The sequence below is a fragment of the Serratia sp. Je.1.23.a genome, from assembly GCF_051129805.1.
Lineage (GTDB): Bacteria > Pseudomonadota > Gammaproteobacteria > Enterobacterales > Enterobacteriaceae > Serratia > Serratia liquefaciens.
The window spans coordinates 57,672-173,014 of sequence record NZ_JBCPSR010000007.1 but is presented as its reverse complement, the minus strand read 5'-3'; the positions used below and the strand labels follow the sequence as shown (position 1 = coordinate 173,014).

Annotated in this window: 98 protein-coding genes, 2 tRNA genes and 1 other RNA gene (2 of these 101 cut by a window edge); 43 read left to right on the top strand and 58 right to left on the bottom strand. The window is 56.6% G+C overall.

The features are described from left to right. The 4 genes in view from bcsB to bcsR are tightly spaced (at most 55 nt apart) and all read right to left on the bottom strand, a layout consistent with a single transcriptional unit that may run on beyond the window. Positions 1–792: the start of a cellulose biosynthesis cyclic di-GMP-binding regulatory protein BcsB gene (gene bcsB, locus AAZT04_RS21395; protein ID WP_020824738.1), read on the bottom strand. The gene continues 1,512 nt to the left of window position 1, outside the view; only the first 792 of its 2,304 coding nucleotides appear in the window; it begins with the start codon at positions 790–792; its stop codon lies off the left edge, out of view. Between the two features lie 55 nt (positions 793–847). Then, positions 848–3,451, bottom strand: a complete 2,604-nt coding sequence (gene bcsA / locus AAZT04_RS21390) for a UDP-forming cellulose synthase catalytic subunit (protein ID WP_262034154.1) — start codon at positions 3,449–3,451, stop codon at positions 848–850. Beyond that, on the bottom strand, positions 3,448–4,185 hold the full coding sequence (gene bcsQ / locus AAZT04_RS21385; RefSeq protein WP_048762481.1) for a cellulose biosynthesis protein BcsQ: 738 nt from the start codon (positions 4,183–4,185) through the stop codon (positions 3,448–3,450). Before bcsQ ends, bcsA begins: the two co-directional genes overlap by 4 nt. A gap of 3 nt (positions 4,186–4,188) precedes the next feature. Beyond that, positions 4,189–4,380: a cellulose biosynthesis protein BcsR gene (bcsR, locus tag AAZT04_RS21380; RefSeq protein WP_046374762.1), complete on the bottom strand. Its 192-nt coding sequence runs from the start codon at positions 4,378–4,380 to the stop codon at positions 4,189–4,191. Positions 4,381–4,580: 200 nt separating this feature from the next. On the opposite strand from bcsR, the gene bcsE reads away from it, so the two are divergent. The 3 genes from bcsE to bcsG are packed head-to-tail and all read left to right on the top strand — an operon-like array spanning position 4,581 to position 7,988. Continuing rightward, positions 4,581–6,149, top strand: coding sequence for a cellulose biosynthesis protein BcsE (gene bcsE / locus AAZT04_RS21375; RefSeq protein ID WP_048762479.1), 1,569 nt, complete (start codon positions 4,581–4,583; stop codon positions 6,147–6,149). Beyond that, positions 6,136–6,339: a cellulose biosynthesis protein BcsF gene (gene bcsF, locus AAZT04_RS21370; protein ID WP_020824733.1), complete on the top strand. Its 204-nt coding sequence runs from the start codon at positions 6,136–6,138 to the stop codon at positions 6,337–6,339. Before bcsE ends, bcsF begins: the two co-directional genes overlap by 14 nt. After that, positions 6,336–7,988 (top strand): cellulose biosynthesis protein BcsG, encoded by a 1,653-nt coding sequence (bcsG, locus tag AAZT04_RS21365; RefSeq protein WP_434681650.1) that lies wholly within the window; start codon positions 6,336–6,338, stop codon positions 7,986–7,988. The genes bcsF and bcsG overlap by 4 nt, the downstream gene beginning before the upstream one ends. 486 nt (positions 7,989–8,474) lie before the next feature. Here bcsG and dppF read toward each other — a convergent pair whose 3' ends face one another. From dppF to AAZT04_RS21335, 6 genes are all read right to left on the bottom strand, one after another. Then, complete coding sequence (gene dppF, locus AAZT04_RS21360; RefSeq protein ID WP_020824731.1) at positions 8,475–9,464, bottom strand: dipeptide ABC transporter ATP-binding subunit DppF; 990 nt, start codon at positions 9,462–9,464, stop codon at positions 8,475–8,477. Continuing rightward, positions 9,461–10,441, bottom strand: coding sequence for a dipeptide ABC transporter ATP-binding protein (gene dppD / locus AAZT04_RS21355; protein ID WP_020824730.1), 981 nt, complete (start codon positions 10,439–10,441; stop codon positions 9,461–9,463). Before dppD ends, dppF begins: the two co-directional genes overlap by 4 nt. A gap of 15 nt (positions 10,442–10,456) precedes the next feature. Beyond that, positions 10,457–11,359: a dipeptide ABC transporter permease DppC gene (gene dppC / locus AAZT04_RS21350; RefSeq protein ID WP_041414095.1), complete on the bottom strand. Its 903-nt coding sequence runs from the start codon at positions 11,357–11,359 to the stop codon at positions 10,457–10,459. A gap of 11 nt (positions 11,360–11,370) precedes the next feature. Further along, positions 11,371–12,390 carry a dipeptide ABC transporter permease DppB gene (gene dppB / locus AAZT04_RS21345; protein ID WP_020824728.1) on the bottom strand — a complete coding sequence of 340 codons (1,020 nt, stop codon included), beginning with the start codon at positions 12,388–12,390 and terminating at the stop codon, positions 11,371–11,373. Between the two features lie 170 nt (positions 12,391–12,560). After that, on the bottom strand, positions 12,561–14,168 hold the full coding sequence (gene dppA, locus AAZT04_RS21340) for a dipeptide ABC transporter periplasmic-binding protein DppA (protein WP_020824727.1): 1,608 nt from the start codon (positions 14,166–14,168) through the stop codon (positions 12,561–12,563). Positions 14,169–14,769: 601 nt separating this feature from the next. Further along, on the bottom strand, positions 14,770–16,461 hold the full coding sequence (locus AAZT04_RS21335; protein ID WP_129982568.1) for a glycosyl hydrolase family 18 protein: 1,692 nt from the start codon (positions 16,459–16,461) through the stop codon (positions 14,770–14,772). Between the two features lie 377 nt (positions 16,462–16,838). Between AAZT04_RS21335 and AAZT04_RS21330 the strand changes: the two genes are divergently transcribed. After that, the gene (locus AAZT04_RS21330; RefSeq protein WP_048762474.1) at positions 16,839–17,135 is read left to right on the top strand and encodes a toxin-antitoxin system TumE family protein; all 297 of its coding nucleotides are present in this window, start codon (positions 16,839–16,841) and stop codon (positions 17,133–17,135) included. 11 nt (positions 17,136–17,146) lie between these two features. After that, positions 17,147–17,479, top strand: a complete 333-nt coding sequence (locus tag AAZT04_RS21325) for a transcriptional regulator (RefSeq protein ID WP_232103425.1) — start codon at positions 17,147–17,149, stop codon at positions 17,477–17,479. Positions 17,480–17,532: 53 nt separating this feature from the next. Here the strand turns inward: AAZT04_RS21325 and AAZT04_RS21320 are convergent. The 8 genes from AAZT04_RS21320 to AAZT04_RS21285 all read right to left on the bottom strand — a co-directional run bounded on the left by AAZT04_RS21320 (position 17,533) and on the right by AAZT04_RS21285 (position 24,782). Then, positions 17,533–17,662: non-coding RNA, RtT sRNA (locus AAZT04_RS21320), on the bottom strand. Positions 17,663–17,694: 32 nt separating this feature from the next. Continuing rightward, a tRNA-Pro gene (locus AAZT04_RS21315) sits at positions 17,695–17,771 on the bottom strand. Between the two features lie 120 nt (positions 17,772–17,891). Beyond that, positions 17,892–19,223 (bottom strand): MFS transporter, encoded by a 1,332-nt coding sequence (locus AAZT04_RS21310; protein WP_020824723.1) that lies wholly within the window; start codon positions 19,221–19,223, stop codon positions 17,892–17,894. Between the two features lie 100 nt (positions 19,224–19,323). Continuing rightward, positions 19,324–20,859 (bottom strand): signal transduction histidine-protein kinase/phosphatase UhpB, encoded by a 1,536-nt coding sequence (gene uhpB, locus AAZT04_RS21305; RefSeq protein WP_048759428.1) that lies wholly within the window; start codon positions 20,857–20,859, stop codon positions 19,324–19,326. Continuing rightward, positions 20,859–21,449 (bottom strand): transcriptional regulator UhpA, encoded by a 591-nt coding sequence (gene uhpA, locus AAZT04_RS21300; RefSeq protein ID WP_046374769.1) that lies wholly within the window; start codon positions 21,447–21,449, stop codon positions 20,859–20,861. Before uhpA ends, uhpB begins: the two co-directional genes overlap by 1 nt. A 366-nt stretch (positions 21,450–21,815) precedes the next feature. After that, complete coding sequence (eptB, locus tag AAZT04_RS21295) at positions 21,816–23,510, bottom strand: kdo(2)-lipid A phosphoethanolamine 7''-transferase (RefSeq protein WP_048759427.1); 1,695 nt, start codon at positions 23,508–23,510, stop codon at positions 21,816–21,818. 224 nt (positions 23,511–23,734) lie between these two features. After that, positions 23,735–24,160, bottom strand: coding sequence for an organic hydroperoxide resistance protein (locus AAZT04_RS21290; protein ID WP_004934114.1), 426 nt, complete (start codon positions 24,158–24,160; stop codon positions 23,735–23,737). Positions 24,161–24,317: 157 nt separating this feature from the next. Then, entirely contained in the window at positions 24,318–24,782 is a 465-nt protein-coding gene (locus AAZT04_RS21285) for a MarR family winged helix-turn-helix transcriptional regulator (RefSeq protein WP_048759426.1), read from the bottom strand. Positions 24,783–24,894: 112 nt separating this feature from the next. Between AAZT04_RS21285 and AAZT04_RS21280 the strand changes: the two genes are divergently transcribed. Continuing rightward, entirely contained in the window at positions 24,895–25,494 is a 600-nt protein-coding gene (locus AAZT04_RS21280; RefSeq protein WP_041415142.1) for an HD domain-containing protein, read from the top strand. Positions 25,495–25,497: 3 nt separating this feature from the next. Here AAZT04_RS21280 and AAZT04_RS21275 read toward each other — a convergent pair whose 3' ends face one another. The 4 genes from AAZT04_RS21275 to AAZT04_RS21260 form a co-directional block, all read right to left on the bottom strand. After that, entirely contained in the window at positions 25,498–26,892 is a 1,395-nt protein-coding gene (locus AAZT04_RS21275) for a carbohydrate porin (protein WP_041414092.1), read from the bottom strand. Between the two features lie 128 nt (positions 26,893–27,020). Further along, complete coding sequence (locus AAZT04_RS21270) at positions 27,021–28,424, bottom strand: glycoside hydrolase family 1 protein (RefSeq protein WP_020824716.1); 1,404 nt, start codon at positions 28,422–28,424, stop codon at positions 27,021–27,023. Positions 28,425–28,438: 14 nt separating this feature from the next. Further along, positions 28,439–30,301, bottom strand: a complete 1,863-nt coding sequence (bglF, locus tag AAZT04_RS21265) for a PTS beta-glucoside transporter subunit IIABC (RefSeq protein ID WP_434681641.1) — start codon at positions 30,299–30,301, stop codon at positions 28,439–28,441. Positions 30,302–30,563: 262 nt separating this feature from the next. Next, positions 30,564–31,322, bottom strand: a complete 759-nt coding sequence (locus AAZT04_RS21260) for an SDR family NAD(P)-dependent oxidoreductase (RefSeq protein ID WP_197821503.1) — start codon at positions 31,320–31,322, stop codon at positions 30,564–30,566. A 114-nt stretch (positions 31,323–31,436) separates the two neighbouring features. Between AAZT04_RS21260 and AAZT04_RS21255 the strand changes: the two genes are divergently transcribed. After that, positions 31,437–32,300: a LysR family transcriptional regulator gene (locus AAZT04_RS21255; protein ID WP_434681639.1), complete on the top strand. Its 864-nt coding sequence runs from the start codon at positions 31,437–31,439 to the stop codon at positions 32,298–32,300. A gap of 91 nt (positions 32,301–32,391) precedes the next feature. Beyond that, positions 32,392–33,141: an NAD-dependent epimerase/dehydratase family protein gene (locus tag AAZT04_RS21250; RefSeq protein ID WP_197821501.1), complete on the top strand. Its 750-nt coding sequence runs from the start codon at positions 32,392–32,394 to the stop codon at positions 33,139–33,141. On the opposite strand, the gene AAZT04_RS21245 is transcribed toward AAZT04_RS21250, so the two are convergent. Further along, the gene (locus AAZT04_RS21245) at positions 33,138–34,586 is read right to left on the bottom strand and encodes an alpha/beta hydrolase (RefSeq protein WP_434681636.1); all 1,449 of its coding nucleotides are present in this window, start codon (positions 34,584–34,586) and stop codon (positions 33,138–33,140) included. The genes AAZT04_RS21250 and AAZT04_RS21245 overlap by 4 nt on opposite strands. 322 nt (positions 34,587–34,908) lie before the next feature. Here AAZT04_RS21245 and AAZT04_RS21240 point away from each other — a divergent pair, with 322 nt between their 5' ends. The 5 genes from AAZT04_RS21240 (at position 34,909) to AAZT04_RS21220 (ending at position 40,236) form a co-directional block, all read left to right on the top strand. After that, entirely contained in the window at positions 34,909–35,922 is a 1,014-nt protein-coding gene (locus AAZT04_RS21240) for a TRAP transporter substrate-binding protein (RefSeq protein WP_197821500.1), read from the top strand. Positions 35,923–35,945: 23 nt separating this feature from the next. Further along, entirely contained in the window at positions 35,946–37,817 is a 1,872-nt protein-coding gene (locus AAZT04_RS21235) for a TRAP transporter large permease (protein ID WP_434681634.1), read from the top strand. Between the two features lie 24 nt (positions 37,818–37,841). Beyond that, entirely contained in the window at positions 37,842–38,603 is a 762-nt protein-coding gene (locus AAZT04_RS21230; RefSeq protein WP_020824707.1) for an SDR family NAD(P)-dependent oxidoreductase, read from the top strand. A gap of 68 nt (positions 38,604–38,671) precedes the next feature. Next, the gene (locus AAZT04_RS21225) at positions 38,672–39,709 is read left to right on the top strand and encodes a LacI family DNA-binding transcriptional regulator (RefSeq protein WP_260629435.1); all 1,038 of its coding nucleotides are present in this window, start codon (positions 38,672–38,674) and stop codon (positions 39,707–39,709) included. A 104-nt stretch (positions 39,710–39,813) separates the two neighbouring features. Then, positions 39,814–40,236, top strand: a complete 423-nt coding sequence (locus AAZT04_RS21220; RefSeq protein WP_048759415.1) for an HIT family protein — start codon at positions 39,814–39,816, stop codon at positions 40,234–40,236. A gap of 36 nt (positions 40,237–40,272) precedes the next feature. On the opposite strand, the gene AAZT04_RS21215 is transcribed toward AAZT04_RS21220, so the two are convergent. Continuing rightward, positions 40,273–40,509: a DUF4282 domain-containing protein gene (locus tag AAZT04_RS21215; protein WP_046374782.1), complete on the bottom strand. Its 237-nt coding sequence runs from the start codon at positions 40,507–40,509 to the stop codon at positions 40,273–40,275. 144 nt (positions 40,510–40,653) lie between these two features. Between AAZT04_RS21215 and AAZT04_RS21210 the strand changes: the two genes are divergently transcribed. After that, positions 40,654–41,238 (top strand): histidine phosphatase family protein, encoded by a 585-nt coding sequence (locus AAZT04_RS21210; RefSeq protein ID WP_115057932.1) that lies wholly within the window; start codon positions 40,654–40,656, stop codon positions 41,236–41,238. Between the two features lie 63 nt (positions 41,239–41,301). Here AAZT04_RS21210 and AAZT04_RS21205 read toward each other — a convergent pair whose 3' ends face one another. The 5 genes from AAZT04_RS21205 to AAZT04_RS21185 form a co-directional block, all read right to left on the bottom strand. Continuing rightward, positions 41,302–42,039, bottom strand: a complete 738-nt coding sequence (locus tag AAZT04_RS21205) for a helix-turn-helix transcriptional regulator (RefSeq protein ID WP_434681630.1) — start codon at positions 42,037–42,039, stop codon at positions 41,302–41,304. Between the two features lie 880 nt (positions 42,040–42,919). Further along, the gene (locus AAZT04_RS21200; RefSeq protein ID WP_434681628.1) at positions 42,920–43,675 is read right to left on the bottom strand and encodes a nucleotidyltransferase domain-containing protein; all 756 of its coding nucleotides are present in this window, start codon (positions 43,673–43,675) and stop codon (positions 42,920–42,922) included. A gap of 31 nt (positions 43,676–43,706) precedes the next feature. Beyond that, positions 43,707–43,801 (bottom strand) — tRNA-Sec (locus AAZT04_RS21195). Positions 43,802–43,903: 102 nt separating this feature from the next. Next, on the bottom strand, positions 43,904–45,250 hold the full coding sequence (locus AAZT04_RS21190; RefSeq protein ID WP_048759407.1) for an esterase-like activity of phytase family protein: 1,347 nt from the start codon (positions 45,248–45,250) through the stop codon (positions 43,904–43,906). A gap of 76 nt (positions 45,251–45,326) precedes the next feature. Beyond that, positions 45,327–46,526, bottom strand: coding sequence for a cyanate transporter (locus AAZT04_RS21185; RefSeq protein WP_434681625.1), 1,200 nt, complete (start codon positions 46,524–46,526; stop codon positions 45,327–45,329). Positions 46,527–46,652: 126 nt separating this feature from the next. Here AAZT04_RS21185 and AAZT04_RS21180 point away from each other — a divergent pair, with 126 nt between their 5' ends. Next, a complete protein-coding gene (locus AAZT04_RS21180) occupies positions 46,653–47,507 on the top strand; it encodes a LysR family transcriptional regulator (protein ID WP_434681623.1) in 855 nt (284 codons plus the stop codon). 34 nt (positions 47,508–47,541) lie between these two features. Here the strand turns inward: AAZT04_RS21180 and xylR are convergent, their stop codons facing one another. Next, positions 47,542–48,720, bottom strand: coding sequence for a D-xylose utilization transcriptional activator XylR (gene xylR, locus AAZT04_RS21175; RefSeq protein WP_261157631.1), 1,179 nt, complete (start codon positions 48,718–48,720; stop codon positions 47,542–47,544). A 204-nt stretch (positions 48,721–48,924) separates the two neighbouring features. Here xylR and AAZT04_RS21170 point away from each other — a divergent pair, with 204 nt between their 5' ends. From AAZT04_RS21170 to AAZT04_RS21140, 7 genes are all read left to right on the top strand, one after another. Continuing rightward, entirely contained in the window at positions 48,925–50,103 is a 1,179-nt protein-coding gene (locus AAZT04_RS21170; RefSeq protein WP_261136447.1) for a MalY/PatB family protein, read from the top strand. A 6-nt stretch (positions 50,104–50,109) separates the two neighbouring features. Then, positions 50,110–51,561: a Na+/H+ antiporter NhaC gene (gene nhaC, locus AAZT04_RS21165; protein ID WP_116691489.1), complete on the top strand. Its 1,452-nt coding sequence runs from the start codon at positions 50,110–50,112 to the stop codon at positions 51,559–51,561. A gap of 11 nt (positions 51,562–51,572) precedes the next feature. After that, entirely contained in the window at positions 51,573–52,889 is a 1,317-nt protein-coding gene (xylA, locus tag AAZT04_RS21160) for a xylose isomerase (RefSeq protein WP_046374803.1), read from the top strand. A 42-nt stretch (positions 52,890–52,931) separates the two neighbouring features. After that, on the top strand, positions 52,932–54,383 hold the full coding sequence (gene xylB / locus AAZT04_RS21155) for a xylulokinase (RefSeq protein WP_046374804.1): 1,452 nt from the start codon (positions 52,932–52,934) through the stop codon (positions 54,381–54,383). A gap of 145 nt (positions 54,384–54,528) precedes the next feature. Beyond that, a complete protein-coding gene (locus AAZT04_RS21150; RefSeq protein WP_434681620.1) occupies positions 54,529–55,923 on the top strand; it encodes an amidohydrolase family protein in 1,395 nt (464 codons plus the stop codon). Positions 55,924–56,022: 99 nt separating this feature from the next. Beyond that, on the top strand, positions 56,023–56,574 hold the full coding sequence (locus AAZT04_RS21145; RefSeq protein ID WP_129982596.1) for a cysteine hydrolase family protein: 552 nt from the start codon (positions 56,023–56,025) through the stop codon (positions 56,572–56,574). Between the two features lie 2 nt (positions 56,575–56,576). Continuing rightward, a complete protein-coding gene (locus AAZT04_RS21140) occupies positions 56,577–57,500 on the top strand; it encodes a GlxA family transcriptional regulator (protein WP_020824688.1) in 924 nt (307 codons plus the stop codon). Here the strand turns inward: AAZT04_RS21140 and AAZT04_RS21135 are convergent. Beyond that, complete coding sequence (locus AAZT04_RS21135) at positions 57,495–58,487, bottom strand: acyltransferase (protein ID WP_427691538.1); 993 nt, start codon at positions 58,485–58,487, stop codon at positions 57,495–57,497. The genes AAZT04_RS21140 and AAZT04_RS21135 overlap by 6 nt on opposite strands. A gap of 219 nt (positions 58,488–58,706) precedes the next feature. On the opposite strand from AAZT04_RS21135, the gene AAZT04_RS21130 reads away from it, so the two are divergent. Beyond that, a complete protein-coding gene (locus AAZT04_RS21130) occupies positions 58,707–59,954 on the top strand; it encodes an MFS transporter (RefSeq protein ID WP_115057921.1) in 1,248 nt (415 codons plus the stop codon). A 451-nt stretch (positions 59,955–60,405) separates the two neighbouring features. Here the strand turns inward: AAZT04_RS21130 and selB are convergent, their stop codons facing one another. The 8 genes from selB to fdnG all read right to left on the bottom strand — a co-directional run bounded on the left by selB (position 60,406) and on the right by fdnG (position 70,743). Beyond that, positions 60,406–62,253: a selenocysteine-specific translation elongation factor gene (selB, locus tag AAZT04_RS21125; protein ID WP_434681616.1), complete on the bottom strand. Its 1,848-nt coding sequence runs from the start codon at positions 62,251–62,253 to the stop codon at positions 60,406–60,408. Then, positions 62,250–63,641: an L-seryl-tRNA(Sec) selenium transferase gene (gene selA / locus AAZT04_RS21120; protein WP_434681614.1), complete on the bottom strand. Its 1,392-nt coding sequence runs from the start codon at positions 63,639–63,641 to the stop codon at positions 62,250–62,252. The genes selB and selA overlap by 4 nt, the downstream gene beginning before the upstream one ends. A 66-nt stretch (positions 63,642–63,707) precedes the next feature. Further along, positions 63,708–64,313 carry a glutathione S-transferase gene (locus AAZT04_RS21115; RefSeq protein WP_116691495.1) on the bottom strand — a complete coding sequence of 202 codons (606 nt, stop codon included), beginning with the start codon at positions 64,311–64,313 and terminating at the stop codon, positions 63,708–63,710. A gap of 33 nt (positions 64,314–64,346) precedes the next feature. Beyond that, complete coding sequence (locus tag AAZT04_RS21110) at positions 64,347–64,994, bottom strand: DcrB-related protein (protein WP_434681612.1); 648 nt, start codon at positions 64,992–64,994, stop codon at positions 64,347–64,349. Positions 64,995–65,222: 228 nt separating this feature from the next. Continuing rightward, on the bottom strand, positions 65,223–66,152 hold the full coding sequence (gene fdhE, locus AAZT04_RS21105) for a formate dehydrogenase accessory protein FdhE (RefSeq protein WP_020824681.1): 930 nt from the start codon (positions 66,150–66,152) through the stop codon (positions 65,223–65,225). After that, positions 66,152–66,787 (bottom strand): formate dehydrogenase cytochrome b556 subunit, encoded by a 636-nt coding sequence (fdoI, locus tag AAZT04_RS21100; RefSeq protein ID WP_013810963.1) that lies wholly within the window; start codon positions 66,785–66,787, stop codon positions 66,152–66,154. Before fdoI ends, fdhE begins: the two co-directional genes overlap by 1 nt. Continuing rightward, positions 66,784–67,683 carry a formate dehydrogenase subunit beta gene (gene fdxH, locus AAZT04_RS21095; protein WP_020824680.1) on the bottom strand — a complete coding sequence of 300 codons (900 nt, stop codon included), beginning with the start codon at positions 67,681–67,683 and terminating at the stop codon, positions 66,784–66,786. Before fdxH ends, fdoI begins: the two co-directional genes overlap by 4 nt. A gap of 12 nt (positions 67,684–67,695) precedes the next feature. After that, the gene (gene fdnG, locus AAZT04_RS21090; protein WP_434681608.1) at positions 67,696–70,743 is read right to left on the bottom strand and encodes a formate dehydrogenase-N subunit alpha; all 3,048 of its coding nucleotides are present in this window, start codon (positions 70,741–70,743) and stop codon (positions 67,696–67,698) included. 145 nt (positions 70,744–70,888) lie between these two features. On the opposite strand from fdnG, the gene fdhD reads away from it, so the two are divergent. The 5 genes from fdhD (at position 70,889) to AAZT04_RS21065 (ending at position 76,174) form a co-directional block, all read left to right on the top strand. Further along, positions 70,889–71,734 (top strand): formate dehydrogenase accessory sulfurtransferase FdhD, encoded by an 846-nt coding sequence (gene fdhD / locus AAZT04_RS21085; RefSeq protein WP_046374813.1) that lies wholly within the window; start codon positions 70,889–70,891, stop codon positions 71,732–71,734. 110 nt (positions 71,735–71,844) lie between these two features. Beyond that, positions 71,845–72,465, top strand: coding sequence for a superoxide dismutase [Mn] (gene sodA / locus AAZT04_RS21080; protein WP_044554332.1), 621 nt, complete (start codon positions 71,845–71,847; stop codon positions 72,463–72,465). A 124-nt stretch (positions 72,466–72,589) separates the two neighbouring features. Continuing rightward, on the top strand, positions 72,590–74,518 hold the full coding sequence (locus AAZT04_RS21075; protein WP_048759385.1) for a methyl-accepting chemotaxis protein: 1,929 nt from the start codon (positions 72,590–72,592) through the stop codon (positions 74,516–74,518). Between the two features lie 91 nt (positions 74,519–74,609). Next, on the top strand, positions 74,610–75,281 hold the full coding sequence (gene yiiM / locus AAZT04_RS21070) for a 6-hydroxyaminopurine reductase (protein WP_434681605.1): 672 nt from the start codon (positions 74,610–74,612) through the stop codon (positions 75,279–75,281). A 113-nt stretch (positions 75,282–75,394) separates the two neighbouring features. Next, positions 75,395–76,174, top strand: coding sequence for a methyltransferase domain-containing protein (locus tag AAZT04_RS21065; protein ID WP_020824673.1), 780 nt, complete (start codon positions 75,395–75,397; stop codon positions 76,172–76,174). Positions 76,175–76,206: 32 nt separating this feature from the next. Here AAZT04_RS21065 and AAZT04_RS21060 read toward each other — a convergent pair whose 3' ends face one another. Both AAZT04_RS21060 and AAZT04_RS21055 read right to left on the bottom strand, forming a co-directional pair. After that, positions 76,207–76,569, bottom strand: coding sequence for a YibL family ribosome-associated protein (locus tag AAZT04_RS21060; protein WP_020824672.1), 363 nt, complete (start codon positions 76,567–76,569; stop codon positions 76,207–76,209). Positions 76,570–76,640: 71 nt separating this feature from the next. Then, entirely contained in the window at positions 76,641–78,107 is a 1,467-nt protein-coding gene (locus AAZT04_RS21055) for a PLP-dependent aminotransferase family protein (RefSeq protein WP_020824671.1), read from the bottom strand. A 140-nt stretch (positions 78,108–78,247) separates the two neighbouring features. Here AAZT04_RS21055 and AAZT04_RS21050 point away from each other — a divergent pair, with 140 nt between their 5' ends. After that, positions 78,248–78,856, top strand: coding sequence for a LysE family translocator (locus AAZT04_RS21050; protein ID WP_129982601.1), 609 nt, complete (start codon positions 78,248–78,250; stop codon positions 78,854–78,856). Here AAZT04_RS21050 and AAZT04_RS21045 read toward each other — a convergent pair. The 4 genes from AAZT04_RS21045 to AAZT04_RS21030 form a co-directional block, all read right to left on the bottom strand. After that, complete coding sequence (locus AAZT04_RS21045) at positions 78,853–79,404, bottom strand: MltR family transcriptional regulator (protein WP_020824669.1); 552 nt, start codon at positions 79,402–79,404, stop codon at positions 78,853–78,855. The two genes, AAZT04_RS21050 and AAZT04_RS21045, sit on opposite strands and share 4 nt — an antisense overlap. Positions 79,405–79,577: 173 nt before the next feature. Beyond that, complete coding sequence (locus AAZT04_RS21040; protein ID WP_020824668.1) at positions 79,578–80,732, bottom strand: mannitol-1-phosphate 5-dehydrogenase; 1,155 nt, start codon at positions 80,730–80,732, stop codon at positions 79,578–79,580. Positions 80,733–80,790: 58 nt separating this feature from the next. After that, positions 80,791–82,710 (bottom strand): PTS mannitol transporter subunit IICBA, encoded by a 1,920-nt coding sequence (locus tag AAZT04_RS21035; protein ID WP_046374816.1) that lies wholly within the window; start codon positions 82,708–82,710, stop codon positions 80,791–80,793. A gap of 533 nt (positions 82,711–83,243) precedes the next feature. Then, positions 83,244–83,963, bottom strand: coding sequence for a DUF3053 domain-containing protein (locus AAZT04_RS21030; protein ID WP_020824666.1), 720 nt, complete (start codon positions 83,961–83,963; stop codon positions 83,244–83,246). Between the two features lie 277 nt (positions 83,964–84,240). Here AAZT04_RS21030 and AAZT04_RS21025 point away from each other — a divergent pair, with 277 nt between their 5' ends. Then, complete coding sequence (locus AAZT04_RS21025; protein ID WP_434681601.1) at positions 84,241–85,203, top strand: Fic family protein; 963 nt, start codon at positions 84,241–84,243, stop codon at positions 85,201–85,203. A gap of 41 nt (positions 85,204–85,244) precedes the next feature. Here the strand turns inward: AAZT04_RS21025 and glyS are convergent, their stop codons facing one another. Together glyS and glyQ are read right to left on the bottom strand one after the other, a co-directional pair. Next, the gene (gene glyS, locus AAZT04_RS21020) at positions 85,245–87,314 is read right to left on the bottom strand and encodes a glycine--tRNA ligase subunit beta (protein WP_020824664.1); all 2,070 of its coding nucleotides are present in this window, start codon (positions 87,312–87,314) and stop codon (positions 85,245–85,247) included. 9 nt (positions 87,315–87,323) lie between these two features. Continuing rightward, positions 87,324–88,238 carry a glycine--tRNA ligase subunit alpha gene (glyQ, locus tag AAZT04_RS21015; protein ID WP_020824663.1) on the bottom strand — a complete coding sequence of 305 codons (915 nt, stop codon included), beginning with the start codon at positions 88,236–88,238 and terminating at the stop codon, positions 87,324–87,326. Positions 88,239–88,500: 262 nt separating this feature from the next. Between glyQ and AAZT04_RS21010 the strand changes: the two genes are divergently transcribed. Beyond that, positions 88,501–89,841, top strand: a complete 1,341-nt coding sequence (locus AAZT04_RS21010) for an MFS transporter (RefSeq protein ID WP_116928090.1) — start codon at positions 88,501–88,503, stop codon at positions 89,839–89,841. A gap of 18 nt (positions 89,842–89,859) precedes the next feature. On the opposite strand, the gene AAZT04_RS21005 is transcribed toward AAZT04_RS21010, so the two are convergent. Next, complete coding sequence (locus AAZT04_RS21005; protein WP_434681598.1) at positions 89,860–91,848, bottom strand: autotransporter outer membrane beta-barrel domain-containing protein; 1,989 nt, start codon at positions 91,846–91,848, stop codon at positions 89,860–89,862. Between the two features lie 197 nt (positions 91,849–92,045). On the opposite strand from AAZT04_RS21005, the gene AAZT04_RS21000 reads away from it, so the two are divergent. From AAZT04_RS21000 to AAZT04_RS20955, 10 genes are all read left to right on the top strand, one after another. Then, a complete protein-coding gene (locus AAZT04_RS21000; protein WP_046374820.1) occupies positions 92,046–92,612 on the top strand; it encodes a DNA-3-methyladenine glycosylase I in 567 nt (188 codons plus the stop codon). Further along, positions 92,609–93,043, top strand: coding sequence for an N-acetyltransferase (locus tag AAZT04_RS20995; protein WP_170868541.1), 435 nt, complete (start codon positions 92,609–92,611; stop codon positions 93,041–93,043). The genes AAZT04_RS21000 and AAZT04_RS20995 overlap by 4 nt, the downstream gene beginning before the upstream one ends. 267 nt (positions 93,044–93,310) lie before the next feature. Then, the gene (locus tag AAZT04_RS20990; protein ID WP_020824658.1) at positions 93,311–93,973 is read left to right on the top strand and encodes an OmpA family lipoprotein; all 663 of its coding nucleotides are present in this window, start codon (positions 93,311–93,313) and stop codon (positions 93,971–93,973) included. A gap of 128 nt (positions 93,974–94,101) precedes the next feature. After that, a complete protein-coding gene (locus AAZT04_RS20985) occupies positions 94,102–95,136 on the top strand; it encodes a LacI family DNA-binding transcriptional regulator (RefSeq protein WP_390901561.1) in 1,035 nt (344 codons plus the stop codon). 183 nt (positions 95,137–95,319) lie between these two features. Beyond that, on the top strand, positions 95,320–96,072 hold the full coding sequence (locus tag AAZT04_RS20980; RefSeq protein ID WP_115057910.1) for a sugar phosphate isomerase/epimerase family protein: 753 nt from the start codon (positions 95,320–95,322) through the stop codon (positions 96,070–96,072). A gap of 5 nt (positions 96,073–96,077) precedes the next feature. Beyond that, entirely contained in the window at positions 96,078–97,037 is a 960-nt protein-coding gene (locus AAZT04_RS20975; RefSeq protein ID WP_046374822.1) for a sugar kinase, read from the top strand. Positions 97,038–97,146: 109 nt separating this feature from the next. Further along, the gene (locus AAZT04_RS20970; protein WP_116691505.1) at positions 97,147–98,415 is read left to right on the top strand and encodes an MFS transporter; all 1,269 of its coding nucleotides are present in this window, start codon (positions 97,147–97,149) and stop codon (positions 98,413–98,415) included. A 166-nt stretch (positions 98,416–98,581) separates the two neighbouring features. Beyond that, positions 98,582–99,559 carry a glyoxylate/hydroxypyruvate reductase GhrB gene (gene ghrB / locus AAZT04_RS20965; RefSeq protein WP_046374823.1) on the top strand — a complete coding sequence of 326 codons (978 nt, stop codon included), beginning with the start codon at positions 98,582–98,584 and terminating at the stop codon, positions 99,557–99,559. A gap of 163 nt (positions 99,560–99,722) precedes the next feature. Further along, positions 99,723–101,792 carry an alpha-amylase gene (locus tag AAZT04_RS20960; RefSeq protein ID WP_434681593.1) on the top strand — a complete coding sequence of 690 codons (2,070 nt, stop codon included), beginning with the start codon at positions 99,723–99,725 and terminating at the stop codon, positions 101,790–101,792. A gap of 134 nt (positions 101,793–101,926) precedes the next feature. Continuing rightward, positions 101,927–103,180, top strand: coding sequence for a valine--pyruvate transaminase (locus AAZT04_RS20955; protein ID WP_041415136.1), 1,254 nt, complete (start codon positions 101,927–101,929; stop codon positions 103,178–103,180). A gap of 36 nt (positions 103,181–103,216) precedes the next feature. On the opposite strand, the gene AAZT04_RS20950 is transcribed toward AAZT04_RS20955, so the two are convergent. From AAZT04_RS20950 to ibpA, 3 genes are all read right to left on the bottom strand, one after another. After that, a complete protein-coding gene (locus AAZT04_RS20950; RefSeq protein ID WP_020824648.1) occupies positions 103,217–104,875 on the bottom strand; it encodes a putative transporter in 1,659 nt (552 codons plus the stop codon). Positions 104,876–105,099: 224 nt separating this feature from the next. Then, positions 105,100–105,528, bottom strand: a complete 429-nt coding sequence (ibpB, locus tag AAZT04_RS20945) for a small heat shock chaperone IbpB (protein WP_020824647.1) — start codon at positions 105,526–105,528, stop codon at positions 105,100–105,102. A 128-nt stretch (positions 105,529–105,656) separates the two neighbouring features. Then, positions 105,657–106,070, bottom strand: a complete 414-nt coding sequence (gene ibpA / locus AAZT04_RS20940; protein ID WP_020824646.1) for a small heat shock chaperone IbpA — start codon at positions 106,068–106,070, stop codon at positions 105,657–105,659. Positions 106,071–106,373: 303 nt separating this feature from the next. Between ibpA and AAZT04_RS20935 the strand changes: the two genes are divergently transcribed. After that, entirely contained in the window at positions 106,374–106,718 is a 345-nt protein-coding gene (locus tag AAZT04_RS20935; protein ID WP_041414075.1) for a YceK/YidQ family lipoprotein, read from the top strand. Between the two features lie 36 nt (positions 106,719–106,754). Here AAZT04_RS20935 and AAZT04_RS20930 read toward each other — a convergent pair whose 3' ends face one another. The 7 genes from AAZT04_RS20930 to dgoR all read right to left on the bottom strand — a co-directional run bounded on the left by AAZT04_RS20930 (position 106,755) and on the right by dgoR (position 114,217). Beyond that, positions 106,755–108,035 carry a DUF3748 domain-containing protein gene (locus tag AAZT04_RS20930; RefSeq protein ID WP_129941240.1) on the bottom strand — a complete coding sequence of 427 codons (1,281 nt, stop codon included), beginning with the start codon at positions 108,033–108,035 and terminating at the stop codon, positions 106,755–106,757. A 46-nt stretch (positions 108,036–108,081) separates the two neighbouring features. Beyond that, positions 108,082–109,374, bottom strand: a complete 1,293-nt coding sequence (locus AAZT04_RS20925; protein ID WP_041414073.1) for an MFS transporter — start codon at positions 109,372–109,374, stop codon at positions 108,082–108,084. 72 nt (positions 109,375–109,446) lie between these two features. Further along, positions 109,447–110,766: an MFS transporter gene (locus AAZT04_RS20920; protein ID WP_041414071.1), complete on the bottom strand. Its 1,320-nt coding sequence runs from the start codon at positions 110,764–110,766 to the stop codon at positions 109,447–109,449. A 116-nt stretch (positions 110,767–110,882) separates the two neighbouring features. Continuing rightward, positions 110,883–112,031 (bottom strand): galactonate dehydratase, encoded by a 1,149-nt coding sequence (gene dgoD / locus AAZT04_RS20915; protein WP_046374829.1) that lies wholly within the window; start codon positions 112,029–112,031, stop codon positions 110,883–110,885. Beyond that, positions 112,028–112,645 carry a 2-dehydro-3-deoxy-6-phosphogalactonate aldolase gene (locus AAZT04_RS20910; RefSeq protein ID WP_020824639.1) on the bottom strand — a complete coding sequence of 206 codons (618 nt, stop codon included), beginning with the start codon at positions 112,643–112,645 and terminating at the stop codon, positions 112,028–112,030. Before AAZT04_RS20910 ends, dgoD begins: the two co-directional genes overlap by 4 nt. Next, complete coding sequence (locus tag AAZT04_RS20905) at positions 112,629–113,522, bottom strand: 2-dehydro-3-deoxygalactonokinase (protein ID WP_046374830.1); 894 nt, start codon at positions 113,520–113,522, stop codon at positions 112,629–112,631. Before AAZT04_RS20905 ends, AAZT04_RS20910 begins: the two co-directional genes overlap by 17 nt. Continuing rightward, complete coding sequence (gene dgoR / locus AAZT04_RS20900) at positions 113,519–114,217, bottom strand: D-galactonate utilization transcriptional regulator DgoR (RefSeq protein WP_020824637.1); 699 nt, start codon at positions 114,215–114,217, stop codon at positions 113,519–113,521. The genes AAZT04_RS20905 and dgoR overlap by 4 nt, the downstream gene beginning before the upstream one ends. Before the next feature lie 273 nt (positions 114,218–114,490). Here dgoR and AAZT04_RS20895 point away from each other — a divergent pair, with 273 nt between their 5' ends. Next, a protein-coding gene (locus tag AAZT04_RS20895) for a threonine/serine dehydratase (protein ID WP_261448686.1) crosses the window boundary here: on the top strand, positions 114,491–115,343 show its 5' portion. The gene runs 116 nt beyond the window's last position; 853 of the gene's 969 nt are visible here — the first part of the coding sequence; the start codon lies at positions 114,491–114,493; its stop codon lies off the right edge, out of view.

Here is a 115,343-nt window from a genome sequence, read left to right as displayed (position 1 = left end):
GGCGTGCTGTTCCGGCAGCTTGTTGTATAGCGTCGGGAACGACTGACCGCGCCACTGTGCTTTGCTGCCGAACCACGAAGCCAAAATGCCTGCCGCGCGCTGCTGAGTGATATCCGGCTGGCCGGCAAACACCATCGGCAAGATCAGTGGGCGGTTGTCGCGGCTGTCGAAAAACGGCTCCGGGAAATGCGACAGTTCGTTCTTCACCGGCAAGGTCTGGAAGCGCAGGTTCAACGAGCTGGATTTACTGACTTCCAACCACAAGGTCGTGCTGGCCGGGTTTTCGCAAATGTTTTGGTAATGGCCGACGAACACCAGCCGTACGCGGTTAAAATCGGTGATATAGCGAGGATCTATCGCCATTTGGATGCGATTTGGTTTACCGAGCTGCTCTTTGGCAAGGGTCGTCACCCCCATCAGCTCATCATTAAGGTACACCTTGACGTGCGATTCCACCGGGATCAGCGACGGTGACGGCGTAAACTCCAGATCAAGCATCGCCTGCGATACCACCTCATCGCTGCGCACGCCGAATTCAACCTGGCCATCCGGCCGCGTACCGCGCAGGGTAAAGGTCCCCGGCGGCGGAGCAATAGTGGCGAACGGCAACTGCACATCACGAACCGGCGCATTCGGATCCACCGGCGCGGCCGATCCCATAGGGGTGGTGACCGACGCATCGGCGGGTATCGTCACCGGCGGCTGTCCGGTCGGCGCGGTGGCGGTTTCAGCCTGAGACAAGGTGCTGATGCCTAAGGCCAGGGCGGTAAACCAGGTTATTTTTCTCGTCATCGTATCATCATCAATGTTATAGCCTGGGGGCCAGGCGAGTGAGCGGGCGGTTTGCCTATACCACTGTCTCTTTTTGGCTGAAGGCCGGGGCTCTGCCAACGCCGTGTGGGATAAATGACACTCCCCACGCAATCAGCGTCGTGAACCCGACCAGCAGGCGGCGCACCATCGGCGGTGCATAATCCGCCATACGTACGTAACCCCGGAAGCCCAGCGCCAGAACGTCGCGCAGGCTTTCGATCGGTTTATCTTCAGGGAACCCGTCCTGCCACAACGCCCAGGTATCGGCGCGGGCAAAGGTGCACTGAATAAAATCAATGTGTTCGCGGGTGGTCATGGAAACCATACGGATCCCCACCTTGCTGCCGAAGGCTCGGGTCACCACACACGGAAAGCTGTATTCCTGCTGCCCGCGTTTGAGCAGCAGCGACACCTTGTCGCCATCTTTCAGCGCATCCGCTACGCGCATCTCAATGCCCACCCCTCCATCGGAATAATCGCGCAGCGTACAAGGGAACAGATGGCCGTCGGCACGAGCGATTGCGGCCGGCATCGCGATCTCTACCCGGTGCGCCTGACGCACCTGTTTGGCCTCTACCGCTACCGCCACCGCCCCACCGAGAATGGTCATGTTGTACAGCACCCACACCAGGCTGATGATCACCGTCATGACTTCATCGGCCGGGCCGTAACCCAGCCGCCAAACGCCGAAGAACAGCCCGGCCAGATTCAGGATCACCAGGAACATATAGGGCCGGGTGATCACCCAGTCGACGTGCTCTTCTTCCACCAGCCCGCCTTTGGCGGTGACGTTGAATTTGCCCTTGTGCGGATTGAACAGCGCCACCGTCGTTGGCCGGGCGATATACCAGGCCAATACGGTTTCGTAGATCTCACTCCAGAAAGAGTGCCGGTATTTCCCCTGAATACGCGAGTTGGTCAGACTGGCGTGGATCATATGCGGCAACACATACAGCGCGATCGCCAGCGCCGGGGCGAAAATGATGTAGGCATGCAGCAACAGGAAAGCCAAGGGCGCGGTCAGGAAGATCAGCCGCGGAATACCGGACAAGAAGTGCAGCATGGCGTTGGCATAACATAACCGCTGCGCCAACTTCAGCCCCTTGCCTAACAGCGGGTTATCCAGCCGGAAGATTTGCACCATGCCGCGTGCCCAGCGAATACGCTGGCCAATGTGCGCCGACAGGCTCTCGGTCGCCAGCCCGGCGGCCTGGGGGATACGGATATACGCCGAGGTGTGTCCACGGCGATGCAAACGCAATGAGGTATGGGCATCTTCGGTGACAGTTTCCACCGCGATACCGCCGATTTCATCCAGCGCACTGCGACGCAGAATGGCGCAGGAGCCGCAGAAGAAGGTCGCGTCCCACATGTCGTTGCCGTCCTGCACCAGGCCATAGAACAGCGTTCCTTCGTTCGGCGTCTGACGAAAACGCCCCAGGTTGCGCTCAAAAGGATCCGGCGAGAAGAAGTGATGCGGGGTCTGCAGCATCGCCAGTTTTTTGTCTTTGAAGAACCAACCCATGGTTAGTTGCAGGAACGAGCGCGTGGGTACGTGGTCACAGTCAAAAATCGCGACAAACTCACCGGTGGCCTGTTTCAGCGCGTTGTTGATGTTACCGGCTTTGGCATGCTCATGAGTCGGCCGGGCGATATACTTAACCCCCACCTCTTCGGCGAACGCTTTGAATTCTGGCCGGTTACCGTCATCGAGGATGTAAATACTGACCTTCTCTTTCGGCCAGTCGATGCCCAGCGCGGCGTAGATGGTCGGCTTCACCACCCCCAGATCTTCGTTGTAGGTCGGCACCAGCAAATCGATCGTCGGCCAGGTTGCGCTGTCGGCAGGCATCGGTACCGGCTGGCGATTCAGCGGCCAGACGGTCTGGAAATACCCCAACACCAGCACCACCCAGGCATAGGTTTCCGCTATCAGCAGCAGCAGGCCGCAGGTCAGGCTGAGCGGATCGTCCCAGTTCAAGGTGGCGGTATAGCGCCACCACAGGTAGCGGCAGGAAACGGTCAGCGACAGCACGATCAGCATCAGTCCCGGCAGACGGCCCGGTACCCGGCGCACCACCATGGCAATGGCCCACAACAGCACCACAAACACAAACTGCGCCGGCAGATCGAACGGTTGAGAAATACAGAGTATGGCGAGGATTGCCGCCAATACGCCGACAATAATAAACAGCAGACGACGCATGCGCTGGCTCATCCGGCCAAGGCGCTCAACCGAACGCTGCTCCAGCCCGGCATTTTCCAGCCGCTGTGGCAGGGTTTGCAGCCACTGGGCGTAGCGCAATTGCAACCGCCGCCAGCCGGCGAAACGATGATGGGCCACAGGTGCACGATCGGTGCGGAACACCAGCAGCCACAACCCTTGCACCAGATAGCGCAGCGCGTCCGCCGGCCGCGGACGGCTGGAGGATAGATGGGGGAACCAATAGCTGCGCGCAGCCCGCAACCGTTGCCAGCCGGGGGATTCGAAACGCAGGAAAATCCAGCCCAGTGCCACCAGCAGCGTGGTGAAAAAGGCGGTAAACGCCGACGAACCATGCCGTCGGTAGTTACGGTAACGCGTCTGCACCGCCTGATGGACCGGCGGCACCAGCAGCAGGTTCATCACCCGGCTCATGGCGCCGTCCCCTTCAGGTTAATCAGACACCAGTTAGCCAGCGTCAGCACTTCATCCGCAGCCAGGCTTTCCGGCCGATATTCCCCCAAAGGCTGTTTCACCGCCAGGGCTTCGGCCATCGCCTCATCGCGGTGGATAACCACCGGCAACAATCCCCCCAGCGTTTGCAGCCACAGCTGGTGTAAATCCTGCTGGAGTCGGCTGGCGGCGAAATAGTGATTAATAAGGAAACGGCAGCCTTGCGGCAACGCTTGCTGATGCAGCCGCACCTGGCAGTTTGCGTCCGGAGCAATCAGGGTAAAGACGCAATCTGCTACCGCCAGCGCCTGCTGAGCCAGTGCTTCATCATCCGCCGGCAGATCCAACAGGATCCAGTTGTACTGCGCCGCGGCGTTTAGCTGCGCCAGATTGTCCTGCCAGCGGGCGGGATGCTGCCGACAAGATTGCTGTACATTCAACCGTTCCGCCAGGGTGAGCTGGCCAAAGGGGAGAAAGTCGAGGTTTTCACAGTAGCGCATCGCGCCCTGTTGCCAATCGCCGCCGTCCTGCTCGGCCCGGGCCCAACCCCGTGCCAGCTCGAATGGCATATTAAAATGCAGACGCAGTAGGTTATCCGGCGCAAAATCAATCGCCAATACCGACTCGCCCAGTTGCTGTAATGCCCACGCGAGCGCCGCGGTGACCGACGTCGCCCCCATCCCGCCTCGCAACCCCTGCAGAGCAATCACTGGCATAAACTAACGGCTCCCCGTGGTCTGCGCTAATTCGGCCAGCAGCGGCCAGTTGGCCATCATTTGCGTTAACCGCTCCTGACGTGCGATATCGACATAGCTTAATTTTGGCAGCGAAAATGCCTGACTAAGCGCCAGCAAATCGTCCTGAGTTTCCGATGGCACCACTGCGTGAAAGCGCGTTAATTGATCATTCATTCTGCCGCCTCAAAAAAATAGGCTAATGTTAATTACTATAGCAACGCTAAAAAAAGACATGGCCAATAAGATGATTCTCAACAAATATTAGTACATGGCTGGTTTTAATTTTTTTATTATTGTTCCCAATGACAGGATGGCCGAATAGCTATACTCAGTTGGCCGCGATGACACTTTCAACGAAAGTAGAAAAATATCCTATGGCGCAATCTTTCTCATTAGGTGTTCGGCAGATTTGGGAAGAACTGTCTGTCATGCAAGCCCCGGGGCTGTATTGGGTGAATGTCGACCGTCAAACCGATGCCAACCTGCTCTGCCAGCAAACCTTGGCTGCCCAGGCTGCAACCAGCCAGGTCGCGTTGATATGCAGCGGAGAAAAACCTGACGGGTTGCTGGCGGAACTTGTCTCCCCCGCATTGAAAAAAATCCCGCTGTACCAGCTACCCGAGAAAAAAGCGGCGCTAATGCACTTTAGCGACGACCTGATGCGCGCCCTAAAACCGCAAAATCGCCTATTGATTCTGTTGGCCCATGCCAGCTTATGGCAGACCTTCACCCGCGAAGAGTTGGGTGACTGGACCCGCGCCACCGGCGCCTGGCTGCGCCGACAAGGCTGCACGCTGCTGATCCTCAGCCACGGCGGCGGCGTGAATAAACTCAAAGGGCAACTCAGCACTCAACACCGCATCCTTAACGGGCTGGCCAGCCTGCAGTGGCAGCAGGACAGTGCACAGTATCTGGTTAACTGGTGGAGCACCGAAAACGGCATCAACGCCAACCAATTACTGACGCTGTATGCCGGTGAACACGGCTGGCAGGGTGACGACGACAGCAATAAACCTTCTCCGACCTCCATCCGCAGCGATGAAGGGCGCTACCTGGCCCAGCAGAGCATTCTTGAAGGCGCGCCGCCGCTATCGGCCAACTGGCAACTGCTGCAAACCAATGCGCAACTGGCGCAGCACGGCATGTTGACGCTTTCGGCTACGTTGATCTTCGCCCTGTACCAAAGTGATGAAATTGATGCGCTGGCACATCAAATCCACAGCCTGCGCCGTCAGCGCGGCAACGGGCTGAAAATCGTGGTACGCGAGATGAGCGCCAGCCTGCGTTACAGTGACGAACGCTTGCTGTTGGCCTGCGGCGCCAATCTGATTGTGCCGCACGTGGCACCGTTATCGCGCTTTTTGACCATGCTTGAGGGTATCCAGGGGCAACGCTTCTCACGCCACGTTCCGGCAGATATTGATGCCCTGCTGGCCGGGCTGCGCCCGCTGCAACTGAAAGGTTATATGCGGCCGGACGATTTTAGTCAGGCGGTGATTTCGCTGATGGGCAACACGCTGCTGCCGGAAGACGGTAAAGGTGTGATGGTAGCGCTGCGCCCGGTGCCCGGGTTGCGCGCCGAACAGGCGATGACCCTGTGTTTTCTGCGGCGTTTTGGCGACGTAATGACCGTGGTGCAAGGCCGACTGGTCCTGTTTCTCTCCACCTGCCGGATTAACGATTTGGATACCGCTCTGAAGTTTATTTTTCGTCTGCCGGTAGATGAAGCCTTCAGTAACCGGGTGGTGTGGCACCAGGACGTAGATATTATTTCTGAAATGAAACGGCTGGCGCACAACGCCAATATTCCGTTGCCTGCAGCGACCGCACAGGCCACACCGCGCCAGGCCGCCGCCGAGGCAGACCGCCCGCAGGAGCGCCGTCAACCGGTGGCTTTCACGCTGACTACCGGTGCGCAGGAGAATAAGCATGTTGAATCTTAACGACATTGTGCAACTGATTATTCTGTGCGCCATTATTTTCATCCCGCTGGGTTACGCCTTTCACCGGCGTTTCCCGCACTGGCGTCAGTACTGGCAAAACCTGTTGTTATCACCGCGCTATTTAAAATCCATCGGATTATGGGTGCGCGAAGGTTCTTCATCTCAGATTAAGCGTAAGAAACAGCCATGAAGCCAACAAACAACCCGCAATCCGACAACTCCCTGTGGCGCTACTGGCGTGGGCTGGGTGGCTGGAACTACTACTTCCTGGCCAAATTTGCCCTGCTGTGGGTCGGTTACCTGAACTTCCATGCCTTGCCCAACCTGGTGTTCATGGCATTTCTGTTGATGCCGATACCGGCGATGCGTCTGCACCGCTGGCGTCATTACGTGGCGATCCCGATTGGGATTGCGTTGTTCTATCACGACACCTGGTTGCCCGGCATCAACAGCATCATGAGCCAGGGTTCGCAATTGACCGGCTTCAGCGCCCAGTATCTGTTGGAACTGATAAATCGCTTTATCAATTGGCAGATGATCGGCGCGGCCTTCGTGATGCTGATTGCCTACCTGTTCCTGGCTCAATGGGTACGGGTTACCGTATTCACCGTTGCCGCACTGGTGTGGTTGAACCTGGTCAACATTGCCGGGCCGGCCGTCTCCCTGTTACCGGCCAGTACCAACGCTTCTACCAGTAGCACCCCGGCAACGACGCAGCCGGCCACCGGGGGCGACAGCGCACCGGCGGACAGTGCGCCACCAACCAGCGCCAACCTGACGGCCTATCTGAATCAGTTCTACGACAAGGAAAAAACCCGCGCAACCGCCTTCCCGGCCAGCCTGCCTGCCGATGCTCAGCCGTTTGACCTGCTGGTGATCAATATCTGTTCGTTGGCCTGGGCCGACATGGACGCGGTAAAACTGGAAAACCATCCGCTGTGGTCGAAGATGGACATTATGTTCGACAACTTCAATTCGGCCACCGCCTACAGCGGCCCGGCGGCAATCAGGTTGTTACGCGCCAGCTGTGGTCAGCCTTCGCATCACGATTTGTATCAGCCGGTCAATCAGCAATGCTATCTGTTTGATAATCTTGCCAAGCTGGGCTTCAAAGAGCAGCTGATGCTGGATCACTCCGGCGTGTTCGGCAACTTCCTGAAAGAGCTGCGCGAACAGGGTGATATGCAGGCACCGCTGATGTCTCAGGCCGGTATCAGTAATGAGCTGACCTCGTTCGATGGCGAACCTATTTATAATGCTCTGGAGCTACTCACCCGCTGGCTGGATCACCAGCAGAAAGCCGGTGAGACCCGCAGCGCCACCTTCTTCAATATCATTCCATTGCATGACGGTAACCGTTTCGTCGGTTCGAACAAGAGCGCGGACTATCAACCCCGGGCGCAGAAATTGTTCGACCAATTGAATACTTTCCTGGATCAATTGGAGAAGTCTGGCCGCAAGGTGATGGTGGTGATCGTGCCGGAACACGGCGCGGCACTGGTGGGAGACAAAATGCAGATGTCCGGCCTGCGCGATATTCCCAGCCCGAACATTACCCATACGCCGGTAGGTATCAAACTGATTGGTATGAAAGCACCGCATCAGGGCAGCCCGCTGCAGGTCAAAACGCCAAGCAGCTACCTGGCGCTTTCCGAGCTGGTTTCTCGTTTGGTAGACGGCAAGGCCTTCACCGCGCCGAGCGTAGACTGGCAGGCGCTGACGCAGAACCTGCCGCAGACGGCGGTCATTTCCGAGAATGACAACGCCATCGTGATGCAATACCAGGGCAAGCCTTACATCCGGCTAAACGGCGGCGATTGGGTACCTTATCCCCAGTAATTGCATTACCTGATGACTCAGGGGCACGCCTTCGGGCGTGCTTAGTCTGATGACAAACACCCGAAAAAACGTGGTTTTCGGATGTTTGGGGTAAATCAGAAAACATAATCCTTTGTTTTTATTAGTCCCTAAATCAGAACTTTTAATTGCAAAGGACTTTATCAGCCATCTGGGCACGCCTTCAGGCGTGCTTTTTTTTTGCAGCCATCAAGCTGCGGCGGAACCTTAATCCTTAACATTGGCTTTGGGCATTCCATTCCAATCGGCGTAATAATCCGGATAGAAAAAGCCAAGAGATTAATTATCAGTGGTTTGCGAAGATTCCTAATTCAGCTTATTTCGTCAGGATTTCGTTAAGAAAAATAAGCGCCATTAATACAAATAAAAGATCCACTCAATAAACTAATTAATACGATCATAATTAAAAGCAAAAAAAATGCCGGCGTAAAAACCGGCATTTTTAGTTAATTTTCATGAATAACAAAGTTATGCCGCAGAATTTTCATCCTGATCGACCGCAAAGCAGGCCACCATCTGCTCGCCGTATTGCTTTAACTGGGGTTGCAGTTGGGTACAAGGCCCGAAAGCACGGCGGCAGCGAGCATTGAATGCACAACCTGGCGGCGGGTTCATCGGGCTGGGCAATTCGCCGGTCAGCTTGATGCGCTCGCGACGCATATCCGGATTCAGGCGCGGTGTCGCGGACAGCAACGCCTGGGTATACGGATGACGCGGATTATTGAAGATGGCGTCTTTACTGCCCTTCTCCACGCAGCGGCCGAGATACATCACCATCACTTCGTCGGCAATGTGCTCCACCACCGACAAATCATGGGAGATAAACACGTAAGACAGCCCCAAATCCTGCTGTAAATCCATCATCAGGTTCAACACCTGCGCCCGCACGGACACGTCCAGCGCGGAAACCGGCTCATCGGCAATCACCACGTCCGGGTTAAGCATCAACCCGCGTGCAATAGCGATACGTTGCCGCTGCCCGCCGGAGAACATATGGGGATAACGATCGTAATGCTCGGTTTTCAATCCGACCTTGGCCATCATCTCCAGCGCTTTCTCACGACGTTCTGCGCTGCTTAACGCGGTATTGATCTGCAACGGCTCCTCAAGGATCTGCCCGACCTTCTTGCGTGGGTTGAGCGATCCATAAGGATTCTGGAACACGATCTGGATCTTCTGGCGTCGCAGCTTCTCGGCAGTGACATCCGGCTTCAGCAAATCCTGCCCCTGATAGTACAGCTCGCCGCCGGTCGGAACTTCAATCATCGTCAGCAGGCGACCCAGCGTCGATTTACCGCAGCCGGATTCGCCCACCACCGCCAGCGTTTTGCCACGCTCAAGCGTAAAGGAAACGCCATCCAGCGCTTTGACCAGCCGCTCCGGGGCAAATAGCCCCTTCTTGACCGGGTAGTGTTTCTTCAGGTCAATCGCCTGCAATAAGGGTTGGTTCTGGCTCATACGGTCGGCCTCCCCGCATCATCCAGCGGTGTGTGACATTTAACCTGACGGCCGGGAATGCTGCGCAGTTCCGGCTCTTCAGTACGGCAACGCTCATTGGCGTACGGGCAGCGTGGATTGAGCAAACAGCCGCTTGGTCGGTCATATTTGCCCGGTACCACGCCAGGCAGCGAAGCCAGGCGCGCTTTATCGGCGGCGAATTCCGGCAACGCGCGTAGCAGCGCCTGAGTATAAGGGTGACGCGGTGCGCGGAAGATTTCCGATGCCTTACCGGACTCCACCACCTGCCCGGCATACATCACGATGATGTGATGCGCCGCCTCGGACACCAGCGCCAGATCGTGAGTGATCAGCAACAGGGCCATATTTTCACGCTGCTGCAATTCCAGCAGCAGTTCGATGATTTGCGCCTGAATGGTCACGTCGAGCGCGGTGGTCGGTTCATCGGCAATCAGCAGCTTTGGTCGGCAGGCAATCGCCATGGCGATCATCACGCGCTGGCTCATCCCACCCGAAAGCTGGTGCGGATAAACGTCGAGACGCGAAGCCGGGTCGGGGATACCTACCTGGGTCAGCAAATCAACAGCCCGTTGACGACGAGTGCGGCGGTTGCCGCCCTGGTGCACCTTCAACGCTTCCATGATCTGGAAGCCGACGGTGTAGCACGGGTTAAGGCTGGTCATCGGATCCTGGAAAATCATCGCCACTTCCGAGCCCACCAGTTGGCGACGCTCTTTTTCGGAAATTTTGCGCAGATCCTGGCCGTTAAACTCCAGTTTTTCGGCCATCACCTTACCGGGGAAGTCGATCAGCCCCATAATCGCCAGCGAGCTGACGGACTTGCCGGAGCCGGACTCGCCGACAATGCCCACCACCTGGCCCTGCTCCACGCTGTAACTGATGCGGTCTACCGCGCGGAAGGGAGTGCCTTCGTCACCGAAGTGCACCGAAAGCTTGTCTACATTTAATAACGCCATCTCTCTCGTCCTCTGTTACTGCTTGAGTTTGGGGTCGAGAGCGTCACGCAAACCGTCCCCCATCAGGTTAAATGCAAGCACCGTCAGCAGAATCGCCACGCCGGGGAAGGTCACGACCCACCAGGCGCTTTGAGCGAACTGCAGTACGTCGGAGAGCATGGTGCCCCACTCCGGCGTTGGCGGTTGCGCACCCATGCCCAGGAAGCCGAGAGCGGCCATATCCAGAATGGCGTTCGAGAAGCCAAGAGAGGCCTGGACGATCAGTGGCGCCAGGCAGTTTGGCAAGATGTTGATAAACATTTGGCGCAGCGCACCGGCACCGGCCACGCGTGAAGCGGTGACGTAGTCGCGGTTCACTTCCACCAAGACCGCCGCGCGCGTAAGTCGCACGTAGTGCGGCAAGGCGACGAAGGTTAACGCCAGCGAAGCGTTGACGATGGAGGGGCCGAAGATAGCCACCAGCACCAATGCTAACAGCAGGCTCGGCAACGCCAACATGATGTCGACGATACGCATGATGATTGCATCTACCACGCCGCCGAAATAGCCGGCCAGCAGGCCCAGCACCACGCCCATGATCAGCGAAAGCACCACCACCAGACAGCCGACCAACAGCGACAGCCGCGCGCCGTACATCAGGCGCGACAGTACATCACGGCCCACATCGTCAGTACCGAGGATATATTGCCAGCTGCCGCCTTCCTGCCAGACCGGCGGTTTGAGCAGCGCGTCGCGGAACTGATCCGCTGGCGCATGCGGTGCCAGCACCCCGGCACCGATGGCGATAACGAACATCACAATGATATAAACCAGGCCGACAACGGCCCCTTTATTGCGCTTGAAATAGTGCCAGAACTCCTGAAACGGGGTCATGGGCTTCGGCGCACCTTTAACTACAGACTCAGTGACTTGAGACATTAGAGCGCCCCTTATTTCTTGTGGCGAATACGCGGGTTGACCACGCCGTAGAGCACGTCTACCAGCAGGTTAACCAGAATAATCATACAGGCGACCAGCAATACGCCGCCCTGAACAACCGGATAGTCGCGACGCTGCAACGCATCCATCAGCCAGCGCCCCAGGCCCGGCCAGGAGAAGATGGTTTCGGTCAGGATCGCACCGGCCAGCATGGTGCCGACCTGCAGGCCAATCACCGTTACCACCGGCAGCAAGGCATTGCGCAAAGCATGCACCACGATCACCCGCATGCGGCTCACGCCTTTGGCGCGCGCGGTACGGATGTAATCTTCGCCCAACACTTCCAGCATTGAGGAGCGCGTCATACGCACGATCACCGCCAGCGGAATGGTGCCGAGTACGATAGCCGGCAGGATCATATGCATCACGGCATCAGCGAAGTCGCCCGGTTCGCCCCAAATCAGGGTATCAATCAGCATAAAGCCGGTTAACGGCAAGGTATCGTCGAGGAACACCGTGTCGCTGACCCGCCCCGATACCGGCGTCAGGTTTAGCTGCACCGAGACCAGCATGATCAGCATCATGCCCCACCAGAAAATCGGCATCGAGTAGCCGGTCAGCGAGATGCCCACCGCGGTATGATCGAATATTGAGCCTCGCCTGACTGCCGCCAGCACCCCGACCGGGATACCCACCAGCACGGCAAAAATCATCGCGCAGAACCCTAATTCCAGCGTGGCCTTGAAGCGTGGAACAAACTCATCCCAAACGGAGATGCGGCTTTTGAGGGACGTACCCAAATCACCCTGCAACACGTTGGATACGTAAGAGAAATATTGTTGATAGAGCGGTTTATCCAGCCCCATTTCCGCCATCAACTGCGCATGGCGTTCTGCGGAGATCCCGCGTTCCCCGGCCATGATGGTCACCGGGTCACCGGGGATCATATGGACGAATGCAAAAGTCAGCAAAGTTATGCCGATAAACGTTGGGATAACTAACCCCAAACGTCGGAGTATGAACTGCAACATATCCCGAACTCTCTGTATAAAGTGCCCGGCAGCTCATCGTCCGCCAGGCTTATTAAAGCTCACACACTTTGAACAATCCTGATGCCATACGCCGGAGACTGGTCAGCAGAAGCGCAACCTGTTGCGCCCCTGCCAAGTCCATTCGTGTGTCGCCGGCTTAACGGCCAGAATTAATCTAGAGAGACATTCTCAAAGTGATGCTTACCAAGCGGATCCACAACATAGCCCTTCACTTCTTTACGCACTGGCTCGTAAACGGTGGAGTGGGCGACAATCAGTGCCGGAGCCTGATCGTGCATCACTACCTGAGCCTGTTTGTACAGTTCGATGCGTTTGTCGTGGTTCGATTCAGCGCGTGCCGGTTGGATCAGATCTTCAAACGGCTTGTAGCACCAACGAGAATAGTTGGAACCATCTTTCGCCGCCGCACAGCTAAACAGCGTGGCGAAGAAGTTGTCCGGATCCCCGTTGTCGCCGGTCCAGCCCATCATCACCGTCTGATGCTCGCCCGCTTTGGCGCGCTTGAGGTACTCACCCCACTCATAGGTCACGATTTTGGCTTTCACGCCGATTTTCGCCCAGTCAGACTGGATCATTTCCGCCATGCGGCGCGCGTTCGGGTTGTACGGACGTTGTACCGGCATAGCCCACAGGTCGATGGCGAAGCCGTCTGCCATGCCCGCTTCTTTCAGCAACTCTTTGGCCTTGACCGGATCGTAGGTGTAATCCTTCACCGCGTCGTTATAGCCCCACATGGTTGGCGGGATCAGGTTTTTAGCCGCCTGGCCTGCGCCCTGGTACACCGCGTCGATGATCGCCTGCTTGTTGACCGCCAGGGTCAACGCCTGACGCACCTTCAGGTTATCCAGCGGTTTTTTCTCAACGTTGAACGACAGGTAGCCAACGTTCAGCCCCGGTTGTTCCATCAGGTTGATGGTTTTGTCCTGCTTCATGCGGGCGATGTCAGCCGGGTTCGGGAACGGCATCACCTGACATTCGTTTTTCTGCAGCTTGGCGTAACGCACTGAAGCGTCTGGCGTGATAGAGAACACTAAACGGTCGATCTTCGGCTTGGTGCCCCAGAAACCGTCGAATGCCTTATAAAGGATTTTGGAGTCTTTCTGGTATTGCAGCAGTTGGAACGGACCGGTACCGATTGGGTTCAGGTCAACTTTTTCCGGAGTACCGGCTTTCATCATCACGTCGGCGTATTCGGCAGACAGAATGGATGCGAAGTCCATACCCAGGTCAGCCACAAACGGGGCTTCCGGACGGTTCAGCACGAAACGGACTGTGGAATCGTCCACCTTCTCGATTTTGGCAATCAGTTTCGGCATGTCCATGCCTTCAAAGTACTCATAGCTGCCGCCGGAGACTTTGTGATAGGCATTATTCGCGTCCAGCTGGCGTTCGAAGGAGAACACCACGTCGTCAGCGTTGAAGTCACGGGTCGGTTTGAAATCTTTGCTGCTCTGCCACTTCACGCCTTTACGCAGGTGGAAGGTGTAGACTTTGCCGTCTTCGCTAACGTCCCATTTTTCAGCCAGGCCCGGCTGCAGTTCGGTGGTGCCGATTTTGAATTCGACCAGACGGTTGTAAATCGGCACCGAGCTGGCGTCATAAGTGGTACCCGAGGTAAACAACTGCGGGTTGAACCCTTCCGGGGAACCTTCAGAACAGTAAACCAGAGTCTTGGCTTGCACGCTGGCCGCAACGGTCAACGCAATCAGCCCAATACCGAATTTCAGAATCCCTGTTTTTCCCAAGGAACTTGTCATCGCTAGTGCTCCATTATGTGATGTGATGTGTGTTTTACCGCCAGAGCCTGTATTTTTTATTGCGCGGCCTGTGCAGTGTGCCCGAAGGCTGGGAGGGATAATTGCGCGAGAGAGCCGGGTGGAACGCGTCCCGGTGGGGGCGTCTGAGCGCGTGGAATTCACTCAAACAACTCTCGCTCTTACCCCTGAGGCTACCAAATTGCCAACTGTTTGGGGTGTCGTCAATATAACCAGTAGGGATTTACACAGACTGTGAGAAACAGCAAACAAACATAAAAAAAACCTTTCTTTAACAGTTGCAGCATTAAAAATTATGCTACACGGTCATTTTTAGTTCGTTAGCCTGCACTGAAGAAAGTTACTGGTGTTTAACTCCGATAAAAAACTAAAAAAGTTTGTTGCTGAATGATGAATATCTGAACGGTTATTTTTGTGATCTGCGTTAAATACAGGATGAAATGCTGATCCCCTACCCGAAAGAGTGAGACCTCGGCAACCTTTTTGATCGAGACGACTCCACAATCTATGCGCCGTTAAAAAACTTTCGTCTGTAAAAAGCCGGGGGCGAAAAGATATCCCCCGGCAACGTACTACAACCGATTTAAGGCGTACCGACGCTGTTGCCCAGGCTGCTGTTCATGTTATTCAGAATATCGCCGTTGTCGGCGTCAATTTCCCATGAGAACAACCCGCCCAGCTGCTTATCCAGCACATATTTGCCCTTCGCCTGCACCGAGCGCGCATCGTCGAAGGTGATCAGATCGCCAGTGGAAGGTTTGAAGACATAGGGTGCTTCAGCGGTAGCATCGTAGCTGTACTGCCATTCGCCGCTCATAAACTCATTGGCGATCTGGCGGTAATCCACGATGCCATTTTCCCAGGTGCCTTTCACCGGGCCAGTGGCGGTGCCGGTAAACGGAATGTTGTTCTGGTAACCGTTCACCCCGGTCCAACCGCGACCGTACATGGCGGTGCCCACCACGATTTTGCCCGGCTTCACGCCCTGCGTGAGCAGTGCATTAACGCCATTCACCGTGGTATACGCCGTATCCGGTTTCCAGGCCGGCGCTTTCAGCGCAGTCTGGTGGCCCAGATTTTTCAGATCGAATGCCCCATAGAAGTCGTAACTCATCAGGAAAATGTGATCCATCGAGTTTTGTGCGGTGTTGTAATCCACCTTATCGATTTTATCCTTGCCGGCGCTGATCGCAGAGGTCAGTTCATACTTACGGCCCGTTTCCGCCGAAAGCTGATCCAGCATGGCGCGCAGCTCTTTCATTAGTTGCACATAGGTTGCCCCATCCTGCGCACTGCCCAGTTTCGGGTTAGCACCCTGCCCGCCCGGGAATTCCCAGTCGATATCTACGCCATCAAAGAACTTCCAGGTTTGCAGGAACTCCTTCACCGAGCCGACGAAGCGATCGCGCTTCACCTTATCGCCCATAAAGAAGAACGGATCGGACAACGTCCAGCCACCGATCGACGGCAGGATTTTCAGGTCCGGGCGCGCCTGTTTCAACGCCATCAGCTGACCGAAGTTGCCTTTGTAGGGGTCGTCCCAGGCGGTCACGCCCTTCTGACCTTTCTGCAGCGCAGCGAACGGATCGTGGATCGATACCTTAAAGTCTTCACGCCCCTGACAGGAACGCTGTAACGCCTGGAAGCTGCCTTCGATCTCTTTCAGGCTGTCGTTGATGCCGTCACCGCCACAGATAGGAATAAAGCCGTACAGCAGGTGCGTCAGGTTCTGAGCCGGAAGTTTATCGACGGTGAAATTACGGCCGTAAACGCCCCATTCAACGAAATAAGAGCCGACCACTTTGCCGGAGTCTTGTTTATAAGGCTTATTCTTTTCCAACAAAGGTTCTTTTAAAGGTGCCAAATGGCTACCGTCGGTATCTGCCACCACAATTTCGGTTGCATCGCTGGCGGTACAACCGTCGGCGTTGCATAACGCCACCTGCATTTGATAACGGCCGCCTTTATTCACCTTAAAGTTTGCGGTTCCCGAACCACCGGTTGAGGCACCACTCCAAACTTCTTTGCCATTTAATAATACTTTCGCCGTGGTACCGGTATCGCCATTCCATAAATTCCATGAAACAGAAACGTCGGCGGCATTTTTTACTTTCACCAGATTATTATAAGCCGTCGCCGCTTGATCGACTTCGACAATGGCGAATTTGGTATTGCCCCAAGCCAACGTAGGTTTGCCCGGTGCAGCGGCCTGCGCCGCAGAGCACAGCGTGCTGCCGATCAGCAACGCCAACAGCGGTTTATTAAATTTGCGCATAACTGATTCCTTTATTCCGAGAGGATAAACATAAAATAATTAATCATGGCCACCCATTGTCGGAACAAAATAATCCCGCAATAATCCTGGCCGATTAAAGTTAATAAATAAGCATTCATCTTTCCACGCAACGGAAATCTATCATTCCCATTTCGTGTATTCAGACTATAGATAAAATAATCATTAAAACAAGATGGCTATCAAGCGGGTTTTATTGAGCAGCGATGAATTTATTTAATAATGAATCACCGCTGCCAATAGGAATAAGGAGTGTGAATTAATTTCTGGGCAAGGATCAATATTTTTCATGGGATTGATGTCATTATTGACATCAAATTTAAATTGATGGTAGCGTAAACATCAACAAGGAATGTTCAATGCCAGCGACACTCGTAATGAACAGGCGTATTTGGCTGGATACAAACAGTTTGCTCAGTCTGGTTGTATGGGACGTCACTTCTGCGGTAAGAGGCAGCAACCACAAGTACAAATATCGCTTGGCCTATGTGGTTGAGGATAAATGCGTATTACGCTACGACAACGAGGCAGGCAAAGGTGACCATAAGCATCTGGATACCGTTGAGATCTCGATAAATTTTATCGATATTAATCAGCTGATTGACGACTTTATTGCAGAAGTTAACCAGCTAAGGAGGCCGAAATGCGCACTCTGAGGGTAAGTGTAATGCCTGTCCAACAGGCAATAGACGGGTTGAAGACTGATTTTGCCAAAGCTTTATCCGGTAAGGAGATGGGTAACAGGCTGATATTCCCCGATGTCAAAACGCTGACTTATGTCTTGCTGAACGCTAATCGGATGACTCTGCTGGAAATAATGACCGGTGCAGAAGCTATGTCGATTCGAGAGCTTTCCAGACGACTAAACCGGGATTTCAAAGCCGTACATACGGATGTGCAAGCACTACTGAATGCCGGCGTTTTAGATAAGAAAGGTGCAAAGATTATCTTCTCTTATGACGAAATTCATTTTGACTTCGTAACAGGAAAAGCAGCCTGAAGGGCAAATAACAGGCGAAAAAAAACCTGCTTATAAAGCAGGTTTTTCGAATGTGGTCGGCGAGAGAGGATTACGCGCATCTTTGATGCTTGCCCTGCGGGCCGTTGCTAAAGCAACGTGGTCTCGCTGCGCTCGGCTCAAACCTCCTTCGGAGGTTCTCATCCTATAAATAACAGGCGAAAAAAAACCTGCTTATAAAGCAGGTTTTTCGAATGTGGTCGGCGAGAGAGGATTCGAACCTCCGACCCACTGGTCCCAAACCAGTTGCGCTACCAAGCTGCGCTACTCGCCGATGCGGGGCGCATCTTACTGCTGGGGATAATACGCGTCAATCACTTTTTCAACCCAGCCCGCCAAGTGGCGATAAAAGCGTCATAAAGCGCGGTACGATGCCCTGTACCGCGCTTTTGCATCATGCCTTGGCGGTTTTCAGCGCCGGTGATTGCGCACGCAAGAACGGCAGCAGGAACAGCGCGGACAGGCAGGCGGCGATAGAGATCACCACGAAGAAACCATTCCAGTGCCAGATTTCCATGATGCGGGCAATCGGGTAGCCGGACAGTGCCGCCCCGAGATAGGCAAACAGACCGACGAAACCGGTCGCCGCTCCGGCGGCATCCTTATGCGAACATTCCGCCGCCGCCATGCCGATCAGCATCTGCGGGCCAAAGATAAAGAAGCCGATGGCAAAGAAACAGGCAGCCTGCAGCAGGAAGGTCACGCCCGGCATGAGCCACAGCGCCGCCACCGACAGGAAGATACCGATGGCGAAGATCAGGTTCATTGGCCCACGGTTACCGCGGAACAGCTTGTCGGAGCCCCAACCGGCCACCAGCGAGCCGATAAAGCCACCCACTTCGAACAGGGAAATCGCCGAGTTGGCGGTCATCAGCGAATAGCCTTTTTCCTGCGTCAGGTACAGGTTGCCCCAGTCGTTGATCGCCGTACGTACGATGTATACCAGCACGTAAGACACTGCCAGCAGCCAGATGTACTTGTTGGTCAGCACGTAACGCTTGATGATTTCCCGATTGGTCAGGCCCTGGCCTTCCGATTCCTGCACCAGTTCCATGGCGTCGTTGCGCCATTTACCGACGCTAGGCAACCCCATGGATGACGGCTTGTCACGCAGGCGCCAACACATCAGCAGGCCCAATAACACGCCGATAATGCCCGGAATGATCATGCCGTAGCGCCAGCTGAAGTGCAGCGAGATAAAGCCGACCAGCAGCGGGATAAGCGCACCACCGAAGTTGTGCGAAGTGTTCCAGATAGCCCACCAACTGCCGCGTTCGGAGCGGGAATACCAACTGGTGAGGATTTTTGAACAAGGCGGCCAGCCCCAGCCCTGGAAGAAGGCGTTGAGGATCCACAGCGTACCCAGCATCAGCAACGAAGAGCTAAGCCCGAAGAAGATATTGAGCACGCCGGTCATGATCAGACCCAGGCCCATAAAATAGCGCGGGTTGGAACGATCGCTGATCATGCCCGAGATGAATTTAGAGCAGCCGTAGGTGATGTAGAACAGCGTACCCAGGATGCCGACATCGGACATCGTCAGGCCAAGATCGCTCAGCATAGCCGGCATGATGAAGTTGAAGCTTTTGCGCGTAAAGTAAAACGCGGCATAGCCGATGTACATCGTCCACATCAGCTGGATACGCCAGTATTTATAGCTGGCATCGATCTGTTTTTGATCGGTAACCGGCGGCACATCCTGGCGGCTTTTAAGGAAAGACCACATGTGAAACCTCAGAGAATAGGAAAAGTGCCGCTATCATGCTGCGCGCGCGCGCGAATGGCTTACGCCGGATTCCCGACGCAGTTAGGAGTATTTCCTAGTTTTACGCTTCTACCGTTGAAACTGTGGGTAAGATCACATTCAAACAGGTGCCATGCTCCGACGTCAGCCGCAGTTGGCCTCCCAGTGCGCTAATGCGCTCTTGCATGCCGCGTAGGCCGTAACCCGGCTCATGGTCGGCCAAATCGATACCGATGCCGTTATCGCGAATGGTCAGCAGGATTTGCGGTGGTCGCCCTTTACGGTGACGAAGACGCGCGTCCAGCTCAATGCGGCTGGCAGCAGCATGGCGACAGACGTTGGTCACCCCCTCCTGGCAAACCCGGTACAGGGTAATTTTCAGCGTTTCATCCAGCAGTTCATCCGGCACCTGCCACTGCATCGTGCTCACCAGCGACGTATCCTGCGGTAGCGACTCACGCAACATCGCCGCCACCGCGGCCGACAGCGGCAGGTTATTCAGGGCGGCGGGCCACAGCTGAGTCAGCACGTCGTGAACGCCGTCATACACCCGCAGCGCCAGCGTATCTATCGCTTCTGCACAGCCGATCACCGGCGGCTGTGGTGCCAGACGCTTGATAATACTGGCCTGGGTACGGATAACGGTGATGGTCTGGCCGACTTCATCGTGCAGCTCACGCGCGACCTCCCGCCGGGTTTGCTCTTCGGCCGTCACCAGCGCGCGCGCCAACTGGCGGTTTTCCGTCAATCGCAGCCGTAGCTGCTGGTTCAACTCACGCTGGCGTTGAATGCCGGCACCAAGCAGCAGCCCGGTCAGGCTCTGGGCCAGCAGCGACAACAGCAGGTCGCGATGCGACTCGGGCTGCGGTGGCTCGTTGGCGACCAACACCACGCCGTTGAGCAGCGTCGCCAACAACGCCCCCTGCCAACCGTAACGGTACGACATGAAGACGATCGGGATGGCCAGACAAAACGGCGCAAAGCGGCGCAGTTCGGCGGCATTCACCTGCTGTTGCAGCCAGATACTGAGCGCAAACAGCAGCAGATAGGTAGCCAGATGCCGTAACCGCAGCGTCACCGGTTTATGGATCAGGCCCGGTTCGAGCGGTACCCAGATTTGCCGCGCCAGATAGTGCCATAGCAGCAGGCAGGTCGGGGCGATGGTGAAGCCACCCGCCAGCCCAAGCAACAGCGCCCGTGCGCCCTCGCCGTTCACCACCTGCCACACCAGCGCCTGCAGCAGTGCGGCGACCGCCACCACCGCGCCCTGCATCAGCGGCCATTGCCATTCGCTGTCGTTTTGTTGATGACGCAGCAGCCACGGGGACGCGACCAGGCTAAGCAGCACCGTCAACACCAGCACCACCACCGAAGCCCACAGCGCCGGCCCGTAACCGAACTGATCCGCCAGCAATACCATCAGCAGCAGGTCGGCCAGCAAGATCCCCGGCCAGAAGCGGTAAGGGCTTTGCAGCAGAATGCCCAGGCGCAGGCCAAACGGGAACAGCAGCAGCGCCTGCCAGGGTGGGTCGATCAGCGCGGTGCCGATGCCCCACAGGCAAAACGCACTGGTGGCATAAATGAAAAACAGCGCCAGTTGGGTGATCAGGCGTTGCATCACAGATTCAGCATCCGCTTCGCCAGTTCGACGTTATTGTTAATGCCCAGTTTGGCGAACAGATTGGCGCGATGCACGTGGACCGTTTTCGGCGATAGCCCCAGGGCGACGGCAATCTCCCGTACCTCCAGCCCCTGGGCGAGTAACAGCGCGATTTCGCGTTCGCGACGCGTGAGGGGATCCACCTTCACCCGTGCCAGCTGTTGGGCGATTTCAGGCATCAGGTACACGCCACCGCTGGCGACGGTGCGCACCGCGGTGATCAAATCTTCCGGCTTGCAGCGTTTGGACAAGAAGCCACAGGCGCCACGCTCCAGCGCCATTTCCACCAGCGCCGGGTTGTCATGCATCGACAGCATCACCACCCGAATACCCGAGGGAATGTCCGCCAGCAAATCCAACCCGCTGCCATCCGGCATCGAAATATCGCAGATGCAGATTTCCGCCTCCAAGCCTGGTAACCCAGCGCGCGCCTGAGCAGCACTACTGAACTCCCCCACCACCTGAATATCCGCCTCAAGCGACAGCAGTTGCACAAAGCCCGATCGCACAATGTCATGATCGTCAATAAACGCCACGCGCAAGGTCATGGAAATCTCCGGTTCGAGGGGGAAAGTGCCCAAGTATACCCTATAGCTTTCAAGTTGCAGCTAGGCGCCCAGCTCGTTCATCTCCAGGTACTGTAGGGGCGCCGCATGCTGCGCCCGCATTAATCGGGGCGAATTTATTCGCCCCCTACAGTAACTGGGGTGAACAACAAATCTGTCGGGAACAGATTTGAACGCTGCTTGCAGCAGCCCCGAAGGGGCAAGACCCACGGACGGGTCTTGTAAGCAGGTAACAACGCTGCAAGTTGAAAGATGACGGGTATATACCGCAAGCCTGAGCCGGATTAATTGATGAAGGGAAGGTATTAACAGATTTTACCGGGCGCAGTGCGCCCGGTATTGCAGAGGTTACAACTGTGCCGCCGGCAATTTTTCCTGCGGAATATTACACCAGTTGTTTTTCGCCACGATGCCGCCGTTCGGCGAGGTATATCCGAGGCAGCCGAGAATGGTATCGAACAGCTCTACATGACGGTGGGTTTTACCCACGCGCTGTTGGGCCTGAAGTTGTTCAAACGCCCCGCGATGCTGAGGATCTTCCAGGAATTTATCGGATGCCCATACCATCATCGGTACGCGGAACTGCTCCGGCGGTGCCATTTCACGCGGCGTGCCGTGCAGGTGCGAATTCTCGCCGATAGATTCGCCGTGATCGGACGAATAGAACACAATTGCCTTCTTCTCACGCACCTGATCAATCACGTTGGCGATAAAGCTGTCGGTATACAACACTGAGTTATCGAAGGCGTTAACCAGTTGCTCTTTAGAACAGAAATTGTCGACGCCGGTACACTCCGGTTGGTAGCGCGCGTAGCTGCGTGGATAACGCTGTGAATAGAGGTAATGCGAACCTTTAGTGTGCAGGATCACCATGTGCTTGCCCTGCGGATAGCGGGCCAGCGACTCTTTCATTTCGTCTACCAACAGCATGTCGTCAACCGATTTACCGTCATTGCGTTTCTCGGAGGCGATCATTTCGCGGAACGAATAGTTGTTCACTTCGGTATTGTTATAGAACCAGACCTCGCTCTGCATGGCGAACAGCTCCGAGGTGAAGCCCAGATCCTTCAGCACTGCAAACACGTTCTGCTCTTTCAACGTACGCTGTGGGTTGTCTGAGGTACCGCCTTCACGCACGAACATGCAGCGCAGAGAAAGTTTGGTCGAGGTATCGCAGGATTCACCACGGAACGCCACCAGGTTTTTCTCTTTGGACAGGCGTGGCGTGGTGTCACGGTCGTAACCCAGTATCCCCATGTGATCCCAGCGCGTGGTTTCACCGATAATAAACACCACGTAGGTATCATCGATATCGGCCGGCGGCACATAGGTAAAGTTCTTGGCCGGGTCGAACAAATTGGCCTGATCCTGGCTTTCGTCATACCGGGTATAGGCAAACAGCCCCAGCGCAGACAGCCAGTTGGATGGCAAATAGGAGTGCGCCACTACGCCACCGTAGCTCGGCAAATCCACATTGGTGATTTTTTCCTGCGCGCTCTGTTCGCTGTCCAACATACGCAGCGGCAACCACACCAGCGCCACCACCGCCACCAACACCACCAGCGGTTTCACCCGGTGCCCTGGGGTTTTCAGCTGTTCGATCAGCGTGTAGCGCAGGTTGTTTTTCCAAATGCACAGCAGCGGCAAGGCGCTGAGCACCAGCATCCACAATACAAAGTGCAAGCCGACCACTTCTTTTGACAGGTCGATATCCGTAGTCATGACCGAAACCACAATGCCGTAGCCAATCACCACGTTGAAGAACGTCATGTAATAGCTGGCGGCAACGGAAATCAGCACCAGTAACGAAGCAACAATACGGTAAAACAGCCGGCCACCAAGCGAGACCAGCCGCATGATAAAGAAGGTAAACAGCACGATAGCGATAACCTCGGTTACCGCAGAAATAACCTTAATCCCCTGAATGCCGTGCGAAAACGAATCAAAGCGACGATAGAAAACGGAAAGGTTTAAAAAGATGCCGATATAAATCGCTAACAATAACGATAAATTCTGCTGTGAAAGCGATTTAACTTTGTTCATGTAACGCGGTGGCTCCGGACGGTAACAGTTCTGAATCAGTCAGACATTCAATGCGGCTTCAGGTTCAGCCGATCGGCAATAAGCGCTATTTCGGGGGTAATAATCAAGAGAATTCTCAAGAAACGGATATTTTTTTCATTTTTTGTGAGAAGTGTAAAGGCGGGGCAGAACGAGAAAGGGAGGGATAATAACCCTCCCCTTTTTCCGTGACGTTGGCGAAAGTCTTACTTAACGTTAAGCGTTACATCAATATTGCCGCGGGTAGCATTGGAATAAGGGCAGACCACGTGGGCTTTTTTCACCAGGTCTTCCGCCACGCTGCGCTCGATACCCGGCAGGCTGATATCCAGTTGCACTTCGATACCGAAACCGTTGGGGATTTCACCGATGCCGACGGTGCCATCAATTTTGGCTTCGGCAGGAATTTTCACCTTTTCTTTCGCCGCAACAAACTTCAGCGCGCCGAGGAAACAGGCCGAGTAACCGGCAGCAAACAGCTGCTCCGGGTTAGTGACTTCACCGCCCGCGCCACCCATTTCTTTCGGCACGCCCAGTTTGACATCCAACACGCCGTCGGATGAGGTCGCACGGCCATCGCGGCCACCGGTTGCTGTGGCATGAGCGCGGTAAACAACTTTTTCAATCGACATAAATCATTCCTTCTTTTGGTTGGAGGCATCATATCGGATCCAGTTGGCTGAACCCGATCATAGGTCTATCTTTCACGATTAAATCGCGCACTACTTAAATTACCCACTTATTTCAGTGTAGCGCAGGATCGCCGATCCTGCGTCTGGCAGCCGTTCTTCAAATCTGATCTATCAGCTTGCCGCGCAGCTTTTCGAGCTGCTGCTTGATATTAACGATTTCATCGAGGCTGCAATCGGTGGCGCACATCACGGCTTCCGGCACCGCCTGCGCTTTTTCACGCAGCGCGCGCCCGGCGTCGGTTAAGGCGATAATCACCTGTCGCTCGTCGGTCGTGGCGCGGTAACGCAACAACAGCCCTGCCGTCTCGAGCCGCTTCAACAGCGGCGTCAACGTGGCGGAATCAAGAAACAACCGCTCACCGATGTCCGAAACCGTGATTTCGTCACGCTCCCACAGCACCAGCATCACCAAATATTGCGGATAGGTGAGATCAAGCTGGCTCAGCAGCTTGCGATACACCTTGTGCAACGCCAGATTGGCGGAGTACAGGGCAAAACACATCTGCTGATCGAGCAGCAGCAGGTTTTTCGCAACGGGGTGTTCAGGGTTTTTACTATTCATGTTTTGAATATAGATAGCGCACGATGTAATCGCAAGCTATTTTTTAATCGGTATGCTACCTTTTTTAATGCAGGGGATGCCACAGCAGGGTGCTGTGCCGGAGGAAAAGGATATGACAACCACACTGGTAGAACGCGCACGCCGCTACGCCACCAAGGCGCATGCGGCTATCGATCAGCGCCGCAAATACACCAATGACCCCTACATCGTTCATCCGCAGGCGGTAATGGAAATCGTCAGCAGCGTGCCGCACAGCGAGGAAATGCTGGCTGCCGCCTGGCTGCACGACACGGTGGAAGACACGCCCACCACCCTCGGCGATATCGAGAGCCATTTTGGGCCAAAGGTGGCAGAACTGGTGGCAATGCTGACCAACGTCAGCGGCACCGGCGGCGGTAACCGCTTCGAACGTAAAAACCGCGATCGACGGCACAGCGCCAACGCTTCACCGCAGGCCAAAACCATCAAACTGGCCGATCTGATCGACAACACCCGTTCACTGCTGGAATTCGACAGCCATTTTGCGCGCACTTATTTGATAGAAAAACAGCGGCTGCTGGAAGTGCTGACCGAAGGCGACCCGACACTGTGGCGCCAGGCCAACCATATCGTCGAGCAGGGTCTGGAAAAGCTGCTGTTGCCGCCGCATAACGTCCCGGCAAGCTGGTTCGAACATGCACGCCAGCGTTACCGGGAAAGCGATGCGGCGTAATCCTCAGAAGGTCACCACGGTTTTCAACGCCGTCACCCAGGCATCCTGCGTTTCACTTACGCCCCCCGGATGATGCCAGTATTGTAGGCCCGGCTGCAGCTGCAGCCAGGGGGTGACGTTAAAGCGATAGTAGAGTTCTGCCGTCACGGAATGCCCTGGTACCGGGCGGAAATTGGGATCGTTATACGCGGTGGCGTTGTTGAGTTGATTCAGGTAACGCTGATTGTCCCGGTAATGGTCGCTCAACTTGACCATTGAAACGCCCAGGCCCAGCCAATCGTCCGGCCGCGCGTCAAACAATCCGCGGTAGCGAATACCGGTGGAGGTGGAGTAATGCATATAGTTGGAACGCGGATCGGCCAATCCCAGGCTGTAGAACAGGCTCAGACCCCGATTGGCATCATCCGGATGACGCGTTAGCTGTTGGTTAAAACCACTGTACAGGAACCAGGTGCGGTCATGGCTGCGATAACCGTTTGGATCGCTCGCTCCCGGGCCGCCGGAGACCCCCTCATACAAATCTTGTTGCCGGGCATTGGTGAACAACACTCCCAGGTTATATACCCCCGGCAACTGATTGACCGCATGGGTTTTCAGTTCCAGCTCCATCGGCAGCAACAGGCCTTTACTGCCTTTGGTCGACCAGCTCCAGGCATGGCTGCGGCTTGGGGCGCTTGGGTTCTGCTCCATCAGGCCGGTTTTGAAGGTCAACCCGTCGGTCAGTTTGTATTGCAGCGTGGTACCCCAGTAGTGGACGTTCCAGTTATACCAGGTCAATGAGTTGGCGGACTTGCCGCCGCACAGCGTCAGCGTCTGGAAGTCACAGGGAATGATCTGATCGAAATCCTGCACCTTGTTCATCATGCCGATACGCCATTGCAGCCGACGCTCCAGAAAACTGCGGCTAAAGGTCAGCCACCCCAGCCGAGTGATCGACTGGCCGCCGTAACTTTCCTGGGACAAATCGGTCGGATTAACGCGCGGATCCTGCAGGCGGTCGCGCGTCAGGTTGTTATCATGGTTGCGGTTAACGATATTGCCTTCAAGCGCCGCATCCGGAATGCCGGTCAGCGCCTGCAGGTCCTGGCTGAAGGTCAGCGAGAACTGATCAATATAGGACGCCTGCCTGTCGTGGTTATATCCACCGCCGGCGTTATAGGAAAGCTGGCTGAGATAACCCAGATTATAGTGAAAGCCATGATCTTCCAGGATCGGTCTGATCCCCAGCATGTCGCCCAACAACCCAGGTTGTGGCGGTTCAAACCCGAGCGCGACGCCTTGCCACTGGGCCGTTGGCGCCTCCACGTCTTTGGCGGTTTGCAAAGTTTCCGCTTGTGCGCCAACGCTGATCCACAGTAATCCTGCGCAGGTTATTGAGTGAGGTAATGGGTATTTCATTATTATATTTCTCCGCATATTACGCTGACTGCGGGCAACAGCATTCCCTGGGCGAGAATTCCCCAAACATTGGCAGCAGTAGATAAAGGTCATGACCCGGTGATTGCCACCGGGTTAATGGGTAAAACCTAGGCTTTTTCTTTCAGTGAGTTACCGTTGCTTTTGATCACGTCGCGATACCAGTAAAAACTCTTTTTGCGATGGCGCTCCAGGCTACCGTTACCGGCATCGTCGCGGTCGACATAAATAAAGCCGTAGCGTTTGGACATTTCAGCTTTAGAAGCGCTGACCAGATCGATCGGCCCCCAACTGGTGTAGCCCATCACTTCCACGCCGTCGTCGATTGCTTCCGCCACCTGCACCAGATGATCGTTGAGATAATCGATGCGGTAGTCGTCGTTGATACTGCCGTCGGCTTCGATACGGTCCTTGGCCCCCAACCCGTTCTCGACGATAAACAACGGCTTCTGATAGCGATCGTACAAGACGTTCAGCAAATAACGCAGGCCAACGGGGTCGATCTGCCAGCCCCACTCCGAACTGGCCAAATGCGGGTTAGGCACCATATTGAGAATGTTGGCGCGGGCGGCGTTGTTTTGCTGTTCGTCGGTGGTGACGCAGCCGCTCATGTAATAGCTGAAGGAGATAAAATCGATGGTCTCGCGCAGCGCCAGCCGGTCTTCGGCGGTGATCTCAATCTGAATGCCGTTTTCGCGGAAGTAGCGCTGCATATAGGCCGGATAGTCACCGCGGGCCTGCACGTCCCCAAAGAACAGCCAGTCGCGGTTCTGGCGCTGAGTCTCCAGTACATCCTCCGGTCGGCAGCTCAGCGGGTAAACAATACCGCCCAACAGCATATTGCCGATTTTGCCGTCCGGCACGATTTCGTGGCAGGCTTTGACCGCCCTGGCGCTGGCTACCAGTTGATGATGAATGGCCTGGTAAATTTCGCTCTTGCTGCTGTCCTCCGCCAGGCCAACGCCGGTAAAGGGCGCATGCAGCGACATATTGATCTCATTAAAGGTCAGCCAGTGCTTCACCTTGTGCTTATAGCGCTCGAACACCGTGCGTGCGTAGCGTTCAAAAAAGCCGATGGTCTTGCGGCTGCCCCAGCCGCCGTAGCGTTTCACCAGCCCATACGGCATTTCGTAGTGCGACAGCGTGATCAGCGGTTGAATGCCGTACTTTGCCATTTCGTCGAACAACCGATCATAGAACGCCAACCCCGCCTCGTTCGGCGTGTCCTCATCGCCCTGCGGGAAAATCCGCGTCCAGGCGATGGAGGTTCGCAGGCACTTGAAGCCCATTTCAGCGAACAACGCGATGTCCTGCGGGTAACGATGATAAAAATCGATCGCCACGTCCTTGATGCCGCTGTCGCCGTCAACCCGTGGGACAATCGCGCCGAAAATGCCCTGCGGCTGCAAATCAGAGGTCGATAGGCCTTTGCCGTCGGTCTGATAGGCTCCTTCCACCTGATTGGCCGCTACCGCACCGCCCCACAGAAAATGGTCTGGAAATTTGCTGCTCATGGTTTTCTCCTCGGTTAACGTAATAAAGTCAGCAGCGGCGCCTGCTCCCGCACCCTGCTCTCGCCACTGGCCAACACCTCGACGTAGTCATCGCTGTTGCTGATGATGATCGGCGTAGTGGTGTCAAAACCGGCGGCGCGGATCGCTGCCTGGTCAAACTCAATCAGCAGATCGCCTGGCTTAACCCGATCCCCCTCTCGCACATAGGCGCTGAAATGCAGCCCGTCGAGCTTGACGGTATCTATACCGACGTGAATCAAGATCTCCGCACCGTCGTCCGATTCAATGCCGATGGCATGCCGGGTTTTAAACAATGAGGCCACGTGCCCGGCGACCGGTGACACCACTCGGCCCTGCAATGGGACAATCGCTACCCCCTTGCCCAATAAACCGCTGGCGAAAGTCGCGTCGTTCACCTGCTCCAGCGGCAATACGTCACCGGCAATCGGGCTGACGACGGATTGTTTGCGGTTAAGCGGGGCTGCAGGCGCCTGCTCGGCGACCGCTTCAACGGGGACCACGCCGAACAGATAGCTGGCCACCGCCGCAAAGCAGAACGACAGCAAGGTACCGGCAATCGCACCCCACACCGTGGCGTCAAAGCCACCGGCGGGAATAATCTGCGCAAAGGTGAAAACGTTCACCAGACCAAAGGAATAGGTGGCAGTGTGGAAATAACCGATCACCGCTCCGCCCAGCGCCCCCCCGATACAGCCGAAAATAAACGGCCGCTTGTTCGGCAGGGTCACGCCATAAACGGCGGGCTCGGTGATACCAAAAATCCCTGCGCCGATAGCAGAACCTGTCAGCGCCCGAAGTTTGGCGTCACGGGTACGCAACATCACGCCCAGCGTAGCCCCCACCTGCCCCATCACGGCCGGCAGCAGCAGAGGCACCATGGTGTCGCGGCCAAACACGCTCAGGTTGTTGATCATCAAGGGAACCAGTCCCCAGTGCAGGCCAAAGATCACGCACACTTGCCACATCGCGCCCATAAACGCCCCGGCAATAATCGGGTTAAAGGCGTAAATACTCTGATAGCCATTGGCCAGCAGATGGCTGAGCCAGGTGGCCGCCGGGCCGATCAGCAGGAAAGTCAGCGGGACGGTGATCACCAGGCACAACAGCGGCGTAATAAAGTTGCGGACCGCGCTGTGGATCACCCGGTTAAACAGCGGCTCCAGGCGGCACGAAATCCAGGCGGCAAATATGATCGGAATGACCGACGAGCTGTAGTTGATAAAGGTCAGTGGGATACCGAAGAAATACTCCCGCACCGCATCGGGCTGCTGGGCGGCTTCAAACGCCGCCATCATCAGGGGGTGGGTCAAAGCACCGCCGATCGCCATGCTGATGAAGGGGTTACCGCCAAATTTTTTCCCAGCGGTGTAACCGAGCATGATGGGCAAAAAGTAAAACAGCGCATCACTGGCAGCAAACAGCATTTTAAAGGTGCCGCTGCTCTCCAGCAGCCAGCCGCAGGCCAGGCTCAATGCCAGGAAGCCTTTCAAGATCCCCGAAGCGGCCATCACCCCCAACAGCGGAGTAAAAATGCCGGAGACCACGTCGATAAAGCGGCTGAACAGATTGTCTTTTTTGTCACCATCTTCCGCCACCGCCTCACGCTCGCTCAGGCCGCCCACCTGATTGACCGCGTTGTAGACGTCGGCCACATGGTTGCCTACCACCACCTGAAACTGCCCGCCACTTTCCACCACCATGATCACACCCGGATTTTTTTTCAGGGCGGCGGCGTCGGCACGGCGGCTGTCGCGCAGCTTGAAGCGCAGGCGAGTGGCGCAGTGCACCAGGCTTTTTACGTTGTCGCGGCCACCGACGCCGGCCAAAATCTCACTGGCTAATGCTTCATATTTCATCGCGATATCCTTCAATCCTGCGTTCTGCCAAATCCCACTCAGCGGTGGCCAATCGCCGCCACAGAATTCAGCGCAAAAAAAAACCTAAACCTCATGGCCTCTGCACCCACGAAGGGGACAGAAGCACGAGGTTTAGGTTTTGCCTGCCTGAGCAGTGACAACCCTAAATCGGCTGAGCTATGACGTTACCACCCGACTTTTTGTCGAGGCAAGAGCTTGCGACGGCAAATTACCGAACTGTGATCCGCCGTACAAAACGGCGTCAGTGAGCGAAATAGTGCATGCCGCCGTCTACCGGGATCACCGCACCGGTGATATATCGCGCGAGCGGGGAACAAAGAAACGCGGCCAGATAAGCCATGTCTTCCGGCTCGCCAAAATAGCCGATCGGGATATTCTGTTCGATAAATGCCAGGCGCGCGGCGTCGGTCGGGTGCAGTTTTTCACGCACCTGTTTGCTATTAATCCGCCCGGGCTGCAGCGTATTGACGGTAATACCCTGCGCAGCCACCTCTCCCGCCAGCCCCTTGGCCCACAGATGCAATGCACCTTTAGCGGCAGTGGCGGCGTTTAAACTACGCGGCTCCATCGAGCCACTGATGTTGATGATCCGGCCCCATCCCTGCGCCTGCATACCGGGCAACAGTGCGTGGGTGACCCGACGCGCCGGCGTGAAATTCAGGGCAAAAGCCTCTTCCCAACCCGTGTCGCCTTCGTTCAGTGCGGTTGGACGAGCCCCGCCGACGGCATTAATCACAATGTCTATCGTGCCGAAGCGTTGCTGCACCTGAGCAAGCAGGCTGTCGAGTGCTCCTGCATCGGTGATATCCGCCGCAATCACGTAAGGCCGTATGCCACCGCTTTTCGCGATCTCATCTGCCAGGGCCAGCAGGCGATCTTCACGACGGGCGGTAGCCACCACGGTAACGCCCTGCGCTGCAAATACCCTGACCATACCCGCACCGATTCCTTCACTGGCGCCGGTCACCAACGCGACGCGATCCTGCAGTTGCAAATTCATAAGATTACCTTATTGAATAATTCAATTTGGTTTCAAACATAACGGCATTGAATCACACCCCGCTCTGTGTGAATATTCCATAAATTTGCAACGATACTGTGCAGGAATTCACTGATGTTCGATTGGCAGGATTTAAAACACTTTGTGGTGCTGGCGCGTACCGGTTCATTGTCGGCAGCGGCGCGAGAGATGGGCTATGATCACGCCACCGTGGGCCGCCGAGTCGCGGCACTGGAGAAAGCGCTCGGTCTGCGGCTGATCCTCCGCCTGCCGCGCAGCACACCGCTGACACAGGATGGCAAAATGATTGCCGGGCTGGCTGCCGAGATTGAAAACCAAAGCCACGCCATTGTCCGTCATGCGCGCGGCGCCGGCGAAACACCGCAAACCCAGGTGCGCATCAGTGCACCGCCGTCGATAGCCGCACGGGTTATCGCACCGGAGATTGCGAGATTTCATCAGGCTTTTCCGCATATTACGTTGATACTCTCCGGCGAGTCGGCCATCGCCGAACTGAACCGTGGCGATGCCGAAGTGGCGGTGCGGATGGTACGTCCGCAACAACCGGATCTGCTGGTTCAGCGCATCGGCATGATGCGCTACGCGCTGTACGCCACGCCGCAGCACGCAGCCCTGCCGGAAGCCGCACGGGCCTTTATCGCTTATGACCACCACTACCAACACCAGCCCCACCAGCAGTGGCTGCAGCAGCTGTTGCAGGGCCGCCCGGTTGTTTTTGAGGCCAGCGATCTGTTCTCGCTGCAAGAAGCCGCGCGTTCTGGGCTAGGTGCCGTGGTATTGCCGACGTTTGTCGCCGATAGCGACCCAGATCTGGTGGTTTTACCCACCCCCATCGCCGCGCCAACTCGCGAGCTGTGGCTGGTCACTTATCCCGATCTGGCGCGGTCCGTTGCCGTACGCGCAGTGATGACTTTTCTGGCGGATACCATCGAAAAAAAATGCCCATTGGCGACATAAAACATCAGCAAGGCTAATTGATACTGGACAAAAGTCACGCAGGGGATTATTACTGATCACCGCGTAATTCACTTTAGGGACAGCTGAGATCATGACTTTGCGTACTGAGTTTGGACGAATTCTGATTACCGGCGCGGGCGGCCGGGTCGCTACGGCATTACGTCAGTCCGTTGGCAATCGCTATCAGCTGCGGCTGGCGGAAAGAGACGTCAGCCTGTTGCACAATCTGCAGCCGGACGACGAGATCATCAGTTTTGATATCGCCGATATCGAAGCTTGCCGGGCGGCCTGCGCCAATATCGATACCGTACTGCACCTGGCGGCCGATCCTTCCCCCGATGCCGATTTTTGCAATTCACTGATGGACAACAATATCCTCGGCACCTTCAATATCTTCCGTGCGGCGAAGGACGCCGGTTGCAAACGCGTGGTGTTCGCCAGCAGCGCGCAGGCGGTGGAGGGCTATCCGTTGGATTACCAAATTCGACCGCAGGACGCGCCCAAGCCGAAAAATCTGTACGGGGTCAGCAAAGCGTTTGGCGAGGGTATCGCCGCCTACTTTGCCCATCAGGAGGGGCTGTCTTCACTGTCGGTACGCATCGCCAACTTCACCACGTTGGAACGCGGTGAACAACTCAGCGCCCGTGATATGAGCGCCTTCCTCAGCCATCGCGACGCCGCCGATCTGCTCGAACGCTGCCTGCGCATTGAAGGCGTGCACCATGCGGTGGTGCACGGCGTTTCCAACAACCGCTATAAGCGCCTGTCGCTGGAGGAAACCACCCGCCTGCTCGGCTACTACCCGCAGGACGATGCCTTCAGCATCCTCGGTTTCGACTAAAGCTTGCTATCGATGCGCTGCAGCAGATAAGGGAAAAACGGGTTAGAGGCAATGCGCATCAGTGAATCCAGATCGACCACCAGCACCGAACGTTCGCCACGCGCTGCCAGCGTACCCAGGCTGATGCCGAACTCGCCGCGCTGAGCCGGGAAGCGGCCATAAAGCGAATCGCTCACCGGGAATGGCAGTGCCACGTGCGACAGCGAATAGATGTCCGCCGGATAGGTCATGCCCAGTGGCTGTACGCTTTGCGTCGTTTCTCCGGCCGCTGTCACACTGGCAATGGCTTCGCTACTCTCGGGCGAGGCGTTGGCAATCACCGTGGTTTGATAACGGCGCGGCGGTGCAGGCAACAGTTGGCTGACCGCCGCCGCCGCATTGGGTCGCAGCAAGGGCCCAAAGTTTACCGTACGATTGACGTCAAACAGCACCAGTTCGCTGCCGTTAGCCGGCAATTCATTATATAACGCGCGGATCACCGCCCGCGTACTGACGGTCGAATCCATTACCGACTGGAAGGTCAGCACCGGCGCCAATTTGTCCAGCTTGCCATCACGCGCTGCCCGAGCGATTTGCTGTTGCAGACCGTTGCTGAGAAGGTAAGACTGACGCGCGCCGTTCACTGGAAATGAATTGTATTTGAAGGGGTTAAACTCCGGCAGGACGCCGAGCCAGGCCGCTTTGGCAAACGCCGGAAACACCGCCGGCCAGCCGGCAATACCGGCGAAACGGGCAAAACTGGTCACGCCAATCATCGGTGAGATCAACACCAACCGCTGCGGCGCCGCCAACTGCGGATCGTCCAGCGCATCCAACGCATACTTCATCGCCAGCGCACCACCGTTGGAAAAGCCCACGATATGCAGCGGCTTGTCGCCTCCGGCCTTGCTGCGCGCCTCGCGCACGGCTAAACGCGTTGCCGCCAGCCAGTCGCGCCATTCAATATCGGTCAGTGCCCCCGGCACCGTACCGTGCGCCGGCAGGCGAATACCTACCGCCACATACCCCTGCTGCCGGTAGTTCTCAGCGATATGCCGCAGGCTATAAGGCGAATCTGTCAGGCCGTGCAGCAGCACCACCGCACCACGGGGTTCGCCCTGCGGCAGCAATTCGTAGGAGCGGTTCCAGTCGTGGGCAAAATGTTCCGGGTAGACCGGGCTGCCGTCAAAATAACGGTTGAGCGGAATGCGTTCGCTGGCGGAGAGTTTGTCCGTGACGTTAACTTTCACCTCGTCAAACACCAGGCTCTCTGCGGCCAGATAACCTTGCCAGTTGGTTTTATCCAGCTCGGCGGCCGACAACTCGTGCGGCACAAAAGTATGCCACGGCTCCAACGCAGGGCCGCGCTGAGTATCGTAAACCCGCACCGCAAACAGCGTGAGCAAGACGGTGACGCCCACTATCGTCAGTCGTTTGGTCCATTTAATTATCGCCCTGGAAGGCATGCTCACTCCTGAATTCACGGTTATCCAGCAGCGATTATAGAAGCTAAACGCCCGCAGGGGCAGCTCACTGACCGCCAACTTCTACCCGCCTATTTTTAGAGCCTGCTCACAGAACGCGCATTTCCCGACCTTTTTCACGGATAAAAATTGATCTGCCAACCGAATGTTTGTAGGTTTTCTGTAACGATACACTAAAACGTTACAGTTAAAGATTAAGACACAAAGTATCGTCCCGTTCCCCCCTGTCCCTACCGCATTGCCCAGCAGGGGAATCATCTTCACCACCAGCATCGCAGGCTGTCTGCGATCGGGAGCCAGGCTCATGAAATCAATGACATGCCGCTTAACGCCGCGCCTGTTTATCACGTTGTTATTTATGCTGTTTACCCTGCCGTTGCGCGCCAACGCCGCCGAAGTCAACCTGCGGGTTTATTCATCGTTACCCGACGATGGCTACTCCGCACACGCTATCTGGTTCAACCGTTTCAAACAGAATTTGGAGCAGCGTCTGCCGGGTAAAATCGCCCTTAACTATTTCCCGAACGGCATGCTCGGTAAAGAAGCCGATGCGGTGCAGCAGGTGCGCATCGGCGCGATCGACATGATGATCTCCGGGACTTCCATCTGGGCCACGCTGGTGCCGGAGATCGGCGTGTTGGATCTGGGTTATCTGTTTAATGACAACCAACAACTGGGCCGGGCGCTCGACGGCCAGGCAGGCCAACTGCTGAGCGCCATGTTGGCCAAACAGAGCAACATCAAGGTGCTGGGTTACGGTTTCAGCCTGGGGGCACGCAACATTTACAGTAAAAAACCGCTGCAGTCGCCGCAGGATCTTAATCGGATGAAGGTGCGGGTGCTCCCGGCCCCCAATTTCATCGCCACGCTGAAAAGCATGGGCGCTACGGCAATCCCAATGCCCGGCGGTGAGGTTTACTCCGCACTGCAGATGGGAGTGATCGACGGCGTGGAACACGATGCCGCCACGGTGTACACCAGCAAGTATTACGAGATCGCCAAAAACGCCACGCTGACCCGTCATATCTATAACCCGATAGTGGCCACCATCAGCCATGCGGCTTTCCAGCGCATTCCGCAAGACTTGCGTGACGAGGTGCTGGCCGCGGCCAACGAAGCCACCCTTTATGAACGCAAAATTGCGGCGGAAAAAGAAATTCAGGCCATGGAAAAACTGAAAGCCGCCGGCGTGATTTTCAGCGAAACCGACCGCGACTATTTCCGCCAGCAAACCCTGCCGCTGCAGGCGGCATTTACCGCTAAGTATCCACAGGCCAAAGCGGTGCTGGACGCCATTCATGCCGCAGCGCAGCCGTAACGCGCCCCGGCGGAGGATTTGCTATGACCCTTCCTGTAACCCTTGAAATGAGCGTGAAAAAAGTGGCTATTCTGACGCAGTTAAGCCGCGGCCTGACCCGCTTTACCGCCTGGGGCGGCGCACTGGCGCTGCTGGTGAACGTGGTGGTGGTTTTCGCTTCGGTCGTCTGGCGCTACGCGCTGCACAGCCCGATCGAATGGGCTGAAGAGGTGGCGCGTGCGCTGATGGTGACGCTGGTGTTCTTTGGCGTCGCCACCTCCACCGGGCGCGGCAGACACATTGGTGTCGATCTGTTTCTGCGCTGGCTACCGGAAGCCACCCGGCCGTATGTGGTGCATGCCAGCCGCTGGGTGTTGGTGTTGGTGGCATTGGGGCTGACGGTATCCAGCTTTAGCCTGGTCGGCATTTCGCTGCCGCAGACCACCGAGCACGGCCTGCCGCAGGCAATTTTCGTGGTGCCGGTATTTATCGGTGCCGCGGTGATGTTGGTCAGCGCGCTCGACCACGCCTGCCAGGCGCCGCTGAAAGTGGTGTTAACCAGCGCCGCCGTTGTCGCGCTGTTGGGTGGCGCGGGCTACCTTAGCTTGCATACTGCCACCGGGCTCAGCTCGCTGCCCGCCGCATTGATGCTGGCCTGCTTTATTCTTGGCATTATCTCCGGCGTGCCGATCGCCTTTACCCTCGGGATGTCGGCGATGGTGTTTTTCCTCAGCGATCCGTCGCTACCGTTCGTCTTTTTTGCCCAACAGGTCACCGCCGGCGTCGACCATTTCGTGCTGCTGGCGATCCCGTTCTTTCTATTGGCCGGCGCGGTGATGGAAGTCAACGGCATGTCGTCACGGCTGGTTGAGCTGATCGTGCGCGGCATGGGGCGCTATCGCGGCGGCCTGAACATGACGACGATTTTGTCGATGGCGTTTTTCTCCGGCATTTCCGGTTCCAAGCTGGCGGACGTCGCCACGGTCGGCGGCGTGCTGATGCCGGCGGTACGTCGGGCTCGCCAACCTGCCGAAGAGTCTGCCGGGGTATTCGCCGCTTCAGCCATTATGGCGGAGACCATTCCCCCCTGTGTAAACCTGATCGTAATGGGCTTTATCGCCAACATTTCGATTGGCGCGCTGTTTATCGCCGGGCTGATCCCCGCCCTGTGCCTGCTGGTATTGCTGCTGATTGCCGCCGTGATATTCGGCAAACGCATCAACGTCGATGACGCCTACACGGTACGGATGCCGACGCGCCAACTGCTGATCGGCGCCGCCGTCGGTCTGGTCATGATTTTGATGATCGGCAAGGGGGTGGTGGCCGGCATCGCCACCTCCACGGAGATCTCCGCCTTCGCGGTGGTCTACGCCATCGTGGTCGGGCGGTTGGCCTTTGGTGAGCTGACGCTGAAAGCTACCCTGAAGCTGTTTGTCGACACCGCCGCGCTGTCCGGCATGCTGCTGTTTATCGTCGCCTGCGCCACCAGTTTGTCCTTCGCTCTGACCATCGAAATGATCCCGCAGCAGTGCGCACAGCTGCTGGTCGCCATCGGCGCAGAATACGGTCCGTGGCTGTTCCTGCTGCTGTCGATTGTCATCCTGATTATCTTCGGCGCAGTGCTGGAGGGCGCTCCGGCGCTGATTATCTTTGCGCCGATCCTGGTGCCCATCGCCACCCAGCTCGGCTTCAACCCGTTGCACTACGCCATTGTGATGATTCTGGCGATGGGTTTCGGCCTGTTTTCCCCGCCGATCGGCCTGGGGTTGTACACCACCTGCGCCATCTGCGGCGTCCCGATGCAGGACGTGATTAAACCTATGGCCAAATACCTGCTGATCGTGCTGTTCGGCATCATCGTTATCGCGCTATTCCCGGCGCTCTCCACCTGGTTGCCGACGCGGCTGGGCTACTGATTTTCTCAAGCAAGGAGTCACACCATGTTCTCTGATTTAACCGACAAACGCGTATTGATCACCGGTTCCACCGCCGGTATCGGGCTGGCGACCGCCGCCCTGTTCGCCCGGCACGGCGCCAAGGTAGGCATTAACGGCCTGCGCAGTGAGCCACCGGCAGAGATCGCCACCTTCCCCGGTGAATGCGCATTCTTCTCGGCCGATCTGTCGCGCTCCGCCGGCTGCGAGGCATTGGTGGAAGCCTTTGTCGCCCGCTTTGGCGGCATCGATATTTTGATCAACAACGCCGGTGGATTGGGCGGTCGCAACGGGCTGGAAGCGATAGACGACGAGTTTTTTGATCGAGTGATGGATTTGAACTGCCGCTCGGCGCTGATGGTGACCAAATTCGCTATCCCTCACCTGCGCGCTTCGGCTCGCGAGAATGGGACGACCGCCAGCGTCATCAGCACCGGCTCCATTGCGGCACGCGAAGGCGGCGGGATCGGCGCCGGGCTGTATGCCAGCGCCAAAGCCTGGTTGCACAATATCCACCGCAACTGGGTGAAGGAGTTCACCCAGGACAATATCCGTTTCAATATCGTGTCGCCAGGCAGCATCGATACCGCTTTCCATCACGGCAAGAGCGACGAAGTGCTGGGTAAAATGCGCGCTTCCATTCCGATGGGCCGCTTTGGCCGCAGCGAAGAGGTGGCGCCCACCTACCTGTTCCTGGCCTCGCATAACTGTAGCGGATATATCACCGGGCAAATTATCGACGTCAACGGCGGTCAACTCGCGCCCTAAGGGTCTGTGACTCACTTTCGGCCGCGTGATAAAGTCGGGGTAATGGGTTAATGCAAAACGGGAATGTGATGGCGAATATACGTGATGTGGCACGTCATGCCGGGGTGTCGGTCAGTACGGTATCCAACGTGCTGAACGGCCGAGTCGATCAGATGCGCAAGGATACGCTGGCCCGTATTGAACAGGCGATGGCGGCGCTGCAATACCAGCCAAACCGCGCCGCGCAGCAGCTTAAAACCGGGCAGGTCAAAATGCTGGGCCTGCTGGTACCGTCCATCGTCAACCCCAGCTTCGCTGCGCTGGTGCGCGAAATTGAGCTGGCGGCTAAGCAAAACTATGGTTATCAAGTGTTGCTGGGCGATACCCATCGCCAACAGGAAGAAGAGATCCGTTTTCTCGACGATCTGCTGGCGTTAGGCATTCGCGGCGTGGTGGTGGCCTCCACGTTTTACGATCGCCCTCATTTTCGCGATGCCCTGAAACGCGGCCTGGTGATGATTAACTACGACGAGCGCACTCTGGCCGTCCCTGGCGAGGCGGCGCTGCCGATTGACAGCGTGTCGATGGATAATTGCGCCGCTGGCAGCATGGCGGCACAGCATCTGATAGCCCAAGGCTGCCGCCGTATCGCCTTCGCTACCGCTTCCGGCATGACCAGCAGCCGCGCCAACAAAATTGCCGGTTACCGGCAGGCACTGGAGAACGCAGGGCTGCCGGCCTGGGTGATCGAAGGCAAGGCGCAGTTCGCCTACGGTGATGCTGAAATGGCCGAGTTAGGCAAGACGCTGGCCGAACAAATTTGCCAGAGTGAACCCCGGCCGGACGGCATTGTAGCGCTGAACGACATGTTGGCCATCGGCATGATTTCCTCCTTCCAGCGGCTCGGCGTACGGGTGCCCGAGGATATTTCAGTTGTCGGCATCGATAACATGTTCCTGTCCGAGCTGTTTAACCCGGCGCTTAGCTCAGTGGCGCCGCCGCTGCGCGAGATGGCGGTGAAAATCGTCGATCGGCTGATTGGTCGGCTGGAAAACCCTGAATTGCCGGTGGAGGAGTTTTTATTCGCGCCTAGCCTGGTGCGCCGACAGTCGGTCATTAACACGTAACCTCCTGCGGGGCTACGGCTCCGCTCTCTTTCATACTGAATCCATGCTGCGCTAAAGCGCGGCGGGAGCTTCGCTGCGCCCAAAACCGCAGCGGGAGAATAAAAATGAACAATGAATCCTGCGTTTACTGCCATCCAACCAATGAAATCCTGCTGTGGCAAAACCCGCTGTGCCGGGCCATTTTCATTGCCGACAGCCCTTTCCCCGGCTGGTGTCGGGTGGTCTGGCATGAGCATATCGCCGAACTGAGCGATTTGCGTGACGACCAACGCAACAGCATCATGACCGTGGTCGCTCAGGTTGAAGCGCAACTACGGCAATTGCTGACGCCGGCGAAGATCAATATCGCCAGCCTGGGCACCGCACTGCCCCATTTGCATTGGCATATCATCCCGCGCTACCTCGACGACTCACATTTCCCGGAGCCGGTCTGGAGCCAGGCGCTACGCGCGCCAACGGCGAGAACCGTGCCGGAGAATTTTATTGAATTAATGAGGGAACGGCTGGCGATAACGCTGGGGGAATAACAAAACGCCGGGCATGGCCCGGCGTTTACTATTTAATTAAGGCTTTTCGGCGATTTTTCGCAGGTACTCATTATTTTTAAACGCAATGATGATCATTTCGAAACAAACGCGGGTGAACACGCCGCCGATAATGATCGCAAACAGGCCGCGGAAGAACTCACCGTAGAACATCAACCCAATCCCGACAACAATGATGCCCAGCAGGCACAGCCAGTACACGCCGGTGATGATTTTCGGCGTCAGCATCGCATCAAAAAAGAAAATGTTTTTCATTGTAAATCCTTCCTTAGGCCAGTATTTAATTATCCCGGAGGCACCGCATCAGTGCGGCATGCCTTGTTGTCACGCCAGTTATGATAGCGAGTAACGTGACGAAAAGCGCTCAGAAATCAGCAGGCCATTACATAAGGGTTGAGGATGTTTAACAAAATCGGCAACAAAATCCTGGGCGGTTTAGCGGCGCTGCTGCTCAGCCAAAGCGTACTGGCACAGGAAACGCTGATCTTCGTGCGGCACGGGGAAAAACCCGCCAACGACAGCGGGCAGTTAACCTGTAAAGGGCTCAATCGCGCGCTGGCACTGCCGGACGTGCTACTGGACCGCTATGGCAAACCTGACTTTATCTTTGCCGCCGGGCCCAAAGAGAATAAGACCGGCAGTTCGCTGCGAGCACTGTCGACCATTATGCCCACCGCGGTACGTGTCGGACTGCCGATCGGCATTCAATTCCACGCCGATGACATCGCCGGGCTGCAGCAGGAGCTGCTCAGCGATAAGTACCAAAACTCGCGCATCTTCATCGCCTGGGAGCACAAGAATCTCGATAAGGCAGTGAAGAACATCGTTGCCGCGCGCGGCGGCGACGCCAGTTTGGTGCCCGAATGGCCAGGTAGCGACTTCGACAGCATTTTTGTGGTCACGCTGGATCAGGGCAAGGTTTCGTTCCGGCAAGAACGTGAGGGGTTGACTCAGTTGGCGGAGAGCTGCCCTTTCGCGGGGTAATACCATACTGCCTTCTGGCAGCCCTGCAAGAAGGCTGAAGGTTTCACCGCCTGACCTTTCGTTTTATCTGCCCGATGTCGCCACCGGCGTAATAAGTTCCAGCTCAACGCCCCGCCGGATGGCTTGGCGAGCGTTACTGACGCCCAATTTAACCACTGTATTACCCATATAAAATTTCACCGTGCTCACGGAAATACCTGAAATAGCAGCAATTTCCCCATAGGTTTTACCCATACTCGCCCAATACAGCACTTCCTTTTCTCGTGGGGTGAAAATAGACTTCTGTGTGTTCATATTATTTTTCTGCATGCCGGGAATTGCCGATCCGGCTAGACGATACATCTGCTCATTAATATCGATCAGTAACATCTGCATAGTCCCGAGATCGGATGAGATACGTTTTTCCAATTCCCCTTGTACGCGACTGCCTATAACGACAGATAATAGCGCCAGATTGTTCAGATGGTCATGCAACACAAAGGTCAATCCATTAAAAATATTGTACCGTTTAGAGAGAGAAAATATCTTATCTGTCATCAGAGTAATATTCTCGTCCCATACAAAGGGTGAAGTGCGTTTAGACGCAATCAATACTACCGGGTCAGTGAGTTGGAAATTATTGGTTCGATAGAGATCCAGCCACTCACCCGGATAGCTTGAAATAATAAGTGAATCTGATGGATTGTTCTTTCTGAGAGCGAGGTAGGCATATTCCGGGCTACCGAATGGTAACAACTTCCTATCGATATGATCCCGAAGCGTTTCCGTTATTGTTCGATTTTCATTGAAGGCAGAAAACATACAGGCTCCGTGGCGGTCAGACTTTCCCTTTGGTGATCGAACCTGAACTTAAGTCTAGGTATAGATGGGACTTAAGTACAACTTACGGATTTGGAACCGCAACATATAATGAGTCTCGTTAGGCACTGGAAAAAAAACCTGACCTGTACGGTCAGGTAGCCAACACAGCCAACACCAGGGAAAAATTTCCGGTCAGACAGGGTATACGAAAAATCACTGCTGACCGGGATCCTTACTTTAACACTGCTAATTTATCCTTTTAAATTCATCTGCGCTGACGCTGTTGACCAGCCCCTGTTTGACTAGACGATCAGCGTCAGTGCAAAGAATGGTGTTCGCCAGAGATAACGTCTTTGAGCCGAGTCCACTGCGCTATTTTAATTTATTATATATTGGACTATTTTATAAACACCCCAACCATTTAATAATAATCAATTAAGATTACTCATCAACATATATATAAATAAAATAGTGCAATGGAAATGATATAAATTATTTATATATCGAAACAAACAATGGCTAAATATCTTTAAATTTAAAAAATCAACTCCCGCATTCACTAATATCAAACTAATGTCTTGTATTTCACTTATGGGATTGAATATCTACAGGAACCTGTAAATATCTTTATTAGCGGTGCTAGGGTAGCGCCGCACTGATTAAGGAAAGATCATGATGACCAGATCCCCCCTTGGTACTACTGCTTCAACAGGGCAAAAATGCCCGGAAAGCGGCGTTTGGAAGGTAGTGGGCACACCATCAACCACCGCCCCCATCGCGAAAGGTAATACCATGCCGCCCTACAATAATAAGGCGGCTACCTGGAAGTTAACCCAGTACGCCTAAGCCTTAAGTTATAAGCCGCCGCTTCGGGGCGGCTTTATTGCTGACGTTCAAGCCAACAAAGAAAGTCCATCATTCGCTCGGTAAACTCAGCATCATTAGCATTATTGATAGCATGTGCCAGCAGATAATCTATTTCTGTAGCCTTATCAGGATGCCGCGCTAATAATTGCTCGGCATAATCATCAAGCGCTATCGGCCAAAACAGGCTATCAGGATCACGCAGCATATTAGTTGCTCTGATCAGCTTTCTGGCCGCTTCGCGTTTGAGTCGTTGCAGCTCAGCAACCCGAGACCCGCCCGAGATTTTCACACCATAATCTTCCAGCACGGTGCGCAGATCGGCATTTACCGCCCGCGCAATGCGACGATCTGGCCGGAACAGTGGCAATGCGTTGCTAACGTCATTTCCCCAAAGACAGCGGCAATGGTGTTTCAACCAATAGCCCCAGCTATAGCGATTGGCGGGATTTAGCGCTTCATCGAGGGTGCCAATATCAAAATCCACCTTGCTGACTATCGTCTGATATTGCTGGAAATCCTCACGCCATTGCTCAATAAGCGCCAATTCAGCGTCAGAAGCCCGCCGACTCAGCAACAAGGTGATATCCAAATCGGACTCCCCCGGTGTCGCTTGTCCGCGTGCCACACTGCCATAGAGATAAATACAGTGGATCAAGTCGGGGAAATGGCTCGGCAAGCCTGCGACCAACGCTGTCAGCACAGGCGTGAACGCATCCTGCAATGAGAAGTCGGTTACCGTGGGGATAAAGCCATCGCGGCAGAAGGTCATTGGCTGCTCCGAAGGGGTTTACGCTGGAGAGTGGCGGAAGATCACAGGAGTCGAACCTGCCCAGGACCGCTGGCGGCCCCAACCGGATTTGAAGTCCGGCCGCCCCACCGGGGACGAGGATCTTCCTTCGGGAGTCAGAAGCAAGAGCCTGATTATAGCGCAGTTTATCCTTAGCGCTAAGAGGGAAATAGCGGCGGCCCCCGGCAACAATGCCGGAGGCCGGCAGAATTACGGCTTCAACAGATCTTTGACGTCCAGCAGGATAAATTCATTGTCATCCGCCACATTCGGCTGGCGGCTGGAGGAGAACGGGAAGTTATTGTCGTTACCGACAATAATATGACTGCCGTCCACCACGTCGACGTTTTCAATGGTGAAGAACGGGAAGGTCAGCACACCGTTGTTCAGCGGTTTGCGCGCCAACTTGTTCGGGTCCTGAATGTTCAACAGGTCGATATAAGCCAGTTTATCGACCGGTTTGCCGACGTTGGCATCAGAAAAAGCGATTTTATATACCCGCTTGAACTTCGCCACCTGGCTGAAGCAGTTGTCGGTTGGCGCACCCGCCGCGCAAGCTTTGTCCGGCGTACCTTCACCATTATCACGCTCAATCACCAGGCCATGGGTAGCGTCGATCATATTGAAATCGCCGATGGCGTTCTGGTTGTCTTCCAGCACGTACTGCCAGCTGCGGCCAGTCCAGGCCTGCTGTTTCACGTCAAATTCCAGCACCCGCAGGTAACGTTTTCCATCGCGGTTTTCAAACTTTTCGCCATCCCACAGCGCGCCCTCAAGCAACGGGTACAGCTTGCTGCCGTCCGGCGATGCCGCCATGCCCTCAAAACCCTTGGAACGCGCCACCTGGAAGTTCTGTTTGCCATCCGGAGCACCCGGCAGAGTCAGCGTCGGGTTATCCGGCGATTTGACTACCTTGCCGTCCACCTTGGTGTCGAACACCGCCAACACCTTACCGTCCAGATCGGCCTTGATCAGGTAAGGGCCGAATTCATCGCCGATCCACAGGGCATTGTCGGCAAACTGGAAGCTTTCCGGGTCGAAGTCGCTACCGGTCAGGTAACGCTGGTCGGTGCTCTCATTGACGATATGGAACGGCACTTTCAGGTCAGGATCGTGCAGGAATACCGTTTTCAGCGGCGTCACCGTGCCGTTGTCAAAGTCGATTTTGTAGTGATTGAGGTACAGCATCGCATCCGGTGAGTTGGCTTTGCTGCCGAAGCCGTTGTCGGTCAACACCCAGTAGGTGCCGTCAGGCATGTGCTTGATACCGGAATGGCCCTGAAGGGGTTGGCCCGCGATCGGCAGGCCGATACCGGTCATGCGATCGGCGGATTTTCCCGCCACGCTGCCCAGTTCCGTCACGCGTTTGCCGCTGGTGTACTTACCGCTTTGTTGCAAATCGGTGGGAGCATCCTGTGGCGCCGCAACACTGGATTTTACCGCCAGTATCGCATGCCCGGCCAGCGTCGCAGACACCGGTTGGGCGTCAGCCCACAGGTTACCGCTCAGCGCCATACAGCCAGCCAACAGCGCCAGACGAGTTTTGGTGATGTGCATGTCATGGTTCCCTTTTTGTTGTTATCGCCCAGAAGTAAAAGCAACGTCACTATAGGGAGCCGCAATGACAGAAATATTATTCGGCGAACGCTCGCCGGTAGCTGTGCGGATGGAAGCACCAGGTGATGGCGATAAGCACCACCACCAGCAGTGCGTGAATTTGCCAATCGAGCACAAAGCCACCGCTGTAATCACGCAACAGGCCGGAAATGTACGGCGTCGTACCCGCCAGCAGGAAGCCGATACCCTGCATAAATGCCACCAGTCGCCCCGCCGCCGCCGGGTGCGGAATATGGTCGAGCGCCAGCACCAGGCACAGCGGGAATGCACCGCCCAGCCCCAGGCCGGATAGCAGTACCCACAGCCAAGGCAGCGTTTGCGGCAGGTAGATAAGGCCGATGAAACCTGCCAACTGCATGATCAGCGCCAGCAACAACAGCGGACGGCGGTCCGTAGCGCGCGCCAAGGCGGGCAACAGCAGCGCCCCCACGACCTGGCCGAAGGTCATCAGCGCCAATAGCGATCCGCTGGCCTGCGGCTGCCAGCCGAGCTGCATGTAATAAGGGGGGAGCCAGGCGATCAGGCTGGTGTAGCCGCCATTAATCAAACCGAAATAGGCACCGAGCAACCAGGCGCGACGGCTGCACCATAAGCTCGGTCCGCGAGCAGTACCGGATGGCGTCAGGCGTGCCAAACCTCGGCTGACGGGCCACCAGGCGATCAACGCCACCAGCGCCGGCGCTGCCCACCAGGCCAGCGCGCTATGCCAGTCATGGCCAACACTCATCAGCCAAGGAGTAATCGCCGCCCCCAGCCCACCGCCGCCCATCAGCGCCGCCGACCACAGCCCGGCCACCAACGCCATCTGCTTGAGAAAATGATGCTTGATAATACCGGGCATCACCGCCTGGATAACGCCAATTCCCAGCCCGCCCAGCACTGCACTCAGCATCAACTGCGTGCTGCCCGGGGCCAGCTCGCGCCAGGCAGCACCCAGGCCAATGGCCAGCAAACTCAGGACAACGCTGGTGCGTTCACTGAACAAACGGTTGATGGCACCGCCAGCCAACGCCATCAGCCCCATCATCAACACCGGCAAGGTGGTCAGCAGGGCCGCGCCGCCAAAACTCAGCCCGGTAGCCTGGCGCAGCGTCGGCAACAGCGGGCCAATAGACGTCAGCAACGGCCGCATATTCAAGCCAATCAGCACCAGTGCCCACAGCAGGGGATTGAACCAGCGGCGTAAGAAAGGGGGAGCAATAAAATGATTTAACACGGTCTACTCCTGAACTTCCGGGGTGAAGAGTGCGACGTCACAACCTGTACGCCGCAGCGTTGCATTACTCTAGGCAACGCCGCTAGTATTGGGAAATTAAATAATAAAATAGCCAGCAGTGGGAAAATGAATCGCTACCCGATGTTCAATCCGCAGTTATTGCTCAGCTTTGTCGCCGTGTGCGACAGCGGTAGCTTCACCCGCGCCGCGGACCGGGTATTTTTATCGCAGTCCACCGTCAGCCAGCAGGTGCGTCGGTTGGAGGAGATGCTCGGTAAACCGCTATTTGAGCGCTCCTCTCATCAGGTATTACTGACCGAGGAAGGCGTCAAACTGTTGAGCTATGCGCGGCGGATCATCGCGCTGAATGAAGAGGCACATGACGCCCTGACCGGTATCTGGCGCGACGGCGTACTGCGGTTGGGGATGCCGGAGGATTTCGCGGCACCGACTACGGAACTGCTGGCGGAATTCAGCCGGGCGCACCCGCACCTGCGGCTGGACGTCACCAGCGGCCTGAGCGCCGATCTGCACAGCGCCTATGCCCGTGAAGAACTGGACCTGATCCTGGTGAAACAGCGTCGTAGTCAACCTCCGCGCGCCGCCAGGCCGGAGCCGCTACTGTGGCTGGATAGCCTGGCCTTTCCGGCCATCGAACAATCCCCGGTACCGCTGGCGGTGTTCCCGCTCAATGGCCTGTACCGCGATGACCTGTGCCAGGCGTTGGATAACCTTGGCAAGCGCTGGCGCATCGGCTACAGCAGTGCCAGTCTGGCGGCTCTCACCGCCGCATCCGCCGCCGGGTTAGGCGTCACGCTGTTGCCAGCTAGCTGTCGCTTGCCCAGCCACCGGGTGCTCGGCATCGCCGAAGGGTTACCGCCGATCGACAGCATCGAACTGGCGCTGTATTACCGCGACGGTGCCCCCGCCGCCACCCCGGCACTGGCCGAACAGCTGAAGGCGTTTTGCGGGTTGGTGTAAAGACAGCTGTGTGGCCATCGCGAATGCACCCGGCCTAATACCCGACCTCACCGTAACGCTCACGGTAATCTTTCGGCGTCATGTCGTAACCCTTCTTGAATACCGAGTAAAAATACTGCAGTGAGGGGTAGCCGCACATCTGCGAAATTTCAGCAATAGGTAGCGACGTCGCCGTGAGTAAATTACGGGAACGATCGAGCTTCTCTTCGTGGATTACATGGTGAATTGTCTGGTTCAGTTCATCCTTGAAACGTTTTTCCAGGTTAGAACGCGATATACCCACAGCATCCAATACTTGCTCTACCTTAATACCTTGGCAAGCATGGTGGCGTATATAATGCATAGCATGAATCACTGCGGGATCGCGCAAAGAGCGAAAGTCTGTAGAACGCCGTTCAATGACTTTTATTGGGGGAACCAAAATGCGCTGTAATGGCAGTACCTGCCCATTGAGCAGTTGATGCAGCAATTTCGCGGCACGATAGCCCATCTGGCGGGTACCCTGTGCGACCGAAGACAATGCCACCCGCGAAAGATAACGCGTAAGTTCCTCATTATCGATACCAATCACGCACAGTTTTTCTGGCACAGCGATATCCAGATGTTCGCAAACCTGCAGCAGATGGCGTGCCCGGGCATCAGTCACGGCGATGATGCCGGTCTGCTGCGGCAGCGTCTGTACCCAGTCCGCCAACCGGTTTTGTGCGTATTGCCAATTGTCTGGCGACGTGGCCATTCCCTGATAGATAACTCCTTGATATTTTTCGGCAGCCACCAACGCCTTGAAGGCGTATTCACGCTCCTTCGCCCATTGTTTTCCACCTTCGCTTGGCAATCCGTAGAAAGCAAAACGATTAATGCCCTTTTCTTTCAAGTGAGTGAAGGCCGCCGCGACCAAGGAGTGGTTGTCGGTAGCAATGTAGTGCACCGGTGGGTATTCATCATCGCGATGGTAAGAACCCCCCACGCCGACGATAGGCACAGTGACATTTTGCAGTAGTCGCTCAATCTCTACATCGTCAAAATCAGCAATGACGCCATCACCCAGCCAGTCTTTAATATTGTCGATACGGCAGCGAAAATCCTCTTCAATAAAAATATCCCAGTCACACTGCGACGCCTGCAAATACTCGCCCACACCTTCTACCACCTGACGGTCGTACACTTTGTTAGCGTTGAATAGCAGCGTAATCCGATAGCGCTTATCGAACATATCTACCCCACTCCACGTTTGAGCTCTTTGCGTCCATATACAACACGAATGGCCATTTCGACGTTAATCCTTTGCTTTACTTGTGAGCAATATCACGTAAGTCATTTTTCATAACAGCAAAAGTAAAACCCGGAATAAACACCCTGATGCATTAGCGCTATCGTAGCACCACAATAATGACAAACGTCAAGGTGAGGTCGTGTGATGGATAACTATAACTTTAATAATAAAATATCACGCAAAGGAACTCATAGCGCCAAGTGGGAAAGCACAAGCGATGCATTACCCATGCCATTAATTCCCCTTTCCGTTGCCGACATGGATATTCCACTACCGAATAAAACAATCAGTTTACTTAATGAATTCACAAACAAAGGGATTTATGGCTATACATTACTGAGCGAAAATTGGGGAGAAACCGTCACGCAATGGATGCAACGTCATTGCCACTGGCATATCAATGCTGAGCACGTGGTCTTTTGCCCGCGAGTCATACAGGCCGTATCTCTGTACATCCAGAATTTTACTGCGCCGGGAGATAGCATCGTCAGCCTGGCGCCGGCATATCATCCCATCAGCCACAGTGTCGTACTTAATCAGCGTAAACTGTTGGAAAGCGAGCTGCGCTATCATCATGGGTGCTATACCATCGACTTCGATGACCTTGAGAATAAATTTAAACATGCGCGCTGTTTTATTTTATTATCACCCCATAATCCAACGGGCACCGTTTGGGAAAAAGAATCATTAATAAAAATCGCACAGTTGGCCGAGAAATATCACGTCTTTATTATTTCAGATGATGTTCATTCTGATTTCATTTTTAGTCATCACCAGCACCAGGTAATTTCATCCGTTAGCTCCTACGTTGAGCAAAATTCTTTTATCTGCACCTCTCCGGCAAAAACATTTAACATGGCTGGTCTTGAAGTTGCCAACATTATTATTGCCAATAAACAACACCGTCAAAAATTTATACATTGTCTCGAAGCTGCGGGGATTCACAACCCCGGATACTACGCCGTCCCAGCCTTTTTAAGCGTTTACCGCGACTGTGATGACTGGCTATTCGCCTTAAAAAACTACCTTGCCGATAACCGCGCATGGGTAATCAACATGCTAAGTAAACATTTTCCTGACTGGGTGGTTACCCGCAGCACGGGAACATACATGCTCTGGGTGAATTACCAAGCAAGTCACCTCAGCGAAGATCAACTAAAGCACTGGTTCCTTAACCTTGCCGGCGTCGAAATGAGCTGGGGCTCGGGGTTTGGCGAGTCGGGAATAGGCTTTTTCAGAATCAATATTGCCACGCCACGAGATACGCTGGCTGAAGCATTAGAACGAATCATCAGTACTTCCCCCTACGCACACCAGGAGTAGTACCCCATGAATAATATAATAAAACCACGCGCACCGACGCTGACTGAATCCCTGCTGCCGATCGTTACCATGGTGCTGTTGTTGGGTATTGGCTACGCCGCTTTTGACCTACCGCCAGAACCTCTGATGGTACTGTCTACTGTGATTGCTGCACTATTGGTTAAACGCCTCGGTCACAGCTACAACGATATTCTCGTATCTATCTCGCAAAAAATAGCCAAAACAATGCCCGCCTTGCTGATTCTCATCAGCGTAGGTTTGCTGATTGGTACGTGGATGGCGGGTGGCACGATTCCGCTGATGATTTATTACGGCCTAAAACTGATCAACCCGGCGATGCTGTACGTCACCGCACTGCTGGTCACTTCAGTTGTGTCCGTTTGCACTGGCACTTCCTGGGGTTCAGCAGGTACCGTGGGCGTCGCGTTTATGGGCGTCGCCATAGGTATGGATGCAAACCTGGCCGCTACTGCAGGAGCCGTGGTTGCAGGCGCATACTTTGGCGATAAACTCTCACCGCTGTCTGGCGATACTAACCTCGCGGCCATGGCGGCACAGGTCGATTTGTACGAACATATTGGCCATCTGCTGTACACCACCCTGCCATCACTCATTCTTTCCGCCGCTGTGATGTTCTTTTATGGCATGTCAGGCGATCTCGCAGGCGCCGCCATTCCAGACAAGGTCTTGTTGATTACCTCTGGCCTGGCCGGGATCTACCATTTTAATCTGTTGTTGTTGTTACCCGTAGCCATTGTGCTCTATGGCTCAATCACCAAAAAACCGACTATCCCTATCATGCTGGTTTCAGCGCTGGTAGCCATGGCCAATGCCTCATTTATTCAAGGATTTGCCTTTCATGATGTCGTCAAAAGCGCAGTCGACGGCTTTAACGTGTCGATGGTGGGTAATCAAGATATCAACCCTGTACTGAGTAATCTGCTGAACCGTGGTGGCATGAATTCCATGATGAGCACGCTGCTGATCTGCTTTTGTGCCCTTTCTTTTGCAGGCACGCTGGCACTGAGTGGTGCACTGGAAGTGATTGTCCACGCACTGCTTAAATTGGTGCACTCCACTGGCACCATGATCCTGGCAACACTGGCCTGTGGCCTGACCATGATCAGCGTCACCTGCAACGGGCAAATATCCATTCTGATCCCTATTGAGATGCTGCGTAATGCCTATATCGAGCGCGGTCTGCACCCGAAGAATCTGAGCCGCACGGTGGAAGACTCCGCAACAATCTTTGAACCTATTCTGCCCTGGACCGCCGCAGGCGCATACATGGCAGGCACGCTCGGTGTCGCCACACTCAGCTATCTGCCGTGGGCAGTGCTGTGCTGGAGCGGGATATTTTTTGCCACGCTGTGGGGATTTACCGGATTCGGTATCGCCCGGCTGAAAAAAGAAGAACAGCAGCAGTTGCTGGCCCAAACCGCCGATAACCTCAAATAAGGAAGCCCCGAATGTCATATTTTGATCAGCTTGAGCAAGTGCGCTACGAAGGCCCAGCCAGCAATAACCCCCTGGCCTTTCATCACTACAATCCGGATGAACTGGTGCTTGGCAAGCGCATGGCGGAACATCTGCGTTTCGCCGCCTGTTATTGGCATACCTTCTGCTGGAACGGCGCGGACATGTTCGGCGTCGGTGCCTTCGATCGTCCCTGGCAGCAGCCGGGCGACGCGCTGGCGCTGGCCAAACGCAAAGCCGACGTGGCGTTCGAGTTCTTCCACAAGCTGAACGTACCTTACTACTGCTTCCATGACGTAGACGTCTCACCGGAAGGTGCCTCGCTGAAAGAGTATCTGCACAACTTTGCGGTAATGACCGACGTGCTGGAAGAAAAGCAGCACAGCAGCGGCGTGAAACTGCTGTGGGGCACCGCCAACTGTTTTACCCATCCGCGTTATGGCGCCGGGGCCGCCACCAACCCGGATCCGGAAATCTTCAGTTGGGCAGCCACCCAGGTATTCACCGCCATGAACGCCACCCAGCGCCTGGGCGGTGAAAACTACGTGCTGTGGGGCGGGCGTGAAGGCTATGAGACCTTGCTCAATACCGATTTGCGCCAGGAACGTGAGCAAATTGGCCGCTTTATGCAGATGGTGGTGGAGCATAAACACAAAACCGGTTTCCAGGGCACCCTGCTGATTGAGCCCAAACCGCAGGAACCGACCAAACATCAGTACGACTACGACGTCGCCACCGTCTATGGTTTCCTTAAGCAGTTCGGCCTGGAAAAAGAGATCAAGGTGAATATCGAAGCCAACCACGCCACGCTGGCAGGCCATTCGTTCCACCATGAAATCGCCACCGCCATTGCGCTGGGCATTTTCGGCTCTGTCGATGCCAACCGGGGTGACCCACAGCTGGGCTGGGATACCGACCAATTCCCGATCAGCGTAGAAGAGAACGCGCTGGTGATGTTCGAAATTCTCAACGCCGGGGGATTCACCACCGGTGGGTTGAACTTCGATGCCAAAGTCCGCCGTCAAAGTACCGACAAGTACGATCTGTTCTATGGTCATATTGGCGCCATGGATACTATGGCACTGGCACTGAAGGTCGCGGCAAAAATGGTGACTGACGGCCAGTTGCATCAGCAGGTAGCAAAACGCTATGCCGGCTGGAATGGTGAATTGGGCCAGCAAATTTTGCAGGGCAAACTGTCGCTCGAAGCCTTGGCGCAGTACGCTGAAGGCCATGCACTGGCGCCGCAGCACGTCAGCGGCCGTCAGGAACAGCTCGAAAACCTGATGAACCGCTATCTGTTCGGCTAACCGATCGCGCGGCACACGCCGCGCCTTTAAGGATCCTCAACCATGTATATCGGCATCGATCTCGGCACTTCCGGCGTAAAAGTTATTTTGCTCAGCGAGCAGGGCCAATTGCTCGCCAGCCACGGTGAATCGCTGCCCATTTCCCGTCCTCATCCCCTATGGTCAGAGCAGGCCCCGCAGGACTGGTGGCACGCCACCGACCGCGCGATGCTGGCGCTGGGCAAGCAACACAGCCTGCAGCAGGTAAAAGCCATTGGGCTCAGCGGTCAGATGCACGGTGCCACGCTGTTGGATGCACGTCAGCAGGTGCTGCGCCCGGCGATTTTGTGGAACGACGGCAGAAGCGCCGCACAGTGTCTGGCGCTGGAACAGGCGGTGCCGCAGTCGCGGCAAATCACTGGCAACCTGATGATGCCGGGCTTTACCGCCCCTAAACTGCTGTGGGTACGCCAGCATGAGCCCGAGCTGTTCAAACGTATAGATAAAGTCCTGCTGCCCAAGGATTACCTGCGCTGGTGCCTCACCGGCGAATTCGCCAGCGACATGTCGGACGCCGCAGGAACCGGCTGGCTGAACGTGGCGCGGCGCGACTGGAGCGAGGAGATGCTGGCGGCATGCAGCCTGACTCGCCGCCAGATGCCACAGCTGTTCGAAGGCAATCAGATCACCGGCCAGACCCATATTGAACTGGCCAAACGTTGGGGCATGTCGCCAGTGCCGGTGGTGGCCGGCGGCGGTGATAATGCCGCCGGGGCGATCGGCGTAGGCCTGTATCAGCCGGGGCAGGCGATGTTGTCACTCGGCACCTCCGGCGTTTATTTTGCCGTCAGCGACGGTTTTCTCAGTAACCCGGCCAGCGCGGTACACAGTTTCTGCCATGCGTTGCCCGACACCTGGCACCTGATGTCGGTCACGCTCAGCGCCGCATCCTGCCTGGACTGGGTGTGCAAACTTACCAACGTCGAGGACGTCGCTACCCTACTGCGCAATGTCGAACAGGCGCCGCCGGCGGCAGCGCCGCTGTGGTTCCTGCCCTATCTGTCCGGCGAGCGTACGCCGCACAACAATCCTAACGCCAAAGGCGCATTCTGGGGCCTGACTCACCAACATGGGCCAACCGACCTGGCGCGCGCCGTGCTGGAAGGGGTTGGTTTCGCCCTGGCTGATGGCATGGACGTACTGCACGCCAGCGGTCTGCAGCCGTCCAGTATCACCCTGATTGGCGGCGGCGCGCGCAGCCCCTTCTGGCGACAAATGCTGGCGGATATCAGCGGCCAGCGGCTGGAATACCGCACCGGCGGCGATGTTGGCCCGGCGCTGGGGGCGGCTCGCTTGGCTCAGATTGCCCTGAACCCGCAGCGCCCACTGGCTGAATTGTTGCCTGAATTGCCGCTGGAACAGGTACATACACCGGATGCCGAGCGCCACCAGCAGTACACCGCGCTGCGCAGCACCTTCCGCGAGCTCTATTCCCGTCTGTTACCGTTGATGTAAAATCAAAGGGGGCCAAACAGCGCCCCCTTATTATTGCCAAATCGAATAGTCGCCAGTGGCAAATGTCACTGCCAACCCACGCGCTCCTCTCCTAAATTGGTGGCTGTCTTTTGACGCACCTCACCTCTGGATTAAGGAATTGAACGTGGAAAAAAACCAACAACAAAGCCGCAGAGCTTTCCTAAGCCAAACCGGCAAGCTCACCACCGCCTGTGCAGTCATTGGCCTGACGGGGGGCGTGGCGCAAGCCGCCGCGCCAGCGAGCAGCGCATGTATACCAGAGAGCACACCTATGACCCTGACCGACAGCCACTACTGGCTGAGCGACGTTCGACTGGAAGACGGTTTTGAGTACGATGGCGAGACGGTGATCGGCACCCGCACCGCGCTGTATCAACTTGAAATCAAAGACGGAAAAATTGCCGCCGTTCACCCGAAAGAAGCAACGCCTCCCGCCGGGGTAGCGCGCTATCAGGCGCAGGGCCAACTGCTGTTGCCGGCATTTCGCGACATGCATATCCATCTGGATAAAACCTTCTACAGCGGCCCATGGCAGGCACCACGCCCACGTCAGGGCAAAACCATCATGGACATGATCGCGCTCGAACAGACCTTGATCCCCAAGCTGTTGCCCACCTCGCAGCAGCGTGCGGAAAACCTGATCGCCTTGCTGCAATCGAAAGGCAGCACCGTGGCACGCAGCCACTGCAATATCGATCCGGTCAGCGGGCTGAAAAGCCTGGAACACCTGCAGCGTGCGCTGGAAAACCACCGGGCGGACTTCAGCTGTGAAATCGTCGCCTTCCCGCAGCATGGCCTGCTGCATTCCAAAGTCGACGGCTTGATGCGCGAGGCCATGCAGATGGGGGTGCAATACGTCGGCGGACTGGATCCGACCAACGTTGACGGCGCCATGGAGAAGTCGCTGGATGCGATGTTCCAGATTGCACTCGACACCGGCAAAGGCGTCGATATCCACCTGCATGAAACCAGCCCCGCCGGCGTAGCGGCAATCAACTACATGATCGCCACCGTAGAAAAGAACCCGGCGCTGCGCGGTAAAGTCACCATCAGCCATGCGTTTGCCCTAACCGTGCTGAACCCGAATGAGCTGGAGGAAACCGCTAGCCAGCTGGCGGCGCAGCAAATCACCATCGCCTCTACGGTGCCGATTGGCGGGCTGATGATGCCGCTGCCGCAGCTCAGTGAAAAAGGGGTATTTGTGATGACCGGAACCGACAGCGTGATCGACCATTGGTCACCGTTCGGCAGCGGTGACATTCTGGAAAAAGCCAACCTTTACGCCCAACTTTACCGCGGCTCCGACGAATTCCACCTCTCCCGTGCTATGGCAATCTCGACCGGTGGCGTGCTGCCGCTGAACGACAAGGGCCAACGCGTCTGGCCGCAGGCCGGGGACAACGCAGAGTTTGTACTGGTCAACGCCAGTTGCTCCGCCGAGGCGGTGGCCCGCCTGCCGGCGCGCACGGCCACTTTCCATCAGGGGCAGCTGGTCGCTGGCCAGGTCGGCAAAGCCTGATGCTGGTCCGTTGATGCCACCATGATGGCCGTTTTTGGCCTTCTGCCAGACAAGGTAACGGCGCAGTATGGCGTAATACCCATTGGCGGAGGGCCGAAAATGTCACAGAGCGCGTTATTGATCATCGATGTTCAACAATCATTCCAGCATCGTCCATTCTGGCAGGAAGAAGATCTGCCCGCTTTCCAGCAGGCACTGACACGGCTGATCGAAGGCTGTCGCCGGCAGGGCATAGCCCTGGTTGATGTTTTCCACGTATCACCGGAGGGGCCGTTTTCGCTGGCATCCGGCTGGGTAAAACCACTGCCGTTCCTCAACCATCAGGCAGACGTCACCGTTCATAAACAGGTGCACAATGCACTGACCGAATCCGGTCTGGACGCCTGGCTGCGCCAACGGGATATCGATCACTTGATTATCTCCGGCATCCGCACCGAACAGTGCTGCGAAACCACCACCCGGGTGGCGTCCGATCTCGGTTATCGGGTGACTTTCGTCACCGAGGCCACGATGACTTTCCCGATGCAGCATCCCAATGGAGAAGTCTTTACCACCGAACAACTCAAGCGGCATACTGAGACGGTGCTGGTCGACCGCTTCGCCCAGCTCGCCAGCGTGGATGAAGTACTGGCGCAACTCTCACAGGAGTAATCATGCCGCAGGCCGTCTATTTTTTGATGTTGCCCAACGCGCTGTCGCTGGACGTCAGCGGCCCGGCCGAAACCCTGCGTTTGGCTGGGGCATTCAGCCTGCGCTACATCAGCCCACTGCCGCAGATCACCTGCTCGATTGGCATGACGTTGAGCCAGCTGCAGCCGCTGCCCGCCCGACTGGAAGACGGCGCTATTGTGGTGGTACCCGGCGCACGCGATTCACGCAGCGATTTCGACCATCAGGCGGCCGAACAGGCCCGCCACTGGCTGGCGGCGCTGCAACCCGATTTGCGGCAGCAGCGCATCACGCTGGTCTGTATCTGCTCCGGCGCCCTGCTGGCGGCGCAGGCCGGGCTACTCGACGGCTATCAGTGCACCACCCACCATGATGTGATCGAACGCATGCGTCAGCAGGCCCCGGCCGCGCAGGTGAAAGAGAACCGTATCTTTGTTGAAGACCGCAACCTGTACACCAGCGCCGGCATTACCGCCGGTATCGATCTGGCGCTGCATTTGATTAACCGCCAATGCGGTGCAATACGGGCAATGGAGATTGCCCGCGAAATGGTGGTGTATTTTCGCCGTTCCGGCGATGATCCGCAGCTCTCTCCCTGGCTGCGTTACCGCAACCATCTGCACCCGGCGGTGCACCGTGCGCAAGACGTGATGGCCGCCGAACCCGAGGCCGAATGGTCGGTGCCGCAGGTGGCGGAAAAGGCCCATGTCAGCAGCCGCCATTTGGCCAGGCTGTTCCGTAGCCATGTCGGCATCAGCGTGCGTGAATACCATGAACAGCTGCGGCTGGCAGTGGCGCAGCAGCGGCTGCAACAGGGTTATGGGCTGGAAAAAGCGGCGCTGGCGGCGGGGTTTTCCTCCGGTCGTCAACTGCGGCGTGCCCAGCAGCGCGGCTCGACCGCGTTATGACACCAGCCGCCGAGAGTCTATTTTCTGCAGCCCCATCGACAACAGCAGGCTGAGCGCCAACGCCACGCCAAATACCCAGAAGATATCCAGTAACGGATGGGCGGTCAGCGTCAGGTGACGGCTGCGCATAAAATTGACGATAATGGCGTGAAAACCGTAGATTGCCAGCGAATGTCGGGAAAAAATGCCCAACCAGCTAATAGGCTCGGGCAGACAATTTTTAAACCATACCACCAGGGATACCGCCGCGATAAACACCAGCGGCCCACAGTAGATGTAATAAGTATCGGCAAAGTTACCGTTGATGAACATCTGGCTTTTGGTGCCCTGAACGATCAACGCCACGCTAGCCACAAACCCCAATATCGCCAGCCAACTGATACCTCGCCCCTGGGTGTCCATCATGCCAATCGCCCGGCCGGCCAACGCGTACAGCAGGTAGTAAAAGGTGTCCCCATAGATATACAGATTGACCGGCAGCAGATGAACGTTACCCAGGGTCATTGAGCTGGTATTGGGATTGGCAACCACCGCCAGGATCACCAGCACGCCGGCCAGATAGCGGCGTGATACCGGCTTGACGTTGATCAGCGGCGACAGCAGATAAATCACCGCGATCGCATAGAAGAACCACAGATGGTAGAACACCGGCTTTAACAATATGCCGCGCAGCGACGGCCAGAAACCGATTTTGGTAAACGCCGCGATATAAATCAGCGCGACCGCGCTGTAAAACGCAATACAGCAACCAATGCGGATGAAATGCTTTTTGCCGGCGCTTTTCTCGCCGAAAAACAGGTAGCCGGAAATCATGAAAAACAGGGGTACCGAAACGCGCGACAGTGAGTTCAGTACGTTAGCGATGTCCCAGTTATGTTCGCCCACCGCCACCCCGCTGATGACGTAGTAGGTGGTGGCGTGGATCATCACCACCATCATGCACGCCACTGCGCGCAAGTTATCTATCCAGCCAATTTTATTGCTCAAAAGATCGCCCGCAATATTGTCATCTTGATTTGTTAAAATAAGGTTATAGAGCGAAAGTGTGGGTGGCAACCCTGACGGCGAATATCAGAATGTGCTGAAACAACACCTTATCGTTGCTAAGGTGAACAATTGGCGGCAAAATAGCCGCCACAACTCGCTCAGATTGCGCTTCCCGCCCTGGCAGTTCCTTATTTCTTCTTTACTTTCAGTACGATAAATATGAAAACTACTTTACCACCTGCGGCTCGCTTGGGTCGACAGGCGCTTTTATTCCCGCTTTGTCTGGTGCTGTTCGAATTTGCCACCTATATCGGCAACGATATGATCCAACCTGGCATGTTGGCGGTAGTGGCCGATTTCAACGCCGGTGAAGAGTGGGTGCCAACCTCAATGACCGCCTATCTGGCGGGCGGTATTTTCCTGCAATGGCTGCTGGGGCCGTTGTCGGATCGGCGCGGGCGTCGCCCGGTCATGCTGGCCGGCGTGGCGTTTTTTATCGTCGCCTGTCTGGCTATTTTGCTGGTGACCAGCATCGAACAGTTTATCTTTATGCGTTTCCTGCAGGGGATTGGCCTGTGCTTTATCGGCGCAGTGGGTTACGCCACCATCCAGGAGTCGTTTGAAGAGTCGGTGTGCATCAAAATCACCGCGCTGATGGCCAACGTGGCGCTGATTGCCCCGCTGCTAGGGCCATTGGCCGGTGCCGCGCTGATCCACGTCGCGCCGTGGCAGAGCATGTTCGTACTGTTCGCCGCACTGGCTGCGTTTGCCTTTTACGGCCTGTGGAAAGCCATGCCGGAGACGGCTTCGCTGCAGGGTGAGACATTCTCGGCCGCCAACCTGTGGCGCGACTATCGTCAGGTATTGTCCAACCGCCGCTTTATCTGCGGCGCGCTGGCCATCGGTTTCGCCAGCCTGCCGCTGCTGGCCTGGATTGCCCAATCGCCGGTGATCCTGATCAGCGGCGAGTCGCTGTCGACGCTGGATTACGGTCTGCTGCAAATTCCGGTGTTCGGCGCGCTGATCCTCGGCAACCTGACGCTGGCACGTCTCACCGGCAAGAACAGCGTACCGCGCCTGATCAAGCTGGGTGCGGGGCCGATGATGCTGGGTTTGCTGATCGCGGCGCTGGCGACGATATTCTCCAGCCATGCCTATCTGTGGATGACTGCGGGTCTCAGCCTGTACGCTTTCGGCATCGGGCTGGCCAACGCCGGGCTGTATCGTTTGACGCTGTTCTCAAGCAACGTCAGCAAAGGCACGGTCTCCGCCACCATGGGCATGTTGAGCATGATGGTGTTCACCGTCGGTATCGAGCTGGCTAAAGTGGCTTACGTGTGGGGCGGCAGCGGGCTGTTCAATCTGTTCAACCTGCTCAGTGGCCTGTGCTGGCTGGCACTGGTGGCGCTGTTCCTCAGCAAACGCCGCAGCGGCGATGCAACACCGACGCCTAACGCTGCGTTATAACAAGCGCCGAGCTAACGACACGGGAAGAGACGATATCTCTTTCCGTGTTTCAAGATTTACACTGGATTTAACTCTATCAGTCAGATGAATCAGTTCTCAAACTTATAGCCCATGCCAGTACCGCCTCATGGCTGATAAAATTCATCTGTTCAACGTCACTCTGTTCTTTCTCTCGCACAAACCCGGCATACTTTTCATCATCTTTCTTATGGGCAGTGGTGAAAAACCTTCAGTATTCATCCTGATGACCTCGCGACTTAATCAAAACACACGGCTATACCCAAAATAATTGGAGTTGCATCACAACAAAGCCGCGGCTTTGTTGAACAGCGCTTGCGCTGGCCCTAACGGGGCGAAGCTTTGCCGAGTAACGCGGCAAGAGCATGAGTCCCCAGGAGCTTACTCAAGTAAGTGACTGGGGTGAGTGCTGGCAGCCAACGCAGAGGCAGCTTCAGGTATGACGGGTATAGAGTCCGCTGTCGCGCAACAGGTGTTGGTTGCCCTTGCGGCGGGTAAATCCGCTGCGGTCGAAAAACTCCAGCACCTGAATGGCCAGTTTACGCCCCACGCCGAGCCGGTCACGAAAATCGGCGGCGTTGGCGCTGCCCTGCGTTTCATCCAGTTCACGGATCAACGCGGCGAATTGTTCTATCCGTTGGCTTAGATAGTAACGATCCACCACCACTGCCGTGACATGGCCCAACTGAGCGGCTTTACGCAGCGTGGTCCGCACCCATGCCTCATCCTCGCCCAATTCGGCAGCCAGATCGCGCACCCACCAGGCTTCGTCGCCGAACAGCGGTTCAATACGGGCCCACAGGATTTGCTCTTCAGCGCTGAACGCCAAACCGTGCTCCGGCAGGTGCAGCCACCCGCGCGTATTGCTAAGCAAACCGGCAGCCAGCAGCCGATCGATCATCATAAATGCCAGCGCCTCAGACAGTTGCGGCACGGCCATGCGCCGCAGGCGCGCACGCCCCAGGCCGAGCTGATCGGCATGCTGCTGATGATACTCGGCCAACACCTGCAACAGGCGCTGTTGATCCAGCTGTGCATTCTCCTGCGCCAATGCCCTATCGCCGGCAATCAGCAACTCATGACTCGCCAACAACTTCGCCAACGGTTTCTCGGTCAGTTGTCGCGCCCAGGCAAAGGCCGCCAGATCCAGCGCGCCCTTGGGCAAATGCAGCGCCAGCACCTGACAGTCATCGTCGGCCTGTGCCAGCGCCGCCAGCCAGGCCAAATACTCGGGTTGGCGCTTACCCCGTTTGGGCGTCGTCAAGCTCAGCACCCTTGCGCCGCCCAGGGTTTGGCGTGCGCCAATATCGCGCAGCACCAGCCGATCGTTTTCGGCCAGCCATAGCGGACGGTCAAGGATCAGTTCCGCCAGCCCATCACTGAGCAACGAAACTCGCCCGGTAATATGGCTGGCGGCATGATGTAAATGCAGCGGCTGCCAGTGCTTTATCGGCAAATCCTTATCTAACGCCACCAGAATTCGCTCGGCGGCGATCGGGGGCTTTTGCGCCAGCAACCAATCGCCGCGTGCGACCTGATCTTTGCTGACGTCACCGCTAATATTCAACGCAATACGCTGTCCAGCCTGCGCCTGCTCAGCCGGTTGGTTTTGCGCGTGCAAACCGCGAACCCGCACCGGCGCGTCGGCACCGGTCAGCCACAGCGTATCGCCTACCGCCACCTGGCCACCCAGTGCGGTACCGGTCACCACCAAACCAGCGCCTTTCACGCTGAACGCGCGATCCACCGCCAGGCGGAAGCGGCGCGTTACCGCATGTTCGTCAGGCCGCAGCGCCAGCAAATGCGCGCGCAGTGCGTCGATTCCCTGCGACTGCGGCGCGGCGGTGACAAACACCGGTGCCTGTTGCCAACCCTGGCGCGTCAGCTCCTCGTCAAGCTGCTGTCGAACCTCTTCGACACGCGCTTCATCCACCCGATCGGCTTTGGTCAAGGCCACCGTCAGCGCCGGACGCCCGCTCAATCGCAGTATCGCCAGGTGCTCGCGCGTTTGCGCCATCACGCCATCGTCGCAGGCCACCACCAGCAAGGCATGGTCGATGCCACCAACGCCCGCCAGCATATTGGCGAGGAATTTCTCGTGTCCCGGCACGTCGATAAAGCCCAACACCCGGCTATCGGGCTGCGGCCAGTAGGCATAACCCAGATCTATGGTCATGCCACGGCGTTTTTCTTCCGGCAGGCGATCCGCATTGATCCCGGAGATCGCTTGCAGCAGGGTGGTTTTGCCATGATCGACATGGCCGGCGGTAGCAATAATCATTCTCTCAGGGCCTCAATCAGCGCGTCTTCCTGCTCCAGACAGCGCAGATCGAGCCACAGCCTGCCGTCGTTAATTCGGCCGATCACCGGCTGCGGCAGCCGACGCCAGCGTTCTGCCAACGCTTCCAACGTTGCGCCACGGCCATCGCGCGGCGCAAAGGTCAGCGCATAGCTGGGCAGCCGATCGACCGGCAACGAACCGCTGCCAATCTGCGACCAGCAGGGTTCGGCACGCAGTTGGAAATACCCGGCAAACTGCGGCGCCAGCACCTGCAACAGACGTTCGGCAGAACCCTGCATCGCCCGCTGCGGACGGGTCAATAGCCGTAGCGTCGGCAGCTGTTGTGCCAACAGTTCGGGCTGTTGATAGAGTCGTAAAGTCGCTTCCAGCGCCGCCAGCGTCAGTTTGCCAACGCGTAGCGCACGCTTCAGAGGGTGTTGCTGCAGCTTGGCGATCAGCGCCTTTTTGCCGACGATGATGCCGGCCTGCGGGCCGCCGAGCAGCTTGTCGCCGGAGAACGTCACCAAATCGACTCCGGCGGCGAGCAACCGCTGCGGCATGGGTTCCGCCGGCAGACCGTATTGCGCCATATCAATCAATGAGCCGCTGCCCAGATCGGTGGCGGTCGGCAGGCCATGCTCTGCGCCGAGCTGCGCCAGTTCGGCTTCTTCCACCGCGGCGGTAAAGCCCTGGATGCTGTAATTGCTGGTATGCACCTTCATCAGCAGCCCGGTCTGTTCGTTAATCGCGCTGCGGTAATCTTTCAGGTGGGTGCGGTTGGTCGTGCCGACCTCAACCAGCTGGCAACCGGCCTGGCGCATCACGTCGGGGATGCGGAACGCACCGCCAATTTCCACCAGTTCGCCACGCGATACCACCACCTGCTTGCCGGGGGCGATCGCCGCCAGCATCAGCAGCACCGCAGCCGCATTGTTGTTGACGATGCAGGCGTCTTCCGCGCCGGTCAATTGGCATAATAAATCCGCCACCGCGCGATCGCGGTGACCACGACCGGCACCGTCCAGATCGTATTCCAGCGTTACCGCCGCGCCCATGGAACTCGTCACCGCCTCTATTACCGGCTGCGCCAACAGGGCCCGGCCAAGGTTGGTGTGCAGCACGGTGCCGCTGAGGTTGAATACCGGTGCTAAAGCCGGACGCTGCCATTGCTCCAGCTCCGCGCTGAGCGCCTGTGCCCAGTCACCGCACCAGTCGGGTAACCTTTGGTGGTGTTTAATGGTTTCACGCGCCTGCAGTTGCAATTGACGCAGTAACTCGCCAATCAGCGTTTGTCCGTGCTGCGTAACCAGCGGTTCGATAGCGGGATCGCGCAACAGGCGATCGATGGCGGGTAACTGGCTGTAAAGAAGCTGGGATTCAGTGCTCATGGTCGCTCGGTTTCAGTGTAGAGGTCTCGCATCAAGTAAAACCCCGCCGCAGCGGGGTGAGCGAAATCAGGGGGGCAAGGTGCGGGCAAAGCTTTCACGGGCAAACAGCCGCTCGGCCAGTTTGATCAGCGCCGGTCGCTCGACGCACCAGTTGGGCATGATGCGGCGGAAATTCAGGTAGCCCAGCGCACAACCGGTAGCAATATCCGCCAGCGTCAGCGCTTCGGCATTGAGCAACGTTTTTTCCTGCGCCAGTTTTTCCAGCGCATCCAGCCCGTGCGTCAGCTTGTCTCGCTGGCGCAAGATCCAGTTTTCGTCCTGTTTTTCCGACGCCCGTTTGCTCTCGCGAAACAACGTGGCGGCAGCTTCCGTCACGCCATCGGCCAAGGCTTCCACCTGGCGTATGCGCAACGCGGCGGCGCGTTCGACAGGCAAAAACGCCGGGGCCACGGACAACATTTCGAGGTATTCGGCAATCACCCGCGAGTCGTAAAATACGGCGCCATCATCGGCCACCAGCACCGGCACTTTGGCCAAGGGGTTCAGCTCAACCACCCGGCTGCCCGGTTCATACGGCGGATCGTTAACGAATTCGAACGCCATCCCCTTTTCCAGCAGCATCACGGAAATCTTGCGGACAAAAGGGCTGGTGTAACTGCCAATAAGCTTCATCAGTCTTCCCCTCGCTTGCAAACCACAACGTTGTTATTGCACCGCCAGCGTGTCGATAATCCTCTGGACCAGCGCCTGGTGCGCCTCCGGCGTTTTGGCCGGCGACAGCATTTGCAACGTCACCACCCGCTTGTTGAACACCGTCAACATGATGGTAGACACCACCTTCTGCCCGCTGACGCTCTGCTCGGTATCCAGCCGATGGAACTTCTGCTTGCCGACGGTGAAATTCTCTTCTTTGGTGGTCCGAATATTTTGATAGCGATCGGCCAGTTCGGTGAGCATGCTCTGCGTCAGGTCCTTGAGCATTTTATCGCTGCCGTTGAGCTTCATGCCGTCAGGCGGGATCACTTCGGAAGAGACGGTGCTCTGGCGTGATTTCCCGTCGAGGAAGCGCTGAATGGTGGACTGGCTGTCGTTGACGATGCCGCTGTTCTCAGTCTGATCGCTAAAGCCCGGCGGCAATTCAAAGGTGATCTTGCCCTTTTGCATCGAGACTTTCAGCCCCGGGGGCGTCGCTGGCGGAGTTTCGACCGCCGGCGGTGGCGGTGCAGGCTGCGTGACGGTCGGTTTGGGATCCGGCTTCGGTATCTCCGGCTTGGTATCGTCCTTGTTGTCACAGGCTGCCAGCCCTGCCGCTAAAACAGCAACCGCAGTGAATTTCGCAATGGTCTTCAACATCGTCTGTCCCTTTTCCTTTCGCTTCGCGCGTCATTGCGTAAACGTAGCAACTCGCCCGGGCGAATGCCAGAATCCCCGTCCGAAATTAATGGTATTTACGGCCTTAAAGGCGTAGCGGGCAAGGACAGTTTGAGTGCGGACAGCGCGCAGGCCCCGGAGCGTACACGCAGTACGTGAGGAGGCCGAGCACTGCCCAAGGTTAAAATGTCGCAGCCCGGTAGCCGATCATCATTCCCCCGGGAACAGGAATGGATTGATGCTGCTGCGGGCAAAGCCTTCGTCTTCCATTTTGGCGTCGAGCACCAGCGTGGCCAAATCATCAGCGACGGCCTCAACCTGCGGGTCTTTTTCCTGATACAAAATCTTCAGGTAGGTACCGCAGTCACCGCAGCTCTCCGCTTTAACCGATGCCAGCTCGGTGTCCAGCGACCAATAGTTGAGATCGCGGGTCTGCTCACAGTTGCTGCATTTGATCCGCACCACGTGCCACTCGCTTTCGCACAGGTTGCAGTGCAAATAGCGCAGGCCGCTGACGGTGCCGATATGCACCACGCTGGAAACCGGGATGCTGCCGCACACCGGGCAGAATTGACGGTGTTCGCCGTATTCGGCGCGCGCCTTGCCGGGGATAAGGCTGGCCATCTGCGCCCAATAGAGCGACAGCGCGGCCCAGATGAACGGCGCTTTTTCGCTGCCGATCTTGGCGAAATCCTGGTTAAGCAACGCATCAGCCAACAATTCCAGCTCGTGCGCCGAGGCTTTTTCCAGGTTATCCAGCACCGCCAGAATGTGCTCCGGCGCCTGCGGGCGCAGCTCGGCAATCAGCGATGTCAGCAACCGGTGCCAGTGTTGGCTACGCGGAAAAACGCTCAGATCCAGCGGCGGCTTGCCACTGTCGGCACCCTGCTGCAGGACTTCGGTAAGATCAAGCGTCAGCGGGTTGTCGTGCAACGCATGGTGCTGCGCTTCGGCCAGTTGGGCAGCAAAATTCAGGTAGTCGCCCAGCGGGTTGTCGGTCGCCAGCTTACGCAGGCGTTCAGCGCGGCGGCTGTACAGGCTTTTCAGATTAGCGAAAAGTAACGGCGGGATGGTCTCCGCCGTTGTGGACTTCTCGCGCTGTGCCCCTAACTGCTCTTTAGGAACGATGCGGATGCTCATCAGGGTTTGTCTTCCTGTTGTTTCTCGCGGACCTCTCGGTACCAGCGCGGGTGATGTTTTTTAGCCCAGGCCGCCGGCACCCAGCCTTCCACCATCGCGGTAATGGTGCCTTTTACCCACAGCGCGGCGTAAATGTGCACCATAATCACGATAATCAGACCGACCGCAGCCAGCGAATGCACCAGCAGCGCAATGCGGATCAGCGGTATCGGGAACGACGGCGCAAAGTAAGGCCGCCAAATCACCACACCGCTGGCCAACAGCAACACCAGGCTAATGATTGCCGCCCAGAATACGCACTTCTGACCGAAATTATAACGCCCGGTGTCACCCACTTCCTCGTTCATGGCGATTTTATGGATGTTTTTGGCCCAGACGATGTCCTCGCGATTGATCAGATTATGCTTCCAATAACGCAGGAACATCAGCAGGAAAGCCGCAAACATAATCACGCCGACAAAGGGGTGCAGAATGCGCGCCAGTTGCGGCGTACCGAAAATGTTCATCAACCAGTTGAAGGAGGGGAAAAAGAACCCCAGCCCGCTGATGGCGGCGAACACAAAGCAGAACGCCACAATCCAGTGGTTAATCCGCTCCGGCGCGCTGTAGCGCTGAATACGCTTTTCCTTTTTCATTTGCGCGTCTCCTCATCATGCAGCTCGTCGTTATCTTCCTCTTCGACGCGGTTTGGTCCGACGCCGACGTAGTGGAACACGCTCGCTGCAAAGGTGGCGGCAAAGCCGATGGCCGCCAGGGGTTTCCACACGCCTTTCCAGAACGTGACCGCCGGGCTGATGCTCGGGTTATCCGGCAGACCGTGATACAGCTGCGGTTTGTCCGCATGGTGCAACACGTACATAACGTGCGTGCCGCCCACGCCCGCCGGATCGTACAGACCGGCGTTCTGATAGCCACGGGTGTTCAGCTCGCTGACGCGATCGGCGGCGACCTGCTTCATCGCTTCCTTGGTGCCGAAGTGAATGGCGCCGGTCGGGCAGGTTTTCACGCAGGCCGGTTCCTGGCCAACATCAACGCGGTCGACGCACAGGGTACATTTGTACACCCGGTTGTCGTCCTTGTTCATGCGCGGCACGTCGAACGGGCACCCGGCGATGCAGTAACCGCAGCCGATACAGTGCTCAGACTGGAAGTCGACGATACCGTTGGCGTACTGGATGATCGCACCTTCCGATGGGCAGGCCTTCAGGCAGCCCGGGTCGGCGCAGTGCATGCAGCCGTCCTTGCGGATCAGCCACTCCAGCTTGCCGTTTTCCTCCACTTCGGAGAAGCGCATCACCGTCCACGACTTGGCGGTCAGATCGGCGGGGTTATCGTACACCCCGACGTTGTGCCCGACTTCGTCGCGAATGTCGTTCCATTCGGAACAGGCCACCTGACAGGCTTTGCAGCCGATACAGGTAGTGACATCGATCAGCTTGGCCACTTCTTCCTGGTGGTCACGGGCGCGCGGCGCCGGCGTGAAACCATTGGTGGCGGATTTACGAATGATGTCCTGAGATTGCATTGCCATAATTCGTCTCCGTTACACCTTTTCCACGTTAACCAGGAACGCCTTGAACTCTGGCGTTTGCGTGTTGGCGTCGCCGACAAACGGCGTCAGCGTGTTGGCGATAAAGCCTTTCTTGGCCACCCCTTCGTAACCCCAGTGAATCGGGATGCCGATAGTGTCGACCTCTTGGCCGTGCACCTGCAGGGTACGGATACGCTTGGTCACCACCGCCTTGGCCTTGATGTAGCCACGGTTGGAGCTGACCTTGACGGTATCGCCATGCTGGATGCCCTTTTTCTCCGCCAGTTTTTCGCCGATTTCCACGAACTGCTCCGGCTGCGCGATCGCATTGAGCAACGCGTGCTTGGTCCAGTAGTGGAAGTGCTCGGTCAAACGATAGGTGGTGCCGACGTAAGGGAACTTGTCGGATTTACCCATCGCTGCCAGGTCGTCCTTGAACACGCGCGCCGCCGGGTTGGACACCACGTTCGGGTGCAACGGGTTGGTGCCGAGCGGCGTTTCGAACGGCTCGTAGTGTTCCGGGAACGGCCCTTCGGCCATTTTATCGGTGGCGAACAGGCGCCCCATGCCTTCCGGCTGCATGATGAACGGCCCGACGTCACTGCCAGGTGCGGCGGCGCTGTAGTCCGGGATATCCACCCCGCCCCACTTGGCACCGTCCCACTCCAGCAACTGACGTTTTGGATCCCAAGGCTTGCCCTGCGGATCCGCCGAAGCACGGTTGTACAGGATGCGGCGGTTAAGCGGCCATGCCCAGGCCCAACCCAACGTATTGCCGAGGCCGGACGGATCGGCGTTATCGCGCCGCGCCATCTGGTTGCCGGCCGGCGTCCAGCTACCGGCGAAGATCCAGCAACCGCTGGCGGTAGTGCCGTCGTCGCGCAGGTGAGCAAAGGTGCTGAGCTGCTCACCCTTTTTCGCCAACACTTTGCCGTCGGCGTCGAGAATGTCCGCCAGTGCCTTACCGTTGCTCTCCATCGCCACTTCTTCGGCCGCAGGATTATCCGGCGTCAGGTAGTCCCAGGTCATGTTCAACACCTGTTCCGGCACCGCACCGCCGTCACGCGCGTACATCTCACGCAGACGGGTGAAGATGCCCGCCAGGATTTCGCCGTCGTTCAGCGCTTCGCCAGGGGCATCGGCGCCCTTCCAGTGCCACTGCAGCCAGCGGCCGGAGTTGACGATAGAGCCGTTTTCTTCGGCAAAGCAGGTGGACGGCAGGCGGAACACCTCGGTCTGAATCTTCGACGAATCGACGTCGTTAAACTCGCCGTGGTTCTGCCAGAAGTTCGAGGTCTCGGTGTTAAGCGGATCTATGGTCACCAGGAACTTCAGTTTGGACAGGGAAGCCACGACCTTGTTCTTGTTCGGGAACGACGCCACCGGGTTGAAGCCCTGGCAGAAGTAGCCGTTGACCTTGCCTTTCGACATCATTTCGAAGTACTGCAGCACGTCGTAGCCTTTGTCCCACTTCGGCAACCAGTCAAAGCCCCAGTTGTTATCCTTCTGCGCCTTGTCACCGTAGAAGCTCTTCATCAGGCTGACGAAGAATTTCGGGTAGTTGCCCCAGTAGTTCACCTGGCCCGGCAGCAGCGCCTTCGGCGTGTTGGCTTTCAGGTAAGTCTCGAGATCCGGTTGCTTATCCGACGGCAACGTCATGTAGCCCGGCAGGCTCTGCGACAGCAGACCCAGATCGGTCAGGCCCTGAATATTGGAGTGGCCGCGCAGCGCGTTAACGCCGCCGCCCGCCATGCCCATGTTGCCGAGCAGCAGCTGGATCATCGCCATGGTACGAATGTTCTGTGCGCCGACCGAGTGCTGAGTCCAGCCCAGGGCGTACAGGAACGATGCGGTTTTATCCGCCACGCAGGTTTCGGCGATGTATTCACACACCTGGAGGAAGTCTTCCTTCGGCGTGCCGCAGATGTTGGTCACCACCTCTGGCGTATAACGGCTGACGTGTTCCTTGAGCAGGTTCCATACGCAGCGTGGATCTTGCAGCGTGACGTCGCGCTTGGCGAAGCCGTTCTCGTCGAACTGGTAGTTCCAGGTGGTTTTGTCGTATTTGCGGTTTTCCGCGTCATAGCCACTGAACAGGCCGTCGTCGAAGGCAAAGTCTTCCCGCACCAGCAGGCTGGCGTTGGTGTAGGCCTCAACGTATTCGCGGTTAATTTTGTTGTTGGTCATCAGGTACAGCAACACGCCCGACAGGAAAGCAATGTCGGTCCCGGAACGGATTGGCGTATAGAAATCCGCTACCGATGCAGTACGGGTAAAGCGCGGATCGATAACGATCAGCTTGGCTTTATTGTGAATTTTGGCTTCCATCGCCCAGCGGAACCCCACCGGATGCGCTTCCGCCGCATTACCGCCCATGACGATAATCAGATTCGCGTTCTTGATATCAACCCAGTGGTTGGTCATCGCACCGCGACCAAATGTTGGAGCAAGACTTGCTACCGTTGGTCCGTGTCAGACACGCGCCTGGTTGTCTACGGCAAGCATGCCGAGAGCGCGACTAAATTTTTGCGACAAATAACCGGTTTCGTTGCTGGCGGCAGAGGCGCACAGCATGCCGGTGCTCAGCCAACGGTTGACGGTAACGCCCTGTTCGTTGGTTTTAATGAAATTGGCGTCACGATCTTCTTTCATCAGCTTGGCGATGCGGGTGAAGGCGTCGTCCCAGCTGATGCGTTGCCATTTGTCCGAACCTGGCGCCCGGTATTCCGGGAACTTGAGGCGGCTTTCGCTGTGGATGAAGTCGACCAGGCCGGCGCCTTTCGGGCAAAGCGCACCGCGGTTGACCGGGTGATCCGGATCCCCTTCAATGTGGAAAATGCTTTCTTTGGCGTTTTTGGCGCCATCACCAAGGCTGTACATCAACAGCCCACAGCCGACGGAACAATACGTACAGGTATTACGGGTTTCGCGCGCGCGCAGCAGTTTGTACTGCCGGGTTTCCGCCAACGCCACTTCCGGGGCAAAGCCCAGCGCAGCTACCGTCGTTCCTGCCATACCGCCAGCGCAGATCTTAAAGAACTGCCTTCTGCTGACCTGCATGGGGGTCTCCTTTCACTCTCGATTGTCACATTGTTTCAAATGGCGCTTTCCCCCTTGAAGCGGGAAGCGCTAAAATTACTGTTGTTTTTGCGGTGGCAATATTACCACAGCGTGTATGTGGTTGTTACAAACAGGTGCCAGTTAAGTGAACAATATAAACTCAGACCAACACATAAATGAGACCTCGCTCACAGGGGTGACCCAAGCTCAGGTTTATCAACGCGGGCAACTCGCCACCGCACAGCCGGATTGGCTGGCGGAAGAGGTTCCGGTCGCGCTGGTCTATAACGGCATCTCTCACGTGGTGATGATGTGCACGCCCAAAGATCTTGAGGCGTTCGCCCTGGGCTTTTCCCTGTCGGAAGGCATCATCGAATCGCCACGCGATATCTACAGTATAGAGATTAACCAAACCTGTAACGGACTGGAGGTGCAAATAGAGCTCTCCAGCCGTCGGTTTGCCGGTTTGAAGGAGCGCCGTCGTGCCATGGCAGGCCGCACCGGCTGCGGCGTATGCGGTATTGAACAGCTGGCAGACATTTTCCGTCCGCTGCCTGCACTGCCGTTCACCCAAACTTTTTCCCTGGATAATCTCGACTCCGCATTGAAACAGCTGCGAGAAGTACAGGAAGTTGGGCAACTGACCGGTTGCACCCATGCCGCCGCCTGGTTATCTCCACAGGGTGAAGTACTTGGCGGATGCGAAGACGTGGGCCGACATGTCGCCCTGGACAAGCTGCTCGGCGTACGCGCCAAACAGGGCTGGTCTCAGGGAGCAGTATTAACTTCCAGCCGTGCCAGTTATGAAATGGTGCAGAAGGCCGCGATGTGTGGCGTGGAAATTTTGTTCGTGGTGTCTGCGGCAACCTCGCTGGCCGTGGAAATCGCCGAGCGCAGCAATCTGACGCTGGTCGGCTTCAGCAAACCCGGCCGCGCCACGGTGTTTACCCACCCGCAGCGCCTGGTTGATCAGATTAAACCCACACTGTAAGTAGGGCATTGATAATCATTTTCAATATCATTTAAATAACTATAATGATCCGACTGCTTACGCGGTGCTCACAACATTGCGCCGCCCATACACCACTGGAGATGATGATTATGAGTTATTCACTGCCATCCCTGCCGTACGCCTACGACGCACTGGAACCGCATTTCGACAAGCAGACGATGGAAATCCATCACACCAAACATCACCAGACCTACGTTAACAACGCCAACACCGTACTGGAAGCCTACCCAGAGCTGGCGCAATACAGCGTTGAAGAACTGATCCAGGATCTGGATAAAGTGCCTGCTGACAAGCGCACCTTCATGCGTAACAACGCCGGCGGTCACGCTAACCACAGCCTGTTCTGGAAAGGCCTGAAAACCGGCACCACGCTGGGTGGGGATCTGAAAGCCGCTATCGAGCGTGATTTCGGCAGCGTAGAGAAATTCCAGGAAGAGTTCGAGAAAGCCGCAGCGACCCGCTTCGGTTCTGGTTGGGCCTGGCTGGTGCTGAAAGGCGACAAACTGGCCGTGGTATCTACCGCTAACCAAGACAGCCCACTGATGGGCGAAGCCGTTGCCGGCGCTTCAGGTTTCCCAATCGTGGGCCTGGACGTGTGGGAACACGCTTACTACCTGAAATATCAAAACAAACGTCCAGATTACATCAAGGCATTCTGGAACGTGGTTAACTGGGATGAAGCGGCAGCACGCTTCGCTGCGAAGAAGTAATTCACTCCCGGTACTGAAGATGCCCGCGTAATGCGGGCATTTTTTTGCCTAAAATCCGCTAAAGTTTAACCGCCCTTTGCCGATGATTTGTTCAATTGACGTTCGCCCGGAAAGGAAAATCATTATGGCGGCATTGCAAACACTGGCAGGAAAGTTCGTTCATCTCACCGTGGGTAAAAAGCTCGGTCTCGGTTTTGGCCTGATGCTGTTACTGACGGCCATTATCGCCGGAACCGGCGCACAGTATCTGCATACCATCGAGTCCCGCGCCGATCGCATCGACTTCAGCAACAAGCTGAATGACGAGATCAATCAAGCCAAATACAACCGCGCGCTGTTCGGCCAAACCTATAAGCCTGAATACCTGAAAAATAACCGCACCAGCATCGAGAACGCGGTGAAGATGATTAACCAGGGTCAGGACCTGGACTGGGATCCCCAAAGCCGCAAAGACCTGCAGCGTTTGATGGAGCTGATCGGCCACTACCAGCAGCAGCAAAACGCTTTCGAGAAGGCGGTAGCGGCAAAGGATGCCGTGCGCCAAAGCTGGAACATGTCGGAAGTGCAAGACAGCCTGAATCAGGTAGAGCGTCAGCTTACCAATGGCGACCTGCAGCTGGCCTTCATTCAGTTGAACCAAAAACTGACCCTGGTGCGCTACGGCGCGCGCGGCCTGCTGTTGAGCCTGAGCAGCGAGTCCGAAGCCCCGCTGGTCGCGGCGATAGATGATGCCCGTAGCGCGGCCAACGCGCTCAGCCGGCGGCTCAACGACGCTCAGCGTCCTCTGCTCCAACCGCTGCTGACCGCGCTTGATGATTACAAGAACCGTATCCAGGCCTACCTGCCGGCTTATCAGAAGGAGCAAAACATCAGCCAGCAGTTGGGCAACAGCGCGCAGGAAGTCGGTACGCTGGTCAACGCCTTTATGCAGGATGAACTGACGCAAACCCATAACGATATCAACGCCGCGCAGCTGCAAATGGGCATCACCACGCTGGTTGCCATCATTGCCGGGCTGCTGATCGCCTGGCGCATCACGCTGCAAATCACCCGACCGCTGCAAAGTACGCTGGCGCTGGCGGAACGCATTGCCAGTGGCGATCTGCGGCAGGCGCAGACCAGCACCCGTCGCGATGAACTGGGGCAATTGCTGAATGCCGTGGCGGCGATGAGCCAGAACCTGCGCGACATGATTGAGAAAATCCAGATGGGCGTCAGCCAGGTGTCCACCGCCGCTGCGGAGATTGCCGCAGGCAATACCGATTTGTCCTCCCGTACCGAGCAACAGGCCGCCGCGGTGGAAGAAACCGCCGCCAGCATGGAACAGCTCACCGCCACGGTGAAACAGAACGCCGAAAACGCCCATCACGCCAATCAGCTGGCCACGGACGCCTCACAAACCGCCCAGCAAGGGGGCAAACTGGTGGAAAGCGTCGTCAGCACCATGCGCGACATTTCCAGCAGTTCGCAGCGAATCGCCGAAATTACCACCCTGATCAACGGTATTGCCTTCCAGACTAATATCTTGGCGCTCAACGCGGCAGTGGAAGCAGCGCGTGCCGGTGAACAGGGCCGAGGCTTCTCGGTGGTGGCCAGCGAAGTACGCAACCTGGCGCAGCGCAGCGCCCAGGCGGCAAAGGAGATCGAAGGGTTGATTACCGAGTCGGTCAGCCGGGTACAGACCGGCACCACTTTGGTGGAAAACACCGGCAACACCATGGAGCAGATCGTCCTGTCGGTCACCCATGTGCGCGACATCATGGCGGAGATCGCCGCCGCCTCCGACGAGCAGACCCGCGGTATTGCCCAAATTGGCCAGGCGATTGTGGAAATGGATCATACCACTCAGCAGAACGCCGCGTTGGTGGAGGAGTCTGCCGCAGCAGCCGACTCGCTGGAAGAACAGGCGGAAATGCTACTGCAAAGCGTCTCGGTATTCCGTTTGGCGGAACTTTCTGCACCGGCTGCCGTGAAAGGGACGGTGGTCAAGGCACCGACGATGAAAAAGCCCGCAGCCAGCACCGAAGCAGAAGATAACTGGACCACCTTCTAACGTTTACCCGCCCGAACCTTTCGGGCGGTTATTGTTCCCCCCGGCTAACTCAGGCTATGCTGAACCTTCGAAGCGAGACATGGAGGCGCATATGCATCACCCTGAGGTCTATATCGGTACCGTTCAACCCTACGAGGGCGGGCGGCCAAGCGGCATCGCCAAGCGCCTGGTGGACGGAATCATCAAGCTGACGCCCCTCGGCCTGGAAGGCGATGAGCAGGCGGAGAAAAGCTATCACGGCGGGCCGGACCGCGCGCTGTGTCACTATCCCCGAGAACATTATCAACACTGGCGCGAACAGTTCCCGACGCAGGCGGAACAGTTCAGCGCGCCGGCCTTTGGCGAAAATATTTCCACCCTGGGGCTGACCGAACACAACGTCTTTATGGGCGACATCTTCCGTTGGGGCGACGCGCTGATCCAGGTCACCCAACCGCGCTCTCCCTGCTTCAAGCTCAACTACCATTTTGATATCGACGACATCTCGGTGCTGATGCAACAAAGCGGCCGCTGCGGCTGGCTGTACCGCGTGATCTCCGCCGGTAAAGTCAGCGGCGAGCGCTCGTTGGAACTGGTAACACGCAGCAGCGATATCTCGGTCGCCGAGGCGATTGGCATCGCCTGGCATATGCCGTTTGATGAAGAGCAATATCGCCGTCTGCTGGCGGTGGCCGGGCTGTCCGCCAGCTGGAGTAAAACCATGCTGACGCGTATCAGTGAACACCGTATTGAAGACTTTAATCGCCGCTTGCTGGGCCGCTGAGAAACAGCGGCCGCGAAGGTAAAACGTGGCGCAGAATACTGCGTTAAGCCTTTTTACCGACCTATACTGTGATGCAACCCAACCGGCAACCTCTTTCAGGCAGGAGCAAAGTTATGACCTCCCCATCTCATTCGATCCACCATGCCGCAGCCGCTGGCTATCAGGCCAATTCCGATCGCTACGTTAAAGGGCGACCGGATTACCCACCGGAAGTTGCCGCTTGGCTGCGCGACACCCTCGGCCTGCATGCCGGTATGACGGTGATCGATCTCGGGGCCGGCACCGGCAAATTCACGCCCCGCCTGCTGGAAACCGGCGCTCAGGTGATCGCCGTTGAACCGGTGGCGCAGATGTTGGAAAAGCTGTCGATTGCGCTGCCGCAGGTGAAAACATTGGCGGGCACCGCGGAGTCGATCCCGCTGCCGGATGAATCAGTGGACGCCGTGGTCTGCGCACAGTCCTTCCACTGGTTCGCCACGCCGCAGGCGTTGGCCGAGATAAAGCGTATTCTCAAACCCGGCGGCAAGCTTGGCCTGGTGTGGAACATGCGCGATGCGCGCGTAAGTTGGGTGCGTAAGCTGAACCAGATTGTCGACCGTCACGAAGGCGACGCCCCGCGTTTTTACACCGGAGAATGGCGTAAACTTTTCCCGTTCAAAGGGCTGGATGCGCTGCAGGAGCAGGTATTTATGCTCGCCCACCAGGGTGCGGCAGAAGATGTGATTTATAACCGGGTGCGTTCCACCAGCTTTATCGCTGCCTTGCCGCCCCAGCAGCAGGAAGAAGTGATCGATGAGATCCGCCAACTGGTGGCAGAAGAAGAGGAATTGCAGGGCAAAGAAAACCTGACCGTGCCCTATCAGACCAAGGCGTATTTCACCACCAAGCTATGAAAACGGGGCGCCATCGACGGCGCCCCTGGCGATCAGAAAGCTTTTCTGGCGTAGCCGGTGACCACTTTCAGGCCCATTTCACGGCCCAGAGCGGTCATTGGGTGCACCACGATCAGGCCGCGCACGTTTTTCTTCAACGAGCCCATATCCGCCTGTTCTTTCTTGGTGATTTCACGGCTGAACGGCAGTTGGCTCAGCTTTTGCGCTTCTGCGCTCAGCTTTTCAACACGTACGCCTTTCAGGCGCTCGATTTCTGCCGCCAGCTTTTCTTTTTCTTTGGTGTGCTGGGCAATCAGATCGGGATTGCCCTGTTGGATCACCAGGGTGTCTTTGTGGTTCAGTGCGTCCAGCAGGTCGCTAAGGCGCTTAATCTCTGCCTTTTCTATCTCTTTCATGGTTTCTGGCCTGTTGTGCCTGTCGGCACGCTAATCAATGATGCCCACATTGTAGCAAAATGCGCGCGTCGTTACCCGTCTTGCGCAATGCCCGGCGGCAAGCCACTCATCTCGCAGGCTTTAGCCCCCACGCGTGCCAGCGCCTGGCTGTAGCGCGCATTAAACGGATAACAACAGGAGAGCCGCAACGCATTACGATAGCGGCCGCTGGGAGAATACAGCGTGCCAGGCGTCAGGCAGATCTGCTCCTCCAACAGCTGGTGGAACAGCGCTACGCTGTCGACCCCGTCCGGAAACTCCACCCAGAACACAAATCCCCCCGCCGGTTGCGTGGCTCGCGTACCGCGTGGAAAGTGACGTGCAATCAACCCTCGCGCCTCATCCACCTGGGCGGCATAGCGCTTGCGCAGGTTACGCAGATGATGATCGTAGCCACCGGTTTCCAGGAACATCGCCAGAGTTTCCGACAGCAACTGTGACTCGGACATTGACGACACCGCCTTCAGCTTGCGCAACGCATCGTTGAAACGTCCGCCGCTGATCCAACCGATGCGAAAATCCGGCGCCAACGTCTTGGTAAAGCTGGAACAAAACAGCACCCAACCGTCGCGGTCGAATGATTTCACCGCCGGGGAGAGTGCGCCACCGAACTGGATCTCCGCGTACAACCCGTCCTCAATTAGCGGCACCTGATGATCGTTCATCAGCCGCGCCAGGCGTTTTTTCGCCGCCAGCGGCATGGTGCAACCCAACGGATTTTGCACCGTCGGCATGGCGATCACCGCGTTCAGTCGTTTCTCGTTCAGCAACAGTTCCAGCGCGTCCAATGACAGCCCGTGTTGCGGATCGGTGGGGATTTCCAGCGCTTTCAGCCCCAGACTGGCCAGCAGCGGCAGCAGGTAAAAATAGGTCGGCGACTCCAGCCCGATACAGTCGCCCGGTTTGGTGGTTACCCGCAGCGCCAGTTGCAATGCTTCCATGCAGCCGTGCGTCAGCGTGATATCGCCCGGTTCCAGCAGCATACCCAGCGTCATCGAACGACGCGTGATCTGCTGACGCAGCCGCAGGCTACCGGGCGGCAGCGCGTACTGACCGATCAGGTTCGGCTGGCGACGCAGCTGCGATGAAAGCATCCGCCCCAATTTCCCACCGGGGTAAAAATCCGAGGTCTGTGGGCAGGCCAGCGAAAGGTTGGTGAATGCCGGGTTCTGCTGGGCGGCAAACACGGTGTCGATCAAGGCCAGCACATCGTCCGCCGGTGGCTCTATTCGGCTGCTGGTCGGCAAAGCGGCCTTCAACGCTGGCAGAGTGTTGCACACATAAAACCCCGACTGTGGCCGCGCCTCTATCAATCCGCGATCTTCCAGCGTGCGGTAAGCCGCGACCACGGTATTGATGCTGACGCTGTGGGTTTGCGCGCAGCGACGCACCGAGGGTAAACGGCTGCCGGGCAGCAGCGTACCGCGGCGAATGGCTTCCGCCAGCGTATCCGCCAGCTGTTGGTAGCGCGTTTCCGGCATTTCATCGAGCAGGGTCACAGTTTGTCTCCAGGCAATGGGTACAGTTTAACATTGGTATAACTGTATCCATAACAATAACTGGTTTTTGGTTCTGTCACCATCTATCAGCAGGTTTTATGCTGGTTCCCTTGCTCCCCCAGCCCTGTGAGGAACCCATTATGCTGGACTCCGCTTTTATCAGTTATGTCACTGTCATGTCGATCACCCCAGGTCCCAACAACCTGCTGCTGGCGTCGTCCGGCGTCAATTTTGGCCTGCGCCGTACTCTGCCGATGGTTTTTGGCATCAGCGTCGGCTGCGCAGTGCAGCTCGCCCTGACCACCACCCTGCTGGCGTTGATTTTGAGCTGGGCCGGTATGATCCGTTTTCCGTTGGCGGTGATCGGTTGTACCTATCTGCTGTGGCTATCCTGGAAGCTGTTCAAAGCGGCATCTCCGGACGGCAAACAGCAGGCGCAGCCGATGCGCTTAATCAACGGGGCGTTGTTCCAGGCTGTCAATCCCAAAGCCTGGCTGATGGCCATTAACGTCGCCATTCTGTTCACCCCGCGGGAAGGCGCCAGCCTCAGTCATACGTTGATGATTATTGCTGCCTTTACCGCGCTGAACATTCCCTGCGTCTTGGTCTGGGCGATATTGGGCGATCGCCTGCGTGATGCGCTGCGAGTGACCTGGAAACTGCGGTTGTTTAACGGCGTGATGGCGGGATTGATGGCAGCCACGGCACTGTGGCTGCTGTTCGACGAGTGGCGCGCGGCCTTTGCCTAACTGCGGCCGAGGGGAGAGAGCCGGGACGGTTGTTTGGCGCCGATACCGGCTATCAGATCGGTGACGGAAAGCACCATAGTGGAACGCAACACCTGTTGATAGCGCTGGCGCTGCATGGCGATCAGCGACTCTTCCGCTTCGCCGGGCTGCAGGAAAGTCGGCACCGGCGGCAACGCGGTCACGCAGTGCAACTCGCCGAACGGCCCGAGGATTTCATCATCGACAAAGCGGTATTCTGTCCCGTCGTGATTCAACTCTTCGCGCATCGCCATCAGCAACTCGGCATCTTCGTATTCGTGGCGGGAGATCACTCCCAGCCCGTACATCAGCTTCAGGCGCACCGACAACTCCCCCAGCGGACCGGCACCGGACAATAGCGGTTCGACGGCATACTTCACCGCATAATCGTCCTTGCGAAACACCTGCACCACCAGTACGTTGAGCGCTTCAGCCAGCAGCTCTACCGCCGCTATCAGGAAACTGCGCACCGTCTTGCCTGCGTTCAGCCTTTCCAGAACCTTATTTTCAAATGCCTGTGCTTCTTCCATCGTCGCTTTTCGAATGGCGTGGGAGGGGTATGCTGTATCGGCCACTAATTTAATACCATAGGCGTTATTGTCGCAGCCAGTTTGCGGGCGGACAGCGCGCAGAATCCGGAGCGTACACGTAGTACGTGAGGAATTCGAGCACTGCCCAACCGTAAAATGGCAAGTAAAATAGCCTATTGGCGCTGCATGGCGTTATACACAGCAATGGCCTGTTCTACAACCTCGCTTTCCGCCGGCAGGCCGGAAATTTGCGCCAGCGCCGCTTTTGGCCCCAGTTCAGCCAGCAGTTCCACCAGCTCTTTGGCCTGCGGATCCTGCTCGCTGCGGTAGCTCATGGCAGCGGCGATGCCCTGAATCAGGTTCGCGTGCGGCAGGCCGTATTCCAAAGTGCCCAACAGGGGTTTGATCAGACGATCGCCCGCGCTCAGCTTGCGCAGCGGTTGGCGCCCCACACGCTCAACGTCGTCGTGCAGATACGGATTCTCAAAACGACTGAGGATTTTGTCGATATAAGCGGCATGCTTGGCGGCGTCAAAGCCATAACGTTTGATCAATACCGCTCCGCTCTCTTCCATCGCCCCTTTCACTACGCGGCGGATCGCCGGGTCCAGAATGGCATCGCGAATGGTCTGCAGACCGGCCTGCTGGCCAAGATAAGCGGTGATGGCATGACCGGTATTGAGCGTGAACAACTTGCGTTCGACAAACGCCATCAGGTTATCGGTCAGCTCCATGCCGGCGATCGCCGGTGGCTGGCCCTTGAACTGGGTCTGGTCGACAATCCACTCGCTGAAGGTTTCCACCGTCACTTCCAGCGGATCGCTGCTGCCCGCTTCCGCCGGCGGCACAATGCGGTCAACCGCCGAGTCAACAAAGCCGACATGCTGCTCGACCCACGCCTGCTCGTCCTGCGGCAACGCATCGAACACATGTTGTTTTAACTGGCTGGTGCCGCGCACCATGTTTTCGCAGGCAATGATGTTCAGCGGTTGGTTGTTGCCCTGTTGATGACGCTTGATCAGCCCTTTGGCAATAGTACCGGCAATTTTACCCAGGATCTGCGGGCCCACGGCGGTCGTCACGATATCCGCTTCGGCGATCAGCGCTACCGCCTCTTCACTGCCACTGTTCACTGCGCTGACGTTGTTGACCGGCTCGACCCGCTCCTGTTCGCCGACCACGTGAACCTGGTAGCTTTTACGGCTGTTCAACAGATCCAACACCGTCTGGTTAACATCGGCAAAAGTCAGTTCGGCCTGCGCGTCCGCCAGCAGCTTGCCGATAAAACCACGCCCAATATTTCCCGCACCGAAATGTAATGCTTTCATATTCCTACCTTTCTAATGTCGAAGGGTGCAGCAAGCTGCACCCCTTAAAATGATTCTGTTATCCGGCTTTTTTGCCACTAAGCAGGTCCAGCACTTCCTGTACGCTGGTGGTATTCGCCAGCCGCTCGATGACGCCGTCGTCGTCCAGAGCATTGGTCAGGCTGGTGATCACCTGGATATGTTCGTTGTTGCGTGCGGCGATACCGATAACCAGTCGTGCCACCTCGTCCTCTTCATCGCCAAAGCGCACGCCTTGCGGGTACTGGCAGAACACCACGCCGGTGCGCAACACCCGGTCCTTGGCTTCGATGGTGCCGTGCGGCACGGCGATTGACTCGCCCAGGTAGGTTGAGGTGAGTTTTTCACGCTCCAGCATCGCCGCGACGTATTCCGGCTCAACGTAACCGCCTTTGACCAACTGCTCGCCGGCGAAGCGGATCGCCTGCTCCTTGTCGCTGGCCTGCAGATTAAGGAACACGTTGCTTTCGCTCAGTTTGAACAGGTTTTGCTCGGTGGCCTCAAAGCTGTCGTCCAGCGTGCTGATGACTTTCTGCTGGTTATCGGTGGTTTTATTGGCCGCCACCAGGCGCTCGGTCAGATCGTTGTACAGCTTGCTGTCGAGGAAATTGGTCAGCGAGATGTGTTGTGCCTGCGGCGCATGACGCATCGCGCGCTCAGTCAGGTCACGGTGAGTGATCACCAGATCCACATCATCCGGCAGGTTGTTGATGGCACTGTTGGTCACGGAGATATTTTTCAGCCCGGCGTCCGCCACTTTTTTGCGCAGTACCCCGGCCCCCATAGCGCTGGAACCCATGCCCGCATCGCAGGCAACGATGATTTTACGCACCGTGGTCAGGTCACCATCCACCGCTGCATGAGCCGCAGCACCGCCTTTAGACTGGGATTTCATCGCCTGTACGCGGCGAGTGGCCTCTTCCAGGTCATCCTCTTCTTTGGCTTTCGAAGTTTTCAGCAGGAACCCGGCAACCACAAAGGACACCACGAACGCTGCGGCTATCGCCGCCAGGTTGGCGAAGTAAGCGCCCTTAGGAGTCATCGCCAATACCGCCAGAATCGAACCCGGAGAAGCCGGAGACACCAGACCGCCGTTCAGCAGGGTCAGTGTGAACACGCCGGTCATACCGCCCAGGATCACCGCCAGCAGCAGGCGTGGATTCATCAGCACGTACGGGAAGTAAATTTCGTGGATACCACCGAAGAAGTGGATGATCGCGGCACCGCCGGCAGACTGCTTGGCACTGCCGCGGCCAAAGAACATGTAGGCCATCAGCACGCCCATACCCGGGCCTGGGTTGGCTTCAATCAGGAAGAAGATGGATTTACCGGTTTCGGTCGCCTGCTGAATGCCCAACGGCGAGAAGATACCGTGGTTGATGGCGTTGTTCAGGAACAGGATTTTCGCCGGCTCCACGAAGATTGACGCCAGCGGCAGCAGGTTGTTGGTCACCATGATGTTCACGCCGGTCGCCAGGATATGTGACAACCCTTCAACCAACGGGCCAATGGCCAAAAATGCCAGAATAGCCAGCAGCATACCGATAATGCCGGCGGAGAAGTTGTTCACCAACATCTCAAAGCCGCTTTTGATTTTGCCGTCTACCCAGCGGTCAAAATGCTTGATGGCCCAGCCGCCCAGCGGACCGGCAATCATGGCGCCGAGGAACATCGGCATATCGGCCCCGACAATCACGCCCATGGTGGTGATAGCGCCCACCACCCCACCGCGATCGCCTCCCACCAGACGGCCACCGGTAAAACCGATCAGCAGCGGCAGCAGGTAAGTGATCATTGGGCCAACCAGTTTGGCTAAGGTTTCGTTCGGCAGCCAACCGGTAGGAATGAATAACGCGGTGATGATACCCCAGGCGATAAAGGCGCCAATGTTAGGCATCACCATGTTGCTTAAGAAGCGGCCAAAGTTTTGAACTTTGACTTTGATGTCTGGTGAAAACATAAAACACACCCCTATTGTTACGCGCTGACAATAAGAGCGCGTGATTATTGTTGTTACGATCCAGCCGTGTTGTTGCTGTATGCGAAATGGACTCTATCACGCAGTTTTTACCGTGCGAACTTCACGGAATTTTTGTGACAAACATCACACTAACACCCCCATTATCGGGGCACTTATAGTGATCATGATCACAGTTACTCAGTGTAAAAAAGCCACAACGAGAACAAAATTCGCCTAAAATCCAATTAAATGTGATTTGAGTCACATTTAATTGATGCGCGTTTGTTTTTAAATTGTGATGGTGATCACAATCTATTTTTCAGTGGCTACCGAATCCTGGCTTGAAGAAGGTCTTCCCTGTGAGCATTCATCCCGTCGGGAAATAGCGGTGCGATGAATGAAAGAAAACTACATGTCGGAAATAGATGATTAATTGAAGTGTAGTACAGATGCGTGGTGCAAGAAGTGAGCAAGCCGTTGGAAAGTCAGAAGGGAATGGCAGAAGCCGGACTGCCGGCTTCTGCGTTTGGAGATTACTGAGTAACGCTGGAGACGATTTTCTGTGCGTTAAGTAAATCCTGCTGCTTGGCCACCAGATTCGACATCATGGTGTTGTACTGCGTTGCCTGCTGGGAAGTACGGAACTGCACGCCGTTATTATTAAAGGCCACCTGATTGCCCTGGGCACGCAGGAAATCCCCCACCTGAACCAGATCCTGAACGAAGCTGGCCGTGGTCGGAATCACCGGCATCAGCGCATTGGCCGGCCCGGTAACAATCTTGTCGTACGCCTGGTTATACACGGCTTTCAGATCGTCAGGTTGCTTCAGCGCTGTCCGGGCAGTATCCGCCTGCGACTTGGCTGACTGGATTTGCTGCCCCAGCAGGTTCAGCGCCCCAACGGACTGTTGCAGCGTATCGCGCTTGCTCATGTAGTCCTGTGCGGTGCGGATCTGGTTAATCTGATCCAACGCCGGCGTCAGGCTGGCATCCAGTGATTTGGACAACTGCTGAGAAAAACCGACCAGGATGGCGTAATCACCGGCATAGTTGCCGAACTTCTGTTTCTGATCTTCGCTCAGCGTCGGGATTTTCGCGCCGCTGCGCATCACCGTATTCTGGATGTAATCAATAAACGCCTTGCGTTGTTCCGGCTCTTTATCGCCGCAGGCAGTCAATTGCATGACCACCAACAATGCCAATACCGGGGCCAACCAACGCGCGAAAACTCTGCTCTTGATCCCTACCGCCATGTGACATAACTCCTGTTATAAACCTGCTTTTTCATCGGACTCCGTCCCTTTTGCTGCACTCCTTGCGCCTATAAGAATAGATCAACTGAATGCGATCCGATACGCGATTCACCTTTTGGTGGTTATTCTTGGGCGAAAGGCCAACATGCAAGACGCTATACGCGCTGGCAAGGGGCTACTGTACCGACTCAGGGGCATGATACACTTTTGTATCATTTATCACCGGGCCAAGCTGCGCATGTCATCCTATCAGCCACCGTTGACCATCAGCTCACGCATGCTGCATCTGGTAACCGATGTTGGCGATCGGCTTGCGCGTTTAAAAATGCAGGCTGAGCAAGAACATGCCTTACGGCTACGCCGCATCAACCGCATCCGTACCATTCAGGGCTCTTTGGCTATCGAAGGCAATACTTTAAGTGAAGAGCAGATCACCGCCATCATCGAAGGTAAACGTATCATTGCGCCACCTCGCGATATTCAGGAGGCGCTTAATGCCATTCGTTGCTATGGAAACTTGAACAACTGGCGTCCCATGCAGGAGGAGGATTTACTCGCTGCACACCGGCTGCTAATGGCTGGCCTATTGCCAGATGCCGGACATTACCGCCATGGCGGTGTCGGGGTGATGAACGGTAAAACCGTCATTCATATGGCGCCACCTGCGGAAAGGGTTTGCCAGTTAATTCGGCAACTGCTGCTCTGGTTAAAAGAGACCGACCTACCGCCGCTGATCGCAAGCTGTGTATTTCATTACGAATTTGAGTTTATCCACCCTTTCGCCGATGGTAACGGACGAATGGGCAGACTGTGGCAAACGCTGATCCTGTCACGTTGGGAGCCCTTGTTTGCCAACGTGCCGGTTGAAAGCCTGGTACATGACAATCAGTCCGGTTATTACCAGGCGCTGAACACCAGTAACCAACAGAGTGACTGCGCTCCCTTTGTCGAATTTATGCTGGGCATGATCTTGCGAGCGTTAGAACATAGCCTTACCCCCCAAGTCACCCCCCAAGTCACCCCCCAAGTCGCCGAACTTTTGGCGATACTGAAAGACGAGATGTCACGCGAGGAAATTCAGCATGCGCTGCAACTGCAGGATCGAAAATCTTTCAGTGAGCGTTATTTACGTCCTGCGCTAAACGCGCGGCTAATTGAAATGACCCTGCCCGAAAAACCCAACAGTCGCCTGCAAAAATACCGACTAACCGCTCAAGGTGTTTCGCTGCACCGACGGTAATAAAAAAGGCGCCCTAAGGCGCCTTTTCACGACAGAACCGCTTATTGCAGTACGGAGATATCCGCAACCTGCAGGAACAGCTCACGCAGCTTGCTCAGCAACGTCAGACGGTTTACACGCACCGCTTCGTCATCGGCCATCACCATCACGTTGTCGAAGAACGCATCGACCGGCTCACGCAGCTCCGCCAATTCCACCAGCGCATCCTGGTAGCGGCCTTCAGCAAAGAAAGGCTCCAGCTTATCGCGCAGCACCACCAGGTGGGTCGCCAGTTGGATCTCAGCCGCCTCTTTCAACACCGAAGCGTGAACGCGATCGTTCAGCGTATCGGTAGATTTGGCCAGGATGTTGGAGACGCGCTTGTTGGCCGCCGCCAGCGTCGTAGCCGCTTCCAGCGTACGGAAGTGAGTGACCGCCTTAACGCGTGCGTCGAAGTCCGCAGGCTTGGTCGGACGACGTGCCAGCACCGCTTGAATGGTGTCGACGGCGTGACCTTCTTCCTGATACCAGGCGCGGAAACGGCCCAGCATGAATTCGACAACTTCGTCGACGACCTTGGCGTTGGTCAGCTTGCTGCCGTACAGGCGCACGGCCTCTTCGGTCAGAGTCTGCAGATCCAGCGGCAGGTTTTTCTCAACGATGATGCGCAGCACGCCCAGCGCGGCACGGCGCAGTGCGAACGGGTCTTTATCACCTTTCGGATGTTGCCCAATGCCGAAGATACCGGCCAGGGTGTCCATCTTGTCGGCGATCGCCAGCGAACAGGCCACCAGCGATTCCGGCAGCGCATCGCCGGCAAAACGCGGCTGATACTGCTCGTTCAGCGCAACGGCAACGTCTTCCGCTTCGCCGTCATGACGCGCATAGTGCATGCCCATCACGCCCTGAGTGTCGGTGAATTCGAAGACCATATTGGTCATCAGATCGCACTTCGACAGCAGGCCCGCGCGGGTGGCGTGGTTAACGTCGGCACCAATTTGGCCGGCAACCCAGCCCGCCAGCGCCTGGATGCGATCGGTCTTGTCGCGCAAGGTTCCCAGTTGCTGTTGGAACAGCACGGTTTCCAGACGCGGCAGATTGTCTTCCAGGCGTTTTTTACGGTCGGTATTGAAGAAGAACTCGGCATCGGCCAGACGCGGGCGCACCACCTTCTCGTTACCGGAGATGATTTGCTGCGGATCTTTGGATTCGATATTGGCCACGAAGATAAAATTCGGCATCAGGTTGCCCGCGGCGTCATACACCGGGAAATACTTCTGATCGCCCTTCATGGTGTAGACCAGCGCTTCCGCCGGCACCGCCAGGAATTTCTCTTCGAATTTGGCCGTCAGTACCACCGGCCATTCCACCAGCGAGGCCACTTCTTCCAACAGGCTTTCGCTCAGATCGGCCTTGCCGCCAAGCTGCTGCGCTGCCAGCTCCGCATCGCGCTTGATCAGCGCCTTGCGGGTTTCATAATCGGCCACCACTTTACCGCGTTCCAGCAGGATCTGCGGATATTGGTCAGCGTTGTCGAGGGTGAGTTCGGCTTCACCCATAAAGCGGTGACCGCGAATAGTGCGGCCAGAATCGATGCCCAACACGGTGCCCGGGATCAGTTCTTCACCCAGCAACAGGGTCACGGTGTGTACCGGACGCACGAACTGCACGTCAGAATTACCCCAACGCATCAGTTTCGGGATCGGCAGCTTGGCCAACGAATTGCTGACCATGCCCGCCAGCAGCGCTTGCGCAGGCTGGCCTTTAACATGGGCGCGATACAGCAGCCATTCACCTTTATCGGTCACCAGGCGTTCGGCCTGATCGACGGTGATGCCACAACCGCGTGCCCAGCCTTCGGCCGCTTTGCTTGGCTTGCCTTCGGCGTCAAACGCCTGGGCAATGGCCGGGCCGCGCTTTTCGACTTCGCGATCGGCCTGCGCAGCGCGCAAGTCGGCCACTTTCAGCGCCAGACGGCGCGGTGCGGCAAACCAGCTCACTTCGCCATGTTCGAGATTGGCACTGTCGAGCTCAGCGGTAAAATTCGCGGCAAAGGATTCTGCCAGTGAACGAAGAGCCTTCGGCGGCAGCTCTTCCGTGCCGATTTCCACCAGGAAAGTCTGTTGAGTCATGGCTGCCTCTTAGTTCTCGTTCTTTTTGCACATTGGGAAGCCCAGCGCTTCGCGGGAAGCATAGTAGGCCTCGGCAACGGCTTTGGTCAGCGTGCGGATACGCAGAATATAACGCTGACGCTCGGTCACCGAGATCGCCTTGCGCGCATCCAGCAGGTTGAAGGTGTGGCCGGCCTTCAGAATACGTTCGTAAGCCGGCAGCGGCAGCGGTTTCTCCAGCGCCAGCAGCGATTGGGCTTCTTTCTCGTACTGCTCAAAGCAGGAGAACAGGAAGTCCACGTCGGCGTATTCGAAGTTATAAGTGGACTGCTCCACTTCGTTCTGGTGGAACACGTCTCCATAGGTGGTCACACCCAGCGGGCCGTTGCTCCACACCAGATCGTATACGCTGTCCACGCCCTGGATATACATCGCCAGACGTTCCAGACCGTAGGTGATCTCGCCGGTGACCGGTTTGCACTCCAGGCCGCCAACCTGCTGGAAGTAAGTGAACTGCGTCACTTCCATGCCGTTGAGCCAAACTTCCCAGCCCAGGCCCCAGGCGCCGAGCGTCGGGTTTTCCCAGTTATCTTCCACGAAGCGGATGTCGTGAATGGTCGGATCCAGACCCAGCTCTTTCAGCGAGCCCAGGTACAGTTCCTGAATGTTGTCCGGCGATGGCTTAATCACCACCTGGAACTGATAGTAGTGTTGCAAACGGTTCGGGTTTTCACCGTAGCGGCCGTCAGTCGGACGGCGGGACGGCTGCACGTAGGCGGTAGCCATTGGCTCCGGCCCCAGCGCGCGCAGGCACGTCATCGGGTGAGAGGTTCCCGCGCCGACTTCCATGTCCAGTGGTTGAACGATGGTGCAGCCTTGGCGCGCCCAATAGTCCTGCAGTGTCAGGATCAGGCCCTGAAAGGTCTTGGTATCAAACTTTTGCATGTTGAATTCGCACGCGATACAAGTGGATTTAAATGGGATGGGCCAGTATACCCGTTGACCGTAAGATATACAGCCAGAATCCCGCAACAAGTGTGAATCATCAAAGAAGCGCGGTCTTTTCGCGCACTAAAACGGGGCAAATGCCCCTCTGTAGCGCCTTTTCAGCGTCATAATCCCCCCAACTCCCCGGCCAGAAGACGTCACTCAGGCTGGCACCAACCTTGCTAGCGTCCTGATATCCCCCATTTCAGGAGATTCGCTGATGACAACCGCCTTAACCGACAGCCGCTATCGTTACCGCATTTTCGCCATGGTGTTCTTCATTGCACTGATCAACTACGTCGATCGCGGCGCACTGTCCTTCGCCGCCAACGATATCTCCCATGAATTCAACTTCAACAAGGCGCAGCTGGGCGCCGTGCTGGGCTATTTTGGCTTTGGCTATTTGTTCGGTTCGCTGTGCGGCGGTTTTCTGGCCGACCGTATCGGCACCAAAAAAGTCTGGCTGATCGCCGGGGCGCTGTGGTCGCTGCTGGAGATTGCGACCGCCTGGGCCGGCGAACTGGGCGTGGCGCTGTTCGGCGGTTCCGCCATTATGGGGTTTGCCGCACTGCGGATCATGTTCGGCTTTGCCGAAGGTCCGGCCTACGCGCTGATGAATAAAACCATCGCCAACTGGGCGCCGCGCAAAGAACGTGGCTTTTCGCTGGGTATCGGGTTACTGAGCACCCAGGTGGGTTCGCTGCTGACCGCGCCGCTGGCCGTGGGGTTACTGCTATTGACCGATGACTGGCGCAGCATGTTCATGCTGCTGGGCCTGTTTTCGCTGATCGCCATTTTGCTGTTTGCCCGTTTCTTCACCGACACGCCGCAGGAGCATCCTGAAGTCAACGCCGCCGAATTGGCCATCATCAGCGCCGATCAGGAAGCCGATAACGCACAAGCACCTCTGCCATGGTGGGCGTTTTTCACCAACCGCACGCTGGTATTTAACGCGCTGGGTTACTTCTCATTCCTTTACGTCACCTTTGTATTGGTGACCTGGGGCCCCAAATACCTGCAGGATACTTTTAACTACGATCTGCATTCGCTGTGGTACGTGGCGATGATCCCGTGGAGCGGTGCCTGCTTCACCGTGCTGCTCGGCGGCCGCATCGCCGATGCGCTGTTGAAACGCTTTGGCAACTTGCGGCTGGCGCGCAACCTGTTTGCGGCAGTCACCTTGTTGCTGACCGCCACCTGCTTCGTCTTGATCCCCTTTATGAGCACGCCGACCGAAATCATTTTGTTGATGACGCTGGGCAATGCGCTGAATGCGCTGGTCAATAACGTGTATTGGTCGGTGGTGATAGACGTCACGCCGAAAGCTTCGGTGGGGGCTTACAGCGGCATGACGCTGGCGATCGCCAATATTGCCTCGATCACCGCGCCGATGCTGAGTGGTTGGCTGGCACAGCATCACGGCTATGGCGCCATGTTCTTCGCCACCGCCGTGGTGTCTTTCTGCAGCATGCTGTGCATGACGCTACTACAGCCGGAAAAAAAGATTATGGCAGATATCACGCTGCCCAACCGCCCAGGTATGCAGCAAACGGCCCCCTAAGCGATCGGGCATCGACACTCAAAAACGGGCGCTGACCCCGACGTTATACATAAACTGTTCGCCACTGCTCAGGCCGCCGGTCTGAGAAACGGTGGCGAACGCCGCCACCTGATCGGTCAACGGCATATTCGCCCCCAGCGTCACATCCACCCAGTTTTTATCCTGGCTGGCGCTGTCGCGAGTGAACGAAGTCTGCGTGGACTTCAGGCCACCGCCGGCACGGTAAACGTCATCACCAAACTGATGCTGATAGCTCACCTCAGCATAGGGATTAAACAGGCCGAACTTGCTGTCCAACCGCCAACCTAACGCACCGATCTGCGAATGGTAGGTCTGATCGTTAAAGCGCATGGCGGTGCTGTCATTGCCGTCTTCGCTGTAACCGGAGACGTTGCTGTAATCCCAGGCAAACTGTGCCATCGGTCCGGTGGTCAGGTAAGAGGTGACGGGGAAATCGTAACCGGCGGTGATCCGCGCCCCCCACTGCTTGCCGTCGGTGCTGCCGGTTTCTGTACGGGTTAACGCCCCAAGCTGCATGCTGCGGCGAATATCATCGTAATTCATCGTCGCATAGTGCAGATCGGCATTCACCCAACCGTTTTCAAACAGCTCAAGGGCGGTAAAGGCGGAAAATAACAGGCCACGCGCTTTGTAGTCGTAGCGGCTGGAGGGCTGTTGATCGTCATTGGAGCCGGAAATCAGCGCGCCGATCAGCCAGCCGTCGGTCAACTGGTAATCCACCCCTACCGTCAGATTATGAGTAGTGGCATTGCCGTCGCCCGCCGCCAGATTGGAAGAATAATCATAGTGCTGCCCGGCATAGCCTCCGAACACGCCCAGCGATCCTTGCGGGTTTTCGCCACTGCGCAACTGTTGAAAACGGCTGTCGAGGGTAGCACGGCTGTCACGCGCCATGGCCGCCGTCGCCTGATTCAGCGCCACCACCTGCGCAGGACCGTCGAGCACCGCCTGAATGTAATCGGCAATCAACAGATGCGCCTGCGGGCTGGGGTGGAAATGGTCGGCGAACAGGTAGGCCTGGCTGCTATCAAAACCCGGCATGGTAGAACGGCACACCGCAGAGGAGACGCCCGGCGGACAGGCCATGCCTGCGGTATTGGTGAAGCCAAACTGCGCCGGGTTGGCAATCGCCTCGCCAAACAGTTTGTTCACGTCAACCCGGACGATGTTCCCGCCCCCCTGCGCCAGCAGGTGGTCTTCGCTTTGGTTATAGAAATCGGTCAGTTGTGCCGCCTGCGCGCTGAGGCTGTCATAGGCTGCAATCAGCTGTGCGGCAATCGCCTGCTGCACCTGGGGGATCGCGCTGCCCTGCGCCGCTGCCGCCGTCAGGGCCTGATGGATAGCCTCGGCACGTGAAGCGTTATCCGGCGTGGCCAGCGAATTCAGGGTGGCGTAGGCCGCCTGAACCGCTGCGTTTTGCACCGCCGTCAACGCCTGCTGGATGATCAGTTCCATCAACTGCGGCGTGGAACCAATATTCGGCACCGTCGGCACGATCACCGTACCGGCACCGGCATTCAGCAATGAATGAACCTGCGCGGCCGCCGCCGCTGCGCTGTTGTAGGCTACGCCCGGCGCGGTCGTCGGGTTTAATGCCGCCGCCGCCAGGTCGTTGCCGCCAATCCAGTGTATATACAGGCCATCGCCGTCAGCCCGTCCATTGACCTGACCGAGGTAGCTCTGCACCTGATCCTGCGTATTGTCCGCCGGGTTGAGCGCCGGCACCGCCACGCCCCCGCCGGCGGCGTAGTTATTGCCGCCATCGTCCGAAGCCACTAACGCCGCGCCGATGCGTTGCGCCAGTACTTCGTCGTATAACAGATGTTTATTGCTGTCATAGGTAAAGCGGCCATTGTTACCGGTATCGCTCAGACTGTCGCCGAAGACGTAGAGTTGGTCATAAGCCAGCACCGGGGTCGTCATACTGCATAATATCGCCACTGCAAGCACCGCCGGGCGGGGCAGACAGGTTATTTTAAGAGGCATGAATAGACTCCTGAGAGCCAGCAAATGAAGGAAAATACGTTTTTATCATTGGCCTTTTTACCTGCCGGCCATCTAGTAAATATTGCTGGCTTTTCCCCCACGTCAAGCCGACTGATGATAAAACAATCAGGGGCTTGCCAAGTTCACCACTTCAGGTAATGATTACTGTAAATAAACACAGCACAAGGACAGTCAGTATGGCCAATGAACGTTGCGGTTGGGTGACGGCGGATCCGTTATATCTCGAGTATCACGACAAGGAATGGGGCGCACCAACCACCGATGCGCGCGAGCTGTTTGAAATGCTATGCCTTGAAGGCCAGCAGGCCGGGCTGTCCTGGATCACCGTGCTGAAAAAGCGTGAGAATTACCGGCGCGCCTTCCACAATTTTGATCCGCAGCGCGTGGCCGCTATCGATGAACAAGAGATAGCCGCGCTGTTGCAAGACAGCGGCATTATCCGCCACCGGGGCAAAATTGAAGCCATCATCGCCAATGCCAAAGCCTATCTGGCCATGGAAGCGGCCGGGGAAGATTTTGTCACTTTCATCTGGTCATTTGTCGACGGCGAACCGCAGCTCAACAGTTGGCAGCAACTGAACCAGGTGCCGGCGAAAACCGAACGCTCGGACGCGATGTCCAAGGCACTGAAAAAACGCGGCTTCAAATTTATCGGCTCCACCACCTGTTACGCCTTTATGCAGGCCAGCGGGTTGGTGAACGATCATCTCACAGGATGCCTCTGCTACCCAAAGCCGCAGTGATCCGCCCCTGCCACCCGGCAGATATGGAACGGTTAATGGCCTTGTGGTTGCCCAGCACCATTGCTGCGCACCCGTTCGTCAAGGAAAGCTACTGGCAAGAAAGCGCGACGCTGGTGCGGGAAAACTATCTGCCGCGAGCGCAAAGCTGGGCCTATTGGCATCAAGGGGAAATCGTCGGGTTTATCAGCGTGTTGGATCAACGCTTTATTGGCGCACTGTTCGTTGAACAGGCTTTTCACGGCCATGGCGTAGGACAGGCGCTGATGGCGCACGTACAACAGCGCTATCCCCAGCTAAGCCTGGAGGTGTATGAGCAAAACCTGCGCGCCTGCGCGTTCTACCACAAGCTGGGTTTTCAGGTGACGCAGCGTCTGTTTAACGAAGAAACTCAGGCCTATACCTTAATCATGAACTGGCCGTCCGCAGTTTAAATCTTGTCACTTCCGGCTAAAAAAGGCGCATCCCGCACCGGGATGCGTTCAATTCAGAATCCGCTGCATGGTATTCCCTCGCTTTTTGCCGGATAACAGGCTCAAGCCCGTTATCCGCTTATATTTTGTCACGTTTTTTTCCGGAACTGCCGGAAAGTATCCGCGTCATAGTAGCGCCTCGGCACGTCTTGGCATGCCGACAACGGTTTTTTAGCGCCCCCAAATTGGATTGGCGCACCCAGATTCTGATGCCACAAAGGAAAAAAGATGAAAAAACGCATTGCGATTATTGCCGGCGCGGTGAGCGTGGCGCTCACGCTGTCAGCCTGTACCACTAACCCGTACACCGGGGAATCCGAAGCCGGTAAATCCGGTATTGGCGCAGGCCTGGGCGCCGCGCTGGGTGCCGGCGTTGGCGTGCTGTCCTCGTCGAAAAAAGACCGCGGCAAAGGCGCACTGATCGGCGCAGCGGCAGGTGCAGCATTGGGCGGCGGTGCCGGCTATTACATGGATGTGCAGGAAGCCAAGCTGCGCGACAAAATGAAAGGCACCGGCGTCAGCGTTACCCGTCAGGGCGACAATATCGTGCTGAACATGCCGAACAATGTCACCTTTGACAGCAGCAGCGCCACCCTGAAACCGGCGGGTGCCAACACCCTGACCGGCGTTGCCATGGTACTGAAGGAATACCCGAAAACGGCGGTTAACGTGGTCGGCTACACCGACAGCACCGGCTCCCGTTCACTGAACATGACCCTGTCGCAGCAACGTGCCGACGGCGTTGGCAGCGCGTTAATCACCCAGGGCGTGGCGGCTAACCGCATTCGCACCACCGGGGCAGGCCCGGATAATCCGATCGCCTCCAACAGCACGGCAGAAGGCAAGGCGCAAAACCGTCGCGTCGAGATCACCCTCAGCCCGCTGCAATAATCCCGAGCGGGGCACAATGCCCCGCCATTTTTATCCTGTCGATCCCCTTCCCGTATCCCATTCAACATTCCCGGCTATACATTCTGTGTGATAGTCTCCTTGGCAATTAACCTCAGGGGAGATCGGTTGTGAGCAGTGTTAAGGCAATACGCGCCTCGGGGCGGGCCACCATCAGCGATGTGGCGAAAACCGCCAAGACCGGTAAAACCAGCGTATCGCGCTACTTGAATGGTGAGCAGCACCTGCTTTCTGACGATCTCAAACAGCGCATCGAGCAGGCTATCCTCCAGCTCGACTACCGTCCAAGCCAGATGGCGCGGAGCCTGAAAGGGGGACAGACGCGGCTGATTGGCCTGATCATCGCCGATATAACCAACCCCTATTCGGTGGACGTGATGCGCGGCATCGAAGCCGCCTGCCGTCAGCACGGCTTTACCCTGCTGGTGTGTAACACCAACAACGAAGTCAATCAGGAACAGCACTACCTGCAACTGCTCAGCAGCTACCGGGTAGAGGGCATTGTGGTCAACGCCGTCGGTATGCGCGAAGAGGCGTTATCGACGCTGCAACAATCCATGCTGCCGATGGTACTGATCGACCGAAAAATTCATGATTTCGCCTGCGATGTGGTGGGCCTCAACAACCACGAGGCCGCGACGACCGCCACGGAACACCTGCTGCAACAGGGTTTCGAAGCCATTTTGTTTCTCAGCGAGCCCATTGGCACGGTCAATACCCGCCTGGAGCGGCTGCACGCGTTTAACCAAACCATGGCGCAACATGCCGGGCTGTTGGCCGAACAGGCCGAAGTTCCGCTGAACGACGTCAAGCTGCTGGAAGGGGTGCTCGGCGACTTCAATACTCGCCATCGCGGCATGCGCAAAGCGGTGATTTCCGCCAACGGTGCCCTGACCCTGCAGGTAGCACGCGCCATGCGTCGACTGGGTATCCAATGGGGCAGCGATATCGGCCTGCTGGGCTTTGACGAACTGGAATGGGCCGAACTGGCCGGCGTGGGCATCACCACGCTGAAACAGCCGACCTATCAGATGGGCCACGCCGCGCTAGAGCAACTGGTGCAACGCATTCAGGGTCTGGATACCCCCATCACCGAGCAGATGTTCCCTGGTGAACTGATCGTGCGCGGCTCCACCACCCGATAATCCCCTTCTTTCCTGCTCAGGGCGCGACATACGGCGCCCCAGCCACATCCTCCTCAGACTATTTTTTGCTCATGTTCGTGATTGCGATCATATTTTTACACTCTGTCGCTTTCGCATGGAACCGGTACCATTTAACGTATGGTTAACAGCAGCGGTGGGATAACGCCACCACAGGAGCAAAAAATGACAAGAGAAATTATCGTGGTGACCGGTGCCTACGGCACCGATACCGTCCAACAGCTCGGCGGCCAGACCGCATTATTGCCGATCATTGCCGATGCCGGCGCCGACGGTGTAGAGATCCGCCGCGAACTGTTTTCTGCCCAGGAGCTGGAAAACCTGCCGGCACTGGCTCAGGCCATCGAACAACAGCAGCTGTTTGCCGTTTACTCTGCGCCTGAGGCTCTGTTCACTCCACAACATACGCTCAACCCGAACCTGCCGGCACTACTGGCGGAAGCCCAAACGCTGAACGCGCGTCAGTTGAAACTCTCGCTTGGACATTACCAGCCGGGCTTCGACTTTACCGAACTGAAAGTGGCACTGGAGCAACATCCGGTCAGCCTGGTGGTCGAGAACGATCAAACGCCTGACTGCGGGATTTTGTCGCTGCTCAACGCCTTTTTCCACGCCGCAGAAGATAACCGTCTGCCGGTCAGCATGACGTTCGACATGGCCAACTGGCACTGGGTGGGGCAAGACGCCTTCGCCGCCGCCGATCGCCTGGCCCGCCACGTCAGCTACGTTCACGTTAAAGCCGCAACTCATAGCCTGAAAGGCTGGCGTGCCGTGGCGCTGGATGACAGCGACGGCAAATGGCGCGATCTGCTGACTCGCCTGCCGCTGGACGCACCACGCGGCATTGAATTCCCACTGCAAGGTGACAGTCTGGAAGACGTGACCCGCTACTACGTTAACCTTTTGCGCGCGGAGTAAACATCATGACAACGCTGACTACCGCGCATCGCGCGCAACTGGACGTCGTCACTCTGGGTGAAGCCATGGCGATGTTCGTGGCAACCCAAACCGGCGATCTGGCGGAAGTGGACAACTTCACCAAACGCATTGCCGGCGCCGAGCTGAACGTCGCAATCGGCCTGGCTCGTCTGGGGCTGAACGTCGGCTGGGTCAGCCGCGTCGGCAACGACACTTTCGGCCGCTTCACCCTGCAGCAGTTGAAAAAAGAAGGCATCAACGCCCAGCAAGTGACGGTGGATGCTAATTATCCGACCGGTTTTCAGATCAAATCTAAAACCTCCGATGGTACCGATCCCAGTGTGGAGTATTTCCGCAAAGGCTCGGCGGCCAGCCACCTGTCGGTCGACGACTTCAACCGCGATTACTTTGGTTCCGCACGCCACCTGCACCTGAGCGGCGTGGCGGCAGCGCTGTCCGGTCAATCGCTGGCGCTGTGCAACCACGCGGCGCGCGAGATGCGAGCGATGGGCAAAACCATTTCATTTGACCCCAATCTGCGCCCGGTGTTGTGGTCCAGCCAACAGGTGATGATCGAGCAGCTGAACAAGCTGGCGTTTGCCGCCGACTGGGTGCTGCCGGGGCTGAAAGAAGGGCAAATTCTTACCGGCCAGTCGACACCGGAAGGGATTGCCGATTTTTATCTGGAGCGCGGCGTACAGGCGGTGATCATTAAAACCGGCCCGGACGGCGCCTGGTTTAAAACCGCAGCGGGCGATCAGGCGGCGGTAGCCGCAATCAAAGTCAGCAATGTGGTGGATACCGTAGGTGCAGGAGACGGCTTTGCCGTCGGGACCATCAGCGCCCTGCTGGAAGGCAAAACGCTGAAACAGGCGGTGCAACGCGGCAATAAAATCGGCTCGCTGGCCATTCAGGCCATCGGTGACAGCGAAGGGTTGCCGACCCGCGCGGCACTGGCTGAATAAATATAACAAAACAATATCAGTTAATAGCCTTCTCCGAACGGCTGATGTCTCTGGCCCTACAACCAGATCCGCCGGGAGAGCACCACGACACCACTGAAGGAATCTGAACATGACCAAAGCGACTATCGCGGCTAAACGCTGGTGGTACATCATGCCCATCGTGTTTATCACCTACAGCCTGGCCTATCTCGACCGAGCCAACTTCAGCTTTGCCTCGGCGGCTGGCATCAATGACGATCTGGGCATCACCAAAGGCATGTCATCGCTGCTGGGCGCGCTGTTTTTCCTCGGCTATTTCTTTTTCCAAATCCCGGGGGCGATCTATGCCGAACGCCGCAGCGTTAAAAAACTGATTTTCTGGTGCCTGATCCTGTGGGGCGCCTGCGCCTCGCTGACCGGCATGGTCAGCAATATCCCGATGCTGGCGGCCATCCGTTTTATCCTCGGCGTGGTGGAAGCCGCGGTGATGCCGGCAATGCTGATTTACATCAGCAACTGGTTCACCAAGTCCGAACGTTCGCGTGCCAATACCTTCCTGATCCTCGGTAACCCCGTCACCGTGCTGTGGATGTCGGTGGTTTCCGGCTACCTGATCCATGCCTACGGCTGGCGTGAAATGTTCATCTTTGAAGGCATTCCGGCGGTGATCTGGGCCTTCTGTTGGTGGGTGCTGGTCAAAGACAAACCGGCGCAGGCCAAATGGTTGAGCGATGAAGAAAAGCTAGCCCTGCAGCAGCAGTTGGAAGAAGAGCAGAAGGGCATCAAAGCGGTGCGTAACTACAGCGAAGCCTTCCGCTCACGCAACGTGATCCTGCTTTGCGTCCAGTACTTCGCCTGGAGCATTGGCGTGTATGGCTTCGTGCTGTGGTTGCCTTCTATCCTGCGCAGCGGCATGGAAATGGGCATGGTGGAGGCCGGCTGGCTGTCGGCGGTGCCTTACCTGGCGGCGACCATCGCCATGATCCTGGTGTCCTGGGCTTCGGACAAAATGCAAAACCGTAAGCTGTTCGTCTGGCCACTGCTGCTGATTGGCGCGCTGGCGTTCTTTGGTTCTTATGCCGTAGGCGCCAACCATTTCTGGATCTCTTATGCCCTGCTGGTGATTGCCGGTGCGGCAATGTACGCCCCTTATGGGCCGTTCTTCGCCATCATTCCCGAGATGCTGCCGAAAAACGTCGCCGGCGGTGCCATGGCATTGATCAACAGCATGGGCGCGCTGGGTTCCTTCTTCGGTTCCTGGTTCGTCGGTTACCTCAACGGCGCAACCGGCAGCCCGGCAGCTTCGTATATGTTTATGGCCATTGCGCTGCTGGTGGCCGTGGTGGTGACGCTGATCGTCAAGCCCGCTCGCAACGAGGCTCACCCACAACTGGCTTAGTCTCGTTATAATTTATTTTCTGTTGAATATACCCAATGGATTTCAGGCTGCAGCCAGGCGACAAACGAACTTCCCCCAGGCGCTGACTTAAGTAAGTCACTGGGGGAAGTTCGAGCAGTTAACAACGCTGCAGTCTGAAAGACGAAGGGTATTGCTGGAGTAAGTGATGAAGCCTTCTATCGTGTTATACAAAAGCATTCCCACCGATCTGCGTGAACGACTGGAACAACACTTCACCGTGCACGCCTTCAACGGGCTAAACCCGGAAAACCGCGATGAGTTGCGCCAGGCGCTGCAACAGGCAGAAGGGATCATCGGTTCCGGCGGCAAAATTGATGAGGCTTTCTTGCAGCAGGCCCCCAAACTGCGCGCGGCTTCAACCATTTCCGTCGGTTACGATAATTTCGACGTTGACGCGCTTAATGCCCATAACGTGCTGCTGATGCACACCCCAACCGTGCTGACTGAAACCGTCGCCGACACCATCATGAGCCTGGTTTTGGCGACAGCTCGTCGAGTGGTAGAAGTGGCCGATCGAGTGAAGGCCGGCGAATGGCAAGGCAGCATCGGGGCAGACTGGTTTGGCGTTGACGTGCACCACAAAACTATCGGCATCCTCGGAATGGGCCGTATTGGTCTGGCGCTGGCGCAACGCGCTCATTTCGGCTTCGGCATGCCGGTGCTGTATAACGCCCGCCGCACTCATGAAGAAGCAGAGCAGCGTTTTAATGCCCGCCGCTGTGACCTGGATACCCTGTTGGCCGAATCCGATTTCATCTGCATTACGCTGCCGCTGACCGACGAAACTTTCCATATGATCAGCCGTGACCAACTGGCGAAGATGAAAAAGAGCGGTATTCTGATCAACGCCGGCCGTGGTCCGGTGGTGGATGAAGCGGCACTGGTTGAGGCGCTGCAAAACGGCACTATTCATGCCGCCGGGCTAGACGTGTTCGAACAGGAACCGCTGCCGGTATCTTCACCGCTGTTGACGTTGCCAAATGTGGTAGCGCTGCCGCATATCGGTTCTGCGACCCATGAAACCCGTTATGGCATGGCCGCCTGCGCCGTGGACAACCTGATCGCCGCGCTGACCGGCAAGGTCACAGAAAACTGCGTTAACCCGCAGCTGCTGAAGAAGTAACTTTCATGGGCGGGAGTTTTCCCGCCCTATCTCTTGCCCTTCACCTCCCCCTGCCTTCTCCTCCCTGAAAATCTCGCGCCAGGATGAGGCTATTTTTTCATCGTTCGTCACACTGGGCGTTACCCTACGATAAAAACGCTTCCTGCCACGTGTAAGGAGAGCCATGAAACGCCTGACCCTTCCCCTGCTGATGCTGCTGTCGCCTGCGGCAATGGCAAGCTGGACGCTGCAAAGCTTCCCAGCCTTTGACGGTACTTCCGCCGACGGCTTGTTCACCAGCCACGCCACGCTGCCCAAAGGCGAACTGCCGCTGAAAATTTACCAAGACCAGCAATGCTGGCAGCCAACTGCGCCGGTCAAACTGAACCAAACGTTGTCACTACAACCCTGCGGCGATAACCCGCCGGTTAACTGGCGGCTGTTCCGCACCGGGGAATACCAGGTGCGCATCGACACGCGCAGCGGCACGCCGACGTTACAACTCAGTCTGAAAACCGCAGCGGAAATCGCCACTGCCGCCGCCACGCGCACCTGCCAACGCTGGGACGGTAAACCGGTCACCCTTGACGTCGCGGCAACCTTTGACGAAGGCGAATTGGTACGCGATTTCTATTCAGGCCAAACGGCAAAGGTCAGCCAGGGAAAAATCACCCTGCAACCCGCCACCGGTAGCGGTGGATTGCTGTTGTTGGAATCTGCCGGTAGCGAAAAACCGGCGCCCTTCAATTGGCACAACGCCACGGTGTATTTTGCCCTTACCGATCGCTTTGAGAACGGCAACCCGGCCAATGACCACAGCTACGGACGCCGCAGCGACGGCATGCAGGAGATCGGCACCTTCCACGGTGGCGATCTGGCTGGCCTGACGAACAAACTGGATTATTTGCAACAGCTTGGCGTCAATGCGCTGTGGATCAGTTCGCCGCTGGAGCAAATCCACGGTTGGGTCGGCGGCGGCACCAAAGGAGACTTCCCGCATTACGCTTACCACGGCTATTACGCGCTGGACTGGACCCGACTCGATGCCAATATGGGCAGCGAGCAAGACCTGCGCACGCTGGTCGATCAGGCGCACCAACGCGGTATCCGCATTCTGTTTGACGTGGTAGTGAATCACGTCGGCTACGCCACGCTGGCAGATATGCAGACCTTCCAATTCGGTTCGCTGTATCTGAAGGAGGAAGAAATCGAAAAAACGTTGGGTAAACATTGGGGCGACTGGCGACCAGGCCCAGGTCAAAACTGGCACAATTTCAACGATTACATCAACTTCAGCAATAAAGCGGGCTGGAGTTCATGGTGGGGCAAAAACTGGATCCGTACCGATATCGGTGACTACGATCCACCCGGCTATAACGATCTCACCATGTCGCTGGCTTTCCTTCCGGACATCAAAACTGAAGCGCCCGGAGCCAGTGGTCTGCCCCTGTTTTACCGCCATAAACCCGATACCGCCGCGCGGGAGATTCCCGGCGCCACCACACGCGACTACCTGACCACCTGGCTTAGCCAGTGGGTACGTGACTATGGCATTGACGGTTTTCGCGTCGACACCGCCAAGCACGTAGAAAAACCAACGCTGGCGCTATTGAAACAGCGCGCCACCGCAGCTCTGGCAGAGTGGAAAACCGCCCATCCACAACAGGCGCTGGATGATGCTCCTTTCTGGATGACCGGCGAAGCCTGGGGCCATGGCGTGATGAAAAGCGACTATTACCAGAACGGCTTCGACGCGATGATCAATTTTGACTTCCAGGATCAGGCTTCCCAGGCCTTGGCTTGCTTCTCCAACATCGATGCCACCTACCGACAGATGGCTGATAAGCTGCAGGATTTCAACGTGTTGAGCTACATCTCCTCGCACGATACCCGGCTGTTCTTTGCCAGCGATGCTAAAGGGTCGCTAACGCTGCAGCAGCGCGCTGCCGATCTATTGCTGTTGGCACCCGGTGCGGTGCAGATTTACTACGGCGATGAAAGTGGCCGTGATCTAGGCCCTACCGGCTCAGATCCGTTGCAGGGTACCCGTTCCGATATGAACTGGGCCGAGTTGCAGGGTAGCAAAGCTCCTCTGTTGGCACACTGGCAGCGGCTGGGTCAATTCCGCGCTCGTCACCCGGCGATCGGTGCCGGCACACAGCAGTCGCAGCAAACGGCACACTACTATGCTTTCAGCCGTCGGCTCGGCGACGATAAAGTGATGGTGGCCTGGGTCGGCGATCGGTCACAATAATTCAGAGAGATATGCTGCTAAAAAACCATCGGGTGAAGTTTACTCCCGGTGGTTGTTTTATGAACCGCATTGCACCGGAAATTGTCTGGCGGTATGGTGGGGTATTACCTGCTAAAAACAATACAGTTGCACCTATGACTTTTTCACTTTTCGGCGACAAATTTACCCGTTACGCGGGCATTACCCGTTTAATGGATGACCTGAACGAAGGCCTGCGCACCCCCGGTGCCATCATGCTCGGCGGCGGTAATCCGGCGCAAATTCCAGAGATGGAAAGCTACTTCAAACAACTGTGCCAGGACATGCTCGATCAGGGCAAACTGACCGAGGCGCTGTGTAACTATGACGGCCCGCAGGGCAAAGACGCCCTGCTGAAAGCGCTGGCTAATTTGCTGCGCGATGAGCTGGGCTGGCAGATCTCGCCACAGAACATTGCACTGACAAATGGCAGCCAGAGCGCGTTTTTCTACTTGTTTAACCTGTTTGCCGGGCGCTATGCCGACGGCAGCCGTCGCCGCGTGCTGTTTCCGTTGGCGCCGGAGTATATCGGCTATGCCGATGCCGGGTTGGACGAGGGGCTGTTTGTTTCGGCCAAGCCCAACATTGAGCTGCTGCCGGAAGGTCAGTTCAAGTATCACGTTGACTTCGAACATCTGAATATTGGCGACGATATCGGCATGATCTGCGTGTCGCGCCCAACCAACCCGACCGGTAACGTGATCACCGACGAAGAGCTGATGAAACTCGATCGGCTGGCGCAGCAGCGCAATATCCCGCTGGTGATCGATAACGCTTACGGCGTGCCCTTCCCCGGCATTATCTTCAGCGACGCTACGCCGCTGTGGAACCCGAACATTATCCTGTGCATGAGCCTGTCGAAACTTGGCCTGCCCGGCTCGCGCTGCGGCATCGTGATTGCCGATGAGAAAACCATCGGCGCCCTGACCAATATGAACGGCATTATCAGCTTGTCGCCAGGCAGCATGGGGCCGGCCATGGCAACGGAAATGATCGAACGTGGCGACCTGTTGCGACTGTCAAACGAGGTGATCCGCCCGTTCTACAAGCAGCGCGTCGAGCAAACTATCGGCATTATCCGCCGCTATCTGTCGCCGGAACGCTGCCTGATCCATAAACCGGAAGGGGCGATTTTCCTGTGGTTATGGTTCAAGGATCTGCCGATCACCACCGAGCTGCTGTATCAGCGCCTGAAAAAGCGCGGCGTGCTAATGGTGCCAGGCCACTACTTCTTCCCGGGGCTGGAGCATGAATGGCCGCATACTCATCAGTGCATGCGGATGAACTACGTGCCGGATCCGGAGAAAATTGAACGTGGCGTGGCGATACTGGCGGAAGAGATCGAGCGTGCTCACCAGGAAGCTGGCTGATTTGAATAAGGGGCGCTCAGACAGCGCCCCAAAGCCTTACATTGCCCAGAACAGCACCGCCAGCAGCTGCGGCGACATGATGCGCAGGAACATCGCCAACGGATATACCGTGGCGTAAGACAGCGCGGCAGCGCCGCTGGTCGGGTGCAGGCCGTTAGCAAAGGCCAGCGCCGGCGGATCGGTCATTGAACCTGCCAGCATGCCGGACAGCGTCAAATAATTCATCTTGCCCACCATCCGCGCCAATACGCCAACGCTGAGCAACGGAATTGCGGTGATCAGTGCACCGTAACCAATCCACGCCAACCCTTCGCCATTAATCAGGGTATCGACAAAGTTGCCGCCCGACTTCAGCCCCACCACCGCCAGAAATAGCACGATACCCAGTTCACGCAACGCCAGGTTAGCGCTGGGCGGCATAAACCAATACAGCTTGCCAATGCTACCGATACGCCCGAGTATCAAGGCCGCAACCAGCGGCCCACCGGCCAGGCCCAAGCGCAACGCAGCAGGGAAACCCGGTATAAACAGCGGCACAGATCCCAACAGTACCCCCAAACCGATACCGATAAACACCGGCAGCATTTGCACCTGCTGTAACTTCTGTTGGGCATTGCCGACAATGGCCGCCACCGCCTCGATGGACTCCGGGCGGCCAACCAGATTGAGGATGTCGCCGAATTGCAGCGTTACATTGCTGCCTGCCACCAGTTCAACCCCCGCGCGGTTGAGGCGCGAGATCACCACGTCGTACTTTTGCTTCAGGTTCAGATCGCGGATTTTGCTGCCCAAAACTTTCTCATTGGTCACCACCGCCCTCACCACCTGCAGTTCCGTCCCCCGCGTTGACAGCGAGACGTCGACCTCTTCGCCAATCACCAACCGCGCATTTTCCAGACTTTCGCGTTTGCCCACCAGATGCAGATAGTCGCCCAGCTCCAGCCTCTCGAGCGGCGCCGGTACCATCAGCAACTCACCGCGTTTCAGGCGTGAACAGATAATATCCTCACCGTTCAGCAGCGGCACATTCTTGATCGCCATCCCTTGCAGGTTCGGGTTACGCACCGCGATATTCATGGTTTGCAGCAGCTCGCGCTGGTTGCCCAGGCTGCTTTCAAAAGCCTGAGCCTCCCGTTCGATATTGATGCGGAAAAACAGGCGTATCAGCCACATCACCAGCAGAATGCCGCAGATACCGAACGGATAGGCCATGGCATAGCCCATCCCCATGCGATCGACCATTGCCGGATCTGAGCCCAAATCGGTAAGAATTTGCTGCCCGGCGCCGAGTGCGGGGGTATTGGTGACGGCACCGGAGAACACGCCAAGAATGATCGGTAGCGGGACGTCAAACAGCTTGTGAACCACCGCCGCGACCACCCCGCCTACCAGCACCAGCAAAATGGCGAAGCCGTTGAGCCGCAACCCGGACACCCGCAAAGAAGAGAAGAAACCAGGGCCGACCTGAATACCTATGGTGTAAACGAACAGGATCAGGCCAAACTCCTGAATGAAGTGCAGCATGTCGCCATTCAGACTGAGCTGCCAACTCTGGGCGAAATGCCCGACGATAATGCCGCCAAACAGCACCCCGCCAATCCCCAACCCAACCCCATACAGCTTCCAGTTACCCATCCACAGCCCGAGAACGGCCACCAACGCCAACATACTGACGGTCAGGGCGATTTCGCTCATAGGTCACATCCTTGCCAGAAGTTTAACAACCGGTTTGCGGTCAAAGTCACACAATTAACAGGGATTTTGGCATAGGTAGGAAAACGCGACTGTGGGTTAAGCCACATAATGCAACGGGGGAAGCCCGTTTGGACTTCCCCCGTCGATACCTTTCCTCTTTCAGGCCGCCGTACGAACCTCTGCGGCCTGAAATGCATAGGTAAAACTATGAATTTTTCAAAGCGTTATTTTGATTCCAACCCCGGCGTGGTGCCGATGGCGATACGCTGTGGCTGCAGAGCTTCTGGGACATGACGCACCAGATCGATATGCAGCAGGCCGTTTTCAAACTTGGCCTCAGAGACCTGCAGGTGTTCAGCCAGCGTGAAGGTCAGGTTGAAGTCTTTGAACACCAGCCCCTGATGCAGGTATTCCACCTGTTTTTCTGGCGGTGTCGGCTTGCCACGTACGGTCAGGCGTGGGCCTTCTACTTCAATATCCAGTTCACTTTGTTTAAACCCGGCTAACGCCAGAGAAATGCGGTAATGGTTGTCGTCGCTTTTCTCTATGTTGTAAGGCGGGAACCCCTGTGGCTCCTGGCCGCCCATTGAACTGGCCAATTTGTCGAAACCAATCCACTGACGAAGCAAAGGTGAAAGATCGTAATTACGCATGATGTAAACTCCTTCTATGAAGCGAGATTTTACCCGTAGCTTGAAATTTATAGGGTAAATTAAGGTATGCCCCCTGTCGGCAGGCATTAACATTTCACCAGCGAGACGTTTCGCCGATGAAATATGAATTATTTAATTTCTATACGACGCGGTTTTAATGTTTCCGGTACCAGGCGTTCCATATCGATATACAGCAACCCGTTTTCCAGTTTGGCGCCTTTAATTTGGATATGCTCGGCCAACTGGAATTTACGTTCAAAGTTTCGCTCGGCAATACCTTGATATAAGTAGGTTCTTTCCGCTGGATCGTTATTATGAGCGCCTCGGATTATCAGCAGATTATCCTGGGTAGTGATTTCCAGCTCCTGTTCGGCAAATCCGGCCACCGCGATCGCAATGCGGTAATGATTTTCATCGACCAGCTCAACGTTATAGGGTGGATAACCGCCATTGCTTTGGCTCTGACCTGCCTCCAACGCGTTAAACAAACGGTCAAACCCAATAGCGGAACGGTAAAGCGGTGAAAGATCAAAGTTACGCATAAAACAGCCTCCTAAGGCACTTCAGCGAGGTTGAATAATTAAGCCTTCCATCATGGACAGACTAAATAGCCAGAATTCCCTTACGGCAAATTCTTAATTTGGCCTTGATAAGAAAATGGGGGTCGCTTTCACCATTTCAACCGCTCACGATCAAAAAAATGACAATCAGTTCGGCGAAAGTTTTTTTATCCCTTACAATAAAGTGAGACAACCGCCACAGAGCGGGTCCTTGCTCCTTTTAAAACATCCAGAGGATGTTATAGATCAGCAGATTTTGGGGAACAGCACCCTGCAGGATGGAAAATGAAAACGATAAGAGTCATAGCAACCAGTTGCATGCTGTTAGCGACCAACGGCTGCTCCAGCGTAATGAGTCATACCGGCCCTAATCAGGGTTACTATCCTGGCACCCGTGCCAGCGTGGATATGCTGAAGGACGACAATACCAGCTGGGCAATGATGCCGCTGGTGGCGTTGGACCTGCCATTCTCGGCGGTGATGGATACCGTATTACTGCCTTACGACTACATGCGCTCCGGCAGCGACAGTACCGCAGACTCACCTAAAGCGCGTATTTTGCGCGGCGAAGAGCAGAACCTGGCCGCCAGCGGCGATCCGGCCCATGCCGCTACGACCACACCCCAGTAAAATATTCTGATGCGGGCTTCTCGCCCGCACCCTCGATCAGACTTCAACCACAAAAATCTGGCTGAATCCGTTTACCTCGCGCATAAAGGCCACTTTGTTTCCATCCGGTGAAAATACGATAGCATCGCCCGATGGGGGTAGCGCCGTCCGCTGAGTCAGGCGCTGCATGCGGCCGCTGGCCACCTCGCACAGCATCAGGCTGTTGTCACACACCAGCGCAATTCGCCCACCCTGTGGGTGCCAACTGAACGCCGATTGGATCCCCTGTTCACCACGAGTGACCTGCCGCGGTTCACCGCCGTTTGGCGAAACCGTCCACAGCTGTACCACACCCGCATCATCCTTCATTAAACAGGCAATCATGCTGCCATCGGGCGAGCTGCGCAGCCAGTGACGAGGGGCGGTTACCACGCCTGGATAACGACGCTCGCCGGTAAAGGTCAACCGCCGTTGGTGCACGCCCCGCGGTGGCGCAGGCAAGCTGTTTGCGGTCCCCTGCAGCGGCCGGGAACCTGCCCTGGCGTAATCCGCGTCATCCTGCGGCAAATCCACAATGAATACTTCCGGCAACTTTTCACCGTGATGAGAAAGAGTGTCGCCGATAAATGCCAACGCCCAGCGCTGCTGACGCCCATCGGGCCGTACATAGCCCCTTTGCCCGACCCAGCCCTCTTCATAGGCGCGGTTAATCTGATCGCTGCCGGGTTGGGGTTGTGGCGTGGTCTCGCTCACCAGCACGCAGTAATGGCTGCCGTCATATTCACGAGGATGCTGCTTCGGCGGGTTCACTCCCTGTAACGGTACGGCCACGCCAACGTTACGCAGGTCCTGCGCCCGATCCAGTTCGTGCATGACGTGGTCGTTATAAGTAAAGCTCAGGCGGCTGCCGTCCGGGCTGAACACGTGTACGTGAGTGCCGCCACGCAGTGCACCCGGCGTATAAGGGGGAGTGATGTCCATCGCATCAAGGGTAATAGCCAGCTCACGGTCGGGTTCGCTGACGATCACCCCGCGGCGATGGTGAAAATCGTAATGCCAGACGCTGTCCGGGTGTTCAGGCCCATGAATGAAAGCATAGCGGGCGGGTTCATCCGGGCTGACGGTCACTACACCAACGTGGGCGCCCTGTTGGGCGCGATACACGACTTCGACTACGCCGGTATCGACATTCACCCGCTCGATGCTCAGACCGGTGAAGGAGGCACCGTTCGGGCGTACGTCGTAAGCCAGCCACTGGCTGTCCGGCGTCCAGACATTAATATTGGTTAACTGATGCCCACGTGGGTCAAAAGTCAGCTGTTTTTCCCGATGGCTCATGGCGGCTCCCCTGCGCATGCTGGCACTGAGCCGCCATCTTACCGGATCACCCGACGCGTTTCACATCACCCACCAACAGCAGGTACGACAGCGCACCAATCAATGCCACGACGGAGATATAAATCAGCGAAGGAGCAAAACCATAATCCTGCGCCAAATATCCCACCACCAGTGGTACGGTGATGCCACCCAGCCCGCCGACAAAGTTGAAAACCCCGCCGGTCAGGCCAATCAAGCGGGTAGGCGCCAGCGATGACACCAGCGACCAGGTGATGGAAGCGAAACCGTTGCCAAAGAACGCCAGTGCCATCAGCACCATAATCCACAGCGGATCATTGGTGTAATTTGCCCCCATGATGCAGGTGGAAAGCAGCAATCCGCAGATAATCGGCGTTTTCCGCGCAAAACCGATAGAGCGGCCGCTGCGTAGCAAACGATCGGCCACGAAGCCGGATAGCAAGACGCCACAAAATGCGGCCAGAAATGGCACCGTAGTCATAAAGCCTGCGGTCAGTGCGGCGATATGCTTTTCCTGGGTCAGGTAGTTAGGGAACCAGGTGAGGAAAAACCACAGCGTAGAGGTAATGGCAAACTGGCCGATATAAACCCCCACCAACTTGCGGTGGAACACCAGTTTCCAATCGGCGGCGGTGAGCGCCACGCGGCTTTTCTTTTCCGATGCAACGTCGCCGTCGACCATGCCGCCACCGGCTTGAATATATGCCAGTTCGGCAGCGTTCACCCCTTTGCTGTTGCGCGGTGATTGGTACACCCGCTGCCATATCAGCGCCCAAACGATGCCGATACCGCCAGTGATAATAAATACCCAGTGCCAGCTCAAAATTTCCTGCACCCATATCAGCAGCGGCGTCAGAAACGCCAGCCCGACAAACTGACCGGATGTATAAAACCCAACCGCCGATGCACGCTCCTGCTCGGGGAACCAACTGGTGACTATCCGGTTATTGGTGGGAAACGCGGGCGCTTCAAATAAGCCGGTCACTGCGCGCAGACCGATCAGGGATGCCAGACCGCCAGCAAATCCCTGCAGCAGCGTGGCGATCGACCAACCCATGATGGCAATAAAATAGGTTAGTTTTGACCCGACGCGATCCAGAAACCAACCGCCGGGGATCTGACACAGAGTATAGGTCCAGGCAAAAGCCGAGAAAATATAGCCCATCTGCGCCTTGCTGATGCCAAATTCCTGTTGAATATGCGCCGAAGCTACCGCCAGGTTGGCGCGGTCGACATAACAAATGACTACGGTGACAAATATCATTAATAGCGTCAGGTAGCGGCGTTTACTTCGTGGTGTTGAGGTCAAGGTTGTGTCCATTCTTGTTATTCCGTTATTTTTCGGATTTTAATAATGGTGAGAAGAAACTGTAGGGCAACTCACCAGCTGAAATTACAAATGATGATTAATGGTTTTTATATTCTCAGGCGAGACTGTACTTTTTCTTTGCCTACCCAGTTTTATGCCCATCACGCCGCCGATAATTAATGCTATAGCGACAATAATCAGCGCTGCCGTATAACTGTCGGTTACGTCCTTAATTCGCCCCATCACCGGTGGAAAAATAAGTCCGGCAATATTGGCCACCGCATTAATCAAGGCGATCGATGCCGCACCGGCAACCCCCGCCACCGTTTCTGTCGTCACGGCCCAGAATATGGGAGTGATCGCCCAATTCAGACCCACGGTCAGCACCAGCAGACCGTAGGCCAGGATCAGGTTATGGCTGTAAATCGCCAATAGCAGCAATCCCCCGGCGACCATCAGTGGAAGCCCAAGGTGCCAAGAGCGCTCCTTGGTAAGATCGGAATGCCTTCCGTTCAAATACATAAAGAGACAGGCGAAAAGGAAGGGGACCGCGGAAAGCAGACTAACAATAAAATTGCTCTGCTCGGCCACCACGCCCTTAACTATCAGAGGTAAAAACAGCGTGATGCCTATGGTGCCGAATGCCTGCAACAACCACAGTAAACTCAACGCCCACACGCGTTGGCTTTTCAGCGCCGCCTTCCAGCCATGGTGGTGGCCCAGAGTCGCCTGCCCAGATTCATTCGTCAGGGTTTCGGCTAACCATGCACGCTGTTGTGGCGTCAGCCAGCGCGCTTTCTCCGGCGCATCGTCAAGGTAGAAATACACCATGATACCCAGTGCCATCGCCGGAATGCCTTCCAGCAGGAATAACCAGCGCCAGCCTTCAATTCCGAAAAAACCATGCATGCCGAGGATGGATCCGGATATCGGCAACCCAATCACCGAAGCCAATGCAGCACCTATATAAAACAATGACATCGCACGTGCACGATCGCTGCGGGGATACCAGCAGGAGAGATAATAGATAATCCCAGGGGTAAACCCGGCCTCCGCAATACCCAGCAAGAAACGCATCGCATACAGCTGATTCGCGGTTTGCACCAGGCTCATGCCGGCGGCGACAACCCCCCAGGTGATCATAATGCGCGCGATCCACAGTTTGGCGCCCACGCGGGTTAATATGACGTTGCTCGGCACCTCGAAAATAATATAAGAAATATAAAATATACCGGCCGCAATGCCGTACATTTCCGCCGTCATGGCCAAATCGGCATTCATCTGCAATGCAGCCACGGAAATATTTGAGCGATCTATATAAGCAACCAGGTAAAGAATCATAATGAAAGGTATGATTCTTATATTCATTTTTTTAATTATTGAGGAGTACAGATCGTTATTCATCGCCTACCCTCACATTCTATTTTGCAGGTGTGCATCTCGCCTGACAGCAATGACAGGCGAGACCTGATCGAGGTATCTTTTCAGCGTTAATTTACAATGTGTTATTTAATAAAGAATTACCACTCGGCAATGGCACCGTCCGGGTGACGCCATACCGGATTACGCCAGTCAGGCGCCTGTTTACTGCGTTCGATCACCAGTTCTTCGTTGATCTCTACGCCAAGACCCGGCTTGGTCAGTGGATAAAAATGACCATCGGTCATTTTGAAATCCTCTTTATTCACAACATAATCCAGCAACTCGGCACCCTGGTTATAGTGAATGCCCATGCTTTGTTCCTGGAACACCGCGTTGCGCGCTACAAAATCCACATGCAGACAAGAGGCCAGCGCGATCGGCCCCAGTGGGCAATGCGGTGCCAACGCGACGTCATAAGATTCCGCCATGGCAGCAATCTTAAAGCATTCGGTAATGCCGCCGGCGTGGGACAGGTCAGGCTGAATAATTGCCAGGCCACCGTCCGCCAACACCCTTTTAAAATCAAAACGCGAGTACATACGTTCACCGGCGGCAATCGGGATATGGGTCTGCGCAGCCAGTCGTGGATAGTATTCCGCCTGCTCCGCCAACACCGGCTCTTCTATAAACAGCGGGCGATAAGGCTCCAGCTCTTTGATCAGGATTTTCGCCATCGGTGCATCAACACGCCCATGGAAGTCCAAGCCAAACTCGATCCTGTTGCCAAAAGCTTCGCGGATCTGCGCAACCACCGCCACCGCAGCATCCACCTTGCGCGCGCTGTCGATAATGCCCATTTCTTCACAGCCGTTCAGCTTAAAGGTATCGAAGCCGATTTCCGTCAGCTTGTTGATTCCCGCTATCACATCGGAGGGACGGTCGCCACCTACCCAGCTATAGGCCTTGATTTTGTCACGCACCAGACCACCCAGCAGCTGATAGACCGGCACACCCAACGTCTTACCCTTGATATCCCACAACGCCTGGTCGATACCGGCTATCGCGCTCATCAGTATCGGCCCGCCACGATAGAAACCGCCGCGATACAGCGTTTGCCAGATATCGTTTATCCGCGCCGGATCCTGGCCGACCACATATTCCGACAGCTCATGTACCGCCGCTTCTACACTACGCGCGCGCCCTTCAATAACCGGCTCGCCCCAGCCGACAATGCCCTCGTCGGTTTCAATTTTCAGGAACATCCAGCGCGGCGGCAGCCGATAGGTGGTCAGTTTGGTTATTTTCATTGAGTCGCTTCCTTATAGGCCCGAACAAATGCAGCAGCCTGCTGTGCCGTGCGCTCAACCGATTGACCGGCGCGATAGAGATCGCCCCCCAACCCGGCACCCGCACAGCCTGCGGCCAGATATTGATGCAGGTTTTCCGGCGTAATACCGCCGACGGCAAACACCGGCACCTGCGGTGGCAATACTGCCTTCAATGCCTTTATGTAATCTGGGCCAAAGGACACCGACGGAAAAATCTTCAGCGCCTGGGCGCCGGCTTCCAGCGCGTTGAACGCTTCCGAGGCGGTGGCGCACCCGGCACAGACCGTCATGCCGAGCTCAACCGCCCGGCGGATCACCGTCGGCTGGGTGTTGGGCGTCACTACCAGTTTGCCCCCCAACCTGGCCAACTCATCGACCTGTGTCGATTGCAGCACGGTGCCGGCGCCAATCAACGCACGATCGCCGTATTTTTTTACCATATCGCCAATGCTTTGCTGCCAGTCCGGCGAGTTCATCGGTATTTCGATCGCGTCGAACCCTTCACGTAATAGTGCCTGGACGTGTTCGCCTACATCCTGCGGCGTAATACCGCGCAAGATGGCGATCAACGGCAACTCAGTATTCCAGCTCATGCACAATGCTCCTTATCCCCGATTGAAAAGCCCGATCGCCGTCCAGTATCTGGTGGCATATCCCGGCCATATTCAGCGCCTGAGCGTAACGTTCACCCAGTTGCGGATTACCGATTACCGTGAGCTCCGCTCCCGGCGGCAGCGGATACTCACGCTGCATCTGCGCGACCTCGTTGCCAATCAGCAACCCCGAAAGCCAGTCGCTGACCGCGCTTTTTTCCAGTTTTCCAAGCACATGAGCGGCACGGGTTTCAAACAGGCTGCGCACAATATGAGTTTCATGCATGCCGGTCTCCAACCCACGCACAAATGCCTGCGGATCAGGATGCTGCCTGCCCAGCCCTGCACCAATCAGCGAATGCTGGAGCAGCAGATGATGCAACTCACCGGTCATGACCGTGCGGAAATCGGCCAAAGTATCCCCCTCCATCCGCACCCATTTGCTGTGGGTGCCGGGCATCACATACACCGCCGAGGGCCGTTCCGCATAAGCGCCAATCAGTTGGGTTTCTTCACCGCGCATGACATTGCAATTATCTGCACGTTCGACGCATATTCCCGGGATGATCCATGCGGAATAAGGTAAAGCCTGCTCTACCACGGTTAACTGCTGCGCCACATCGTTCAGACGGGTTGGACATTGCAGATAAGGTGCCTGCAACCAACCGGCATTGCTGCCGATCATCCCCGCCATCACCACCGGCAGCGGTTCCGCCCAGCGAGCCATCAGCTCACTGAAAACCTGCTGCGGCGAACGGTCGCCAAGGCGGGTAACACCGGCCTCCGACTGCAGGCTGTCGACACAGACACCCTGTTCGTAGCGCCAGACACGCAAGTTAGTGGAACCCCAGTCAATCGCGATAAAGCTGTCACTCATGTAATGTCCTTTAACCTTTTGGTAGAGCTGGCAATCATTGCCAGTGCCGCCTGTTCGGCAGCATCTGGATCCTGATGACGGATAGCGTCATACAATTCCCGATGCTCACGCAGGGTACGCGGCATATTGCCCTCATCCGGCATATAGGTACGCTCAAACACCGCGCGCTGGAGCGAACTAATCGCTACGCTAAGTTGTTGCAATACCGGGTTATGCACCGCCGCCAGCACCGCTTCGTGGTAGCGGATATCAGCTTCATTGAAGCGTTCACGATCCTGGTGATGGGTCATCATGTCGTTCAGCGCCGACTCAATCACCGCCAGTTCGCTGGACGTCGCCCGTTCCGCTGCCCAGCGGGCTATAGAAGGCTCCACCAGGTTACGAACCTCGCTCATCGCAGCAATCAGCCGTGGGTCGTAATCCTGGGCCAACACCCAGTTCAGTACGTCGGTATCCAGGTAATTCCACTGATTGCGCAGGGTGACAAAGGCGCCGCGATAGCGTTTAACCTCGACCAAACGCTTTGCCATCAACGCGCGGAGCACTTCGCGGATAATGTTGCGCGAGGTCTGAAACTCTTCGCACAACTCGGCCTCGGCCGGCAGTGGTGAACCCGGCATATACTTTCCGCCGACGATCTGCCGGCCAATCTCAATAATGATTCGGTCTGTTTTCCCGATCTGCTGCTTATTCATAATGACTCCGTGGCGTTCGCCATGCTGTGGTGACGGATTCACTTTACCCGTAGCGCCTGCTGGCGTCCTGCGGTTGCAGCACAATCTTCATAACTCACTCACCTACCGACGCCTGATTGTAGTACTAATTATTAATATCGTACTACAATCAAGATCACAAAACAGACAATAAGATAAACGCCTTCTGGTTGTGTAACTTCGGGGTTTACATAAAAGACTAAAAAGTACAAACTGGATTCTAAAGTCTACATCACCTTCTTTACTGGAGCCGTCATGAGCCACTTATTCGATGCAATTGTTTCCGCCCACCAACAATTGCGCCCACAGGTTCGCGTCACCCCACTGGAACGCAGCGTACTGTTGTCGCAACGCTTGGGTTGCGAACTGTTCCTGAAATGCGACCACCTGCAGCCTACCGGCTCTTTTAAGTTTCGCGGCGCCAGTAATAAACTGCGGCTACTGAGTGAAGAGCAACGCCAACGCGGAGTGATCGCCGCCTCCAGCGGCAATCATGGCCAGGCGATGGCGCTGGCGGGAAAGTTGATGGGCGTTGAGGTCAAGGTTTATGCGCCGGAAACAGCAGCGGCGATAAAACTCGACACCATTCGCGCTCTGGGCGCCCAGGTAGAGCTGGTGGCGGGCGATGCGCTAAATGCCGAGCAGGCGGGGGAAAAGGCGGCGCAGGAACAAGGGAAGGTTTATGTCTCTCCCTATAATGACGAGCAGGTCATCGCCGGTCAGGGGACCTGCGGCATGGAGCTGGTCGAACAACAGCCGGATTTGGATGCGGTGTTTGTCTCGGTGGGAGGTGGCGGCTATATTTCGGGCATTGGCAGCGTTTTGCAGCAACTATCGCCGAAAACGCAGCTAATTGCCTGTTGGCCGGAAAACGCCACCAGCATGTACAGCGCATTGGAAGCCGGCCACATTTTCCCGGTGGAAGAGCAAGATACCCTGTCCGACGGCACTGCCGGGGGCGTGGAGCCCGGTGCTATTACCTTCCCTCTGTGTCAGCAGCTGATCGACCGAAAAGTCTTGGTCAGTGAAACTGAAATCAAGCAGGCTATGCGCCAAATTGCCGTCAGCGATCGCTGGATTATCGAAGGGGCGGCCGGGGTAGCCTTAG

Bases quoted from the DNA above. Each gene is read 5' to 3' on its own strand.
- bcsA (WP_262034154.1), bottom strand. From the start codon at position 3,451: ATGAGCCGGGTGATGAACCTGCTGCTGGTGCCGCCGGTCCATCAGGCG.
- bcsQ (WP_048762481.1), bottom strand. From the start codon at position 4,185: ATGCCAGTGATTGCTCTGCAGGGGTTGCGAGGCGGGATGGGGGCGACG.
- bcsR (WP_046374762.1), bottom strand. From the start codon at position 4,380: ATGAATGATCAATTAACGCGCTTTCACGCAGTGGTGCCATCGGAAACT.
- bcsE (WP_048762479.1), top strand. From the start codon at position 4,581: ATGGCGCAATCTTTCTCATTAGGTGTTCGGCAGATTTGGGAAGAACTG.
- bcsF (WP_020824733.1), top strand. From the start codon at position 6,136: ATGTTGAATCTTAACGACATTGTGCAACTGATTATTCTGTGCGCCATT.
- bcsG (WP_434681650.1), top strand. From the start codon at position 6,336: ATGAAGCCAACAAACAACCCGCAATCCGACAACTCCCTGTGGCGCTAC.
- dppF (WP_020824731.1), bottom strand. From the start codon at position 9,464: ATGAGCCAGAACCAACCCTTATTGCAGGCGATTGACCTGAAGAAACAC.
- dppD (WP_020824730.1), bottom strand. From the start codon at position 10,441: ATGGCGTTATTAAATGTAGACAAGCTTTCGGTGCACTTCGGTGACGAA.
- dppC (WP_041414095.1), bottom strand. From the start codon at position 11,359: ATGTCTCAAGTCACTGAGTCTGTAGTTAAAGGTGCGCCGAAGCCCATG.
- dppB (WP_020824728.1), bottom strand. From the start codon at position 12,390: ATGTTGCAGTTCATACTCCGACGTTTGGGGTTAGTTATCCCAACGTTT.
- dppA (WP_020824727.1), bottom strand. From the start codon at position 14,168: ATGACAAGTTCCTTGGGAAAAACAGGGATTCTGAAATTCGGTATTGGG.
- AAZT04_RS21335 (WP_129982568.1), bottom strand. From the start codon at position 16,461: ATGCGCAAATTTAATAAACCGCTGTTGGCGTTGCTGATCGGCAGCACG.
- AAZT04_RS21330 (WP_048762474.1), top strand. From the start codon at position 16,839: ATGCCAGCGACACTCGTAATGAACAGGCGTATTTGGCTGGATACAAAC.
- AAZT04_RS21325 (WP_232103425.1), top strand. From the start codon at position 17,147: ATGCCTGTCCAACAGGCAATAGACGGGTTGAAGACTGATTTTGCCAAA.
- AAZT04_RS21310 (WP_020824723.1), bottom strand. From the start codon at position 19,223: ATGTGGTCTTTCCTTAAAAGCCGCCAGGATGTGCCGCCGGTTACCGAT.
- uhpB (WP_048759428.1), bottom strand. From the start codon at position 20,859: ATGCAACGCCTGATCACCCAACTGGCGCTGTTTTTCATTTATGCCACC.
- uhpA (WP_046374769.1), bottom strand. From the start codon at position 21,449: ATGACCTTGCGCGTGGCGTTTATTGACGATCATGACATTGTGCGATCG.
- eptB (WP_048759427.1), bottom strand. From the start codon at position 23,510: ATGAACAAAGTTAAATCGCTTTCACAGCAGAATTTATCGTTATTGTTA.
- AAZT04_RS21290 (WP_004934114.1), bottom strand. From the start codon at position 24,160: ATGTCGATTGAAAAAGTTGTTTACCGCGCTCATGCCACAGCAACCGGT.
- AAZT04_RS21285 (WP_048759426.1), bottom strand. From the start codon at position 24,782: ATGAATAGTAAAAACCCTGAACACCCCGTTGCGAAAAACCTGCTGCTG.
- AAZT04_RS21280 (WP_041415142.1), top strand. From the start codon at position 24,895: ATGACAACCACACTGGTAGAACGCGCACGCCGCTACGCCACCAAGGCG.
- AAZT04_RS21275 (WP_041414092.1), bottom strand. From the start codon at position 26,892: ATGAAATACCCATTACCTCACTCAATAACCTGCGCAGGATTACTGTGG.
- AAZT04_RS21270 (WP_020824716.1), bottom strand. From the start codon at position 28,424: ATGAGCAGCAAATTTCCAGACCATTTTCTGTGGGGCGGTGCGGTAGCG.
- bglF (WP_434681641.1), bottom strand. From the start codon at position 30,301: ATGAAATATGAAGCATTAGCCAGTGAGATTTTGGCCGGCGTCGGTGGC.
- AAZT04_RS21260 (WP_197821503.1), bottom strand. From the start codon at position 31,322: ATGAATTTGCAACTGCAGGATCGCGTCGCGTTGGTGACCGGCGCCAGT.
- AAZT04_RS21255 (WP_434681639.1), top strand. From the start codon at position 31,437: ATGTTCGATTGGCAGGATTTAAAACACTTTGTGGTGCTGGCGCGTACC.
- AAZT04_RS21250 (WP_197821501.1), top strand. From the start codon at position 32,392: ATGACTTTGCGTACTGAGTTTGGACGAATTCTGATTACCGGCGCGGGC.
- AAZT04_RS21245 (WP_434681636.1), bottom strand. From the start codon at position 34,586: ATGCCTTCCAGGGCGATAATTAAATGGACCAAACGACTGACGATAGTG.
- AAZT04_RS21240 (WP_197821500.1), top strand. From the start codon at position 34,909: ATGAAATCAATGACATGCCGCTTAACGCCGCGCCTGTTTATCACGTTG.
- AAZT04_RS21235 (WP_434681634.1), top strand. From the start codon at position 35,946: ATGACCCTTCCTGTAACCCTTGAAATGAGCGTGAAAAAAGTGGCTATT.
- AAZT04_RS21230 (WP_020824707.1), top strand. From the start codon at position 37,842: ATGTTCTCTGATTTAACCGACAAACGCGTATTGATCACCGGTTCCACC.
- AAZT04_RS21225 (WP_260629435.1), top strand. From the start codon at position 38,672: ATGGCGAATATACGTGATGTGGCACGTCATGCCGGGGTGTCGGTCAGT.
- AAZT04_RS21220 (WP_048759415.1), top strand. From the start codon at position 39,814: ATGAACAATGAATCCTGCGTTTACTGCCATCCAACCAATGAAATCCTG.
- AAZT04_RS21215 (WP_046374782.1), bottom strand. From the start codon at position 40,509: ATGAAAAACATTTTCTTTTTTGATGCGATGCTGACGCCGAAAATCATC.
- AAZT04_RS21210 (WP_115057932.1), top strand. From the start codon at position 40,654: ATGTTTAACAAAATCGGCAACAAAATCCTGGGCGGTTTAGCGGCGCTG.
- AAZT04_RS21205 (WP_434681630.1), bottom strand. From the start codon at position 42,039: ATGTTTTCTGCCTTCAATGAAAATCGAACAATAACGGAAACGCTTCGG.
- AAZT04_RS21200 (WP_434681628.1), bottom strand. From the start codon at position 43,675: ATGACCTTCTGCCGCGATGGCTTTATCCCCACGGTAACCGACTTCTCA.
- AAZT04_RS21190 (WP_048759407.1), bottom strand. From the start codon at position 45,250: ATGCACATCACCAAAACTCGTCTGGCGCTGTTGGCTGGCTGTATGGCG.
- AAZT04_RS21180 (WP_434681623.1), top strand. From the start codon at position 46,653: ATGAATCGCTACCCGATGTTCAATCCGCAGTTATTGCTCAGCTTTGTC.
- xylR (WP_261157631.1), bottom strand. From the start codon at position 48,720: ATGTTCGATAAGCGCTATCGGATTACGCTGCTATTCAACGCTAACAAA.
- AAZT04_RS21170 (WP_261136447.1), top strand. From the start codon at position 48,925: ATGGATAACTATAACTTTAATAATAAAATATCACGCAAAGGAACTCAT.
- nhaC (WP_116691489.1), top strand. From the start codon at position 50,110: ATGAATAATATAATAAAACCACGCGCACCGACGCTGACTGAATCCCTG.
- xylA (WP_046374803.1), top strand. From the start codon at position 51,573: ATGTCATATTTTGATCAGCTTGAGCAAGTGCGCTACGAAGGCCCAGCC.
- xylB (WP_046374804.1), top strand. From the start codon at position 52,932: ATGTATATCGGCATCGATCTCGGCACTTCCGGCGTAAAAGTTATTTTG.
- AAZT04_RS21145 (WP_129982596.1), top strand. From the start codon at position 56,023: ATGTCACAGAGCGCGTTATTGATCATCGATGTTCAACAATCATTCCAG.
- AAZT04_RS21140 (WP_020824688.1), top strand. From the start codon at position 56,577: ATGCCGCAGGCCGTCTATTTTTTGATGTTGCCCAACGCGCTGTCGCTG.
- AAZT04_RS21130 (WP_115057921.1), top strand. From the start codon at position 58,707: ATGAAAACTACTTTACCACCTGCGGCTCGCTTGGGTCGACAGGCGCTT.
- selB (WP_434681616.1), bottom strand. From the start codon at position 62,253: ATGATTATTGCTACCGCCGGCCATGTCGATCATGGCAAAACCACCCTG.
- selA (WP_434681614.1), bottom strand. From the start codon at position 63,641: ATGAGCACTGAATCCCAGCTTCTTTACAGCCAGTTACCCGCCATCGAT.
- AAZT04_RS21115 (WP_116691495.1), bottom strand. From the start codon at position 64,313: ATGAAGCTTATTGGCAGTTACACCAGCCCTTTTGTCCGCAAGATTTCC.
- AAZT04_RS21110 (WP_434681612.1), bottom strand. From the start codon at position 64,994: ATGTTGAAGACCATTGCGAAATTCACTGCGGTTGCTGTTTTAGCGGCA.
- fdhE (WP_020824681.1), bottom strand. From the start codon at position 66,152: ATGAGCATCCGCATCGTTCCTAAAGAGCAGTTAGGGGCACAGCGCGAG.
- fdoI (WP_013810963.1), bottom strand. From the start codon at position 66,787: ATGAAAAAGGAAAAGCGTATTCAGCGCTACAGCGCGCCGGAGCGGATT.
- fdxH (WP_020824680.1), bottom strand. From the start codon at position 67,683: ATGGCAATGCAATCTCAGGACATCATTCGTAAATCCGCCACCAATGGT.
- sodA (WP_044554332.1), top strand. From the start codon at position 71,845: ATGAGTTATTCACTGCCATCCCTGCCGTACGCCTACGACGCACTGGAA.
- AAZT04_RS21075 (WP_048759385.1), top strand. From the start codon at position 72,590: ATGGCGGCATTGCAAACACTGGCAGGAAAGTTCGTTCATCTCACCGTG.
- yiiM (WP_434681605.1), top strand. From the start codon at position 74,610: ATGCATCACCCTGAGGTCTATATCGGTACCGTTCAACCCTACGAGGGC.
- AAZT04_RS21065 (WP_020824673.1), top strand. From the start codon at position 75,395: ATGACCTCCCCATCTCATTCGATCCACCATGCCGCAGCCGCTGGCTAT.
- AAZT04_RS21060 (WP_020824672.1), bottom strand. From the start codon at position 76,569: ATGAAAGAGATAGAAAAGGCAGAGATTAAGCGCCTTAGCGACCTGCTG.
- AAZT04_RS21050 (WP_129982601.1), top strand. From the start codon at position 78,248: ATGCTGGACTCCGCTTTTATCAGTTATGTCACTGTCATGTCGATCACC.
- AAZT04_RS21045 (WP_020824669.1), bottom strand. From the start codon at position 79,404: ATGGAAGAAGCACAGGCATTTGAAAATAAGGTTCTGGAAAGGCTGAAC.
- AAZT04_RS21040 (WP_020824668.1), bottom strand. From the start codon at position 80,732: ATGAAAGCATTACATTTCGGTGCGGGAAATATTGGGCGTGGTTTTATC.
- AAZT04_RS21035 (WP_046374816.1), bottom strand. From the start codon at position 82,710: ATGTTTTCACCAGACATCAAAGTCAAAGTTCAAAACTTTGGCCGCTTC.
- AAZT04_RS21030 (WP_020824666.1), bottom strand. From the start codon at position 83,963: ATGGCGGTAGGGATCAAGAGCAGAGTTTTCGCGCGTTGGTTGGCCCCG.
- AAZT04_RS21025 (WP_434681601.1), top strand. From the start codon at position 84,241: ATGCTGCATCTGGTAACCGATGTTGGCGATCGGCTTGCGCGTTTAAAA.
- glyS (WP_020824664.1), bottom strand. From the start codon at position 87,314: ATGACTCAACAGACTTTCCTGGTGGAAATCGGCACGGAAGAGCTGCCG.
- glyQ (WP_020824663.1), bottom strand. From the start codon at position 88,238: ATGCAAAAGTTTGATACCAAGACCTTTCAGGGCCTGATCCTGACACTG.
- AAZT04_RS21010 (WP_116928090.1), top strand. From the start codon at position 88,501: ATGACAACCGCCTTAACCGACAGCCGCTATCGTTACCGCATTTTCGCC.
- AAZT04_RS21005 (WP_434681598.1), bottom strand. From the start codon at position 91,848: ATGCCTCTTAAAATAACCTGTCTGCCCCGCCCGGCGGTGCTTGCAGTG.
- AAZT04_RS21000 (WP_046374820.1), top strand. From the start codon at position 92,046: ATGGCCAATGAACGTTGCGGTTGGGTGACGGCGGATCCGTTATATCTC.
- AAZT04_RS20990 (WP_020824658.1), top strand. From the start codon at position 93,311: ATGAAAAAACGCATTGCGATTATTGCCGGCGCGGTGAGCGTGGCGCTC.
- AAZT04_RS20980 (WP_115057910.1), top strand. From the start codon at position 95,320: ATGACAAGAGAAATTATCGTGGTGACCGGTGCCTACGGCACCGATACC.
- AAZT04_RS20975 (WP_046374822.1), top strand. From the start codon at position 96,078: ATGACAACGCTGACTACCGCGCATCGCGCGCAACTGGACGTCGTCACT.
- AAZT04_RS20970 (WP_116691505.1), top strand. From the start codon at position 97,147: ATGACCAAAGCGACTATCGCGGCTAAACGCTGGTGGTACATCATGCCC.
- ghrB (WP_046374823.1), top strand. From the start codon at position 98,582: ATGAAGCCTTCTATCGTGTTATACAAAAGCATTCCCACCGATCTGCGT.
- AAZT04_RS20960 (WP_434681593.1), top strand. From the start codon at position 99,723: ATGAAACGCCTGACCCTTCCCCTGCTGATGCTGCTGTCGCCTGCGGCA.
- AAZT04_RS20955 (WP_041415136.1), top strand. From the start codon at position 101,927: ATGACTTTTTCACTTTTCGGCGACAAATTTACCCGTTACGCGGGCATT.
- AAZT04_RS20950 (WP_020824648.1), bottom strand. From the start codon at position 104,875: ATGAGCGAAATCGCCCTGACCGTCAGTATGTTGGCGTTGGTGGCCGTT.
- ibpB (WP_020824647.1), bottom strand. From the start codon at position 105,528: ATGCGTAATTACGATCTTTCACCTTTGCTTCGTCAGTGGATTGGTTTC.
- ibpA (WP_020824646.1), bottom strand. From the start codon at position 106,070: ATGCGTAACTTTGATCTTTCACCGCTTTACCGTTCCGCTATTGGGTTT.
- AAZT04_RS20935 (WP_041414075.1), top strand. From the start codon at position 106,374: ATGAAAACGATAAGAGTCATAGCAACCAGTTGCATGCTGTTAGCGACC.
- AAZT04_RS20930 (WP_129941240.1), bottom strand. From the start codon at position 108,035: ATGAGCCATCGGGAAAAACAGCTGACTTTTGACCCACGTGGGCATCAG.
- AAZT04_RS20925 (WP_041414073.1), bottom strand. From the start codon at position 109,374: ATGGACACAACCTTGACCTCAACACCACGAAGTAAACGCCGCTACCTG.
- AAZT04_RS20920 (WP_041414071.1), bottom strand. From the start codon at position 110,766: ATGAATAACGATCTGTACTCCTCAATAATTAAAAAAATGAATATAAGA.
- dgoD (WP_046374829.1), bottom strand. From the start codon at position 112,031: ATGAAAATAACCAAACTGACCACCTATCGGCTGCCGCCGCGCTGGATG.
- AAZT04_RS20910 (WP_020824639.1), bottom strand. From the start codon at position 112,645: ATGAGCTGGAATACTGAGTTGCCGTTGATCGCCATCTTGCGCGGTATT.
- AAZT04_RS20905 (WP_046374830.1), bottom strand. From the start codon at position 113,522: ATGAGTGACAGCTTTATCGCGATTGACTGGGGTTCCACTAACTTGCGT.
- dgoR (WP_020824637.1), bottom strand. From the start codon at position 114,217: ATGAATAAGCAGCAGATCGGGAAAACAGACCGAATCATTATTGAGATT.